The sequence below is a fragment of the Streptomyces stelliscabiei genome (assembly GCF_014873495.1).
In the GTDB taxonomy this organism is placed as follows: Bacteria; Actinomycetota; Actinomycetes; order Streptomycetales; family Streptomycetaceae; genus Streptomyces; species Streptomyces bottropensis.
Genome location: NZ_JADBGF010000001.1, coordinates 7,849,564 through 7,964,906 on the forward strand (window position 1 = coordinate 7,849,564; position 115,343 = coordinate 7,964,906).

Annotated in this window: 66 protein-coding genes and 2 pseudogenes (1 of these 68 running past the window's edge); 30 read left to right on the forward strand and 38 right to left on the reverse strand. The window is 70.4% G+C overall.

Annotation, left to right across the window (positions count from 1 at the left end; translation table 11 throughout):
• Positions 1 to 18: 18 nt before the first annotated feature.
• The 3 genes from meaB to H4687_RS34765 are packed head-to-tail and all read right to left on the reverse strand — an operon-like array spanning position 19 to position 4,996.
• Positions 19 to 1,008: a methylmalonyl Co-A mutase-associated GTPase MeaB gene (gene meaB, locus H4687_RS34755; protein ID WP_046913212.1), complete on the reverse strand. Its 990-nt coding sequence runs from the start codon at positions 1,006 to 1,008 to the stop codon at positions 19 to 21.
• Positions 1,005 to 3,188 carry a methylmalonyl-CoA mutase gene (gene scpA, locus H4687_RS34760; RefSeq protein ID WP_046913211.1) on the reverse strand — a complete coding sequence of 728 codons (2,184 nt, stop codon included), beginning with the start codon at positions 3,186 to 3,188 and terminating at the stop codon, positions 1,005 to 1,007. The genes meaB and scpA overlap by 4 nt, the downstream gene beginning before the upstream one ends.
• Complete coding sequence (locus H4687_RS34765) at positions 3,185 to 4,996, reverse strand: methylmalonyl-CoA mutase family protein (protein ID WP_046913210.1); 1,812 nt, start codon at positions 4,994 to 4,996, stop codon at positions 3,185 to 3,187. The genes scpA and H4687_RS34765 overlap by 4 nt, the downstream gene beginning before the upstream one ends.
• 213 nt (positions 4,997 to 5,209) lie before the next feature.
• On the opposite strand from H4687_RS34765, the gene H4687_RS34770 reads away from it, so the two are divergent.
• The 6 genes and pseudogenes from H4687_RS34770 (at position 5,210) to H4687_RS34795 (ending at position 13,872) form a co-directional block, all read left to right on the forward strand.
• Entirely contained in the window at positions 5,210 to 5,434 is a 225-nt protein-coding gene (locus tag H4687_RS34770; RefSeq protein WP_046913209.1) for a heavy-metal-associated domain-containing protein, read from the forward strand.
• A gap of 125 nt (positions 5,435 to 5,559) precedes the next feature.
• Positions 5,560 to 6,075, forward strand: a complete 516-nt coding sequence (locus H4687_RS34775) for a hypothetical protein (protein WP_046913208.1) — start codon at positions 5,560 to 5,562, stop codon at positions 6,073 to 6,075.
• Between the two features lie 24 nt (positions 6,076 to 6,099).
• Positions 6,100 to 6,396: pseudogene (locus tag H4687_RS34780) on the forward strand (PucR family transcriptional regulator); the annotation flags it as partial.
• A 175-nt stretch (positions 6,397 to 6,571) separates the two neighbouring features.
• Positions 6,572 to 9,673 (forward strand): AfsR/SARP family transcriptional regulator, encoded by a 3,102-nt coding sequence (locus H4687_RS34785; protein ID WP_233443584.1) that lies wholly within the window; start codon positions 6,572 to 6,574, stop codon positions 9,671 to 9,673.
• A 97-nt stretch (positions 9,674 to 9,770) separates the two neighbouring features.
• A complete protein-coding gene (locus H4687_RS34790) occupies positions 9,771 to 10,145 on the forward strand; it encodes a peptidase inhibitor family I36 protein (RefSeq protein ID WP_005481816.1) in 375 nt (124 codons plus the stop codon).
• Between the two features lie 655 nt (positions 10,146 to 10,800).
• Complete coding sequence (locus H4687_RS34795; RefSeq protein ID WP_101953134.1) at positions 10,801 to 13,872, forward strand: AfsR/SARP family transcriptional regulator; 3,072 nt, start codon at positions 10,801 to 10,803, stop codon at positions 13,870 to 13,872.
• Between the two features lie 466 nt (positions 13,873 to 14,338).
• On the opposite strand, the gene H4687_RS34800 is transcribed toward H4687_RS34795, so the two are convergent.
• A complete protein-coding gene (locus H4687_RS34800; protein ID WP_046913206.1) occupies positions 14,339 to 15,118 on the reverse strand; it encodes an ABC transporter ATP-binding protein in 780 nt (259 codons plus the stop codon).
• 277 nt (positions 15,119 to 15,395) lie between these two features.
• Between H4687_RS34800 and H4687_RS34805 the strand changes: the two genes are divergently transcribed.
• Positions 15,396 to 17,153, forward strand: a complete 1,758-nt coding sequence (locus tag H4687_RS34805) for an AfsR/SARP family transcriptional regulator (protein WP_233443585.1) — start codon at positions 15,396 to 15,398, stop codon at positions 17,151 to 17,153.
• Positions 17,154 to 17,172: 19 nt separating this feature from the next.
• Here H4687_RS34805 and H4687_RS34810 read toward each other — a convergent pair whose 3' ends face one another.
• The 19 genes from H4687_RS34810 to sbnA all read right to left on the reverse strand — a co-directional run bounded on the left by H4687_RS34810 (position 17,173) and on the right by sbnA (position 63,410).
• Positions 17,173 to 17,670, reverse strand: a complete 498-nt coding sequence (locus H4687_RS34810; protein ID WP_050399311.1) for a hypothetical protein — start codon at positions 17,668 to 17,670, stop codon at positions 17,173 to 17,175.
• A 14-nt stretch (positions 17,671 to 17,684) separates the two neighbouring features.
• Positions 17,685 to 18,431, reverse strand: a complete 747-nt coding sequence (locus tag H4687_RS34815) for a 4'-phosphopantetheinyl transferase family protein (RefSeq protein ID WP_046913204.1) — start codon at positions 18,429 to 18,431, stop codon at positions 17,685 to 17,687.
• A 13-nt stretch (positions 18,432 to 18,444) separates the two neighbouring features.
• On the reverse strand, positions 18,445 to 19,230 hold the full coding sequence (locus H4687_RS34820) for a thioesterase II family protein (RefSeq protein WP_052768269.1): 786 nt from the start codon (positions 19,228 to 19,230) through the stop codon (positions 18,445 to 18,447).
• Positions 19,231 to 19,282: 52 nt separating this feature from the next.
• Positions 19,283 to 20,227: a TauD/TfdA family dioxygenase gene (locus H4687_RS34825; protein WP_046913224.1), complete on the reverse strand. Its 945-nt coding sequence runs from the start codon at positions 20,225 to 20,227 to the stop codon at positions 19,283 to 19,285.
• Positions 20,228 to 20,241: 14 nt separating this feature from the next.
• Complete coding sequence (locus tag H4687_RS34830; protein ID WP_199813385.1) at positions 20,242 to 21,552, reverse strand: MFS transporter; 1,311 nt, start codon at positions 21,550 to 21,552, stop codon at positions 20,242 to 20,244.
• Positions 21,549 to 22,520 (reverse strand): ornithine carbamoyltransferase, encoded by a 972-nt coding sequence (locus tag H4687_RS34835; RefSeq protein WP_046913222.1) that lies wholly within the window; start codon positions 22,518 to 22,520, stop codon positions 21,549 to 21,551. Before H4687_RS34835 ends, H4687_RS34830 begins: the two co-directional genes overlap by 4 nt.
• An 89-nt stretch (positions 22,521 to 22,609) precedes the next feature.
• Positions 22,610 to 46,192, reverse strand: a complete 23,583-nt coding sequence (locus H4687_RS34840; protein ID WP_192781755.1) for a non-ribosomal peptide synthase/polyketide synthase — start codon at positions 46,190 to 46,192, stop codon at positions 22,610 to 22,612.
• Positions 46,189 to 51,204, reverse strand: a complete 5,016-nt coding sequence (locus H4687_RS34845; protein WP_046918927.1) for a non-ribosomal peptide synthetase — start codon at positions 51,202 to 51,204, stop codon at positions 46,189 to 46,191. The genes H4687_RS34840 and H4687_RS34845 overlap by 4 nt, the downstream gene beginning before the upstream one ends.
• A gap of 202 nt (positions 51,205 to 51,406) precedes the next feature.
• Positions 51,407 to 51,631 (reverse strand): MbtH family protein, encoded by a 225-nt coding sequence (locus H4687_RS34850; protein WP_046918928.1) that lies wholly within the window; start codon positions 51,629 to 51,631, stop codon positions 51,407 to 51,409.
• Between the two features lie 108 nt (positions 51,632 to 51,739).
• Complete coding sequence (locus H4687_RS34855; RefSeq protein ID WP_046918929.1) at positions 51,740 to 52,786, reverse strand: MupA/Atu3671 family FMN-dependent luciferase-like monooxygenase; 1,047 nt, start codon at positions 52,784 to 52,786, stop codon at positions 51,740 to 51,742.
• Positions 52,787 to 52,902: 116 nt separating this feature from the next.
• The gene (locus H4687_RS34860; RefSeq protein WP_050399314.1) at positions 52,903 to 54,273 is read right to left on the reverse strand and encodes a condensation domain-containing protein; all 1,371 of its coding nucleotides are present in this window, start codon (positions 54,271 to 54,273) and stop codon (positions 52,903 to 52,905) included.
• Positions 54,267 to 55,016, reverse strand: a complete 750-nt coding sequence (fabG, locus tag H4687_RS34865; RefSeq protein WP_046918930.1) for a 3-oxoacyl-[acyl-carrier-protein] reductase — start codon at positions 55,014 to 55,016, stop codon at positions 54,267 to 54,269. Before fabG ends, H4687_RS34860 begins: the two co-directional genes overlap by 7 nt.
• A gap of 60 nt (positions 55,017 to 55,076) precedes the next feature.
• Positions 55,077 to 56,183 carry a beta-ketoacyl synthase N-terminal-like domain-containing protein gene (locus H4687_RS34870; protein WP_046918931.1) on the reverse strand — a complete coding sequence of 369 codons (1,107 nt, stop codon included), beginning with the start codon at positions 56,181 to 56,183 and terminating at the stop codon, positions 55,077 to 55,079.
• Positions 56,180 to 57,442, reverse strand: coding sequence for a beta-ketoacyl-[acyl-carrier-protein] synthase family protein (locus H4687_RS34875; RefSeq protein WP_046918932.1), 1,263 nt, complete (start codon positions 57,440 to 57,442; stop codon positions 56,180 to 56,182). The genes H4687_RS34870 and H4687_RS34875 overlap by 4 nt, the downstream gene beginning before the upstream one ends.
• The gene (locus H4687_RS34880; protein WP_046918933.1) at positions 57,439 to 57,708 is read right to left on the reverse strand and encodes an acyl carrier protein; all 270 of its coding nucleotides are present in this window, start codon (positions 57,706 to 57,708) and stop codon (positions 57,439 to 57,441) included. Before H4687_RS34880 ends, H4687_RS34875 begins: the two co-directional genes overlap by 4 nt.
• Positions 57,709 to 57,956: 248 nt before the next feature.
• A complete protein-coding gene (locus tag H4687_RS34885; protein ID WP_046918934.1) occupies positions 57,957 to 60,467 on the reverse strand; it encodes an ABC transporter permease in 2,511 nt (836 codons plus the stop codon).
• A 40-nt stretch (positions 60,468 to 60,507) separates the two neighbouring features.
• Positions 60,508 to 61,218 (reverse strand): DUF4097 family beta strand repeat-containing protein, encoded by a 711-nt coding sequence (locus H4687_RS34890; protein WP_050399315.1) that lies wholly within the window; start codon positions 61,216 to 61,218, stop codon positions 60,508 to 60,510.
• 66 nt (positions 61,219 to 61,284) lie between these two features.
• A complete protein-coding gene (gene sbnB, locus H4687_RS34895; RefSeq protein ID WP_046918935.1) occupies positions 61,285 to 62,298 on the reverse strand; it encodes a 2,3-diaminopropionate biosynthesis protein SbnB in 1,014 nt (337 codons plus the stop codon).
• Entirely contained in the window at positions 62,292 to 63,410 is a 1,119-nt protein-coding gene (gene sbnA / locus H4687_RS34900; protein WP_078907477.1) for a 2,3-diaminopropionate biosynthesis protein SbnA, read from the reverse strand. Before sbnA ends, sbnB begins: the two co-directional genes overlap by 7 nt.
• Positions 63,411 to 63,814: 404 nt before the next feature.
• Here sbnA and H4687_RS34905 point away from each other — a divergent pair, with 404 nt between their 5' ends.
• The 8 genes and pseudogenes from H4687_RS34905 to H4687_RS34930 all read left to right on the forward strand — a co-directional run bounded on the left by H4687_RS34905 (position 63,815) and on the right by H4687_RS34930 (position 71,664).
• The gene (locus H4687_RS34905; RefSeq protein WP_046918936.1) at positions 63,815 to 65,419 is read left to right on the forward strand and encodes a tryptophan halogenase family protein; all 1,605 of its coding nucleotides are present in this window, start codon (positions 63,815 to 63,817) and stop codon (positions 65,417 to 65,419) included.
• An 81-nt stretch (positions 65,420 to 65,500) separates the two neighbouring features.
• The gene (locus H4687_RS34910) at positions 65,501 to 66,082 is read left to right on the forward strand and encodes a flavin reductase family protein (protein ID WP_097249187.1); all 582 of its coding nucleotides are present in this window, start codon (positions 65,501 to 65,503) and stop codon (positions 66,080 to 66,082) included.
• Entirely contained in the window at positions 66,069 to 67,379 is a 1,311-nt protein-coding gene (locus H4687_RS34915; RefSeq protein ID WP_046918937.1) for a cation:proton antiporter, read from the forward strand. Before H4687_RS34910 ends, H4687_RS34915 begins: the two co-directional genes overlap by 14 nt.
• A 934-nt stretch (positions 67,380 to 68,313) precedes the next feature.
• Positions 68,314 to 69,146 (forward strand): annotated as a pseudogene (locus H4687_RS34920) (IS5 family transposase).
• Between the two features lie 299 nt (positions 69,147 to 69,445).
• Entirely contained in the window at positions 69,446 to 69,631 is a 186-nt protein-coding gene (locus H4687_RS46810; RefSeq protein ID WP_046918938.1) for a hypothetical protein, read from the forward strand.
• Complete coding sequence (locus tag H4687_RS46815) at positions 69,628 to 69,819, forward strand: hypothetical protein (protein WP_046918939.1); 192 nt, start codon at positions 69,628 to 69,630, stop codon at positions 69,817 to 69,819. The genes H4687_RS46810 and H4687_RS46815 overlap by 4 nt, the downstream gene beginning before the upstream one ends.
• A 169-nt stretch (positions 69,820 to 69,988) precedes the next feature.
• Entirely contained in the window at positions 69,989 to 70,624 is a 636-nt protein-coding gene (locus H4687_RS46820; protein WP_046918940.1) for a hypothetical protein, read from the forward strand.
• A 62-nt stretch (positions 70,625 to 70,686) separates the two neighbouring features.
• Entirely contained in the window at positions 70,687 to 71,664 is a 978-nt protein-coding gene (locus H4687_RS34930) for a Vps62-related protein (protein ID WP_050399316.1), read from the forward strand.
• Positions 71,665 to 71,816: 152 nt separating this feature from the next.
• Here the strand turns inward: H4687_RS34930 and H4687_RS34935 are convergent, their stop codons facing one another.
• The 6 genes from H4687_RS34935 to H4687_RS34960 all read right to left on the reverse strand — a co-directional run bounded on the left by H4687_RS34935 (position 71,817) and on the right by H4687_RS34960 (position 77,498).
• Complete coding sequence (locus H4687_RS34935; protein WP_046918941.1) at positions 71,817 to 72,719, reverse strand: tetratricopeptide repeat protein; 903 nt, start codon at positions 72,717 to 72,719, stop codon at positions 71,817 to 71,819.
• Positions 72,710 to 72,949: a hypothetical protein gene (locus H4687_RS34940; protein ID WP_046918942.1), complete on the reverse strand. Its 240-nt coding sequence runs from the start codon at positions 72,947 to 72,949 to the stop codon at positions 72,710 to 72,712. Before H4687_RS34940 ends, H4687_RS34935 begins: the two co-directional genes overlap by 10 nt.
• Positions 72,950 to 73,241: 292 nt before the next feature.
• On the reverse strand, positions 73,242 to 73,871 hold the full coding sequence (locus tag H4687_RS34945) for a DUF4360 domain-containing protein (RefSeq protein WP_046918943.1): 630 nt from the start codon (positions 73,869 to 73,871) through the stop codon (positions 73,242 to 73,244).
• A gap of 941 nt (positions 73,872 to 74,812) precedes the next feature.
• Complete coding sequence (locus H4687_RS34950; protein WP_046918944.1) at positions 74,813 to 76,342, reverse strand: helix-turn-helix domain-containing protein; 1,530 nt, start codon at positions 76,340 to 76,342, stop codon at positions 74,813 to 74,815.
• Positions 76,343 to 76,456: 114 nt separating this feature from the next.
• Entirely contained in the window at positions 76,457 to 76,654 is a 198-nt protein-coding gene (locus H4687_RS34955) for a DUF4236 domain-containing protein (RefSeq protein ID WP_020114176.1), read from the reverse strand.
• Positions 76,655 to 76,775: 121 nt separating this feature from the next.
• Positions 76,776 to 77,498: a VOC family protein gene (locus H4687_RS34960; protein ID WP_046918946.1), complete on the reverse strand. Its 723-nt coding sequence runs from the start codon at positions 77,496 to 77,498 to the stop codon at positions 76,776 to 76,778.
• A 982-nt stretch (positions 77,499 to 78,480) separates the two neighbouring features.
• Between H4687_RS34960 and acnA the strand changes: the two genes are divergently transcribed.
• Positions 78,481 to 81,198, forward strand: a complete 2,718-nt coding sequence (gene acnA, locus H4687_RS34965) for an aconitate hydratase AcnA (protein ID WP_046918954.1) — start codon at positions 78,481 to 78,483, stop codon at positions 81,196 to 81,198.
• Positions 81,199 to 81,312: 114 nt separating this feature from the next.
• Here the strand turns inward: acnA and H4687_RS34970 are convergent, their stop codons facing one another.
• From H4687_RS34970 to H4687_RS34980, 3 genes are all read right to left on the reverse strand, one after another.
• Positions 81,313 to 82,326: a helix-turn-helix transcriptional regulator gene (locus tag H4687_RS34970; protein ID WP_046918947.1), complete on the reverse strand. Its 1,014-nt coding sequence runs from the start codon at positions 82,324 to 82,326 to the stop codon at positions 81,313 to 81,315.
• Between the two features lie 38 nt (positions 82,327 to 82,364).
• Positions 82,365 to 83,182, reverse strand: a protein-coding gene (locus tag H4687_RS34975; RefSeq protein WP_099963510.1) for an IS5 family transposase whose coding sequence is annotated in 2 segments (ribosomal slippage) — positions 82,365 to 82,828 and positions 82,828 to 83,182 — 819 coding nt in all. Because the reading frame shifts where the segments join, the coding sequence is not laid out codon by codon here.
• 102 nt (positions 83,183 to 83,284) lie between these two features.
• Positions 83,285 to 86,992, reverse strand: coding sequence for a S8 family serine peptidase (locus H4687_RS34980; protein ID WP_050398057.1), 3,708 nt, complete (start codon positions 86,990 to 86,992; stop codon positions 83,285 to 83,287).
• Positions 86,993 to 87,389: 397 nt separating this feature from the next.
• On the opposite strand from H4687_RS34980, the gene H4687_RS34985 reads away from it, so the two are divergent.
• Together H4687_RS34985 and H4687_RS34990 are read left to right on the forward strand one after the other, a co-directional pair.
• The gene (locus H4687_RS34985; RefSeq protein WP_046918020.1) at positions 87,390 to 87,872 is read left to right on the forward strand and encodes a hypothetical protein; all 483 of its coding nucleotides are present in this window, start codon (positions 87,390 to 87,392) and stop codon (positions 87,870 to 87,872) included.
• A 271-nt stretch (positions 87,873 to 88,143) separates the two neighbouring features.
• A complete protein-coding gene (locus H4687_RS34990; RefSeq protein WP_179859990.1) occupies positions 88,144 to 89,217 on the forward strand; it encodes a lytic polysaccharide monooxygenase auxiliary activity family 9 protein in 1,074 nt (357 codons plus the stop codon).
• A 101-nt stretch (positions 89,218 to 89,318) separates the two neighbouring features.
• On the opposite strand, the gene H4687_RS34995 is transcribed toward H4687_RS34990, so the two are convergent.
• Positions 89,319 to 93,116 carry a GH92 family glycosyl hydrolase gene (locus tag H4687_RS34995; protein WP_046918018.1) on the reverse strand — a complete coding sequence of 1,266 codons (3,798 nt, stop codon included), beginning with the start codon at positions 93,114 to 93,116 and terminating at the stop codon, positions 89,319 to 89,321.
• A 471-nt stretch (positions 93,117 to 93,587) separates the two neighbouring features.
• On the opposite strand from H4687_RS34995, the gene ngcE reads away from it, so the two are divergent.
• The 9 genes from ngcE (at position 93,588) to H4687_RS35040 (ending at position 105,854) form a co-directional block, all read left to right on the forward strand.
• Positions 93,588 to 95,060 carry an N-acetylglucosamine/diacetylchitobiose ABC transporter substrate-binding protein gene (ngcE, locus tag H4687_RS35000; protein ID WP_046918017.1) on the forward strand — a complete coding sequence of 491 codons (1,473 nt, stop codon included), beginning with the start codon at positions 93,588 to 93,590 and terminating at the stop codon, positions 95,058 to 95,060.
• A gap of 137 nt (positions 95,061 to 95,197) precedes the next feature.
• Positions 95,198 to 96,127, forward strand: coding sequence for a carbohydrate ABC transporter permease (locus tag H4687_RS35005; RefSeq protein WP_046918016.1), 930 nt, complete (start codon positions 95,198 to 95,200; stop codon positions 96,125 to 96,127).
• Positions 96,128 to 96,148: 21 nt separating this feature from the next.
• Positions 96,149 to 97,081 carry a carbohydrate ABC transporter permease gene (locus H4687_RS35010; RefSeq protein WP_020114177.1) on the forward strand — a complete coding sequence of 311 codons (933 nt, stop codon included), beginning with the start codon at positions 96,149 to 96,151 and terminating at the stop codon, positions 97,079 to 97,081.
• Positions 97,082 to 97,282: 201 nt separating this feature from the next.
• Positions 97,283 to 98,482 carry an ROK family transcriptional regulator gene (locus H4687_RS35015; RefSeq protein ID WP_046918015.1) on the forward strand — a complete coding sequence of 400 codons (1,200 nt, stop codon included), beginning with the start codon at positions 97,283 to 97,285 and terminating at the stop codon, positions 98,480 to 98,482.
• Between the two features lie 124 nt (positions 98,483 to 98,606).
• Entirely contained in the window at positions 98,607 to 99,710 is a 1,104-nt protein-coding gene (locus H4687_RS35020; RefSeq protein WP_373560610.1) for a sugar ABC transporter substrate-binding protein, read from the forward strand.
• 210 nt (positions 99,711 to 99,920) lie between these two features.
• The gene (locus H4687_RS35025) at positions 99,921 to 100,712 is read left to right on the forward strand and encodes an ATP-binding cassette domain-containing protein (RefSeq protein ID WP_078531497.1); all 792 of its coding nucleotides are present in this window, start codon (positions 99,921 to 99,923) and stop codon (positions 100,710 to 100,712) included.
• A complete protein-coding gene (locus H4687_RS35030; protein WP_046918013.1) occupies positions 100,709 to 102,031 on the forward strand; it encodes a sugar ABC transporter permease in 1,323 nt (440 codons plus the stop codon). Before H4687_RS35025 ends, H4687_RS35030 begins: the two co-directional genes overlap by 4 nt.
• 230 nt (positions 102,032 to 102,261) lie before the next feature.
• Positions 102,262 to 104,181: a 1-deoxy-D-xylulose-5-phosphate synthase gene (gene dxs, locus H4687_RS35035; RefSeq protein WP_046918012.1), complete on the forward strand. Its 1,920-nt coding sequence runs from the start codon at positions 102,262 to 102,264 to the stop codon at positions 104,179 to 104,181.
• Between the two features lie 146 nt (positions 104,182 to 104,327).
• Positions 104,328 to 105,854 carry an amino acid permease gene (locus H4687_RS35040; RefSeq protein ID WP_046918011.1) on the forward strand — a complete coding sequence of 509 codons (1,527 nt, stop codon included), beginning with the start codon at positions 104,328 to 104,330 and terminating at the stop codon, positions 105,852 to 105,854.
• A 76-nt stretch (positions 105,855 to 105,930) separates the two neighbouring features.
• Here H4687_RS35040 and H4687_RS35045 read toward each other — a convergent pair whose 3' ends face one another.
• Entirely contained in the window at positions 105,931 to 106,305 is a 375-nt protein-coding gene (locus H4687_RS35045; RefSeq protein ID WP_046918010.1) for an NYN domain-containing protein, read from the reverse strand.
• A 51-nt stretch (positions 106,306 to 106,356) separates the two neighbouring features.
• Between H4687_RS35045 and H4687_RS35050 the strand changes: the two genes are divergently transcribed.
• Entirely contained in the window at positions 106,357 to 106,584 is a 228-nt protein-coding gene (locus H4687_RS35050) for a hypothetical protein (protein ID WP_233443298.1), read from the forward strand.
• An 85-nt stretch (positions 106,585 to 106,669) separates the two neighbouring features.
• On the opposite strand, the gene H4687_RS35055 is transcribed toward H4687_RS35050, so the two are convergent.
• The 4 genes from H4687_RS35055 to H4687_RS35070 form a co-directional block, all read right to left on the reverse strand.
• Positions 106,670 to 108,796, reverse strand: coding sequence for a 3-hydroxyacyl-CoA dehydrogenase NAD-binding domain-containing protein (locus H4687_RS35055; RefSeq protein WP_046918009.1), 2,127 nt, complete (start codon positions 108,794 to 108,796; stop codon positions 106,670 to 106,672).
• Entirely contained in the window at positions 108,793 to 110,019 is a 1,227-nt protein-coding gene (locus tag H4687_RS35060) for a thiolase family protein (protein WP_005481866.1), read from the reverse strand. Before H4687_RS35060 ends, H4687_RS35055 begins: the two co-directional genes overlap by 4 nt.
• 216 nt (positions 110,020 to 110,235) lie before the next feature.
• A complete protein-coding gene (locus H4687_RS35065; RefSeq protein WP_050398058.1) occupies positions 110,236 to 111,276 on the reverse strand; it encodes a LacI family DNA-binding transcriptional regulator in 1,041 nt (346 codons plus the stop codon).
• Positions 111,273 to 113,645, reverse strand: coding sequence for a glycoside hydrolase family 2 protein (locus H4687_RS35070; RefSeq protein WP_050398059.1), 2,373 nt, complete (start codon positions 113,643 to 113,645; stop codon positions 111,273 to 111,275). The genes H4687_RS35065 and H4687_RS35070 overlap by 4 nt, the downstream gene beginning before the upstream one ends.
• A gap of 161 nt (positions 113,646 to 113,806) precedes the next feature.
• Between H4687_RS35070 and H4687_RS35075 the strand changes: the two genes are divergently transcribed.
• Both H4687_RS35075 and H4687_RS35080 read left to right on the forward strand, forming a co-directional pair.
• Positions 113,807 to 115,123, forward strand: a complete 1,317-nt coding sequence (locus H4687_RS35075) for an ABC transporter substrate-binding protein (RefSeq protein ID WP_046919950.1) — start codon at positions 113,807 to 113,809, stop codon at positions 115,121 to 115,123.
• Positions 115,123 to 115,343, forward strand: partial view of a carbohydrate ABC transporter permease gene (locus H4687_RS35080; protein ID WP_050398060.1) — the 5' end (the start) only. The gene runs 751 nt beyond the window's last position; 221 of the gene's 972 nt are visible here — the first part of the coding sequence; the start codon lies at positions 115,123 to 115,125; its stop codon lies beyond the right edge, outside the window. Before H4687_RS35075 ends, H4687_RS35080 begins: the two co-directional genes overlap by 1 nt.

Consider the following 115,343-nt stretch of genomic DNA (forward strand, 5'->3'; position numbering starts at 1 on the left):
GACCGGGGCGGAGCCCGTCTACTCGTGCCGGCCGGAGTCCCCGAACGCCTCCAGGATCCGCTCGGCGGCCAGCGTGGCCGTCAGTTCGCCGTCCCTGACGCGCTGTTCGAGGACCGGCGCGAGGGACCGTACGCCGGGGTGGGTGCGCAGCCGGCCGAGGAGTTCGTCGCGGACCATCGACCAGGTCCAGTCGACCTGCTGGTCCCGGCGCTTGGCGGCGAGCCTGCCGGTGGAGTCGAGGAGCGTGCGGTGCTGCTCCAGGCGCTCCCACACGGCGTCCAGGCCGGTGGACTCGCGGGCGCTGCAGCTCAGCACCGGCGGCGTCCAGGCCGCGTCCCTGCCGTGCATCAGCCGCAGGGCGCCCGCCAGCTCACGGGCCGCCGTACGGGCGTCGCGCTCGTGCGGGCCGTCCGCCTTGTTGACGGCGAGCACGTCGGCCAGCTCCAGGACGCCCTTCTTGATGCCCTGGAGCTGGTCGCCGGTGCGGGCGAGAGTGAGGAGGAGGAAGGAGTCGACCATGTTGGCGACGGCCGTCTCGGACTGTCCGACGCCGACGGTCTCCACGAGCACCACGTCGTAGCCGGCCGCCTCCATCACCACGATCGACTCACGGGTGGCCTGGGCCACCCCGCCGAGCGTCCCGGCCGTCGGCGAGGGCCGCACGAACGCCGCCGGGTCGACGGCCAGCCGCTCCATCCGGGTCTTGTCGCCGAGGATCGAGCCGCCCGTACGGCTCGACGACGGGTCCACCGCCAGCACCGCCACCCGGTGCCCGAGCGAGGTCAGCATCGTGCCGAACGCGTCGATGAACGTCGACTTGCCGACGCCCGGCACCCCGCTGACCCCGATCCGCCGCGCCCGGCCGCTGTGCGGCAGCAGCGCGGTCAGCAACTCCTGCGCCAGAGCGCGGTGTTGGGGCCGGGTGGACTCGACGAGAGTGATGGCGCGGGCGATGACCGCCCGCTTCCCGTCGAGCACACCCTTGACGTAGGCGTCGACATCGATCACAGGTCGTGCCCGAGGTCGTCCGACAGCCTCTTCACCAGGTCGTACGCCGCGTCCGGGATCACCGTCCCGGGGGGGAACACGGCCGCCGCGCCCATCTCCAGCAGCGTGGGCACGTCCTGCGGCGGGATCACCCCGCCGACCACGATCATGATGTCCGGCCGCCCCTCCTCGGCCAGCTGCTCCCTGAGCGCCGGTACGAGGGTGAGGTGCCCGGCGGCCAGCGACGACACCCCGACGATGTGCACGTCCGCCTCGACGGCCTGCCGGGCCACCTCGGCCGGGGTCTGGAACAGCGGGCCGACGTCCACGTCGAAGCCGAGGTCGGCGAAGGCGGTCGCGATCACCTTCTGGCCCCGGTCGTGGCCGTCCTGGCCCATCTTGGCGACCAGGATGCGCGGCCGGCGGCCCTCGGCCTCGCCGAAGGCGTCCACCAGGCTCCGGGTGCGCTCCACGTTCGGGGACTCGCCTGCTTCGTTGCGGTACACGCCGGAGATGGTACGGATCTGGCTCGCGTGCCGGCCGTACACCTTCTCCAGGGCGTCGGAGATCTCGCCGACCGTGGCCTTGGCGCGGGCCGCCCGCACCGCCAGCTCCAGCAGGTTGCCCTCGCCGCCGGCGGCCCGGGTGAGCGCGTCCAGCGAGGCCCGGCACTCCTGCTCGTCACGGTCCGCGCGCAGCCGGCGGAGCTTCTCGATCTGCTGGGCGCGGACGGAGGAGTTGTCGACCTTGAGGACGTCGATCTGCTCGTCGGTCTCCACGCGGTACTTGTTGACGCCGATGACCGGCTGCCGCCCCGAGTCGATCCGGGCCTGGGTGCGGGCCGCGGCCTCCTCGATGCGCAGCTTGGGGATGCCCGCGTCGATGGCCCGGGCCATGCCGCCCGCCTGCTCGACCTCCTGGATGTGCTGCCAGGCGCGGCGGGCGAGGTCGTAGGTCAGCTTCTCGACGTAGGCGCTGCCGCCCCAGGGGTCGATGACCCGGGTCGTGCCGGACTCCTGCTGGATGAGGAGCTGGGTGTTGCGGGCGATGCGCGCCGAGAAGTCGGTGGGCAGGGCGAGCGCCTCGTCGAGGGCGTTGGTGTGCAGCGACTGGGTGTGGCCCTGGGTGGCGGCCATCGCCTCCACACACGTCCGCGTGACGTTGTTGAAGACGTCCTGCGCGGTCAGCGACCAGCCCGAGGTCTGCGAATGGGTGCGCAGGGAGAGCGACTTGGCGTTCTGCGGATCGAACTGGCGCACCAGTTTGGCCCACAGCAGACGGGCCGCCCGCAGCTTGGCGACCTCCATGAAGAAGTTCATCCCGATCGCCCAGAAGAACGACAGCCGGGGCGCGAACGCGTCCACGTCCAGCCCCGCCTCCCGGCCCGCCCGGATGTACTCCACCCCGTCCGCGAGCGTGTACGCCAGCTCCAGGTCGGCCGTCGCACCCGCCTCCTGGATGTGGTAGCCGGAGATGGAGATGGAGTTGTAGCGGGGCATCTTCTGCGAGGTGAAGGCGAAGATGTCGGAGATGATCCGCATCGACGGCTTCGGCGGATAGATGTAGGTGTTGCGGACCATGAACTCCTTGAGGATGTCGTTCTGGATGGTCCCCGCCAGCTTCTCGGCCGGCACACCCTGTTCCTCGGCCGCCACGATGTAGAGCGCGAGCACGGGCAGCACCGCGCCGTTCATCGTCATCGACACGGTCATCCGGTCCAGCGGGATGCCGTCGAAGAGCTGCCGCATGTCGAGGATCGAGTCGATCGCCACGCCCGCCATGCCGACGTCACCCGTCACCCGCGGGTGGTCGCTGTCGTAGCCCCGGTGGGTGGGCAGGTCGAAGGCGACCGACAGACCCTTCTGACCGGCCGCCAGGTTGCGCCGGTAGAAGGCGTTCGACTCCTCCGCCGTGGAGAAGCCCGCGTACTGCCGGATGGTCCAGGGCTGGTTGACGTACATCGTCGGGTACGGACCGCGCAGGTACGGCGCCATGCCGGGGTAGGTGCCCAGGAAGTCCAGGCCCTCCAGGTCCTGACCGGTGTACAGCGGCTTGACCCCGATGCCCTCCGGGGTCTCCCACAGCAGGTCGTCACCGCCCGCCGCGTGCTTCACCGCCGTACGCCACTCGTCGGCACCGCCGCCGACGGCCGGGGAACCCAGCTCGATCCCGGAGAAGTCGGGGACGGAAGGGACGGTCATCGGGACACTCCCATACGGTCGAGGGTCGCGGACAGCACGGCCACGGCGTCGCAGCCGGCGAAGACGAAACCGTCGACACCGGTGTACTCGGCGGGACGGCCGGCGAGGAACACGTGCGAGGCACCGGCGGCCCTCAGCGCGGCCGCGGCGGTCGCGGCCCGCTCCTCGTAGACGGCGTCACTGGAGCACAGGCAGACCTCCGTGGCACCGCTCTCCTCGAACGTGCCCTCGGTGACGGGCTCGATGCCGCCCGCCTGGAAGAGGTTGGCGGCGAAGGTCGCCCGCGCGGTGTGGGCGGCGGCGGGGCCCAGGGACGCCAGATAGAGGCGCGGGCGGGAGCCCGTCGCGGCGAGGTGGGCGTCCGAGCGGGCGCGCAGGGCCTCGAACGCCTCGTCACGGCTGACGCGGGGGAGACCGCCGGACGGCGGCTCGGGCGCGGGCGCGCGGACGACCGGCTTCTCGGCCAGATGGGGGAACTCGCTGACGCCGGTGACCGGTTCGCGCCGCTGGGCGAGCTTCGCGCTGCGGGCCGCCCAGGTCTCCGCGAGGCGCTCCCGTACGGCGCCGGAGCGCAGGGCCGCCGCCTGGCCGCCCGCGCGCTCGATCTCCTGGAAGAACTCCCAGCCCGCGTGGGCCAGTTCGTCGGTCAGCCGTTCCACGTACCAGGAGCCGCCCGCCGGGTCGATGACCCGGGCGAGGTGGGACTCCTCCACGAGGATCGTGGAGGTGTTGCGGGCGATACGCCGGGCGAACGCGTCCGGCAGTCCGAGGGCGTGGTCGAAGGGCAGCACGGTCACGGAGTCGGCGCCGCCGGCCCCGGCGGCCAGCGTGGCGATGGTCGTGCGCAGCATGTTCACCCACGGGTCGCGGCGCGTCATCATCACCGGCGAGGTCACCGCGTGCTGGATCTGCGCCCCGGCCGCGGGCGCCCCGCACACCTCGGCCACCCGGGCCCAGAGCCGCCGCGCGGCCCGCAGCTTGGCGATCGTCAGGAACTGGTCGGCGGTCGCGGCGTACCGGAACTCCAGCTGCGCACAGGCCTGTTCGACGCTCAGCCCGGCCCCGGTCAGCTCCCGCAGATACGCGACACCGGTCGCCAGCGAGGCACCCAGCTCCTGCGCGGCCGAGCCACCGGCCTCGTGGTACGGCAGGGCGTCCACGGTCAGGGCCCGCAGCCCCGGGTACTCCTCGGCGCACAGCCGGGCCAGCCCGGCCACGGGGGCGAAGTCGTAGGTCTGCCCGGTGCGGGCCTCGTGGCCGAGGGGGTCCGCGCCCAGGGTGCCGCGCGCCGCCTCCTTGGCGACGCCCCGTTCGGCGTACAGGCGCAGCAACTCATCGGCGGCGGGCTCGGTCTCGGCACCCGCGTCCAGGACGACCGGCGCGAGATCGAGATACACGCCGTCGAGGACCCGGCCGAGCGAGGACACCGGGAGACCGGCCTCGCCGAGCACCAGCCACAGGGAGGTGACGCCGTTCTCCAGGTCGGCGAGGACCGCGTCGCGGTCCGCCGTCGTGTGCCGCTGGCGTACGTCCCAGCCGCCGACGGTGTTGCCAGCGGCCCGGCCTCCTCGTACGAAGGGCGCGAATCCGGGGAGACCGGAAGGGGGCGCGGTGTCGTGCGCGGTGTAGAGGGGACGGGTGCGCAGCCCGTCCTCCAGCGCGGTGGACAGGGCTTCCTCGGCCTGAGCGCCCCCGACGTCCTTGCCCGACTTGCGCAGCACGCCCGCAACGAGGCGCTGCCACTGCTCGTGGGTTGCGTCAGGGAACTCGGCGGCCAGCTCAAGCCCGTCGTCAGGCAGGACCGTCATGCTCGGATGCTAGGCCAGAGGCGCAAAGGAGCAGCAGGGGGCACGGCTGTGACCTTGCCCTCCCTGGGGTGACCTTGAAATCGGGTGGGTTACCTGCCGGTCACTTACGGGTCGAGGATGAACGTCGTGGGGCGGTCCGCCGTACCTGGTGCCACGCGGCCCGTGCGCCTCCGACGGCACGGTCACCGGGCCGCCCGAGGACAGGAGCGACCCATGGCCGAGAAGTACTTCACCGTGTCCGGGATGAGCTGTGGCCACTGCGCCACGAGCGTCACCGAGGAGGTCGCCGCGGTGCCCGGCGTGAGCGAGGTCGACGTCGACGTACGCGCCGGCCTGGTGACCGTACGCGGCGAGTCGGCCGACGACGCGGCCGTACGCGCGGCGATCGTCGAGGCGGGCTACGAGGTCGCCGAGGTCGTACGGCGGGCCGCGGCCTGAGCCGGGAAGCGGGAAGGGAAGGCGCCCGAACGTTGCCGGAACACGGCAATGAACGCATCCCCGCACCCGTGTGAGGATCCTTCCGAGCCGGAGACCGGCGACGGGGCGGGAGGGGGACGGCGCGTATGGCCTGGTTCTTCGGACTCGGCATCACGGGGGGCGCGCTGCTCGTCCTGTCGCTGGTCCTCGACGGGGTGCTCGACGGCGCGTTCGACGGTGCGCTCGACGGCGTCCTGGACGGGTGGCTGTCGTTGCCGGTCGTCGCCGGATTCCTGGCGGCGACCGGATTCGGCGGGGTTCTCGCCACCGAGCCGCTGGACGCGGGCCCGGTGGCCGCGATCGGATGCGGTGCGGTGCTGGGGGCCGGCACGGCCTGGCCGACGTACCGCTGCGGCCGGGCCCTGGCGCGTGATCGGACGGCTCTCGCCCCGCGGGACGGGGACCTGGTGGGCACCGCGGGCCGTGTGGTGACCGCCATTCCCGCCGACGGGTTCGGCGAGGTGCTGCCCCAGGTCGTCGCCAAGGCGTCCGAACCGCTCTCCGCCGTGGAGAAGATGACCGTCATTCGGGCTGCGTTAGGATTCCTTACCGAGCACCAACGCTCTGGTGAGCGCTCATTTGCTCATCCGTTCGAGTGGTAGTCGGTGATCACCGACATGCGTGTGGTACTGGCCCGCGACCGGCAGGCGCTCGTCGACCTGGTGAGCAGCACGCTCGGCCCGCTGGAGCAGGCGCGCGGCGGGGCGGTGCCCCTGCTCGACACCCTCACGGCGTACTTCGACAGCGGGTGCGTGGCCGCCTCGACCGCCCGCCGGCTCTCCCTCGGCGTGTGCGCCCTCACCTACCGGCTGGCCCGCGTCCACACCCTCACCGGGGTGGACCCGACCGACCCCATCGACCGCTACACCCTCCAGACAGCGGTCATCGGCGCCGGCCTCCTCGACTGGCCCACGAGACCCCTGAGTTCGACGCAGCCGTCTGCCCAGCCCCCTGGTGAGGGACCTCCGCGCCACCGCACTCGGTGGGGTTCGGCCATTCCCACCCCCTGGCCGGTGTGTGTCTGGCGCCGGGTGAGCAGGACGAGCATCGTGGACACCGAGGGCTTCGAGTGACGGCGCACAGGACCGGTGCGCCACGGTGATCGGGAGCCGTGGGGGACAGGTGGAGTTCCGGGTGCTGGGGCCGGTCGAGGTGTGGCTCGACGGGCAGCGGCTGCCACCGTTCCCGCGCAAGCCGACCGCGCTGCTCACCGCCGGGCTCGTGGAGGCGGGCAAGCTGGTGTCGGTCGACCGGCTGGTGGACGCCGTGTGGGGGGACCGGCCACCGGCGTCGGCGGCGAAGCTGGTGCAGGGGTATGTCCTCAAGCTGAGGCAGGTGCTCCACAGGCCGGACACCCGAGAGGTGATCAAGACCCGCCCCCGCGGCTATGTGTTCGAACCGCAGGAGGGACAGCTGGATCTGCAGCTGTTCCAGGCGCTGCTGGAGCGAGGCCACGCGGAAGCGGCCCGGGGCGAACACGGCGGTGCCGCGGATCTCTTCGAGGAGGCGCTGGCGCTCTGGAGGGGCCCCGCGCTCGGCGCTCCGACGACCTCGGTGCTCCAGGCCGAGGCGACGCGGCTGGAGGAGATCCGGCTGGCCACGGTGGAGCGCGTGCTCGACGCGCGGCTGGAACTGGGCGGGGGAGCGGAGCTGGTGGGCGACCTAACCGGGCTGGTGGCCGAACATCCGCTGCGGGAACGATTACGGGTGCAGCTCATCATCGCCCTGGACCGCTGTGGACGCCGGGCGGACGCCCTGGCTGTCTACCGGGACGGCCGTCGTCTGCTGCACACCGAGTTGGGTATCGAACCCGGCCCGGAGCTGCGGGAGGTGAACGCCCGGCTGCTGGTGGCCGACCGGCCCGCCGGAGGGGGCGCCGCGGGGGAGACGCGTGCACGGTGGGGCATGCGCACGAGGCGCGAGCCCGGCGGGGTACCGGCTCCCGTGCAGCTGCCGGCCCCGCCGAAGTGGCTGACCGGACGCGCGAGGGAAACGGCCCGTCTGGAAGCCGCGTTGCGCGAGGGCGGTGAGCACGGCCGGGTCTGTGTCGTGCACGGGATGGCGGGTGTCGGCAAGACGGCACTGGCGCTGCACGTGGCGCACCGGGTCGCGTCGGCCTTCCCGGACGGGCAGTTGCACGCCGGGCTGGGGGGTGGGGACCCGGCCCGTGCGGCCGACCCCGCCGAGGTCCTCGCGGGTTTCCTGCGCGCACTGGGCGTCGGACCGGGCCAGGTCCCCTCCTCGCTGCCCGAACGGGCGGCCGCGTTCCGTACGGTGCTGGCCGGTCTGAGGGTGCTCGTGGTGCTGGACGACGCCGCCACCGAGGAGCAGGTGCGCACCCTGCTCCCGGGCGCGGGCAGCGGGAGCGCCGTGCTGATCAGCAGCCGGAAGGCCCTGCACGGCCTGGACTGCGTCGAGCGGGTGGGCCTGGAGGTGCTGGACCCCACCCACGCCGTGCAGCTCCTGGCCCGGCTCGCGGGTCCCGCCAGGACGACGGCGGAGCCCGAGGCGGCGGCGGAGATCGCCCAGTTGTCCGGCGGGCTCCCGCTGGCCCTGCGTATCGCCGGATCCCGGCTCGGCACCCGCAGCGCCTGGCCGCTCGGCGCCCTGGCCGAGAGGCTCCGCGACGAACACGTCCGGCTGGACGAGATGGCCTCCGGGGACCTGGACGTACGGGCCGGGATCGAGGTCAGCTACCGTGCGCTGCCGGCGGCGGAACGGCTGGTCTTCCGCCGGCTCGGGATGCTGGAGTCACCGGATCTCGCGCCCTGGGTGGCCGCGCCGCTGGCGGGCATCGACGTGTCCGACGCGGAGCGTCTGGTCGACCGGCTGGCGGACGCCCATCTGCTGGAGCCGCTGGGTGCGGACCGCACCGGCCGCGTCCGCTACCGCTTCCACGACCTGGTCCGGCTGTACGCCAGGGAACGGGCCGAGCGGGAGGACACCCGGCAGGACCGGACCTCGGCGCTGTCCCGGCTGCTGCGTACCTGGCTCGCGCTCACCCGCAGGGCCGGGGACCTCGACCCCACCGGGGTGCCGCACCTCGCGCCCCAGGGTGCCGCGGAGGACGCCGACCTGGGGCTGGGCGGGCGGCTGCTCGCCGATCCGCGCGCGTGGCTCCACGCCGAGCACGGTTCGCTGGTCGCCGGGGTGGTGCTTGCGGCGCGCCTCGACCTCGACGAGGAGGCGTGCGACCTGGCCTCGGCGCTCGTCCAGGCCTCCTTCCGGGTCAACAACCAGTTCGAGGACTGGGAGCGCACCCACGACGCCGCCCTCGCGGCGGCCCGCCGGGCGGCCAATTCGCGCGGGGAGGCCGTGGTGCTCACCGGCCTCGGACAACTGCGCTACGAACAGGACCGGTTCGACGAGGCCGAACGCCACTTCCGCGAGGCACTGGCCGGGTTCGTACGCCTGGACGACCTCGGCGGCCGGGCCACGGCCCTCGCGGGGATCGCCGTCGCCGGCCGGGAGCAGGGCAACTTCGGCGAGGCGACGGCCTGTCTGGAACAGGCCCTGTCCGCGTTCGAGGAACTCGGGGACGCCGCGGGGGCGGCCGGTGCTCGCTACGACCTGGGGTCGATCCTGCGCGAGAAGGGGAACTTCGACGAAGCGACGGTCCACCTCGGCAGGGCGCTCACGATCTACCGGTCCCTCGGCAGCCGACGGGGTGAGGGGCTGGCCCTGCGGGCGATCGGACTCGTGCACCGCGCGGACGGTGACCTGACGCGCGCGGAGGAACGGTGCTCGCAGGCGCTCGACCTCCTGAGATCGGCGGGTGACCGGCTGATGGAGGCGTACGCCGTACAGGCGTTGGCCAAGGTCCGCTTCCGGCTGAAGCCCGACGACGCGGAGCTGCCCGCGCTCCTCGGCGCGCTACGGGTGTGCCGCGAGCTGGACGACGGGTTCGGCGAGGCACTGCTGCTGCGCACTCTCGGCGAACTCCACCTCGCCCAGGGGCGGGTGGACCACGCCTCGGCCTGTCTCCGGCAGGCACTGGACCTGTGGACACGGCTGCGGCATCCGGTCTTCCGCGCCCGCACCCTGCGCGATCTGTCCCGCCTCCACGAACTCGTCGGCGACCGGCCCGGCGCCCGCGCGCTGCGCCAGGAGGCGCTGCTGACGTTCCAGCTCTACGGCACCCGGGAGTACGCCGAACTACGCGCCGTCGAGGAGTCGGACCCGAGCGTCCACACGGGCTGAACCAGGACTGAACCGGCACTGCGCCCCGGCTGCACCGCCGTCGCCCACAGTGAGGGGGCAACGAAGGAGCAGGACCCGACCAAGGGGGAAGAACCCGATGCGCAAGCGCACCATCGCGGCTCTGTCCGCATCCGCCGCCCTGGCCGCCGTGGCCGTCGCGGCACCCACCGCGTCCGCCGAACCGAACCCGCCCGGCTGCGACCGGGGGGCCTTCTGCATCTACTCCGGCACGGGTCAGACCGGTTCACTGGTCGTGGAGAGCCAGGGCAACTGGTCCGGCAGCGTCAGTGGGCGTTCCGTCTTCAACAACGGCACGAGTTTCCCCGGTGCCGACCACATCCAGCTCACCTGGACCTACAACGGCGGCACGTACAGCGACTGTCTCCACTTCAACCCGGGTCCGGGCGACTACAAGTGGGACTTCGCGCCCGGCGTCGTCTTCAAGAAGGCCACCTGGCGAGGCGAGTGCTGAACCCCGCCACCGCACGCACGGCCGCCGCGGACATCCGCGGCGGCCGTGCCGTGTCCCGGGGACGGTGACCGGGCAAGCCCTCGCAGACGCCCGTCAGATGTCCGGGTAGAGACCAGCGAGCGCCGTGACCTTCCTCGATGTTCGCTTGGCGGTCGCTGACCCGTGCCGACGGCCTTTCGGTCGTTTCACGCTCGTGCCGGTCGATGGGGCCGGAAGTCCCGGAAAAGTCCCGGAGGACTCCCGCGGCTGTCCGCGCTGTCTCGGCTGTACTCGAGGTAGGGCGGCGCGGCGTGGGCTGGAGCTCGTGCACGGGTGGTCGGCCTTGCTCGAACGACAGCACGGGCTCCCCGGGCCCCTGTCGGTCGAGGAGGGCGCTCGAAACCATGAGTGAACGGCGGTGAGCCGGCCGAGTCTCGGTCGCCCCAAGGCGAGCGGTCCCTCGCACGTGCCAGGCGGGCGAAGGCGTAGGAGCTGATCGAGCGGCTCGTCGCCGAGGGGCGCGTCCGGATTCCTGATCCCGATGACGACGAGGCCGCGGGGTGCGGCGTGTCGTCAATCGCGCGAAGCGTCACGGCCAGGAGCCGGCAGGCAAACAGATCGAGAAGGTTCCTCATGGCGGGCCGAGATCGCCGAGCGGGTCGGCTGGGCAGAGATCATGTTACTGCTGGTAATGATCACGATGACGTATCCTTCTCAAGCGTTGATGGGTATCCGGGGGGCGACTGTGAGTAAATTGACGTTTAGGGTTTTGGGGCCGTTATCTGTCCAGGCTGGCGAGAAGACCACCAATCTGGGGGGGAACCGGCAGCGGACCATTCTGGCCGCGCTTCTGCTGGCCCGGAACCGGGTGGTCTCGGTGGACTCGCTCATCTATGCGGTCTGGCCCGGTGGGGCCCCTGCCACGGCACGCAACCAGATCGCGATCTGCGTGGCGGGACTGCGGAAGGTCTTCAGCGAACAAACGGGTCACACCGAGCTGATCAGTACCTCGCATCCGGGGTACGTTCTGAACAGCCTCAACCACTACGTCGACGCGGTGGAATTCGAGGAGCGCGTACGTCAGGCCAGGGACGGGGCCCGCGCGGGACGGGTCGCAGCGGCATGTGAACTGATCGGCGACGCACTCGGATTGTGGCGTGGGCCCGCCTTCGACGGTCTGGACGGCGAGCGCTTCACCGAGGAGGCGGACCGGCTCGCGTCGGTGCGGCTCAGCGCGTACGAGGAGTACACGGAGCTGCAGTTGAAGCTCGGCCACCACCGCACGATCATTCCTGAGCTGACCGCCCACGTCAGGGAGCACCCGCTGCGCGAGCAGGCCCGGGCCCATCTGGTCCTGGCTCACTACCGGGCAGGCCGCAGGGCCGATGCCCTCGCCCTCTTCCGCGAGGGCCGCGACCTGATGGCCCAGGAACTGGGTATCGAACCCGGTCCGGCCCTGCAGGCGCTGCACAACCTCGTCCTGCAGGACTCGCCCACGCTCACCCTGCCGCCGGCCAACCCGGTTCCGGCCCAGCACACCGGAGCGCCGACTCAACTCCCCGTTCAGTCCGCCTCGTTCACCGGTCGTGCGGAGGAGTTGCGGCAGTTGGACCGGATGTTGGACGAGCGGTTGGGTCAGCACCCGCTGAAGATTGGTGTCATCAGCGGGGTGAGCGGGGTGGGTAAGACCGCTCTCGCGGTGCACTGGGCCAACCAGGTCGTTGCACGCTTCCCGGATGGTCAGCTCTTCGTCGATCTACGCGGGTATCACGAGGAGGAGCCGGTATCCGCCGCCGCCGTCCTCGACCAGTTCCTGCGTGGGCTGGGCGTGCAGACCGCGCAGATTCCGGCCGATCCCGGGGAGAGGGCCGCGCTCTATCGCAGCCTGCTCGGCGGCCGTCGCGTTCTGATCGTCCTGGACAACGTCCGGGACGCCGAGCAGATACGGCCGTTGCTGCCCGGCAACGGACGCTGCTGCGTGCTGATCACCAGCCGGGATCCGATGACCGACCTGCTCGGGGATTACGCTGTTCTCGCGGTCCCGCTGCAGGTGATGACGTCCGGTGAGGCGATGTCCCTGCTCGCCGAGATCGCCGGAGACGAGCGAATCTCGGCGAGCCCGGACGCCACTGCCGATCTGGCGGAGATGTGCGACCGGCTGCCACTGGCACTGCGCATCGCCGGGGCTCGGCTCGCCGCCAAGCGGTACTGGTCCGTGCCGGACCTGGTGCGGCGCCTGCGCGACCAGCGGCGTCGCCTCGACGAGCTCAGCCTCGGCGACCAAGGGGTGCGCGCCGGCTTCCGGCTCAGCTACCGAGACCTGTCCGAGCCGGCCCGCAGGCTCTATCGGCTCATCGGTCTCCTGACGGTGTCCACCTTCGCCGGCTGGGTCACCGCCTCACTGCTCGACGCCGACGGTGACCAGGCGGAGATCCTGATCGAGGAGTTGATCGACGCCCAGCTTCTGGAGGTCGCTTCGATCGACCCCTCGCTCGGGGTGCGCTACCAGTGCCAGAACCTGCTGCGGCTCTTCGCCTGGGAGTGCGCGCTCGCCGAAGAGAGCGAGGAGGAGAGGGCGGCTGCCCTCGAACGTGTGTACGCGGCCTATCTGCATCTCGCCGATGCGGCCCACCGGCGTGAATACGGCGGTAACCACTCGTTCGAGTACGGGTTCCCGCTCGGTCGGCCGCTGCCGTCGGAGCTGGTGGACTCCCTGGTGAAGGAACCACTGGCGTGGTTCGAGTGGGAGCGCACCGCGCTGACCGACGTCATCGCGCAGGCGGCGGCCGCCGACCAGTCGGCCTACGCCTGGGGGCTCACCGTGAACGCCACGACGCTCTTCGAGGCGCGGAACTTCCTGGAGGACTGGTCCTCCTGTGCGGCGGTCTCCCTCACGTCCGCACAGCGCACCGGGGACCGGCATGGCCAGGCGACCATCCTGCGGTCCATGGGCATGCTGGCGATCTACCAGCGACAGTACAGAGATGCGGAGTCCTGGCTGGATCGATCGCTCGCTCTGTTCGAGACGGTCGACGCGCCCCACGGTCACGCGCTGGTGCTGCGCAACCTGGCCCTCTGCCGGCGGTTCTCCGGTGACCTCGCGGAAGCCGGGCGGCTGACCCGGCGTTCTCTGGAGGGGTTCCGTACGGCCGGAGATCTGGCGGGCGAATCACACGCTCTGGGACTGCTCGCCCAAATCGAACTGGAGAGCGGCAATGTGGCGGCGGGGATGGAACTGTCCACCCGGGCCATCGGCAAGAGCCGCGAAGCCGGTTCGCTCCGTGGTGAGGCGCAGAACTCCTACCGCCTCGCCGAGGCTCTGATGCTGCAGGGCAATTACCTCGCAGCCGAACAGGTGTGCTTCGAGGCGCTGGCCCTGATTCGCTCCGGCGTCGACCGGCTCGGCGAGGGGCACGTACTACGCGGGATCGGTGAGGCGCGCTGGCGCAGGGGCGCACCCTCCGAGGCCCTGCCCGTGCTGATCGAGGCCATGGAGGCCGCCGACGCCGTGAACGACCGATACCTGCGGGCGCGCGCCCAGACGGATCTCGCGTGCGCGCAGTTGCTGCTGGGGGCGCCAGAGACGGCCGAGTTGCTGGCGAGGGCGCGCAAGACCTTCGCGGAACTGGGGGCCCACGCCTGGGAGGAACGTGCGGGCGAGCTGATCAAGGTGGCGGAACGGCTTGTGGCCGCCCCTTCCGTGTTCCGGCTGACGGTCGAGGAACTGGCCCGCATCGCCGACGGCTGATCCGGTGGCGCCGGGGTCGAGCGAGGCTCCGGCGGTACGCACACCGGACGAGGCCGGCCTCATGGAGAGTGACATCCATGAGGCCGGCCTCGTCCGGTGTGGGACCGGCGGGGAGGTCGCCGGGGTGCCAGGATCAGGTCCAGGGGACCTCATCGGTTCTCGTGATGACGCCTGCGGGCAGTGCGTCCGCCGAGGAGGCCGAACGAGTCAGCACAGCCTGTACCGACGCCGCCTCGTTCGCGCTCGCCGACACGGTGCCGGTGGACACGAGGCCGAAAGCGAATGCAAAGACGATTCCGGCGGAAGCAGCTGTGCGGGTGCTACGCATCCTTTTTCTCCTCCAGGAGATCTGTGATTCCGGCGGCTTGCCGCTCGCCGGAAGAACTAGGAGGAGATTAGGAAGCGGACCTATTGCCGTGATTTCGCTCAGATATCGGCGCCGTCGGCGCCCGCGCGCCGTTCGCCCCTACGACCAGGCGCCGAGACGGGTCATCCGCTCGGCGACGCTTTCCGCCGTCGGGCTGTCCAGGTGGCCGGCGAGAGCCCCGTCGGCGAGGAAGAGGACCCGGTCCGCATAGGACGCCGCTCCCGGGTCGTGGGTCACCATCACCACGGTCTGCCCCGCCTCGTCCACGCACGTCCGCAGGAGGCCGAGGATCTCGCGGGCGGTGACCGTGTCCAGGGCGCCGGTGGGTTCGTCGCCGAAGATGACGTCCGGGCGGGTGACCAGTGCCCGGGCGATCGCCACGCGCTGCTGCTGACCGCCGGAGAGTTCGCCCGGCCGGTGTCCCGTACGGCCCGTCAGACCCACGCGTTCCAGGATCTCCTCCAACCACGTGTTCTCGATGCGCTCACCGGCCAACCGCAGTGGTAGCTCGATGTTCTGACGTACAGTCAGTGAAGGGACCAGGTTGAACGACTGGAAGACGAAGCCGATCTGCCGGCGACGCAGTTTGGTCAGTGCCGTCTCGCCCAGCCGGCTCAGCTCGACTCCTCCGACACTGGCGGAACCGGAGGTCGGCCGGTCGAGCCCCGCAGCACAGTGCAGAAAAGTGGACTTGCCGGATCCGGAAGGTCCCATGACCGCGGTGAAGGAGCCTCGCGGAATCTCCACCGAGACCTGGTCGAGCGCGCGGACTTGGGTACCGTCCTTCCCGTACACCTTGCTGACGCCGGTCAGCGTCAGAGCGGGCGACCTACGGCGCTCGCCGTCACGGGACGGGGCACCACTGATTTCGGTCCGCATGGGGGGATGGTCCTCTCGTGTGCAGAGCGTTACCCGCCAAGCCTGCCTGGCTGTTCTCTGAAGTTTCTATGTGGCGTGGCACATTCCGGGCGCCGACCGGAGATCGGCTCGAAATCGAAGCGATAATGCGCCAAAAGCGGCCACCCCTACCGTGGATGGCAGTGCTCACCGCACTGTCAACCGAACGGGGTTAACCATGGACTTCCGAGTTCTCGGTCCGATCGAGGCGAGACGGGGTGACACTCGTATCCCGCTCTCCGGGTCGAAGGTGCATACCGTGCTCGCCGCCCTGCTGCTCGCCCGGGGACGGGTTGTGTCCGATTCTCGGCTCAGCGCGCTGCTGTGGGGATGGGAACCGCCCGCCACGGCCGGCGCGCAGATCTATACCTACATGTCGCGGCTGCGGAAGCGGCTCGGCGACGAGGTCGAGATCATTCGTCGTCCGCCCGGCTACCTGATGGTCGCGCAGGGCAGCCGGATCGACCTGCTGGAGTTCGAGCAATTGGAGCAGGAAGGCCGCGCCGCGCTCGGGGCACGGCGGTACGAGGACGCCGCCCGCCTGCTGGACCGCGCCCTGACGCTGTGGCACGGGCCCGCACTGAGCAACGCCACCCACTATCTGCAGGACATGGAGCTGCCGCAGCTGGCGGAGGGGCGAACCCTGGCCCTCGAAGCACGCATCGAGGCGGACCTGGCGCTCGGCCGCCACGAAGAGGTCGTCGCCGAACTCATCGGCCTGGTGGCCCGGTTCCCGGTGCGCGAACAGCTCCGGGCTCAGCTGATGACCGCCTTGTACCGCTGCGGCCGACAGGCCGACGCGCTGCACGTCTACCACGAAGGCCGGGGCATGCTCGCGGATCAGCTCGGGGTCGATCCGGGTGAGGCCCTCGACGCCACCTATCAGGCGGTGCTGACCGGAAGCATCGGGCTGGAGTCACCCCCTCTGATCGCTCTGCGCGAGGGGTTCCCGGCCGCCTCGGCGCCCGCGATGCTGCCGCCCGACGTGGAGGACTTCGTCGGGCGCGCCGACGAAGTGGCCGCGCTGCGGGCCGTCCTGGAACCGGACGACTCCCCGGGCTGGCGTCCCCGTCGTTGTCTGCTGACCGGGATGGCCGGCATCGGCAAGACGGCACTCGCCGTCCGGGCGGCGCATCTCGGCGCCGCCCACTACCCGGACGGTCAGCTGTACGTGGAGCTGCGTGAGCCGGACGGTACGCCGCGCGACCCCTGCGCCGCCCTGGTCCGCCTGTTGCGGGCCCTCGGCGAGCCCCGGATCGACTCCCAGGTGGACCATGACGACCTGGACGAACTCATCCGCCTCTACCGTGCACGCACGGCCGACAAGCGGATGCTCGTCGTCCTCGACGACGCCGTGGGCGATCTCCAACTACAGCCGCTGATGCCGAGCACGGTGACGGCCTCGGTACTGATCACCTGCCGTACCCATCTCACACAGGTGCCCGGCGCCCAGACGATCCGGGTCGGGCCGCTGGACACGCGAGGGTCCCGAGCGCTGCTCGCCTCCGCTGCGGGCCGGGAGCGGATCTCGGCGGACCCGGGCGCCACCGACGCGCTCGTGGACCACTGCGCCGGCCTGCCTCTGGCGCTGCGCATCACCGGCACCCGGCTGGCGGCCCGGCCGCACTGGTCGCCGGCCCGGCTGGCCGCGCGGCTCGCCGATCCGCGGACCAGGCTGGACGAGTTGCGCTTCGGGGATCTGAGCGTGCGGCGGGCCTTGGCGCGTTCGCTGTCGCCGCTGTCCGCGACCGGACTCGCGGCGCTGCGTGGTCTGGCCCGGTTCAGCAGCGGTGGCTGCACGGCCCAGGAGATGGCGATGGTGCTGGAGATCAGCGAGAGCGAGGCCGAACGCGGGCTCGAGGAACTCGTCGACACGGCGCTGTTGAACATCGACGGCCTGGACATGCAGGGGCGGCCGATCTACCTCTGTCATGGACTGGTACGGCTGTTCGCCCGGGAGCTGGATCAGCCAGGGCGGCTCCCGCTGCAGCGGCGCGTGGCCAGAGAGGTCGCGTAGTAATCGCGCGGGCGGCCGGTCACCAGGACCTGCTGGCGCGGCGGAAGACGGGTGTGAACCGGTCGACCGCCGGGAGGATCACGGTCCTCACGACCGACCACGCGTCGCGGACCACCCTTTCCCGGGGTGGCCGCTGCTCGCTGGTCACGGCCGCCGCAGTGATCTCCCACACCGCCGCCACGGCCGCGGCGGCCCACACCTCGCAGGCCGGCCGGGCCGGGCGCGCCACCGCCTTGCCCGCGTCGAGCCGTCCCGCGAGGGCGGCGATCTCCCGGCGTCGCATGTCGGCCGCGAGTCTCGGTTCCGGCCAGGTGAAGAGGGTCGCCGAGCTCGGGTGGTCGTACACATGGCGTACCCAGGCGGAGATCCGCAGGCGCTCGCGGGTCTCCCAGTCGAACGAGGTGCCCGGGTCGGCGGCCTCCACGGCGGCTGCGAGCTTGTCGAGGTACTCCACCCACTCGGCGTCGTGTTCGCGCACGGCCTCGGGCAGCGGGGCAGAGGGCATCTCCACAGTCATGACAGATCCTTGTCTCAGTGTGTTTTCGGATGGAGCTCGACGGTCGGATCGGTGGGTGCCGGTGGGGTCGCCACTGCCGCCACGTATCCCTCGCCCACGTCGAGGTCCGCCACCGACCACGCGGTGGCCCGGCCCCGGTGCGCATGGCTGATCAGCACCGGGCCGGGGTCGTCGAGATGGGTTTCCAGGCGGTTCAGCCGGGTTCCGACGAGGCCGGTGCCCAGGGCTTTGACCACCGCCTCCTTCCGGGTCCAGCCGCGCAGGAGGAGCCGGTCGCGCTGCTCTCCCGGCGGCACGGAGTGGACGGCCGCGCGCTCGCGGTCCGTCAGCGCGAGCTCGGCCATGGCGTCCGTGCACGAACGCAGCGCCTCCACGTCCACGCCCACCCGGGCCGCCGTGCCCAGCGCGAGGAGGCCGCGGCCGGTCGTGCGCGAGAGGCTGATGGCGAGGGGAGTATCGGGGTGGGCGAGGCGCGGCGGGCCGTGGCGCGGATCACCGCAGCCGGGGCAAGCCTCCCGGCCCAGGACGATCTCGCTCGCGGGGACGCCGAGCAGTGCGCCCAGTGCCCGTCGGGCGGCGGCCCTGGTGCGGGCGAAAGCGGCGGCGGCCGACTCGTCCCGGAAGAGCCGGAGCCGTTCGCGCTCGGTGGCCCCGAGCAGGGCCACGTCGTCCGGGTCGACGCGGTCGGGCAGCTCCCACCACCACACCCGCGTCGCGGCCGGCTGCTGGGGGAGCGGTGCCGAGCCGATGAGTGAGGGCATCTTCTCCGCTCCCTCAGGCCGACAGCAGCGTGGCCTGGATCAGGCGCAGCAGCGCCGGCCGATGCCGCTCCAGGTAGAAGTGGCCGCCGGGGTAGACCCGGTGGTTGAATCCGCCGGAGGTGAGCTCCGCCCACTTCAGGGCGTCCTCGACGGGGACCAGCGGGTCACGGTCTCCGACCAGGGCCGTGATCGGGGCGTGCAGGACGTCCAGTTCGGGCAGGACGGGCCGGTAGGCCGCGCTGAGCCGGTAGTCGGCCCGCAGCGCCGGCAGCAGCAGTGCCGCGAGTTCGGGGTCGTCCAGGAGTTCCGTGTGCGGCGCGCCCAGTCGCTGGATCTCGGCGATCAGGGCCGGGTCGTCGTACGCCTCGATGTCGACCGGCTCGCCCACGTGCGGTGCCGAGGCTCCCGAGACGAAGATGCGCTGCGGGCCGTGCCCGTGCAGCTGTTCGAGGCGGCGGGCGACTTCGTAGGCGACGTCCGAGCCGAGACTGTGTCCGAAAAAGGCGTACGGCAGGTCGAGGTGCGGGCGCAGTGCCTCGGCGATCCGGTCCGCGAGCTCGTCCATCCGCTCGACGGGCGGTTCGCGGAACCGATCCTGGCGTGCGGGGAGCGTGGCCGCCAGGACCTCGATCCCGGTGGGCAGGCCCTCGGTCCAGTCGCGGTACAGGCTGGCGGCGCCGCCGGCGTGGGGGAAACACACCAGCCGTACCCGCGGGTGCGAGGTGCGGACCTGGCGCCGGAACCAACGCGCGGAGTCCGCCGCCGGGGCGACGCTGAGGAGGTCTGCGGGGAGGGTCATCGGTTCTCCGTCGGACGAGAGCTGGAGGCGTTCGGCTCGTGGCGGCCGCTGCTCAGCCGGTCATGGCGACGAGCACCCGTCGGCTTCCCGTGAAGGGACGACGGCCGTGCCCGACGAGGACGTTGTCGATGACCAGCAGGTCACCGGTGTTCCAGTCCACGTCCACGGCGGTTTCCAGGCCGCGGTCGCGGATCTGCAGGACGTGGGCGTCGGGGATGGGGGTGCCGTCGGCGAAGGTCACGTACTGCGGCAGGTCCTCCGGCGGGAGAAGCTGGGCGAGCGCACCGGCCGCCTCGTCGCCCAGGGCCGCCGGGTGCCACTGGTCGGCCTGGTTGAACCAGACCTCGGCGCCGGTGACGGGGTGCCGGACGGTGGCCGGACGCACCAGGCTGATCCGAAGTCCGCCGTCGGGCCGCCAGGCCCACTCGGCCTCCGTGCCGTTCAGGTACTCCTCGACGGCAGTCCGGTCGCCGGTCTCGAAGGTGTCCTGCCAGCTCTTGCCGAGCCCCATTCCGTCGTGGAGGTTCTGGGTGTAGCGAACGCCGGCCGAGAAGGCTTCACGGACCTCGGCGTCCAGGGCGGCCAGCCAGGCCTCGCCGTCGACGACCGGAGTGGCGCCGCCGGTCTCGGCCGCCTGCTCACAGAAGAAGGCGAGCCGGCTGGGCCAGGTCTCCGCGTAGGACAGCTCGTTGTGCATGGAGATCGTGAACTGCTGCGGGTACTCGGTCGAGGTGTAGAGGTTGTCGCCGACCTTGGTGCGGGGTGAGTTGCCGTGCACGTAGGCCAGCCGGTCGGGCAGGACGAGGTCGAGGGCCCGGTCGACGGTGTCCACCGTGAGTCCGAAGCCCCGGAAGACCAGGGCCCGGTGCTCGATCAGGAGACGTCCGACGCGCTCGTCGTCGGCGAGGAAGGACAGCAGCCCCTCGGGGGTGGCCGGGGTACCGGTGTCCGCGGAGGTCAGCTCCAGCAGGGGCGTGCCGGCGGTCGTCGTGGTCACGTCGCTCACTTCTCTCACTTCTCGTCGGGTACGGGGTGGGGGGTCGTGTCGTCGGCGGGGGCCTCGCGGTCCGCCTGTTCCGGCAGGGGAGCGGCCGGCAGGAGGAAGGACAACAGGGCGATCAGCCCCATGGCGGCGGCCGCGGCGAACACCGTCGTACCGCTGCCGAAACTCTCCAGGGCGAACCCGCCCGCGACGGTGCCGAGTGACGAGGCGCCCGTGGCGATCAGGCCCATGGCGGCTCCGACCCTGCCCTGCAGCCGGTCGGGGGTGACCGTCACCTGGTAGATGCCGCCGGCGACGTTGGTGACGCTGCCGATCATGGCGGCCCCCAGGAAGATCAGGCCGAGCAGGATCGGATCGGCGGTCAGGCCGACCAGCGGCATGAGCAGCGCCCAGCCGACGGCTCCGCCGATCAGCAGCCCGCGCAGGCTGATCCGGCGCATCCACCAGGAACCCGTCAGCGCGCCGAACAAGCCCCCCAGTCCGCTGACCGCGGTGATGACGCCGACGACGCCCGCCGAACCGCCGTCCTCCTTGATGATGACGATCAAGGCCAGCGAGAGGACCTGGAAGAGCAGGTTGGAGCCGCTGATCAACAGCATGCCGCTGCGGAGGAAACGTTGCCGCCAGGTCCAGCCCAGACCCTCGCGCAGCTCCGCGGTGATGTTGCCGGGCTGCTGGGTGCGCTCCTCCTGGAACTTCTTGCGGATCAACAGCAGGGAGACCAGCGAGACGGCGTGCGCGACCGTCGCGAGGAGGAACGGAGCCGAGCGGCTCAGCGCGTACAGGACGCTGCCGCCCGGCTGGCCGAGGAGCCCCGCCGCCTGGGTGCGCGCCTCGTTGGCGGACAGGGCCTGGGCCAGTTGTCCGGACGGGACGAGGTGACGTACCCCGGCCCGCTCGGCCAGCCGGTAGAAGATGGCCAGACTTCCCTGCACGAAAGCGGCGGCCATCAGCAGCCAGATCCACACATGCCCGGCGAGCACGGCCGCGGCGACCGCGCCGGTGGCGAGCAGCGCACCCAGGTCGCAGAAGATCATCAGTCGGCGACGGTCGAACCGGTCGACCAGCGCACCGGCGTGCATCTGCACCAGGAGGTTCGGAAGCAGGGCGGCGAAGCCCACCAGACCCGCTGAACTCGCCGACCCGGTGGTCCAGATGACCAGCAGCGGATACGCGATGCCGCTGACCCTGGCACCCAGGGCGGTGGCTGCCGCGCCGATCCAGAGCAGGACGAAGTCACGGTTGCCGCGCAGCGGTGACCCGTGCGATGAGTCCGGCTCCGGCTCGGCGGCTCTCGCGGTGGACGGTACGGTCGTCACGGCCTCGCCTCTCCACCGGTCGCGTCGGCCACGGCTCCGTGCCGGATCCACTCCAGCACCGCCATGGCGCTGTGCATCTTGTTCTCCGCCTGGTCGAAGGCGATGCTCGCGGGCCCGTCGAGTACCTCGGCGGTCACCTCCTCGCCCCGATGGGCGGGCAGGTCGTGCAGGAACAGAGCCTTCGGCGCGTGGTCCCACAGCGCCTGCGTGACCTGGAACGGCGCGAAGAGTTCACGCCAGTTCGGGTCGGGCTTGCTGGTGCCGGTCGTCTGCCAGCGGGTGGTGTAGACGGCGTCGAGTTCACCAGGCAGGCCGTCCATGTCATGGGCCTCGGAGATCCGGGACCCGTACCGCTCGGCCTGTTCCCGGGCGCGGTCAAGGATCGTCCGGTGCACGCCGTAGCCGGCCGGGGTGCGCAGTTCGAGGCTGGTGCCCGGGAAGCGGGTGAGGGCGAGGGCGAGGGCCGCCGCCGAGTTGTTGCCCTCACCGACGTACAGCAGGTTCAGCCCCTCGATCCGGCCGAACGCCAGTTGGAGCGTGGTCAGGTCGGTGAGTCCCTGGGTGGGGTGCTCGGCGGCGCTCATGGCGTTGACCACCGGCAGGCGTCCGCCGCCGGACAGACCGGCGAGCTCCTCGTCGGACCCGGCGGTGCGGGCGACGAGCACGTCGAGCATCCGGGACATGACCCGTCCGGTGTCCTCGACGGTCTCACCGGTGTTGACCTGGAGGTCGTCGGGCCCGTACGTGACGATCTGCGCGCCGAGGCGCAGCGCCCCGGCCGAGAAGGCGGTACGGGTGCGGGTGGACGTCTTCTTGAAGTAGATGCCGGCGACCCAGCCCGTGAGCGGACGCTCGTCCGCCCCGGCACCGGAGGCGAAATGGGCGCCGCGGGTGACGATGGAGCGCAGGTCCTCGTCGGTGAGGTCGTCTATGGACAGCAGCCGGCGGGCGGATACGGAGATGGTCATGTGGTCCCGTCCTTCGCGGATGGTGGGGAGGGTGGGAATGGCGCGGGGGGTGCGGGGCCGGCCCGGGGGCGGCGGCCGGCCCCGCACGGTCAGTCCTGGGCGTCGGGGTTGACCCGCCCCACCTCCCACAGCCGGGCCAGCTCGCCCTGCGCGGCCCAGCGGTCCTGCTCGCGCACGGCCGTCATCAGCCATTTCAGGACGGGTCTCGCGTGCTCGGCGTTGGCCAGCATCACCAGTCCGGTGCCGGACTCCATCTGGTTCAGCGCCATGGCCCGGTAGCCCGCGGTCCGGCCGGTGTGGCCGTAGTCGAGTCCGCCGCCGGAACCGTCGACGAACACGCCCATCCCGTAGAAGTGGCAGGGCTCGACGATGGTGAGCATCCGCTCGGTCAGCTCGCGGGTGAGCACCGGCGAGGGCAGTCCGCGGTAGGCCCGCCCGATCTCCACGGTGACCTTGGCCAGGTCGGCCGCGGTGGTCCACAGCCCGGCCGCGGCCGACTCGGGGTGGGCCTGCCAGCCGCCCGGGTGCGGGACGCCGGGAGCGTCGTGCCCGTACGCCACGGGGTGGCCGAGGCCGCGCGGATCCGCGGTGACGTAGTGGCTGTCCGTCATACCGAGGGGCTCCAGCACCAGTTCCCGCATGAGATCCGCGAACGGGGTGCCGGTGACGTCCTCCATGAGCTGCTGGAGGACGGTGTAGCTGATGTTGTTCTTCAGGAACACCCTGCCGGGGACGCCGTCCAGCCGGCCGGCCGGGGTCTTGGCGGGGGCACGGCCGAGCAGCACGTCCAGGGCGGTCGGCAGCGGCTCGTCGGGCGCGTAGTAGTGGTCGTCCGGGTTGTCCGCGAGGTTGTTGACCGCGCTGGTGAAGCGCAGCAGTCGCTCGGCGGTGACCGGGTCGGCCGGGTCGGTGTCCGGTATCTGCCAGGAGGTCAGATACCGGTTGACGTCCTCGTCGAGGTCGATCACCCCGTCCTTGGCGAGCCGCAGCACGCCGAGTGCGGTGACGTGCTTGCTGATCGACCCGGCCGGGAAGAGCGTGTCCGGGGTGACCCGTTCCGCCCCGCCTTCGCGGGTGACGCCATAGGCCCCTGTCTGGGCGATCTCGCCTCCGCGGATCACGGCGATGCTGACGCCGGGCACCTGATACTGGGCCATCGCCGCCTCCGGAGACGGCAGTTCGGCCGGCCGCTCGGCGACCACCCGCACTCCGAGCGCGTCCTGGTGGGCCTGCACGAGGCGCAGCGCCTCGGCGAGCGCGTCCGCGTCGGCCTCCGGGCCGGGTGCGGCGGCCGGCGGATCGACCGCCGCCGCGAGTTCGGCCAGGGTCTCGTTCTCGTAGAGCGTGCTCAGAGACAGGACGAGGCCCGCCCTGCGCGCCGCGGAGATCACCGGAAGCACCCGGATGGAATCGCCGCCGAGTCCGAAGAAGCTGTCGTCCAGGCCGATCCGCTCGACGCCGAGCACCGTCGACCAGACATCGGCGAGCAGGCACTCGGTCCCGGTGCGCGGCGCCCGGTAGGGAACACCGGAGCCCGGTTCGGACCGGTCCGGCGCGGGCAGTGCCCGGCGGTCGACCTTTCCGGAGACCGCGAGGGGCAGTGCGTCCAGGGGGACGAACACCTGCGGGACCATGTAGGCGGGCAGCCTGGTGCGCAGGTGCTCGACGAGTTCGGCCCGGGTCGGCGCGTGCCCCTGTTCGGGCACCACATAGCCGACCAGCCGCCGGTCGCCGTCCGTGTCCTGACGGGCGAGCACCACGGCCTCCTTGACACCGGGCGCGAGCAGCAGCACCGACTCGATCTCGCCGAGTTCGACCCGGTAGCCGCGGATCTTGACCTGGTCGTCGCGGCGGCCCAGGAAGTCCAGGGTGCCGTCCGCACGGAACCTGGCCAGGTCGCCCGTCCGGTACAGGCGGCTGCCCGGAGCGTCGGTGAACGGGTGCGGCACGAACTTCTCCGCCGTCAGGGCGGGACGCCCGTGATAGCCGCGGGCGACTCCGGCACCACCGAGGTAGAGCTCACCGACCGTGCCGACGGGTACCGCCCGGAGGTCGGTGTCCAGCACGAACACCTGGGTGTTGGTGATGGGCCGGCCGATCGGTACCGGCTGGGTGAGATCCACGGTCTCGGTCGCGTCGTGGACGACACAGCCGACAACGGTCTCCGTGGGGCCGTACTCGTTGACGATCCGGGCGTTCGGCGCCACCCGCCGCCAGGCGGCGACGGACTCCGCCTTCATCTCCTCACCGCCCACCACGTAGGTGCGCACGGAGTCGATGCCGCCCGGCTCGCCGATCTCGGTGGTGACCAGGTCGAGGTGGGCCGGGGTGATCTTCACGATACTGAAGTCCCCCTCGCCACGGAGCAGTTCGGGAAGTGCCTCCTGTCCCCGGTCACCGGGAACGACCCTCACGTCGCGGCCCGAGATCAAGGGCAGGAGGAAGCTGGGCACTGCCAGGTCGAACGCGATCGACCCGAACATCGGGGCCCCGTGCTCACCGTCCATGCCGTAGTACCCGAGCGCCCAGTCGAGGTAGTTGGCCAGGCCGTGGTGGGTGACCAGGACACCCTTGGGCAGGCCCGTCGAGCCCGAGGTGTAGATGGTGTACGCCAGGTCGTCGCCGTCGACCTCCACCCGCGGATCGCCGGCGGGGCGGGACGCGATCACCGCCGCGTCCCGGTCCGTGCACACCACCCGGGCATCGGTGTCGGGCATCCCGGCCAGCCACCGTTCCCGGGTGATCAGGACGGGGGCGCCGCTGTCGCCGAGCTGGTGGGCGAGACGCTCACGCGGAGCCTCCGGATCGAGCGGCAGATAGGCCGCTCCGGCCTTGAGCACACCGAGCACCGCGACCAGCTGGTCGATGCCCCGCTCGGTGAGGACACCGACGAAGTCGCCCCGGCGCACGCCCAGTTCGAGCAAATGACGGGCCATCCGGTTGACGGCCGCGTCGAGTTCGCCGTACGTCGTACGGTCCTCGCCGACGACCACGGCGACCATGTCGGGAGCGGCCGCGGCACGCTCGGCGAAGCGATGGTGAACGGGACGGCTGTCGAAGCCGGTGTCCGCTGTGCCGGCCCACTCTTCGAGCAGCCGTTCCCGCTCACCCTCCGGCAGGTACACGGCCCGTGCGTCGCCGTCGAGGTCGTCGACGATCGCGTCCAGGACCGCCCGGTACATGGCGCCGAGACGTTCGGCCTCGGCACGGGTCATGACCAGGGTGTTGGTCAGCAGCCCGAGTTCGCCGGCCAGCGTGGTGACGGCGAGGTCGAACTCGGTACCTCCTTCACGGACGCTGCTGCTCATGTCCATGAGGTCGGTGTCGACCTGCCGGAAGTCCAGGTAGTTGAAGAACACGTCGATGATGCGCCGGCTGCCGGCCTCGCGCTGCACCTCGGGAAGCGGGAAGCGGCGGTTCGGCCACAGCTCCGTCTCGGTGGCGAACACCTGCTGGACCAGCTCCCGCCAGGTGCGGGCGCCGCGCCGGAAGGGGATCGGCAGCGTGGTGAGGTACATGCCGATGACCTGCTCCGCGCCCGGGGCCTCGGGACGGGCGTCGCACACCAGGCCGCTGTGGAAGGCGTCCTCCTCGGTGAGCTGGCTCATCACCTTCAGATGGGCGGCGAGCAACACGCTCTTGAGGGGGACGTCGGCCGCCCTGGCCGCCGCGCGGATCCGGTCCTGGATGTCGTGCAGGGACACCTCCACCGAGAAGGTCCGGGGTCCGCTGCCGTCTTCCGGCTCCTCGCCCCAGGCCGTGGGCAGGGTGAACCTGGCGTGGTCGTCGACCACGCCCTTCCAGTAGGCACGCTCGTCGGCCGAGGCCAGCGACTCCTGCTCGCCGGCGATGAAGTCGGCGAATCGGACCTGGGGCCGCTCGGGATCCACGGGCCGGCCGCCCTCGCGGAGCTCACCGTAGACGGTGAGCACCTCCATCCAGATGTTGTAGTGGCTCCAGCCCTCGATGATGGTGTGGTTGAGGCTGATGAACAGACGCCAGCCGTGGTCGCCGGCCGCCGCGGCGAGCCGCAGCAGCGTCGGCCGGGTCACGTCGAAGGCCTTCTCCTGCTCGGCCGTGCTGATCTCCGCCACTCGGGCGGCGACCTGGTCCTCGTCGAGCCCGGTCAGGTCGTGGAAGGCCACCGGCATCTCGGCGTGCGTGTACACCAGCTGCATCGGCACGGAGTACGTGTCGAGGTCGAGCCCGGTGCGCAGTGCCTCGTGCCGGGCGGTGACGATCTGCGCTGCCTCGTGGAGGGCGGCGCGGTCGAACGCGCGTCCGTCCTTGATGTCGAACGACGTGGTGTGGTGGTACGTGCCGGTGCCCGTGGCGCTCAGCTGCTCGACCAGCATGCCGGTCTGGAGCTGCGAGAGCGGATAGGCGTCGGTGACCGTGTCCGGGAGCAGCGCCCGGTCCTCGGCGGAGATCAGTGCGAACGGCTCGACGTACCGCAGTTCGTCCGCCGTACGCCCGTCACCGGCCGTGGCCAGTCGCGCGATCGTACGGTGCTCGAAGACGTCGCCGACCGTCACCCGGAAGCCGGCGGTCCTGAGCGCGCCCACCAGGGTGACCGCGCGGATCGAGTCGCCGCCGAGGTTGAAGAAGCTCTCCTCGACACCGACCCGGGCCAGGCCGAGTACCTCCTGCCATACGTCCGCCATGCGCCGCTCGGCGTCGTTGCGAGGCGCCGTGATCTCCTCGGCCGCCGCCAGCGCGGCGCCGTCCGGTGCGGGCAGCGCACGGACGTCGAGCTTCCCGTGGGCGGTGAGCGGCAGCCGTTCGAGGGTCACGAAGGCGGCCGGGATCATGTAGTCCGGCAGCCGGGTCAGCAGGTGCTCCCGCAGTTCGACCGGCGAGGGTGCCGCGTCCGGCGCCGCGGTCGTGTAGGCGACCAGCCGCTTGTCACCGGGCGCGTCCTCACGGAGGACCACGGCCACGGCGGTGACTGCGGAGTGACCGTGGAGCGCCGTCTCGATCTCGCCGAGCTCGATGCGATGCCCGCGCAGCTTCACCTGGTGGTCGGCGCGGCCGAGGAAGTCGAGCGTGCCGTCCGGCAGCCAGCGCACCAGGTCGCCCGTACGGTACATCCGCTCACCGGGGGCGCCGAACGGGTTGGGCACGAACCTGTCGGCCGTGAGCCCGCCACGGCCGTGGTAGCCGCGGGCCATTCCGGCGCCGCCCACGCACAGCTCGCCGGGCACGCCTCGCGGCACGAGGCGCAACTGGCTGTCGACGACGTACACGGTGGAGCCGTGGACCGGGCGGCCGATCGGCACCGAGGTCGCCCGGTCGTCCATCGCGCCCACCACCGCGACCGACGAGAACGTGGTGTTCTCCGTGGGGCCGTACATGTTGACAAGCCGCGCGGGAGCGCCGGTGCGCAGCAGTTCTCGTACGGTGGCGGCGTCACCCGCCTCGCCACCGAAGCCGACCGTGCGCAGCGTGCCGAGCGTTTCGGGCATCGCCCGCGCCACATGGTTGAACAGCGATGTCGTCAGGAACAGGGTCGTGATGCCGCGTTGCCGCAGGGCGGCCGCGAGGGCCTCGGTCTCCAGGACGGTGTCCCGGTCCAGGATCTCCAGTCGGGCACCGTTGAGCAGGGCGCTCCAGATCTCGGCGGTGGCCGCGTCGAAGGACACACTGGAGGCGTGTGCCACCACGTCGCCCGGGCCCACTTCGAGGTTGGCGTCCTCGGTGACGGTACGGACGACACCCCGGTGCGTGACCATCGTGCCCTTGGGGATGCCGGTGGAACCGGAGGTGTACATCACGTAGGCCAGCTGGTCCGGGTGGACCGGCGGGAATCGGTGCGGCTCCGCCCCGGGCCGGTCGTCGAGCCGCGCCGGTACGACGGGACCGGCCCAGCTGTCGGGTGCGACGTCCGGGCGGCCGTCGGTGACCAGGACCACCGCGCCGGAGTCACGCAACATGAACTCCTTGCGCTCGGCCGGGTAGGCGGGGTCCACCGGCAGGTAGGCGGCGCCCGTCTTGAGGACCCCGAGCAGCGCCACCGGCAGCAGCGCGGAGCGCTCCATGCTGACCGCGACGACCGTCTCGGGGCCCGCGCCCGCTTCCCGCAGCCGCGCGGCGAGGCCGTCGGTGCAGGCGTCCAGACCGGCGTAGCTGACCTCGGTGTCGCCGTACGAGACGGCGGTGCTGTCGGGACGGCGCCCGGCCTGCCCGGCGAACAGGTCGACGACGGTCCCGGTGTCGCGGCCGGCGGCTCCGGTGCCCCAGCGGAGCAGCAGGTCCCCCTCACCCGGGGACAGCGGGGCCAGGGCCCCGCCCTCCGCGTCGGCGGCCATCGACACGACCACCGCGCGGTACATCGCCGCGATCCGCTCGGCCTCGGCCCGGCTGAGTACTCCCGTGTGCGTGGTCAGGCTCAGCCGGCCACCGGTGGTGGTGACGATCAGCGCGAACTCGGTGGCGGCTGCGCCGTCACTGGCGCCGGTGTCGATCTCGCCGGTGTCGATCCGCTGGTAGTCCTGGTAGTTGAAGGTGACGTCCACCAGACGGTCGCCGCCCACGTCCCGCTGCATGGCGGGCAGCGGATAGCGGCGGTGCGCCCAGTCGGCCGCCTCGCGCCGGTACACCTGCTCGACCAGCTCCCGCCAGGTGCGGGCGCCCCGGTCGAAGGCGAACGGCACCGTGTTGAGGTGCATGCCGAGCACCCGCTCGGCGCCCGCGGCCTCGGGCCGGGCGTCGGTGGCGAGGCCGGCGCTGAACCGCTCCTGCCCGGTGAGCCGGGCGAGCACGGACAGGTGCGCGGCGTGCAGGACCGCCTTCATGGACGCCCGCGCCCTCCCGGCCAGCTCACGCAGGCCGGGCTCGACGTCGGCGAACGGCACCCGCACCGTGAACGACTCCGGCTCGGCCGCGGCGTCACCCAGTCCGGCGGGCAGTTCGAACGGCTCGTGGTCGGCGGTCACCGCCAGCCAGTGCGCACGGTCCTCGTCACTCGCCAGTGCCTCCAGCTCACTGGCCACGAAGTCGGCGTAGCGCACGCCGGGCGGGGTCCACGGCCCCGGTCCACCCGTGTCGCGGAAGGACCGGTACAGCTCCAGCAGCTCCGCCACCATCGAGTGGTGACTCCAGCCCTCGGTGATGGCGTGGCTCTGGGTGAGCCCCAGCCACCAGGCGCCGTCCTCCAGCAGTGCGGTGACGCGCAGCAGCGAACGGGCGTCCGCCGGGAAGGGCTTGACCCGCTCCCCGGCGACGAAGTCCCGGACGGCCGCGGCGCGCGCCGTCTCGTCGAGTCCGCGCAGATCACCCTCCGCGACCGGCAGGTCGACGTCGCGGTGGACGAACTGCAGCGGAACCGAGTGGCCCGTCAGCGCGAACGAGGTGCGCAACACCTCGTGCCGGGAAGCCAGTTCGACCACGGCGGCGCGCAGCGCGGCGAGGTCGAGCGGATGCTCGTCGAGTATCCGGAACGCGCTGACGTTGACGTACTTCAGCGCCTCGGCGTCGGCGAGCTGTTCCACCAGGATGCCAAGCTGGCCCTGGGAGACGGGGTACGCGTCCGCCAGTCCGGCGGGCAGGGAGTCCCGATCGGCCTCGGGAACCAGCGCGAACGGCCGCACCGCCTTGAAGGGCGCGCTGTCGCGACCTGCCGGGTCCAGAGTTGCCAGCCCGGCGATCGTACGGGCGTCGAAGACATCGCGCACGGTCAGGAGGAAGCCGGCCGCACGCAGCGCGCCCACCAGGGTGACGGCGCGGATCGAGTCACCCCCCACCTCGAAGAAGTTGTCCTCGACACCGGCCAGTTCCAGGCCCAGCACCTCGGACCACACCGCGGCGATGCGGTGCTCGGCCTCGGTGCGGGGCGCGAGGTACGCCTGGTTCGTGACCGACGCCCAGTCGGGGGCGGGCAGCGCCTTGCGGTCGACCTTGGTGTTCGAGATCAGCGGTATCCGCTCGAGCGCCGTGAAGGCGGCCGGGACCATGTACTCCGGCAGCCGGGTCCTGCAGTACTCGGCGAGTTCGGCGGGCGAGGGAAGGGGGCTGTCGGCGGCCACCGCGTACGCGGCGATCCTCGGGTCGCCGGGGGCGGTGGAGTCGGTGACCACCACGGCCTGACGGATCGCCGGATGCGCGTTCAGCACGGCCTGGATCTCGCCCAGTTCGACCCGGTGGCCCCGGATCTTGACCTGGTCGTCGACCCGTCCGAGGAACTCGATGCCGCCGTCGGCCAGCAGCCTGGCCATGTCGCCGGTGCGGTAGAGGCGGCCCCCGGGCTCGCCGAACGGATCCGGCCCAAAGCGCTCGGCGGTCAGTGCGGGGCGGTTGACGTAGCCCCGGCTGACCTGCGGACCGCCGATGTACAACTCGCCGGGCACGCCGGCGGGCACGAGGTGGCCCTCCCGGTCGAGCACGTACACATGGGAGCCCCGCAGCGGGCGCCCGAGCGGGATGGCGGCGGCGTCCAGGTCGGCCCCGGTGATCCGGTGGTGGGTGACCTGCACCGTCGTCTCGGTCGGGCCGTACAGCTCCACGAGTTGCGGCTCGTCCAGCCCGAAACGCCGCGTCCAGGGGGCGAGCGCCGCACCGGTGTGCTTCTCACCGCCGAAGAACATGGCCCTCAGAGGGAGCCGCGTGAGCCGCTCGTCGCCCCGTTCGGCGGCGGACGCGAGGCCGCGGAAGGCTGAGGGGCTGTTCAGCAGTACGGTGAACCGCTCCTTCACCGCCAGGTCGAGCAGGGCGTCCGGGTCACGTGCGGTTTCGGCGTCGACCACGACGATCCGGCTGCCGTGCAGCAGCGCCGCCCACAGTTCGAAGACCGAGACGTCGAAGGCGAAGCTGTGCACGAGCGGCCACACGTGTCGCTCGTCGAGGGGGAACCGCTCGGCGGTGGCGCGCATCAGCTGCACTGCGTTGGCGTGGGTGACACCGATGCCCTTCGGCGTACCGGTGGAACCCGACGTGTAGATCACATACGCCAGCTGCACCGGGTCGGTGACCTGGTCCGGCTCCGTGTCCGGGAGCTCGTCGAGCAGCTTCGCGTCCGTGCCGTCGACGACTATCAGCGCGCCCGGGTGGGCGGCCTCGGCGACAGAGGCGTACGCGGTCTCGGTGACGACCACCTTGGGCCCGAGGTCCTCGACCATCGCGGCGAGGCGGGCGGCGGGCTGCGTCGGGTCCAGCGGCAGATAGGCGGCGCCCGCCTTCAGCACACCCAGCAGCGACGGCACGAGCCCGGCGCCGCGTCCCAGGCACAGGCCGACCACGGACTCGGCTCCGACACCGAGTTCACGCAGCCGGTGCGCGATGCGGTTGGCGCGGGCGTCGAGCTGTGCGTAGCTGAGGGTCGTGCCGTCGGCGGTCACCGCCCCGGCGTCGGGGCAGAGCGCGGCCTGCGCCGCGAAGAGGCCGTGCAGGGTGTCGGCGGCCTGCCCCACAGGATGGGCCGGCGCCACGAGACCGGCCGACTCCAGCAGGTCCTCGTCGGCCTGCTCCACGGCATTGGCCGCGGGGAGGACGAGCTGCCGGTCGGCCCGTGAGAGGAACGTGCCCCGGGCGTCGCCCTCGGGATCGGCCGCCATGGCCTCCAGCACCAGGCGGTACATCTCGGCGAGCCGGGCAACCTCCGCCCGGCCGAGATGGCGGGTGTCCGTGCGCAGTCCGACGTAGCCGCCGCGAGCGACCACGGCCAGCGGGAACTCGGTCGAGCCGATGCCGACGCTGGCGTCCTCGTCGACCACCGCGGTGTCCACCTGGTGGAAGTCGAGATAGTTGAAGACCGTGGACAACAGCCGGTTACCGCCCACCGCGCGCTGGATCGCGGGCAGCGGGTGGCGCCGGTGCGCCCACAGCTCGCTCTCCTGGCGGAATACCTGGGCCACCAGCTCGCGCCAGGTGACCGCCGTGCGGTCGTACGGGAACGGCACGGTGTTCAGGTGCATGCCCACGACCCGGTCGGCACCCGGGAGTTCCGGGCGTGCGTCGAAGGCCAGCCCGGTGAAGAACGACTCCTCCTCCGTGAGCTGGGCGGCGACCTTGAGGTGCGCGGCGAGGATGACGCTCTTGAGTGACGCCCCCGCGGCCGTGGCCAGCTCCCGCAGCCTCGGCTCCAGATCGTGCACCGGCACGTGCGCCTGGTGCCTCTCGTACGTCTCGGCGTCCGCGCCAAGCGGGTCGCCCCAGGCGGCCGGCAGTTCGAATCCGGCATGGTCGGTGACGACAGCACGCCAGTAGCTCTGGTCGCCCTCGTCGTCCAGGGAGGCGAGCTCGGCGGCGATGAAGTCCGCGTACCGGCTCGGCGTGGGGCGGGCCGGCTCGAACTCGCCGTGATCCACCAGCTGCCCGTACAAGGAGACGAGCTCGGTCATGACCGAGTGGTAGCTCCAGCCCTCCAGGATCGGGTGGGCGTGGGTGAGCACCAGCCACCAGGACTCGTCGTCCTCCAGCACGGCGCGGGCCCGCAGCAGCGGCGGCCGGCCGAGGTCGAAACCGGTGGCGCTCTCCTCCTCGTTCACCGCGCGCAACGCTGCCGTGAACGCGTCCCCGGAGAGGCCTGTCAGGTCGGTGACCGGGACGGAGTGCGTGATGTCGGCGTGGATGAGTTGGAGGGGTTGGGAGTAGGTGGTGAGGTCGAAGCCGGTGCGTAGGACTTCGTGTCGGGTGAGGAGTTCGTCGGTGGCTTGCTGGAGTGCGGTGGCGTCGAAGGGGCGGTTGTCGCGGATGCGGAAGGCGTCGACGTTGTGGTAGGCGGCTCGTTCTTCGCCGAGTGACATTTCTACGAGCATGCCGAGCTGGACCTGGGAGATGGGGTAGGCGTCCACGACGCCGGTGGGCAGTTGGTGGCGGTCGGTGTTGCTGATCAGGTCGTACGGCTGGACGAAGTGGTCTGTTTCGACGGGGTCGTTTCGTCCGTCGAGGTGGTGGGCGAGTTCGGCGATGGTGCGGTGTTCGAAGATGTCCTGCACGGTGACTTGGAAGCCTGCTGAGCGGATCGCGCCGACGAGGACGATCGCGCGGATGGAGTCGCCGCCGAGGTCGAAGAAGCTGTCCTCGACGCTGACCTGCTCGAGGCCGAGTGCTGTTGCCCAGGCTTGGGCGATCCGTGTTTCGGCGTCTGTGCGTGGGGCTGTGAACTCGGCCTGTGTGGGGGCCTGGGGTGCGGGGAGGGCTTTGCGGTCGAGTTTGCCGGCGGTGTTGAGGGGCCAGGTGTCGAGTTCGACGTAGGTGCCGGGGAGCATGTAGTCGGGGAGGGTCTGGGCCAGGTGGGACCGCAGTTCGCTGTGGTCGACGGTGGTGTGGGGGATGAGGTAGGCGACGAGCCAGGTGTCGCCGGTGTTCTCGGTGCGGGCGATGAGGGTGGCGTCTTTGACTGCGGGGTGTGTCAGCAGTCGGGATTCGATTTCGCCGAGTTCGATGCGGTGGCCGCGGATTTTCACTTGGTGGTCGGTGCGGCCGAGGAATTCGATGTCGCCGTCGGGGAGTCGGCGGGCGAGGTCGCCTGTGTGGTAGAGGCGGGTGCCGGCTGGTCCGAAGGGGTCGGGTGTGAAGCGTTCGGCGGTGAGTGCGGGTCGGTTGAGGTAGCCCTGTGCGATGCCGTGGCCGGCGATGCACAGTTCGCCGGTCACGCCGACGGGGACGGGTTGCATGAGGGAGTCGACGATGTAGAGGCGGGTGTTGTCGATCGGCGCGCCGATGGAGACAGTCGTCGGTTGGGCGGGGACGTTCCAGGCTGTGGACCAGATGGTTGTTTCGGTGGGCCCGTACACGTTGACCAGGTGTGCGACCCGGTCCCGTAGTTCGCGGGCCAGCTCGACGGGCAGGGCTTCGCCGCCCACCAGAGCGGTTACGGGACGGGTGCCGAAGCCGGATTCCAGCAGGAGTTTCCAGCCCGAGGGGGTGGCTTGTACGTGGGTGACGGACTCCGCTGTGATCAGGTCCACCAGGTCCGTGTCCTGCTCGGCGATGACGACGCGGTGTCCGTCGATCAGGGGCAGGTACAGCTCCAGTCCGGAGATGTCGAAGGACACGGAGGTCGATGCCAGCCATGACTCGGTAGTCGTCGGTTCGCCCAGTACGCGTCGGATGCCCGTGAGCAGGTTGGCCAGTGCGCCGTGGGTGACCTGGACGCCCTTGGGGCGGCCGGTCGAGCCCGACGTGTACAGCACATACGCCACCGCCGACGGATCTGTGGCCTTCGGGGGCAACGGCCGCGCCGAGGCGACCGCATCCGCGTCCGTGTCGACCAGGATCCGCACGCCGTCGTGGATCTCGGAAGCCGTCGCTGCCAGCGATTCCTGTGTCACCAGGACGCGCGGTCCGGCGTCCTGGACGATGCCCGCCAGCCGCGCGGCCGGGTGGCGGGCGTCCAGCGGGAGGTAGGCGGCGCCGGACTTCTGTACTGCCAGCAGTGTCACCAGCAGTTCGACGCCGCGTTCCAGCAGCACAGCCACCACGTCACCGGCGCCCACGCCCAGCGACACCAGATGTCCCGCCAGCCGTGACGAGCGCTCGTCCAGCTCCGTGTAGGACAGCGACACGCCACCCGAGGTCACCGCCACCGCGCGCGGAACCTCACCAGCCCGCGCCGCGAACAACTCCGGCACGCAACCAGCCGGCGCGTCGGTTTCCGTGTCGTTCCATCCGGAGACGACGTGCACACGTTCGTCGCCGGGGAGGCGGGTCGACAGCGCGTCACCGTCCGGGTCGGCGGCCATCGCCTCCAGCACCAGCCGGTACATCGACGCGATCCGCTCCGCGTTCGGCCGGGACAGGGTCTTGCTGTCCGCGGTCAGCATCAGGTGGCCCGCGAGGGTGGTGACGGCGAGCGGGAACTGCGAGGTGGTGTCACTCTGTTCGGCGCCGACATCGATCAGACCGGTGTCGACCTGGTGGTAGTTCTGATAGGTGAAGAGCACCTCGACGACGGGCTGCCCGGACTCGGTCAGCCGCTGGATGGACGGCAGCGGATAGCGGCGGTGCTCCCACAGGTCCATCTCCTGCTCGAAGACCTGGCGGACGAGACCGGCCCAGGTGGGTGCGCCACGCCGGTGCGCGAACGGCAGGGTGTTGAGGTGCATGCCCAGCACCTTCTCCGCGCCGAGAAGCTCTGGCCGGGCGTCGAAGACGAGGCCGGCCGAGAAGGCGTCCTCCTCGGTGAGCTGGCTCATCACCTTGAGGTGGGCGGCGAGGAGCACGCTCTTCATCGAGACGCGGGTCCGCTCGGCGAGGGCACGGAGGCCGTCTTCGAGGTCGCCGTACGCGACGGGAACCCGGAAGGAGGAGCCCTGGGCGGCTGCGTCGCCCCAGCCCGCGGGCAGCGCCATCGCGGAGTGCTCGTCGACGACGCGCTGCCAGTAGGCGCGGTCGGCGTCGTCGTCGAGGGACGCGAGTTCACCGGCGATGAAGTCGGCGAACCGCACGTCCACGGCTTCGTGACCGGCGTCCCGGTCCTGCCCGTCACGCACCGCACGGTAGACGTCCAGGATCTCCATCAGGAGCGAGTGATGACTCCACCCCTCCAGAATGATGTGGCTGTGGGTGAGCACGAGCGACCAGGAGTCGGCGCCCTCGACCAGGCCGGCCACGCGCAGGAGCGGCGCCGTCCCGAGGTCGAAGGGGCTGTCCTCCTCGCGCTTGATGTAGGCGCGGACGGCGTCCCGCGTGGCCGGCTCGTCCAACTCGGTGAAGTCCTCGACGGCGAAGGGAACCTCCGCCTCGGGGTGCACGAGTTGCAGGGGCACGGAGAATCCGGTCAGGGCGAGGGACGTCCGCAGGATTTCGTGGCGCGCGACGACCGTACGTGCCGCCGAGTGAAGTGCCTCGCGGGAGAAGGGGTGTTCGTCCCGGACCCGGAACGACGTCACCCGGTGGTAGTCGTCACCGGCGTCCTCGAGGAGCACCTCGACCGCCATGCCCGTCTGGACCTGCGAGAGCGGATACGCGTCCGCCAGGCCGTCGGATATTCGGTCGAGGTCCTCAGGCGGCACCAGGGCGAAAGGGGCGGTGCCCGCCTCCCCCCGGCCGTCGGGCACGGGGGTCGGCTCCGGCTCGGCCTGCTTCTGCTGGAGCAACGCGAGCAGGTCCGCCACCGAGGTGTTCTCGGAGAGGCCACCGGACCCGAGGTCGATGCCCGCTGCACGGAGCGCCCCGGTCAGTGCATCCGCCGCGTCGGCGGTTGCCGTACGGGTGTCGTTCTCCGACGGTGACAAGCTCTCCTCCTGAGGCTCCTGAGCCGAGAGATGGCGGGCCAGCTCGGCGACTGTCTGGTACGTGAAGATCGTGCGAACGGTCAGGCTGTAGCCGATCGACTTGAGCGCTCCGACGAGCGACACCGCGCGGATGGAGTCGCCGCCGAGGTCAAAGAAACTGTCCTCGACACTGACCCGCCCAAGCCCAAGAGCGTTCTCCCAGGCACCAGCGATCCTGGCCTCGGCATCTGTGCGTGGAGCTATATATGGCCTCTCATCGCTTCGTTCGGGTGTGGGGAGGGCTTTGCGGTCGAGTTTGCCGGCGGTGTTGAGGGGCCAGGTGTCGAGTTCGACGTAGGTGCCGGGGAGCATGTAGTCGGGGAGGGTCTGGGCCAGGTGGGACCGCAGTTCGCTGTGGTCGACGGTGGTGTGGGGGATGAGGTAGGCGACGAGCCAGGTGTCGCCGGTGTTCTCGGTGCGGGCGATGAGGGTGGCGTCTTTGACTGCGGGGTGTGTCAGCAGTCGGGATTCGATTTCGCCGAGTTCGATGCGGTGGCCGCGGATTTTCACTTGGTGGTCGGTGCGGCCGAGGAATTCGATGTCGCCGTCGGGGAGTCGGCGGGCGAGGTCTCCTGTGTGGTAGAGGCGGGTGCCGGCTGGTCCGAAGGGGTCGGGTGTGAAGCGTTCGGCGGTGAGTGCGGGTCGGTTGAGGTAGCCCTGTGCGATGCCGTGGCCGGCGATGCACAGTTCGCCGGTCACGCCGACGGGGACGGGTTGCATGAGGGAGTCGACGATGTAGAGGCGGGTGTTGTCGATCGGCGCGCCGATGGAGACAGTCGTCGGTTGGGCGGGGACGTTCCAGGCTGTGGACCAGATGGTTGTTTCGGTGGGCCCGTACACGTTGACCAGGTGTGCGACCCGGTCCCGTAGTTCGCGGGCCAGCTCGACGGGCAGGGCTTCGCCGCCGGCCAGGGCCACGGTTGTAGAGCTTCGGAAGCCGGTTTCGAGGAGCAGTTTCCAGCCCGAGGGGGTGGCCTGCACGTGGGTGACGGACTCCGCTGTGATCAGGTCCACCAGGTCTGCGTCCTGCTCGGCGATGACGACGCGGTGTCCGTCGATCAGGGGCAGGTACAGCTCCAGTCCGGAGATGTCGAAGGACACGGAGGTCGATGCCAGCCACGACTCGACGCTCGTCGGCTCGCCCAGGACGCGTCGGATGCCGGCGAGCAGGTTGCCCAGCGCCCCGTGGGTGACCTGGACTCCCTTGGGGCGCCCGGTCGAGCCCGACGTGTACAGCACATACGCCACCGCCGACGGATCTGTCACCTTCCGGGGCAACGGCTGTGCCGAGCCGACCGCATCCGGATCACCGTCCACGAGAATCCGGATGCCGTCGTGGATCTCGGTAGCCGTCCGGGCCACCGACTTCTGTGTCACCAGGACGCGTGGTGCGGCGTCCTCGACGATGCCGGCCAGCCGTGCGGCCGGGTGGCCGGCGTCCAGTGGCAGATACGCGGCACCGGACTTCTGTACGGCGAGCAGTGTCACCAGCAGTTCGACGCCGCGTTCCAGCAGCACGCCCACCACGTCACCGGCGCCCACGCCCAGCGACACCAGATGTCCCGCCAACCGCGAGGACCGCTCGTCCAGTTCCGCGTAGGACAGCGACACGCCACGCGACGTCACCGCCACCGCGCCCGGAACCTCGACAGCCCGCGCCGCGAACAACTCCGGCACACAGCCGGCCGGTACGTCGGTCTCCGTGTCGTTCCAGCGCTCCAGCACCGATGACCGCTCACCCACCGGCAGGTACACCGCCCGCGCGTCGCCGTCCGGGTCGGCGGCCATCGCCTCCAGCACCAGCCGGTACATCGACGCGATCCGCTCCGCGTTCGCACGCGACACCACACGGCCGTCGGTGGTCAGGACGATGTAGCCGTTCCGGGTGGCGACCATCAGCGGGAACTCGGTCGGGACCTCGTCGATGTCGCCGAGTTCGTCGATCTCGTCGCCGTCGACCTGGCTGAAGTCCTGGTAGTTGAAGTAGACGTCCAACAGGCGGCTGCCACCGGCATCGCGCTGGATGGCAGGCAGGGGGTAGCGGCGATGCGACCACAGCTCGGTCTCCTGCTCGAAGACCTGGGCCACCAGTTCCCGCCAGGTGGCGGCACGGCCCGCCTCGTACGGGAACGGGACCGTGTTGAGGTGCAGGCCGTAGACGCGGTCGGCGCCGGGGAGTTCGGGGCGCGTGTCGCACACCAGGCCAGTGTGGAACTCCGTGTCGTGCGTCAGCTGGCTCATCACCTTCAGATGCGCCGCCAGCAGCACGCTCTTCATCGACACCCGGGCCCGCCCGGCGAGCGCCCGCAGCCGCTCCTCCAGATCGTGGACCTGGATCGGGAAGCGGTGGGCGGTGCCGTTCGGAACGGACTCGTCGCCCCAGCCGGCCGGCATGGCGAGTGCTGCGTGGTCGCCGACGATGCGCTGCCAGTACGCCTGGTCGGCACCGGCGTTCACCGACTCCTGCTCGGCGGCGATGAAGTCGGCGAAGCGACTGCCGCCGCGCTGCCCCGGCTCGATCTCCTGGCCGTCCCTGAACGCGCGGTACAGATCCAGGAGTTCGGTGAGGAGCGCGTGGTAGCTCCAGCCCTCCAGGATCGGGTGGGCGTGGGTGAAGACGAGCTTCCACTCGTGGTCGTCACCGACGAGCGCGTTGACGCGGATCAGCGGCGGCACCGCCGTGTCGAACGGCGTGGTGCGCTGCTCGTTCTCGCAGGTGTCGTCGTCGAGTCCGGCGATGCCGACCGGCAGGTCCGCTGTGGCGTGGATGAGTTGGAGGGGTTGGGAGTAGGTGGTGAGGTCGAAGCCGGTGCGTAGGACTTCGTGTCGGGTGAGGAGTTCGTCGGTGGCTTGCTGGAGTGCGGTGGCGTCGAAGGGGCGGTTGTCGCGGATGCGGAAGGCGTCGACGTTGTGGTAGGCGGCTCGTTCTTCGCCGAGTGACATTTCCACGAGCATGCCGAGCTGGACCTGGGAGATGGGGTAGGCGTCCACGACGCCGGTGGGCAGTTGGTGGCGGTCGGTGTCGTTGATCAGGTCGAAGGGCTGGACGAAGTGGTCTGTTTCGACGGGGTCGTTTCGTCCGTCGAGGTGGTCGGCGAGTTCGGCGATGGTGCGGTGTTCGAAGATGTCCTGCACGGTGACTTGGAAGCCTGCTGAGCGGATCGCGCCGACGAGGACGATCGCGCGGATGGAGTCGCCGCCGAGGTCGAAGAAGCTGTCCTCGACGCTGACGTTTGTCAGGCCGAGTGCGGTGGCCCAGGCTTCGGCGATCCGTGTCTCGGCTTCGGTGCGTGGGGCGATGTATGGCCTCTCATCGCTTCGTTCGGGTGTGGGGAGGGCTTTGCGGTCGAGTTTGCCGGCGGTGTTGAGGGGCCAGGTGTCGAGTTCGACGTAGGTGCCGGGGAGCATGTAGTCGGGGAGGGTCTGGGCCAGGTGGGACCGCAGTTCGCTGTGGTCGACGGTGGTGTGGGGGATGAGGTAGGCGACGAGCCAGGTGTCGCCGGTGTTCTCGGTGCGGGCGATGAGGGTGGCGTCTTTGACTGCGGGGTGTGTCAGCAGTCGGGATTCGATTTCGCCGAGTTCGATGCGGTGGCCGCGGATTTTCACTTGGTGGTCGGTGCGGCCGAGGAATTCGATGTCGCCGTCGGGGAGTCGGCGGGCGAGGTCTCCTGTGTGGTAGAGGCGGGTGCCGGCTGGTCCGAAGGGGTCGGGTGTGAAGCGTTCGGCGGTGAGTGCGGGTCGGTTGAGGTAGCCCTGTGCGATGCCGTGGCCGGCGATGCACAGTTCGCCGGTCACGCCGACGGGGACGGGTTGCATGAGGGAGTCGACGATGTAGAGGCGGGTGTTGTCGATCGGCGCGCCGATGGAGACAGTCGTCGGTTGGGCGGGGACGTTCCAGGCTGTGGACCAGATGGTTGTTTCGGTGGGCCCGTAGACGTTGACCAGGTGTGCGACCCGGTCCCGTAGTTCGCGGGCGAGTTCGACGGGCAGGGCTTCGCCGCCCACCAGAGCGGTTACGGGACGGGTGCCGAAGCCGGATTCCAGCAGGAGTTTCCAGCCCGAGGGGGTGGCTTGTACGTGGGTGACGGACTCGGTGGAGATCAGGTCCACCAGGTCCGTGTCCTGCTCGGCGATGACGACGCGGTGTCCGTCGATCAGGGGCAGGTACAGCTCCAGTCCGGAGATGTCGAAGGACACGGAGGTCGATGCCAGCCACGACTCGACGCTCGTCGGCTCGCCCAGGACGCGTCGGATGCCCGTGAGCAGGTTGGCCAGTGCGCCGTGGGTGACCTGGACTCCCTTGGGGCGGCCGGTCGAGCCCGACGTGTACAGCACATACGCCACCGAGGAAGGGTCGGTGGGACGCGAGAACGCCTTCGGCTCCACCGAGTCGGTCGTGTCACCGTCGACCAGGACCCGCACGCCCTGGTGAATCTCGGAGACCGTGGCGGCCAGTGATTGCTGTGTCACCAGGACGCGTGGTGCGGCGTCCTCGACGATGCCGGCCAGCCGTGCGGCCGGATGCCCGGCGTCCAGCGGCAGATACGCGGCACCGGACTTCTGTACGGCGAGCAGTGTCACCAGCAGTTCGACGCCGCGTTCCAGCAGCACGCCCACCACGTCACCGGCGCCCACGCCCAGCGACACCAGATGTCCCGCCAACCGCGAGGACCGCTCGTCCAGTTCCGCGTAGGACAGCGACACGCCACCCGAGGTCACCGCCACCGCGCCCGGAACCTCGACAGCCCGCGCCGCGAACAACTCCGGCACACAGCCGGCCGGTACGTCGCTCTCCGTGTCGTTCCAGCGCTCCAGCACCGATGACCGCTCACCCACCGGCAGGTACACCGCCCGCGCGTCGCCGTCCGGGTCGGCGGCCATCGCCTCCAGCACCAGCCGGTACATCGACGCGATCCGCTCCGCGTTCGCACGCGACACCACACGGCCATGGGCGGTGACGATCACCTGGCCGCCCCGGCTGGAGACGGTCAGCGGGAACTCGGTCGGGCTGTCGTCGATCGCGGCCTCGTGGTCGACGACATCGGTGTCGACCTGGTGGAAGTCCTGGTAGTTGAAGTAGACGTGGAGCAGTTGCCCACCGCCGGAGAGGCGCTGCACGGCGGGCATCGGGTAGTGGCGGTGCGGCCACAGCTCGACCTCGGCGGCGAACACCTGGGTCACCAGTTCCCGCCATGTGGCCGCGCGGCCTGCCTCGAAGGCGAAGGGCAGTGTGTTGAGGTACATGCCGTAGACGCGGTCGGCGCCCGGAAGTTCGGGTCTGGCGTCGCACACCAGGCCGGTGTGGAACGCCGTCTCGTGCGTCAGCTGGCTCATCACCTTCAGATGCGCCGCCAGCAGCACGCTCTTCATCGACACCCGGGCCCGCCCGGCGAGCGCCCGCAGCCGCTTCTCCAGATCGCTGACGGAAACGGCGGCCTGGTGGGTGGCGCGCGGCGCGTCGGGGGCGTCGCCCCAGCCGGTCGGGGTCTCCAGCGGGGCGTGGTCGGCGACGACGCGGCTCCAGTAGGCCCGGTCGTCGGCGGAGTCGAGGGACTCCTGTTCGGCTGCGATGAAGTCGGCGAAGCGAGTGGCGGGGCGCTCGGGCTCCTCGACGGGGCGGCCGTCGCGGAGGGCGCCGTACACGTCGAGGATCTCCATCAGCAGGGAGTGGTGGCTCCAGCCCTCCAGGACGGGATGGCACTCGGTGATCGACAGCCACCAGCTGCCGTTGCCGGTGTCGTGGGCGTACAGCCGCATCAGGGTGGGCACAGCCAGGTCGAAGACACGGGCGCGCTCGCGCACGGTGTGGGCGCGCACGGCGGCCCTGATCTCGACCTCGGTCAGGCCGCGCAGCGACTGGGTGCCCACCGGCATCTCGGCGTGTGCGTGGACCAGCTGCATCGGGACGGAGTAACCGTCCAGCGACAGGGAGGTGCGCAGCACCTCGTGCCGGGCCACTACGATCCGCGCGGCGGCGACCAGCGACGCGTGGTCGTAGGGGCGCTCGTCACGGATCCGGAAGCTGGTGACGTTGTGGTAGTTGTTCTGTCCGTTCTCGACGGACATCTCGAGCACCATGCCGGCCTGGACCTGTGAGAGCGGGTAGGCGTCGACCACGCTCTCCGGGAGCCGTGCCTTGTCCTCGGCGCCGATCAGGGCGAAGGGCCGGACGGGCTCCGTGATCACGGCGGGAACGGGGCGGCCGGTGAGCAGTTCGGCGAGACGGGCGACGGTGCGGTATTCGAACACGTCGCGGACGGCGATGTCGTAACCGGCCGAGCGGACTGCGCCGACCAGGGCGACGGCGCGGATCGAGTCGCCGCCCAGTTCGAAGAAGCCGTCGTCGACGCCCACCCGGTCCAGGCCGAGCACCTGCGCCCAGACCGCTGCCAGTCGCTCCTCGGTGGGCGTGCGCGGGGCGGTGTAGGTGCCGCCGGCCCGCCGGGCACTGCCGCCGGGGGCGGGCAGGGCGCGGCGGTCGAGCTTGCCGTTGGTGGTGAGCGGCAGGCGCTCCAGGGTGACGAACGCGGCGGGGACCATGTACGAGGGCAGGCTGCCGCCGAGGAGTTCGCGCAGCTCGGCCGGTTCGTAGGAGATCTCCGCGGCGAGCACGGTGTAGGCGACCAGTTCCTTCTGGCCCGGGGTGTCCTCGCGCAGTACGACGACGGCGTCGCGGACACCGTCGAGTTCCATCAACGCGGCCTGGATCTCGCCGAGTTCGACACGGTAGCCACGGATCTTGATCTGGCCGTCGGCGCGGCCGAGGAACTCCAGGGAGCCGTCGGGCAGGCGGCGGGCGATGTCGCCGCTGCGGTAGAGGCGGGAGCCGGCCGGGCCGTAGGGGTCGGGCACGAACCGCTCGGCGGTCAGTGCGGGGCGGCCGAGGTAGCCGCGGGCCACACCCGGGCCGGCGACGTGGATCTCGCCGAAGACGCCGACGGGGACGGGCCGGCCCCAGGCGTCGAGCAGATGCACCCTGAGGTCGTCGAGGGGGACGCCGATGGGGTTGCCGACGTCGGCTCCGAGGTCGGCGGGGCCCACCCTGTAGTAGGTGGTGTGGACCGTGGTCTCGGTGATGCCGTACATGTTGAGCAGGGCCGGACTGTCCAGGCCGAGCCGGTCCACCCACGGCTGGAGGTCGGGGACCTGGAGCTTCTCCCCGGCGAACACGACGGCCCGCAGCCGGAGCCGGTCGACGCGCTCGTCACCGTCGGCGGCCGCGGAGACCAGGGCGCGGAACGCGGACGGTGTCTGGTTGAGCACGGTGACCTGGTGCTCAACCAGCAGGTCGAGGAATTCGTCGGGCGAGCGGGTCACGGCGGCAGGCACGACGACGAGTCGGCCGCCGTGCAGCAGGGCGCCCCACATCTCCCACACCGAGACGTCGAAGGCGTAGCTGTGGAACAGCGGCCACACGTCGTCGGCGGCGAAACCGTAGTGACGGTACGCGGTGGTCAGCAGTCGCAACACGTTGCGGTGACTGAGGCAGACGCCCTTGGGGCGACCGGTGGAGCCGGAGGTGTAGATGACGTAGATCAACTGATCAGGGTGACCAGCCACCGCCGGATCCGAGTCCGGTAGCGCCGCCCACGCCTCGGTCTCCCGCTCGTGGTCGAGGACGACGAGGGGACCGTCATGGATGCCCTCCAGCATCGTGGCGTGCGCGGATTCGGTCACTACGGCGACGGCTCCGGCGTCGCCCAGGACGTACCCGAGGCGGTCGGCCGGGTTGGCCGGGTCGAGCGGAAGGTAGCCGGCACCGGACTTGAGGACGCCGAGGATCGCAGGCATCAGTTCGGGGCCGCGCTCCACGCAGATGCCCACCAGCCGGTCGGGGCCGCAGCCCAGGGCGATCAGCCGGTGGGCGATGCGGTTGGCGCGGGCGTTGAGCTCGCCGTACGTCAGGGCGACGCCGTCGGCCGTCACGGCCACCGCGTCGGGGGTGGCGGCGGCCTGGGCCTCGAAGACCTCGTGGACGAGTCGCGGATCGACCGCATTGTCGGTCAGCTCGTTGATGAGGACGGCGAGTTCGGGCTCGTCGAGTACGGCAAGCTCGGAGAGGCGGGCGTCCGGGGCGGACGCCACGGAGTGCAGCAGCCGCACCAGGTGGCGGGCGAACCGCTCGGCCGTCCGGGAATCGAAGAGCGCGGTGGCGTACTCGAACTGTCCGCGCAGGGAACCGTCCGGGGACTCCTCGATCTGGAGCTGGAGGTCGAACCGTGCCACCGAGGCGGGGACGTCGAAGGGCTCGACCGTCAGGCCCGGCAGGTCGTATGCGGTGGTCCGGGACTCGTGGAGGGTGAAGGCGGCCTGGAACAGCGGCGCGCGCGAGAGGTCCCGCTCGGGCTGGAGTTCGTCGACGAGGCGGGCGAACGGTGTCTCCTGGTGGTCGAAGGCGTCCAGGACGACGGAACGGTTGCGGTCCAACAGACCGCTGAACCGCGGGTCCCCGTCCCACACGGCCCGCATCACCAGGCTGTTGACGCCGTATCCGATGAGCTCCTGCAGTTCGGGGCGCACCCGTCCGGAGACCACGGTGCCGACCGCGACGTCGGTCTGCGCGGTGTACTTGGACAGCAGCGTCTGGTACGCGGTCAGCAGCACCGTGAACAGCGTGGTGCGGTGGGTGGCGGCCAGGTCGCGCAGCCGGGAGGAGAGATCGTCGGGCAGCGCGAAGCGGGCGGTCGCACCGTCCGTGCCCCGCACGGGCGGGCGCGGCCGGTCGGTGGGCAGTTCGAGCGGGGCCAGTCCGTCGAGCTGCTCGCGCCAGTAGGCGAGGTGCGGTTCCGACGTGGGCCCGTCGGTGCGCGCGGCCTGCCAGGCGGCGTAGTCGGCGTACTGCACCGGCAGTGCGGTGGCCGGCTCCTCGCCCCGGTAGAAGGCGCTGAGATCGCGCGCGAAGATCTGGGTGGACCAGGCGTCGCAGGCGATGTGGTGGAAGAGCAGGGCGAGCACCCAGTCCTGCTCGGTCAGCTTGAACAGGCGTACCCGCAGCGGCCATTCGGCGGCCAGGTCGAATGCCTCGCGAGTGCAGGCCGTGGCGCGCCGGAGGGCCTCCGCCTCGCGGTCCGCCGCGGGCAGGGCGGTGAGTTCCTCAGTGGTGAAGGGCACGGGTCCGGCCGGGTCGATCAGCTGTACGGGCCGGTCGGCGACGAAGTCGTAGCGGGTGCGCAGGATGTCGTGTCGGGCGGCGACGGCGTCGACGGCCGTGCGCAGGGCCGTCTCGTCCAACGGTCCGGTGACGCGCAGCATCAGAGGCACCACGTACTCGTGGCTGTCCGGTTCCAGACGTTGCAGGAACCACATCTGCTGCTGACCCGGGGACAGCCGCAGTGGCCGCTCGCGGTCGGCGCGGGGGATCTCCCGGTGCTGCTCGGCGGACCGACTGCCGGACAGACGACGCAGCAGTTCAGCGCGCAGGCGGTCGCCGGTCGAGGTGCGCTCTGCGCTGGTGGTCATGCGGACTGCTCCTTCGTCTGCGGGGCGTGCGAAAGGTCGTGGGTGGATGCCTCGGCCTCCAGGCCGTCCAGTTCTGCCTGGACGAGCGCCTCGACGGCACGGGCGAGCCGGGCGACGGTGGGGCCTTCGAAGAGGGCACGCAGCGGCAGGGAGACCTGGAACTCGTTCTGGACTCCGGAGATCAGCCGGATGCCGAGGATGGAGTTGCCGCCGTTGTGGAAGAAGTCGTCGTCCATGTCGGGTTCCCGGCCCAGCAGGTCGGTCCAGACGGCGGCGATCCGCTCCTCCACGATGTCGCGTGGGCCGGTGTGTGCGGCTGGGGATCCCGCGGCGTCGGCCGGGTCCGGCAGCCGGGTCCGGTCAAGCTTTCCGTTGGGGGTCAGCGGGACGGCTTCCAGGGCCACGAAGTCGGTGGGGATCATGTAGTCGGGCAGCAGGCGGGCGCAGTGCGCGGTGAGCTCGGCGGCGCCGGGCAGCTCCTGGCCTGCGGGTACCGCGTACGCGGTCAGTCCCCGTCCGGCGAGGACCACGGCCTCGCGTACCTCCGGGTGGGAGGTGAGGACGGACTCGATCTCCCCCGGTTCGATGCGGTGGCCGCGCACCTTGATCTGGTGGTCGACGCGGCCGAGGAACTCCACGGTCCCGTCGGGCAGTTGACGTGCCAGGTCGCCGGTGCGGTAGAGCAGTTCGCCGGGTCGGCCATAGGGGTCGGGCAGGAAGCGCTCGGCGGTCAGCCCGGGGCGGCCGGTGTAGCCGCGGGCGACACCGGTTCCGCCGACGTGGAGCTCGCCCACCGCGCCCAGCGGCACGGGGCGCAGCTCGCCGTCGAGGACGTACATGGACATGCCGGGCAGCGGACGGCCGATCGGAACCGTTCCCTCGACAGCCCGGTCGACGGGGTGGACGCAGGTGCCGACCGAGCACTCGGTGGGACCGTACTCGTTGATGAGGCGACCCGGCCCGAGAAGCTTCAGCCAGCGGGTCGCGGCCTCGCCCGGGAAGGCCTCGCCCGCGACCAGGACGACCTCGGCGAGGGAGGCGGCCTGCTCGTCGGTCAGTTGCTGGGAGAGGATCTCCAGGTGGCCGGGGGTCAGCTTCAGGAAGCTGTAGGGGGCGTGTGCGGCCAGCGTGCTGCCGAGGTCGGCGAGGTCGAGGTCCGCGGGCAGCAGGTGCAGCGGCTGTCCGGCGGCGAGCGCCGCGTACAGGTTGGGTACGACGAGGTCGTAGGCGGTCGAGCCGAACAGGGCCGCCCCCGAGGTACCGCGGGCGGTGAGTTCACGGGCCGCCCAGGCGACGTGGTTGGCCAGGCCTCGATGCTCGACCCGGACGCCCTTGGGGCGGCCGGTGGAGCCGGACGTGAAGATGACGTAGGCGGTGCCCCGCGGGTCGAGCCGGCGCGGCGGCCGTCCGGACGGCAGCTCGTCCAGAAGGGGCCGGTCACGGTCCAGGACGACGAGTTCGCCGGGGAAGAGATGCGCCACCCGGGCGCCGTGAGCAGCCGTGGTGATCAGGACGCCGACACCGGCGTCGGCGAGCATCGCAGCCAGGCGGTCGGCGGGGTGCCCGGGGTCGAGCGGCAGGTAGCCGGCGCCGGTCTTCCAGCTGCCGAGGAACGCGGTGAGCAGGTCGGGACCGCGGTCGAGCAGGACACCGACCACGGAATCGGTGCCGGTGCCGGAGCGGCCGAGGCGGTGGGCGATCCGGTTCGCGGCGGCGTCCAGTTCGCCGAAGGTGACGGTCTCGGCGCCGGTCAGCGCGGGGGCGTCCGGGTGCTCGGCCGCCTGGGCCTCGAACATCTCCAGCACGGTGGTGGCGGCCGGGTCCGCGACGGTCTGTCCCGCTCCCGGGTTCCACTCCACCAGCTGGCGGTGGCGTTCCTCGGCGGTCAGCAGTTCCAGGTCGGCGAGCCTGGTGGCCGGGGCGGCGGCCGCCTGTTCGAGGAGCCGGAGCAGTTGGGCGCCGAACCGCTCCACGGTGGCGGGTTCGAACAACGAGGTGGCGTACTCCAGCACGCCCACGACGGCGCCGTCCTGACGCGGCCGCAGGAACAGGCTGAGGTCGGTCTTGGCGATGTGCCACGCGTCCCCGAGTTCGGCGAGGTCGCCGAAGTCGACACCCGCGGTGGTGAGTTCCGCGTCGAGCAGGTCGAACGCCACCTGGTAGACCGGGGTCCGGGAGGGGTCGCGACCCTCCTGGACCTCCTCCACCAGCCGGTCGAAGGGCAGGTCCTGGTGGGCGAACGCGTCGAGGGTGGTGGCGCGCACCCGGTCCAGCGCCTCGTCGAAGCCGATGCCGCCGCTCAGGTCGCAGCGCAGCGGCAGGGAGTTGAGGAAGAACCCGACCAGGTTCTCCGTCTCGGGCCGGGTACGGCCGACGACCGGGGTGCCCACGACGACGTCGCTCTCCCCGCTGTGCCGTGCGAGCAGCGCCGCGAACGCGGTGAGCAGCGTCATGAAGAGAGTCGCGCCGTGCGCGCGGCCCAGCGCGGTCAGGGACTGTGCCACCTCGGCGGGGATGGTCAGCGGGACCACGGCGCCGCGGTGGTCCCGCCGGGCGGGGCGCCGGTGGTCGGTGGGCAGGGGCAGCGGGGTGTGTCCGGCAAGCGCGTCCCGCCAGTGGGCGGCGTCGGCGGCCAGCCGGTCCTCGGTGAGACGGGTGCGCTGCCAGGCGGCGTAGTCGACGTATCCGTAGGACAGTTCGGGCAGTTTCGGGGTGCGGCCGGCGGCGAGCGCCGAGTGCACCTCGGTGAACTCGCGTTCCAGGATCACGGACGACCAGCCGTCGCAGGCGATGTGGTGGATGGTGACGACCAGCAGCGGGGGACCCTCCGGGAAGCGGACCAGCGCCGCGCGCCACAGAGGGCCCCGCGCCAGGTCGAAGCCCCGGGCGAACCGCTCGGCGAGCAAGGCGCCGAGGGCGGATCGGTCGACAGCCATCTCGGTCAGTTCGACCCTGCCGGGCGGGACGAGGCGCGCTCCGCGCTCGGCGACATCGGCGGGGAAGCGGGTGCGCAGCGCCTCGTGCCGCTCCTCGAGGAGGTCCAGGGCGCGCTGTACATGCTCGGTGACGGCCCCCTCGGGCAGGTCGACCAGCAGGGGCGAGACCCATTCGGCGCCGCCGGGGTCGAGGCGGTCGAGGAAGGCCAGGCGCTGCTGCCCGAAGGACAGCGGCAGCCGTCCGTCCCTGGGGACGGCGGTGAAGGACTGCTCGGCCGCCGCCTCCGCGACCAGGCGTGCCTGGGCTTCGAGCGTGGACGCGGTGAACAGCGCGGCGAGTTCGACGGCTCCGCCGGCTGCCTCCCGCAGCCGTGCGGCGAGCCGGGTGAGGGTGAGCGAGGTGCCCCCGAGCCGGAAGAAGTCGTCGTGGGCGCCGGGTTCGGCCACCCCGAGCAGCTGCGTCCAGACCCGGGCGACGGCGCGCTCCTCGTCCGTGCGCGGTGCGACGTGCTCGGTTGTGTCGGCCGAGAGCTCCGGGGCCGGGGCGGGCAGTGCGCCGCGGTCGATCTTTCCGTTCGCGGTGAGCGGCAGGTCGGCGAGCGGGATCAGCTGAGCGGGGACGATCGCCGACGGCAGCCGGCTCGCCAGGAAGGCGCGCCAGTCGCGAGGAGGCCGCCCGTCGCGGCTGACGCTGTAGGCGACCAGCCGGGTTCCGCCGTCGTGCGCGGGCGCCGCGACGACGACCGCGGCCTCGACCTCGGGGTGCGCCGTCAGGGCGGCGGACACCTCGCCCGGCTCGACGCGGACACCGTTGACCTTCACCTGTTCGTCGGCGCGGCCGCGGTATTCGAGCGTACGGTCCGAGCGCCAGCGCACCAGGTCGCCGGTGCGGTAGAGGCGGGAGCCGGGCGGACCGTAGGGGTCGGGCACGAAGCGTTCGGCGGTCAGTCCGGGGCGGTCCAGGTAGCCGCGGGCCACACCGGAGCCGGCCGCGTACAACTCGCCGGGGACGCCGACCGGGACGGGGCGTCCGTTGGCGTCGAGCACCAGGACCCGCATGCCGTCGAGGGGGCGGCCGATCGGTACGGGACCGCTCTCCTGGTTCGGGTCGTAGGGGTGGGCGGTGATGTCGATGGAGCACTCGGTCGGGCCGTAGGTGTTCCAGACGCGCAGCCCCTCGCTGCCCGAACGGTCCAGGGCGCGGCGGCACAGCTCGGCGTGCAGGGGTTCGCCGGCCGAGAACAGCAGCCGCAGGGTGGTCAGGTCCGCCCAGGCGGGCTCGTCGACGAGCAGCCGGAGCACCGAGGGAACGAGCTGCAGCACGGTGACACCCCGGTCCACGGCCGCGCGCACGAGGGCCGCCGGGTCGCGTTCGGCGCCCATCGGCGCGAGGACCAGGGTCGCGCCGCTCACCAGCGGGGCGAAGACCTCCCACGCCGCGGCGTCGAAGCCCATGGTGGTCTTCTGCAGCACCCGGTCGCCGGGGCCGATGCCGTGTTCCCGAACGCTCCACCGCACCCGGTTGGCGATGCCCTCGTGAGTGATCACCACCCCCTTGGGGCGCCCCGTAGAGCCCGAGGTGTACACGGCGTAGGCGGCGCCGTCCGGAGCCGCGTAGGTGTCCGGGGCGTCGGCCGGAAGGGCGTCGAGGGTCCCGTGCTGCTCGGCGAGACCGAGCGCCGAGACGCCGAACAGTGTGCCGCCGGGAGCCGTCCCGGTCACCACGAGGGCCAGTTCGGCGTCCTGGGCCATCCAGTCCAGACGCTCGGCCGGGAGCGCCGGGTCGAGCGGTACGTAGGCACCTCCGGCCTTCCAGACCGCGAGGAGGACGACGACGAGGTCGAGGCCACGGGGTAGGTGCACACCGACCAGTGCTTCGGCCGTGACCCCGGACCTCCGCAGCAGCGCGGCGAGCCGCCGGGCGCGCGCGTCCAGGTCGGCGTAGGTGTGGGATTCTCCGTCCGCGGTGACGACCGCGATGGCGTCCGGTGTCCAGGCAGTCTGCCGTGCGACGACTTCGGCAAGCGTCGCGAGATGAGTGTCGGGTGCGTCGTCCTGACGGATCTGCGTGGTCATCTGGGGATTCCTCTGCTGGACAGGTGCGGCCGGTGCGGTCACGGCGGAATACGGAGCGCGGAACTCGCGAAAGGACTCGATCTGCGAACTTCGAAATGACGCGAAGACGCGGGATGGAAAGTGAACGGAAATACGGACGAACGAGCTCACATGAAAAAGGAGCGCCGACCCGGCGGGGGAGTCCGGGCCGGCGCGGTCTGTGTCAGGACGCGAGACGGTCCTGGTTCTGCTCCATGCGCAGCCGGAGACTCAGCGGACGCATGTCGGTCCAGATCTCCTCGATCCGCTGCAGGCAGGCCTCCTTGGGGCCCTCGGTGCCCTCCGCGTGCCAGCCGGCGGGAAGGTCACGGTCGGCCCACCACACGGAGTACTGCTCCTCGTCGTTGCGGACCACGCGATAGGCGCGCTCGTCGTTGCTCTCACTCATGTGGATGACTCCCTGTCGGATGATGATGTGCCGGCCGATCGCGCGGCCTGCGCCCGGGACAACTGTTCTAGGAGCAGCTATATCGGCCCCATACGCCGGTGCGGGCCGTCAGCTGCAGCGAATTTGCAACTCGGCGAGGAATTCGAGGCTTTTCAGGGTCTGCCGGGTATTGACGCCGAAATCGACGAGGCAGCCGATCTCGTCGACACCGGTCCGTCGCAGGATGTCCACGACCTGCTCCCCCTGTTCGACCGTGCCGAACATTCCCTGGCGTTCGAAGAAGCGGTTGAATCCGCGCTCCACCAGGTACTCCACGTCCGCATCCTGGATGTCCGCCGAGTCGAAGGTTCCGGGACGGCTGCCGATGGAGCCCGAGATCAGGCCGAACGACGTCTTGAGGTAGGCCGACAGCGGTTCCCGTACGACGTCGCGGACCTCCTCGGCGGACGACCCGAGGAAGGTGTGGAGCATCACCACCACGTGCCCCTGCCGGTCCGCGCCATGGTGCGCGCGGAACGACTCGCGGTAGGCGGCGATCTTCGTCTTCAGCTCGTCGATGTCCTGGCTGAGCAGGTGCGTCAGGATGCCGCCGCCCTGGGCGCCGGCCTTGCGGAAGGTGTCGACACTGCCGGCACTGGTGATCCAGAAGGGCAGTTCCCGCTGGACGGCCGGGGGGAACACCCGCACCTCGGCGGGTGTGTTCTTGCCATCGGGCAGGGTCAGCGACTCACCCCGCCACAGCTTGCGTACCGTCTCGATCGTCTCGTCCATCACCTGGCGCCGTGTTTCGTGCGCGTCCGGACGCATCACGAAGTCCGCGGGGTGCCAGCCGGAGGCGAAGGAGATCCCGACCCGGCCGCCGGAGAGGTTGTCGACGACGGACCAGTCCTCGGCTATGCGCAGCGGGTGGTGCAGGGGCGCCACCACGCTGCCGGCCCGGATCTGGATGCGCTCGGTGGTCACGGCGAGCGCGGCGCCGGTGACCGCCGGGTTGGGGTAGAGACCGCCGAAGCGATGGAAGTGCCGTTCCGGCGTCCACACGGCCGTGAAGCCGTTCCGGTCCGCGAAACGCGCGCCTTCCAGGAGCAGTTCATAACGACCGGCGTCATCCGACACGTCACTGTCGTTGGCGAAATAGAAAAGGCTGAAGTCCACCCCGGCTCCTCGGTCCGAATCGGGTGCGGAAGGTGTTCCGCACCCGGTGAAGACCGTAGGAGCCGGGGATATCGGTACGATTTTGCCGTCCTATCGACGGCGCCGGGGCCTGACGGTCAGACCCCGCCCAGGGCCAGCAGAGCGGCGAGGTCGTCCTCGTCGGTCAGAGGTACGTCGTCGATCTTGCGGCCGGGCTCGTCCGCCGCCGCTCTCAGGAACCGCTCGTAGCAGCGGGCGAAGCGCTCGACGGTCTCCCGTTCGAACAGGTCCGAGTCGTAGGTGAGTACCCCGACCAGGCCGTGGATGCCCAGGTGCAGGGTGAGCATGAGGTCCAGTTGGCCTTCCTGGCTGGGCTCCTGGATGCGGCTGACCCGGATGCCCGCGAACTCGGCCGGGAGGCCCTCCGGCTCGCCCGGGGCCGGTGGCGGGAAGTCTGTGTCGAGCCCATCCATCTGCAGCAGCAGGGCCCCCATGCGCACCAGCGGGCCGTGCCGGCCGGACTGGACCGTGGACGTGGGGAACCGGACGTGGCGCATGCCCTGCAGCAGTTGCCGGCTCGTCTCCTCGGCCAGCGAGGTGAAGGTCGTGTCGCCCTCCACGGCGACCCGGACGGGCAGGCTGTTGAGGTAGCAGCCGAAGACGGTGCGGTCGGGGCGGGCCCTGGTGCTGGCGGGCGTGCCGATGACGATGTCCCGTTCCCCGGTCCACCGGGCGATGACCGCCTGGTAGGCGGCCATGAGCAGGGGGAAGGGCCGCAGACCGACGGATCTGGCGGTGTGCTGCAGGTCCGCCGAGAGTCCGGACAGGTCGAGGGGGACCGTGCCTCCGCGGTGGCTGGGCGCGGTGGGCCGTGCGCGGTCGGTGGGCAGTTCGGTGGCGGTGGCTCCGGCCAGGACCTCCGACCAGTACGCGTGGTCGCGCCGTCCCGCAGGCGTGTCGGGGTGGGCGGCCTCCTCGGCGACGTACTCGTCGTACGCGCGCGGGGGATCCGACGGTGCGGGTTCCTCGCCGGCCGCCAAGGAGGCGTAGGCGGCGAAGAGTTCGCGCAGCAGCAACCAGTACGAGGTGAAGTCCCCGGCGATGTGGTGCACGGTGGTGGACAGCGCGAAGTCCTCGTCCGTCCGCCGGTACAGAACCGGCCGCAGGGGCCCGTTCCGTTCCAGGGCGATCGGGCGGCCTGCCGTTTCCCGTGCCAGGTCGAGGAGTTCGTCCTCGGGCATGTCCGGGACGTCGACGATCTCCAGCCCCGACGGCGGGTCCGGTCGCACCAGCCGCACCGGGTCGCCGTCCACCTCGTCGAAGCGCGAGCGCAGCATCTCGTGCCGACGGGCGACCAGTTCGACGGCGCGGGTCAGGGCCCCGGTGTCCAGCGGGCCACGTATGCGCAGGGAGAGCACCATGTTGTAGGCGGAGCCACCCGGGGCCAGGCGATACGCGGTCCACAGGGCTCGCTGGGCGGTGCTCAGGCGCCGGACGGCCGTCACCACGCGAGTCCCCCGTCCACCTGGACGACCTGTCCGGTGATGTAGGAGGCCCGGTCGGAGACGAGAAACGCGACCAGGTCCGCCACCTCCTCCGGCTTCCCCGACCGGCGCAACGGGATCGAACCGAGTATCTCCTTGGCGGTCTGGTCCGGCAGGCCGGCGGTCATGTCGGTCTCGATCAGTCCGGGCGCCACCACGTTGGCGCGCAGTCCCGTGCGGCCCGACTCCCTGGCGAGGGCCTTGGTGAAGCCGATGATGCCCGCCTTGGAGGCGGAGTAGTTCGCCTGGCCGGCGTTGCCGTGGAGGCCCGCCACCGAGGACATGGTGACCACGGTGCCGGTGCGGCGCCGCATCATCGAATAGGCGACCGCCCGGCAGAGGTTGAAGGTGCCGTCCAGGTTCGTGCGCAGGACGTCGTCCCACTGCGCGTCGGACATCCGTACCAGGGGCGCGTCACGGATGATGCCGGCGGCGGTGACCAGGGCGTCCACGGGGCCGAGGGTTCGCTCGGTCTCCTCGGCGAATTCGGTGACGCCCGCCCGGTCGGTGACGTCGACCTGGCGGGCCAGGACCCGGGCCCCGTGTGCACGGGCCTCCTTGGCGGTGGCCTCGGCCGCCTCGTGGTCGAAGGCGTAGCAGAACGCGATGTCATATCCGTCGCGGGCGAGCCGAATCACGACCGCGCGGCCGATGCCGCGCGATCCGCCGCTGACCACCGCAACCGGCCGGTTTCCGGTCTCGGTCATGTCGTTCCTCTTCCTGTGTGTCGTCGTTCGGCCGGCCGGCGGGGTCGCACGGGCCGTGGTTCAGGGTGTCGTCGGCGGGCCCAGCAGTACGGCGCTCACCCGGCCGTTCTCCACAGAGGTGATCAGTGCGGGTGCCCGCAAGGGCTCCACGCCGTCGGCGCCGAGTGCGGCCGCGACCTGGAAGGCGGTGGCGGCCGATCCGGCGTTGCCCAGACGGTGCAGGGGAGCCAGATGCCGTAGGGGGCGGTGGAGACCGGCGAACACCTCGTCGAGCGCGGTGTTCTCCCGGTCCCCGAGGTGACCGCCGGGGTCGGAGCGGACGGCGAGACCTATCTCGCCGGCGCTCGTCCCGGTGTCCTTGAGCAGGTCGGTCACGCAGCGGCCGAGTGCGACGCCGGCGTCACCACCCGCTCGCGGGTGGTACGCGCGAAACCGCAAGCCGAGCAGTACGGCGAGCGGGGTGCGGCCCCGGTCCGCGGCCCCCGTCGCGGACTCCATGAGGAACAGAGCGCCCCCTTCGGCGACGGGCGGGGGTGTCCCCTCGCCCTCGTGCAGGGCGTCCTCGAGCAGGGCCCGGTCCTCGGTGTACTCCTCAGCCGCTCCGGCCAGCAGCACCTGCGCGCGCTGCTGCCGCAGCAGCCTGGCCGCGTGCCCGAGGGCGAGCAGCCCTCCGGCCGCGCCGCCGGTCAGCGTGGTGCTGGGGCCCTTGAACCCGTGGCCGATCGCGCTGCGGCTGGCCGCGCAGTTGGCCGCGGTCGACGGGAAGCGCGCCACGTCGACGTGGAAAGGCAGTTTCTCGCTGTAGGACCTGCTGGTGAAGTCCAGGCAGGTCTTGAAGCTGCCCGAGGTGGCGAACACCATCCCGGTGTCCTCCGGTTCCGCCCCCAGGGTGCCGCCCTGGCTGGTGACCAGCAGCCCGCTGAGCCGAAGGGTCAGCCGGGTGAGCCGGTCGAGTGAGCGCATGCCCCGGGTTCCCGGGTAGTCCATCCGGAAGCCCGGCACGACGCCGGCCCGGGTCGGCGTACCCGGCCAGAACTCGCTGTCGACGGTGGAGATTCCGTCGTTCCCGGCGTCGAGGCCGGTTCGGAACGCGGCGGCACCGTCCCCCCATGGGGAGAGCGCCGACCAGGCGCTGATCACCGGCCTCTCGGCCGCGGCGGTCGTCATGAGCCCTCCCCAGCGTGTGTCGCCCCGGGATCGCGGTAACGGCCCAGGACCAGTACGGCGTTGTTGCCCCCGAAGGCCATCCCGTTGTTCTGGACGATGTCCGGTTCCGCGGGCACTGCCACGTTGGGGACGCAGTCGACGCCGCACTGCGGGTCCGTCTGCTCGTGGTGGATCGTCGGCGGCAGGAACCCTTCGGTGATCGCCAGGACGCAGGCGATCGCACCGAGCGCGCTCGCGGCGCCCAGAGTGTGTCCCAGCATCGACTTGATCGCGCTCGTCGGAGGCAGCTCCTGGCCGAACACCTCGCGCAGGGCGGCCGTTTCGACCAGGTCGTTGGCCTTGGTCCCGGTGCCGTGCGCCGAGATGTAGTCGACCTGCGAGCCGCTGATCCCCGCGTCGCGGTGCGCGGCGCGGACCGCCCGGGCCACACCGTCGCGGTCGGGCGCGGTCGGGTGGCTGGCATCGCAGCTCAGCCCGTACCCCAGCACCTCGGCATGGATCCGGGCCCCGCGCGCGAGCGCGGCGTCCAGCGGTTCCAGGACAAGCATCCCGGAACCCTCCGCGACGATCATTCCCTGCCGGCCGGTGTCGAACGGCCGGCACACGTCGGGCGCCATGGCGCCGAGCCGGTAGAAGCCGGCGAAGGTCTTGCGGGACAGCGAGTCCGAACCGCCGCACAGGGCCACGTCCGCCTCGCCGGCACGCAGTGCGTCCAGACCCTGCCCCACCGCGTAGTTCCCGGCCGCGCAGGCGGTGGGCACGGTCACCGACTCGACGTCCTCCAGAGCCAGTTCGTTGACCACCGCGTCGGAGAGACGCTCTGACGGCGTGCGGCGCGCGACCTCCGTGGCCGGCCTGACCTCGCCCGTCCTGAACCGGGCCTCGGCCAGCTGATCGATCTCGTGAGTGCCGCCGTCGGTCGTACCGACCGAGACGAGCACTCGGTGTCGGCGCAGTTCCTCCTCGCCGAGGCCGGCATCCCCGACAGCCAGCCTGGTGGCGGCGACGGCGAACCGGGCCGCCCGTCCGTACCGCTGCGGATCTTCCCTGCGGAACCACTCCCTGGCTTCGAAGCGGCCGACCTCACCCACGTTGAAGTGGGCGAAGCCGGCTCGGTCGAACGCGTCGGAAGGGCCGATTCCGCTGCGCCCCGCGCGCAGCGATCCGGCGAACTCGGCGGTCCCGGTTCCGAGACCCGTGACCATGCCCATCCCGGTGACCACGACCCGTCGGTCACCCGCCCCCCTGTCGGCGGTCACTTCGCTTCGTGCTCCGCGATGACGGTGTACACACCGTGCAGGTTGACCATGCCCTCGATCGGCGCCTTGGAGAGGTCGATCCCGAGGGCTCTCTCCATCTCGGCGAGCATCTCGATGGTGCGGAGCGAGTCCGCGTCGAGTTCCTCCACGAAGAGCGTCTCGTCGGTGACGGCGGCCGGATCCACTTCCAGTACGTCGCAGACGATCTGCTTCACCTGTGCCCTGGTCTCCGCGCTCAGTCCCTCGGCGGCTCTGGCAGCGCTCATGTCGGTCTCCTGGATCTCTCGATGTCGAACTCTCGGTGAGCTCTTGGGGAGATCCTGCGACGGCGAGCTATCCGCACCCTATAAATGGCCGTCAACTGCCGTTCTACAGAGGCTGGTTGGCTCACAATGGGCTGGCATCCACACCGTTTGCCTGATACACGCACCTGATTGCGGGCCGACGGCGGCCCCTTTCCGGCCGGGAACCGCCGTCGGTAGACGTCGTCGCCCGGCCGCGGCCGGGCAGACGCTCACTCCGTCGTCGTGAGGCGTACCGCGGGCGTGCGCAGCGCGACCCAGGCCGGCAGCACCGTGGCCAGCAGGGCCACCACCGCGCAGGCCCCCGCGGTCACCGCGAACGGCACGCCCGGCAGGGTGACCGGCGTGCCCACGACGAGTTGCTGCAGTCCGGCCCACAGCCCGGCCGCGTTGAGCCCGACCACGGCCCCGGCCATCAGCACACCCATGCCGACCACCAGCAAGGACTCGCCGGCCACCATGCGCAGTAGTTGCCGCGGCGTGGCACCGCCCAGGCGCAGCACGGCCAGTTCCCGTGCCCGCTGCCCGGTCGACATCGTCAGGGTGTTGGCGACGGCCACGCCGGTGTAGAGCATCGCGATGCCCCCGACGATCGCCAGGGCCAGTCGGGTCTGCTCGTTGGTGGTGTCGTCGACGGCCGCCTTCCAGCGGGCGATCGGCACGAACCGGGCGGACATGTCCTGGGTCGCGGCGGCCAGCCGCTGCTCGACTGCGTTCCGGTCGGCGCCGTCCGCGAGCTTGAGGTACACCGCGTCCGGCAGGCCCCGTCCGGCGTACTTGGGGGTCAGCACCGCGCCGCTGCCGCCTGCGCTCGCCTTGATGACGGCCACCACCTTCAGCTTCTTCTCCGTGCCGTCGGCGAGCCAGACCGTCACCCTGTCACCCACTCCGCGGTTCCAGGTCTCGTCCACCACGATCGACCGGTCGTCGAGCTTCCTGGCGTCGCCGTGCACCACGGGCAGCGTCAGCAGACTGCCCAGGGCCTTGGGGTCGACGGTGAGCGCGCTGTACGGCAGCATCGGCGCTCCCGCCGGGAACACCAGGAGGTTGGGGCCGGGGATCGTGTAGATGCCGGTCGGCACGGTGGTCGCGGACTCGACACCCGGCACCGCCCGCACCTTGTCCACCACGGCCCGGCCGAGTCCCGGCGCGCCGTCCGGTGCCACGACGAAGTCGTTGGAGCGCACCCGCTGGTACGCCTCGCTCTGGGCCACCCCGGTCAGCGTGCCGGAGGTGCTCCAGAGGGCGGAGAAGAGACCCACCGTGATCAGCACGGGCGCGACGGTGGCCGCGGTCCGACGCAGCGCCGTGACGGTGTTGGCGTGCACCAGCATCGGGACGGCGCCCTTGAACACGGTGAACGGCGCGGTGGCGACTCTGGCGACGAACGGGACGGCCACCGGGCACAGCAGCGCACCCGCCAGGATCAGAGCCGGGGCGGCCATCGGCGTGATGTCGCCCCAGTAGGCGGGTGGCAGCAACGGGGTGGAGAGCAGCAGCACCACACCGGCGCCGAGCGCCGCGAGGCCGAGCAGCCAGCGCACCGCGTTCATGGCACGCCGCTCGATCGTGGACTCGCGCAGCGCTTCGAGTGGCCGGATGAGGCCCGCCCTCACCACGGAGACGCCGGAGCCGAGCACCGCGAGCAACAGCCCGATGAGGAAGGCCAGGAACAGCACGAGCACCGAGCTCCAGCCCACTTGGACGCGGAACCAGGCGGGCGCGAGCCCCCAGTCGCTCATGAGCCGGGCGAGCAGCGGCCCTCCGAGCAGGCCGAGCAGACATCCCGCGCCCGAGGCGATCGCGCCGACCAGGGCAGCCTCGGCGAGCACCAGCTGTCCCACCTGGACGGGGGTCGCGCCGGTGGCGCGCAGCACGGCGAGCTCACGGCGCCGCTGGGCCACCGAGAAGGCGAAGGTGGTGCCGACGACGAACACCGCCACGAAGGCGGCGACGCCGGTCGCCATGCCGAGCATGGTGGACACGCCGACGAGGGCCACCTCGTCCTCGTGGGCGCGGGGGTCCGCCTGCGAGCGCTCGAAACCCGACAGCACCTGGGCACGTCCTTCGACGGCGGTGCGCACCTTGTCCTCGGCGCCGTAGCTGATCAGCGCGTCGACTCGGGGCGAGAGCCTGACGGCTTCCGCGTTCGAGAAGAAGAGCGCCGACTCGAACGAGACGTCGTTCACGACCCCCGAGACAGTGAAAGCGAGGGGCCCGGCCTGCGTCAGCACGGTCACCCTGTCACCCGGGGCGGCACCGGCCGCCTCGGGGACGGCCACCTGTCCGGTCCCGGTCGGCGCGGTGCCCTCGGCGAGCCGGTAGCCGCCGAACGCGGCCGACGACCAGGGGTGTCCGATCTGCTCGGCGGGACCGGGACGGCCCGCGCCGTCGGCGCCGAGTTGGGCGTAGAAGGTGCGGTCGGTGACGGCTCTGCCCACCGTCGAGACATCCTCGACCAGGGCCGAGGACAGCCCCTCGGGGTCCTTCAACGGCTCGCTCTGGGTGCCGCCCCACGGATCGGGCATGCTCAGGTCCGGCTCTCCGCGAATGATCAGCGGTGCCTGGGCGAGCCGGCCGGGGCCGTGTTCGGGCGAGGCGACGCTCGCCGCGAGCACGAGGCCCATCGTCGACAGCAGCGCGGTGCCGAGCACCAGCGCGATGAAGGTACCGGTGAAGGCGGAGATTCTGCTCCGCAGCGTGTACCAGGCAATGTGCAGCATGAAAAGGGGTCTCCGGGTTGTTGCGAGCGCAGAACGGCCGTCAGTCGGCGACGAGTACTTCCACGTCTCCGGCCCACGAGCGGGCCTTGATCTGTCGTTCGCTGCTGGAGACCTCCTTCACCTCCACCTTTTCCGACCCCATGGTGGTGGAGGCGTTGACCTCGTATCCGCTGTCGGGCACGTGCAGCGTGACGTCTCCGCCCTTGGCGTTGACGTCGACGTCGACGGGCGTCTTGGACCAGGCGAGGTCGATCTTCCCGCCGCCCGAGCTCGCCTTCAGGCTCTGCGCCGCCAGGTTCTCCGCCCGGACCTCGCCGCCGCCGCTGCCGACGTCGACGCCGCCGGAGACGCCGTCGAGGCGGACCGTGCCGCCGCCGCTGTCGACGTCGACGGCCACCCCGCGCGGCATCTCGACCGTGTAGTTCACCGTGCACTCCGCCGAGCCGACGCCGCCGCCGCAGTCGGTGGCGACCTTGAGGACGAGCTTGCCGCCCTTGACGTAGTGCTCGGTCGAGGGACGCTTGCCGTCGGTGAACTTGCGGTTCTCGGTGACCTTGACGCTGTCGGCGTCACTCGCGACGAGCTTGATGTCACCGCCTCCGGAGTCGACGCTCACGCTGGTGACCTTCTCGTCGACGCCGTAGGAATCGGTGTCGGATTCGTCGTACTGGTCGCACGCACTCAGCAGCGGGGCCACGACCCCGAGCAGCAGGGCACCCGACGCCAGGGAGGTACGGAAACGGATCTTCATCGGCGGAAGCTCTCCTTGTGGGGGGATGATTGAAAGTGGCACCGTCAGATCAAACGGCGAGCCGGGTCACGCAACCGCGTCCGCCAGAGGCAATGGCAGAAAATCGTCCACACTCGTCCCGATCCCGAACTCCTGGGCCTGATGCTTCACCCAGTGGGCCAGCGCCAGGTCGAGGATGCCGAGACCGAACGGCGAGAAGACTGCGACGCGTCCGGGGTCGCGCCGGAAGGACTCCGGGTCGCGCAACAGGGCACCGATCTCCGCGTCGATGAACTCCCGCCCACCGCTGTCCTGTTCGGCCAGGTGCAGCGAGGTGTGTTCACGGCAGACATGGTCGGCGTCGTCGACGATGTTCTGTGCCCCGAGCACCGCCCGCACGGTCAGGTCGCGCAGCGAGACGTGGAGCACCGTGGTGTCGGCGGACACGCCCGACAGGTCCATGTGGGGGGTCGCCGCGGTGGTGGCGAAGGAGACCAGGCGGTGGGCGGCGAGTGCCTCCCCGGGGGTGGTCGCGACGTGCACGGCCAGACCCGGGACGACACCGCGGGCCTTGGCCGCGAAAGCACGGGCGCGGTCGGCGTCCAGGTCGTACAGCGTGACTTCGGTCAGCGAGGGCAACCGCGCCTTGGTGAAGCGCAGCACCTCCAGGTTGATCGGCCCGACGCCGATCAGCGACATGCCCTGCGGCTCCGCCTCGGTGGAGAGCAGGCCGGCAGCCAGGGCCGCGGATGCCGCGGTGCGCTTGGCGGAGATGAGCGATGCCTCGACGAACGCCGTGGGGCGGCCGTCCTCCATGGAGTTGAGGACGATGCTGGCACTGGCCCGTTCCTTACCCTGCGCCACGTTCCCGGGGAAGCTGGCGATCCACTTCATGCCGGCGACCGGCTGCTCCCCGCCCAGGTGGCCGGGCAGGCCGATGATGCGGTTGCGGACGTCGTCGGGGAAGCGCAGGAAGACGGAGTGCGGCAGGGCTGACCGGCCCCGGTCGTGCAGTCGGTAGGCATCGGCGATCAGCGAGAGGATCTCCGGTTCCTTCCCCTTGAGAATGTCGCGCACCTCGCGGTGGCCGATGATCAGCACAGCACTGACTCCTTCTCCGTCTTGTGGTCGATCGGGCGGAACAAGGCCCGGGTGTCCGCGAAGTTCGCCGCGCCCGGGCCGCGTTCCGGCTCCTTCCACAGATGGAAGACCTCGCCGAAGTTGGCGCGCACCCAGGCGTCGTCGTAGATGGTGTCGAGATAGCGGTCGCCGCCGTCGGGCAGTACGAGCACGACGTTCGAGCCCGGCCGGACGGCGGGAGCCAGTCGTTCGAGGGCGGAGACCACGGCCCCCGACGAGCCTCCGGCGAGGATGGCCTCCCGACGGACGAGGCGTCTGCAGCCCACCACACACTCCAGGTCCGTGACGTGCACGATGTCGTCGGCGTCCGACCGGTCGAGCAACTCGGGTACGACGGAGGCCCCGTGCCCGGGGATCAGGCGCGAGCAGGAGACGGGCGAGTCGAACAGACGGCTGCCCACGGCGTCGACGGCGTGGATGGTGGTCCCCAGGCCGGCGCTGCGGATGTACTCGGCGCAGCCGCTGAGGGTGCCCGTGGTCCCGACCGCGAGCACCAGATGGTCGACCTCGCCGTTCAGCTCCTCGGCGATCTCGCGCATCGTGGTCCGGTGCGCCAGGGAGTTGAGGGGGTTGGAGTACTGCCTCGGACTGAAGGCGCCCGGGATCCGTTCGAGCAGTTCGGCGACCCGGCGCAGCCGTTGCGGCAGCAGCTCGCCCGTCTCCGGATCCGGCCGGGTCACCACCTCGACCTCGGCGCCGTAGGCGCGCAGGATGCCGATGTTCTGCTCGGTGGTGCGGACGTCGACCACACAGATGAGGCGCAGCCCGAAGTACGCGCAGATCTGGGCGAGTCCGATCGCGAGGTTTCCCGAACTCGACTCCACCACCGTCGACCTGCCCGGGACCAGCTCACCGGAATGGATCCGGCCGAGCACCATGCTCAGCGCCGAGCGGTCCTTGATGCTGCCACCGGGGTTGAATCGTTCGGCTTTTGCGTAGATCCGGGAGGTGAACCCCGGGACCAGCCGCTCCAGTTCGATGAGCGGAGTGCCGCCGACCGTCGAGAGGATGCCCTTGGCCCCGGGTGCGGGGGCGAGGCGCTCGACCGCGGCTTTCCCTTCGTCGTACGGCATGTGATGAAGCCATCCTCGGTTGCGGGTGTCGGAATGTCCGTCGCTCGGCCATGGGGGAGACGGCGCGGTGGGGGCACGACCAGTCGGCACCGGCCCGGTAAGGCTCTGCCGATCACGACGTTGTCGGCACCGTTGTTCTTGACGCAGTGGCCGGCACCGGGGTTGACACGCCGTCACTCATCCTCCGCGCCTTCCTTCCGACTCCGGGCTGAGTAGACCTTCAGCTCCTGAAGGCTGTCCGAGCTCGCTATATCCGTTCCATACGCCCCGGTTGGTCGGTCATAGAGGCGGCATAGCGCCGATGGCGAGTCTGTGCGGCATCGGTCGCCCCGCTGCCCTGCTCCGGGTGGCGGCCCAGCGACCGACCAGTCCGCCATCGCTTCCGTCAGAGGAGAAAGCCGCTCATGAACGGCCAGGACAGCCGCATCAAGAAAGTCGTCATCCTCGGTGGAGGTACGGCGGGTTGGATGACCGCCGCCTACCTGGGAAAGGCGTTGGAGAACACCGTGGAGATCACGGTCCTCGAAGCGCCCACCATTCCCCGTATCGGAGTGGGCGAGGCCACCGTCCCCAACCTGCAGCGCGTGCTCTTCGACTTCCTCGGCATCAACGAGGACGAGTGGATGCGCGAGTGCAACGCCAGCTTCAAGACGGCCGTGCGCTTCGTGAACTGGCGCACCGAGGGCAAGGGAGAGCCCGCGGCCCGGGAGCTGCCGGCCGGCGGCCCGGACCACTTCTACCACCCGTTCGGCCTGCTCCCCGACTACGACCAGACGCCGCTCTCGCACTACTGGTACAAGAACCACCACGAGGGCACCACCACCGAACCGTTCGACTACGCCTGCTTCCGTGAGCCTCCGGTGATGGACGCCAAGCTCGCCCCGCGCTGGCTCGACGGCCGCCACGCCACCCGCTACGCCTGGCACTTCGACGCGGCGCTGGTCGCCCAGTTCCTGCGCCGGTTCGCCACCGACAAGCAGGGCGTCCTGCACGTCGAGGACGAGATGACCCGGGTGGAGCAGGACGAGCGGGGCTTCGTCACCGCGCTGCACACCAAGTCGGGCAAGGTCCTGGACGCAGACCTGTTCGTGGACTGCTCCGGATTCCGCGGTCTGCTGATCAACCAGGCCATGGCCGAGCCGTTCATCGACATGAGCGACCACCTGTTGTGCGACTCGGCGGTGGCCACCGCGGTGCCGCACGACGACGAGGCCAACGGCATCGAGCCGTACACCTCGGCGATCGCGATGTCCTCCGGCTGGGCCTGGAAGATCCCGATGCTGGGCCGCTTCGGCAGTGGTTACGTCTACTCCAGCAAGTTCGCCACTCAGGACGAGGCCACCCGGGAGTTCAGCGAGCTGTGGGGTCTCGATCCCGAGAACACCAAGTTCAACCAGATCCGCTTCCGGGTCGGCCGCAACCGCCGCGCCTGGGTGAAGAACGTGGTGAGCATCGGCCTGTCCTCCTGCTTCCTGGAGCCCCTGGAGTCGACCGGGATCTACTTCATCACCGCGGCGATCTACCAGCTCGCGAAGCACTTCCCCGACCGGAACTTCAACGAGACGCTGATCAACCGCTTCAACAACGAGATAGAGGTGATGTTCGACGACACCCGTGACTTCATCCAGGCCCACTTCCATCTCGCGCCGCGCAATGACACGCCCTTCTGGCGCGCGAACAAGGAGCTGACGCTCCCCGAGAACATCCAGGAGAAGATCGCCGCGTACCGCGCCGGTCTGCCGATCAACTCGCCGGTCACCGACGAGTCCACCTACTACGGCAACTTCGAGGCCGAGTTCCGCAATTTCTGGACCAACGGCAGCTACTACTGCATCTTCGCCGGCCTCGGCCTGGTCCCCGACGCGCCGTTGCCGGCGCTGTCGTACCGACCGGGCTCCGTCGCCGGGGCGCAGCCGCTCTTCGAACGGGTCAAGCGCCAGCAGAAGGATCTACTGGACACGCTGCCCACCACCTACGAGTACCTGCGCCAGCTGCACGGCGCCTCCTGATCCCATCCCACCAGCGGCCCGTTCGCCTCGCCCGGCGCACGGGCCGCGCCTCCTTCCGGAGTGCTATCCACGGAGTGACCCATGCAGAAACCGATGCCCGGCCAGGCATCCAGAACCACCGACGAGCCAGACATACGCCCGCTGATGGCCTCCTTCCCCAGTGGGGTCAGCATCATCACGGCCCTCGACGCGGAGGGCAACCCGCAGGGGATGACGTGCAGTTCGCTGGCGAGCGTCGCCCTGTCCCCGCCCACCATCGTGGCCTGCCTGCGCACGGACAGCCGGACGCACCGGGCCGTGCGCGAAACCGGCAGGTTCGCGATCAATCTGCTGCATGAGCGCGGCCGTGCCACCTCGGACCTGTTCGGCTCCGGTGCTCCCGACCGGTTCGCACGGGCCGAATGGCGTCTCCCGCTGGGCGCCGGGGGCCCTCATCTGATCGACGCCGCACACGCCATCGCGGACTGTGCCGTCACCGGCACCCTCGAAGTCGGCGATCACACCGCGGTCCTCGGCGAGGTGCTCGACGTCACCTTCCTGGACCTGTCGCCCGAGCCGCTGCTCTACGGGCTGCGCCGGTACGCGACCTGGTCGGCGGTCACGGCAGTGCCCGAAACCGTCGGCGCCACGGCGCAGCCGGAGGCCGATCATGGCTGCCGCTGACCCCCTGCCGCCGCTGCTGATCGCCGTGCCCGCCGTCATCCTCGCCTGCCGGGCCGGCGGCGCGCTGTTCCGACGGATCGGCCAGCCGCCCGTGGTGGGCGAGATGTGCGTGGGCATCCTGCTCGGGCCGTCCCTGCTCGGCTGGCTCTGGCCGTCCGCGCAGCACTGGCTGCTGCCTCCGTCGGTCCTGCCGTTCACCGGCGTGCTCGGCCAGTTGGGCCTGCTCGTGTTCATGTTCCTGATCGGTTTGGAATTCGACTGGGGCACCCTGCGCGGTAAGCGAGCAACGGCCCTCGCCGTCGGCGGTACGTCCATCGCCGTTCCTCTGCTCCTCGGGGCGGCCCTGGGCCTGGCCATGTACGGGACCCAGGCACCCGACGGCGTACAGCAGATGCCGTTCGTCCTCTTCATCGCCGTGTCCATGAGCATCACGGCCTTCCCGGTCCTGGCCCGGATCCTCAGCGAACGGGGGTTGTACGGCACGCCCGTGGGCACCCTGGCCCTGGCGTGCGCGGCCATCGACGACGTCGCGGCCTGGTGCCTGCTGACCCTGGTGGTGGCGCTGACGACCAGCAGCTCCGCGATGGGCGCCGCGGGCACCGCGGCACTCACCCTCGGCTTCGCGGCCGCGCTCATCTGGGGGCTGCGTCCCCTGCTCGCCCGCAGGGCACGCCACGACCGGCTGCTCTCCGGCGAGCGGCACGAGGGCGTCGTACTCGTCGTCCTGTTCAGCGCGATCTGCCTGGCGGGCCTGATCACCGACCGGATCGGTGTCCACACCGTCTTCGGGGCGTTCCTGCTGGGGACCGCCATGCCCCGCGGTTCACACACGGTGGAGCGTGCCGCCCGGCAGTTGCGTTCGGTGGTGATTCCGGTGCTGCTCCCGCTCTTCTTCGTACAGACCGGACTGCGTACCGACCTGGGTGGGCTCCACCACATGTCCGAGTGGCTATGGGCAGGGGCCATCCTGGTGGTGGCGATGGCCGGGAAGTGGGGTGGTGCGGCGCTGGCAGCCCGGACGGCCGGCCAGGACGGGCGTTCGTCCCTGCTCATCGGCGCGCTGATGAACTGCCGCGGTATGACGGAACTGATCGTCCTGAACATCGGCTACGACATGGGGGTGATCGGCCCACAGGTGTTCACGATGCTGGTCATGATGGCACTGATCACCACGGCCCTGACCGGTCCTGCCCTGGACCGCCTGAGTCCGGGCACCCGGACGACCGGCGCCGCGGAGCCCCCGCCTGCGCCGGACGGTGAGAAGGCCGTGGCGGTACCCGTGTCCGGCCGCCCGTGAGAGCCGGTGCGGGCCGTGTGGGGTGCGTTGCCATCCCCGAACCGGTGGCCGAGGTCTTTCGACCTGCGGGTGTGGCGATGCGCAGTGTGGGGGTCACGGGCGATGTCCTGACGCTGAAATGGCGCTCGTGACGCACATGTGACGCTCGTCCTGATGGGATGTCAGGTGTGCTTCGGTGCTGCTGGAGTCGGTTGCGTGCTGAAGACCAAGAGGCTCCTTCTTGAGAGCCGGGCGGTCGGTGGTGAGGGCCGGGCGAAGAGCGGGCACTCCGGCCCCGGGTCCACGCTGCGGAGGTACTCCCCCTTCCCGCCCCGCGCGGGCACGCGGGGCAGACTGCCATTGACGCCATCTTCGCGTAGCGAAGGCCGGTCGGTGGAGCCCGTGGAGCGTGGCCCGCCATGGTCCCAAAGGCCCAGAAAAGTCCCAGAGATGCCGCCGCGCCTCATCCTGCCCCGCTGAATAGCAGGTCAGGCCGGGGTGCGGTGACATTCGTGTGCCAAATGTCCCGGAAGAGACCAGTGAACGCGCTGACCTGCGACGATGGGCGGCTGATGTCAGCTGACCAGGGCGAATGACCTTTCAGCTGTTTCATGTTCGTGCCACTTGACGGGGCCGGAAGTCCCAGAAGAGTCCCAGAGGACTCCCACCGCTGACGGGCACCCTTTCGGCTCTGTACGCCAAAGTGAGCTCGTCGAACGCTCTGTTGTCGACGGGGTGCGGGAGCCTTGATGTCGGGTGACTGGCGCTCGGCGGATGCCTTGCGGGATCGTAGGTTCTGATGATCGACGCTGACTCTGCGGGCGCCGGCGTCAGTGAGCCGGTGGTGCCCGCCAAGACTCGGCCGCCGTACAGCGAGCGGCCCGTCGCGCCTGCCCGGCGGGCTAAGAACTCCTAACGAAACGATCTTCGAGGTGGTTGGATCACTCCGGGACCGATGATCCGGGGGTGCGAGGTGGCGCGGCCGAAGCCGTGGGAAGTCGACGACGAGCCGTGGGCGGTGATCGAGCCGCTGCTGCCCAAGGTCGAGCGACGGACCCGCCACCCAGGACGCAAGCGGCATCCGGACCGGCTGGTGTTCCAGGGCATCCTGTTCGTCCTGCACACCGGGATCTCCTGGGAACACCTTCCGCAGGAGATCGGCTTCGGGTCGGGCATGACCTGCTGGCGCCGCCTGGCCGAGTGGACCGAGGCCGGCGTGTGACCCCGGCTGCACGAGGTCCTCCTCGCCAAGCTCCGCAGCGCGAACGCCCTGGACTTCTCCCGCGCGGCGGTCGATGGCTCCCACATCCGGGCGTCAAAGAGGGAGCCAAGACCGGACGAAGCCCTGTCGACCGGGGCAGAACCGGCAGCAAACATCATCTGATCGCCGACGCCACCGGCATCCCGCTCGCCGCCACCCTGACCGGCGGCAATCGCAACGACGTCACCCGGCTGATCCCTCTTCTCCAGGCCATGCCGCCGGTGCGGGGCAAGCGCGGCCGACCCCGGCGCCGCCCGGACGTGGTGCTGGGCGACCGCGGCTACGACCACGACAAGTACCGCCGCCTGGTCTGGGACCTCGGCGTGAAGCCGTTGATCGCCCGCCGCGGCACCGAGCACGGCTCCGGCCTGGGCACCCAACGCTGGGTCGTCGAGCGCGCGTTCGCCCATCTGCACTGGTTCCGTCGCCTGCGGATCCGCCGGGAGATACGCGACGACATCCACGAAGCCTTCCTCACCCTCCGATGCGCACTCATCTGCTCGAGACGCCTGAAGTCATTGCGATAGGAGTTCTCAGCCGTACTGGACCGAACTCCCGTACTCGGCAGGCGAGTTGCGGCGGACGCCTACACTCGCCCCATGAGGAAGCAACCTCCCCCGCCACCCCTCACCGAGGCCGAGACATCCGAGGCCGAGCAGGAACTGGGTGTGTCCCTTCCCCCCGGAATACCGGGACTACCTGCGCGAGGTGAGCGCCGGCGGGGCACTGGCCCGGCTGGAGCGGACCGATCGCGGTTGGTGGTGGGCCGGGAACGACGAGGCGATGCGGGCTCGGCTGGTCGTGCCCTTTCCGCACCCCGACTCCTATGACGAGGGCCGACGACGAGTTGGCCGCGCGGGAGCCGCGGGCCGAGGCGTTCGAGGGCGAGGCGGCGTACGCCGACGCATGGCGTGCCTGGGACGACGAGGCCGGCGAGTTCGAGGACATAAGACCGCCGGTGCCGTGGTCGTGCAGGAGCATGGGTGCGGCTTCTCCACGCTGCTGGCGGTGACCGGGCCGCTGGCGGGCACGGTGTGGTGGGACGGGCGGGCGATCTGCGACCGGATCGTGCCGCTGTCCCCGGACCATCTCGGCGGTGCCCGCCCGGTCCGGTTCGCGGAGTGGCTGCGGCACGGCTCGTGGGCCCTGCTGCCACCGGACTGGCCGCCCCACCCATCGACCCCCGTCGTCCCTCGCTAGCGGCTCAATCGCGGGTGAGTGACGAAATGCACCCCCTGGACTCCCGCCAGACACACTGCCCTGGCGGCTGCCCTCGTAGTTCTTCCGTACGTGGGCCGCTCCGGTAAGCCTGTCGGGCAGAAGTGACAGCGGCGAACGAGTACGAGTACGAGTGCGGAGGTGACGGGGCGTGAACCACCGGGAGCTGGTCGCCGCGCGGATCGAGGAACTGCGCGGCGTACCCGGCGTCGCGGTCCGGCAGAGCGAGATCAGGCCGCCGGTGTCCGCCGCGGAACTGGCCGAAGCGCGCACCCTCGCCCGAAACCGTCTGCCCGAGGGCGTCGAGGATTTCTACACCCGGCTCAACGGGTTCACCCTCGCCTGGGACTACGCGCCGCCGGGCCAGAGCGGTCGGCCGACGGACTCCGGCTCGATCGACATCCTTCCGCTGGCCGAGGTCTTCTCCGACTGGCGAGAAACCATCTGGTTCGACGACTTCCCCGGCGGAGTCCGCTTCGAGCCGGTCAAGCCGTTCGACTTCCTCAGCCCCGAGGCGTGCGCCGCCTTCTGCCAGCAGCCCGACGCTCCGCCCGGTGACGAGGTCCGCTACCACTACCTCGGGGAGGGGCTGCGCCCGCCCGTCCCGTCCTTTCCCGGCTATCTCGAACTCGCCCTGCTCACCTGCGGATACGCCAGATGGCACAACGCGCTGACCCTCGACGACCCGGCCTTTCCGGAAGCGGCGGGCATCCGCGCCCGGATGCGGCAGGTCGTCCCGGGGTTCAGCGACGACAAGCTCACACACTTCTCACGAGGGGGACACTGATGACCGCTTCACCGCGAGACAGAGACCGGTCGGCTTCCGTACGGCGTTGGGGGGCCGGTCTGTTGGCGACGGTCTCCGCCGCCGCCCTGCTGTCGGTGCTGTCGCCTCATCCCGCTCGGGCGGCAGAGGACACCACCCGGTCGGCTTCCGCTTCCTCGGTCTCGTCGGCGGATGACGCGCTGGCACGCCGCTACGCGCCCCGGATCTGGCTTCAGCAGGACGAGTCCTACTTCCCGGCCGCTGTCGAGCCGTTCCTGGCCAACACCCACCTCGAGACCCGTGCGGACAACGGCAACCCCAACCAGCAGTTCCTCGTGACCAACCAGGCGCTGGGCTGCGACTCCTGCACGAATCCGCCGTTCCTGGCCGGACAGCGCCCCGGTCAGACCGCGGTGCCGGCCTACGCGGAGGTCGTACACCGCACCGACAACGGCAACCCGACCAACATCACCGACATCAACTACTGGACGTTCTTCCCGTACAACAACGGCAAGCGGGTCTGCGTCGGATGGTTCTCCCGCTGGGGTTGTGTCGGGGGCTACTCCACGTTCGGCAACCACGTCGGCGACTGGGAGCACGTCACCGTCCGCTTCGTGGACGACGTGCCGTACAGGGTCTCCATGGGCCAGCACGACGGTGGACAGACCTTCCCGTACGGCGGCTCCGAGGTCGCTCTGGTCGGCGATCAGCCGGTGGTCTACGCGGCGCAGGGATCCCACGGCATGTACCCCGACGCGCGACGCCACACCTACCGGAATCTGCCCAACGGCGACACCCTCAACGACGACACCGGCGCAGGCACGCTCTGGGACACCCGGCAGGCACTCAAGGTGTTCGCCTGGCAGCCCGTGGGCAGCTACACCGGCGAATGGGCCTGGCTGAACTACACCGGCCGCTGGGGCAACCCGAAGTCCGGCTGCTTCTTCTCCGAGGCCCTCAGCGGGGAATGCGTACTGAACAACGGCCCTGAAGGCCCGCCCAGGAAGTCCCTGTTCGACCCGCACATGCAGCCCCTGGACGGCGAGCCCGGTCTCCAGTGACGCCGGCCGTCCGCTCGCGTCCTGCAGAGGTGGTTCGAGAGGCCGGGGCGAAGAGAGATCGGATCCTCGTCACGCCCATACCCGGATCGCCCGCCCGCACATGGGAACAGCTGCACGCCCGAACACCCCCCGCCGAAACCCGTCGCTGACGGTTATTGAGATTCGGGCCCCCGGAGAGAAGCTGACCGCCCAACTGGTGCGCACGCCGGCGATGGAGGTGATGGCCGTTGGCCGGCCAGCAGGACACTGCCGCAGGTGTCCGCGAGGTGGAGCGCCTGTGTGAGGGCCTGGCGGGCCTCGTCGGCCTTTCCGTCGCGCATGAGAGTGGTTCCCAGCCCGTAGTGGGCGCGGGCCAGTTCCAGTCGGGCGGGGGACCGTTTCAGCAGGGCCACGGCCTCGCGCAGGAGGGCCTGCCCTCTGCGTCCGCCGTGGATGGCGCCCAGACAGCGTGAGGCCACCCCGATCGCTCGCTCGGTGCCCCACTGGTGGGCCAGCTCCAGTTCCTCGGTGGCCAGTTCGAGCGCGTCCGTCCGCTGTCCGAGCGTGAGGTGCGGCAAGGCCGCCCGCGACCGCCAGGGCACCCAGGCCAGGTTCATGACCTGTGCCCGGTTCTCCTGCGTGCCGTACTCGTGCAGGATGGCGAGGGCGGCGGTCGGGTTGCCCCGCGCCGCGTGCAGCCGACTGCGTGCGAGGAGCGCCGGGCCCTGCCAGGTCCAGCCCATCCGGTCGAAGTCGGCGTCCGCGGTGAGCACTGACGTCGCCGAGGTCAGGTCGCACCGCTCGATCAGCGACTCGCCCATCTGGGTCCGCATCGACAGCCTGACCCGAGGCTCCAAGCCCTGGTCGGCCGTGATGGCGGGGTGTCCGAAGTCTGCGGTGAGCGGGAGCTGCCGGCCGCGCCGGGCCTGGACGAGCAGTTGCCAGGTCAGCGCGGACGAGACCATCAGGAACGAGCCCCATCGGCCGCCCGTGTCGCCGGTGCGGTCGAAGCGCGCGACCGCGTCGTCGAGCCGGTCGGTGGACAGGAAGGCCAGCCCGGCGAGGCTCACGACCATGGGGGACGCGTCCGCCGTGACCAGTCGGTCTGCCCCAGATCGTCCACCGCACGGGCGAGGACGTCGACGGCGCGCTCGTGCTCATGGCTGAGGAACAGTGCGCTGGCGAGCAGAGAGGCCGCCTCGGCCAGCGCATACGGGTCGGCTAACGCCGTCGATGCCTGCGTCAGGTGGTGCTTGGCCGCGCCGACGTCGATCTGTATCTCGTCCTTGCCCGACTCCAGCAGCAACCGAACTCTGCTCGGCAGGCGACGATCTGGTCGCTGCGTGACGCAGAGCAATACGCCGACCGCGACCCTTCTTGTGTTGTGCCGCATCCCGTCGATGCGTCTTCATGACGAGGCTCACGAGGCCGACCGCGCCCTCAGAGGCATGCCCGTGGGCCCCGTGCCCGGCAGGTACATCGCCACCCACAGGCTGAGCCGCCTCCAGGCGGTGCGCGCGCGAGCCGCCGATCGGAGCGACCGGCCGGTCACGGCCCTCCGGGCAGTCCAGGCGCCGAGCCTCACGTTGCCCCGGGTGTCAGCACCGCTTCCAAACGAGCCGGTAGGAGGCGCCCGGGACGTCCGTCGAGCCCATGGTGACCACGCTGGCGCGGTTGTCCGAGCCAGCGCTCACCTGCAGGGATGTGTTGACGTTGAGGTACCGCTGCGAGCCACACGGTGCCCAGACCAGCCGGTTGTCCGGCACGCTGTCGGACACAGCCCAGTCATCCTGGTACGGCCCCGTCAGCGGGTGGGACTGGAAGACGTCGTCCGTCGTCCCCTGGAAGTAGTAGTCGGACTTGATGGTGGCGGTCGCGCGCGCGGGCAGCGATGCATGGCCGCGGTGGTCAAGCCCGAAGAGGGCGTAGGTGTAGGACGCCGGGGCTTTGACGTCCAGGACGAGCTGGCAGTTCTTCCGCGCGTCGGCCGGTCCGGCATTGCCACCGGCCTGGGCGGTGTAGGCGTCGTACGTCACTGTGAGCGTGGAGTTGTCGGGGGACACCGTGGCACCAGCCGTGCCCGCCGGGCACCCGGAGCCGTTGATCGTCTTGATCACGACCTGGGCCCCCTCGGCCGGCGCGTCGGCGGCCGCCGCCCCGGATTGGACCGACAGCAGCCCGAGGCATAACGCCGCCAGTGCTCCGCTGGTGGCGAGAAGACGAGACATGACTCTCCAATCGCAGTACGGCTGGTGACGGAGTCCCACAGGCATGACGCGGGGCGGCCGCCCTCACCCGCTTCGGCCGCCGGAGCAGGTTCGGTCATCGGTGCATGCACGGCGGCGGAACTGTCCGTACGGGTTCGGGCGACGGTCGTGCGGTCATCACCGCGGGCCGCAGCGGGCCCCCGGGGTGGGAGCGCGCCCACTATAGGGGGAGCCTGCCACCTACGAAAGAGACGAGTGCGGCGCAACCTCCGGAACAGCAGGCGGGCGGCGGCGAATCCGTCGTACAGGTCGCGGGGCGTCATCAGAAGGAGGGGCACCTACCGAGAGTCGCCCAGCGTGTGTGGAAACGTTCCGTGACGAGGCCCTTGACGGACATGCCCGCGCTGGTGTCCTTGCCGGCCTTGCCGTACGCGTCCGCCCTCCCGTCCCGTTGGCAGGCCCGACGACGGCAGCACGCATTTCACTCTCGTCTCGACGCGCTCCCGGGCAGGGGTGTCGCGGATGCTGTCGGCGGGCGCCTCGGTCGGCAGGCCGCCGACCCGGACGTAGGGGTCAGCCGGATGATCGAAGGAACGCCGGTGTGCGTGGAGGTCCGGGCTGGAACTGGCCGTAGCGGTGTAGTGCGCTTGATGCGCGTGCGAGGCGAGGACTGAACTCCGAATCTCAGGAACGCCAGTGGCACCGTCGGTGCGGACATTGCGAGGCCCCTGTGGCGAGCACTCTCCGTGAAGGCTGACCGGCGCTCGGATATCTCTGACGTATCGTCACCACTTTAAGATCATCTTGCACGTGCGTTGCACAAGGTGATGAAAAACAGCGGTGATCAATGAAGAGTCCCGCAAGTGTGTAGCAGCAGGGCAGCAGGGCAGCAGGGCAGCAGGGCAGCAGGCGTTTAGGAGTGTCGTGCCCCTCATCTCCCAGGGGCACGACACTCCTGCCGATCAGATGTCCCGGAAGATCTCGATCTGCGCGCCCACCGTGTTCAGGCGCTCCGCCAGGTCCTCGTAACCCCGGTTGATGACATAGACATTGCGCAGGACCGACGTGCCCTCGGCGGCCATCATCGCCAGCAGGACGACCACGGCCGGACGCAGGGCCGGCGGGCACATCATCTCGGCGGCGCGCCAGCGGGTGGGGCCCTCGACCAGCACCCGGTGCGGGTCCAGGAGTTGGAGGCGGCCGCCGAGGCGGTTGAGGTCGGTCAGATAGATCGCGCGGTTGTCGTAGACCCAGTCGTGGATCAGGGTCTGGCCCTGCGCGGCGGCGGCGATGGCCGCGAAGAACGGGACGTTGTCGATGTTGAGGCCGGGGAACGGCATCGGGTGGATCTTGTCGAGCGGCGCCTGGAGTTTCGACGGGCGGACGGTGAGGTCCACCAGCCGCGTACGGCCGTTGTCGGCGACGTACTCCGCCGAGCGGTCGTGGTCGAGGCCCATCTCCTCCAGGACCGCCAGCTCGATCTCCAGGAACTCGATCGGCACCCGGCGCACGGTGAGTTCGGACTCGGTGACGACGGCGGCGGCCAGCAGGCTCATCGCCTCGACCGGGTCCTCGGAGGGCGAGTAGTCGACGTCCACGTCCAGGTGCGGGACCCCGTGCACGGTGAGCGTGGTGGTGCCGATGCCCTCCACCCGTACGCCGAGCGCCTCCAGGAAGAAGCAGAGGTCCTGGACCATGTAGTTGGAGGAGGCGTTGCGGATGACGGTCACGCCGTCGTGCCGGGCGGCGGCCAGCAGCGCGTTCTCGGTCACCGTGTCACCGCGCTCGGTCAGCACGATCGGCCGGCCGGGGGTGACGGACCGGTCCACCTCGGCGTGGTACAGCCCCTCGGTGGCGGTGATGTCCAGGCCGAAGCGGCGCAGCGCGATCATGTGCGGCTCGATCGTCCGCGTCCCGAGGTCGCAACCGCCCGCGTACGGCAGTGTGAAGTGGTCCATGCGGTGCAGCAGCGGGCCGAGGAACATGATGATCGAGCGGGTGCGGCGGGCCGCCTCGGCGTCGATGGCCGCCAGGTCCAGTTCGGCCGGCGGCACGATCTCCAGGTCCACACCGCCGTTGATCCACCGGGTGCGTACGCCGATGGAGCCGAGCACCTCCAGAAGGCGGTACACCTCCTCGATACGGGCCACCCTGCGCAGCACTGTGCGCCCCTTGTTCAACAAGGAGGCGCACAGCAGCGCGACACACGCGTTCTTGCTGGTCTTCACATCGATCGCACCGGACAGACGGCGCCCGCCGACCACCCGCAGATGCATCGGACCCGCGTATCCCAGCGAGACGATCTCGCTGTCCAGGGCTTCACCGATTCGGGCGATCATCTCAAGGCTGATGTTTTGATTACCGCGCTCGATACGATTCACCGCGCTCTGACTCGTGCCGAGCGCCTCCGCCAACTGCGACTGAGTCCAGCCACGGTGCTGCCTTGCGTCACGAATGAGCTTGCCGATGCGTTCGAGGTAGTCGTCTGCCATGAGGCCGAGGTTATCTCAGATATGAGATCACGCCTCTTGGGGGGCCTGTTGGAGTGGTGACGAGAGGCCATGCGGGTGACGGGCGTCAGCCGTACGACGGTGACGGCGGCGGTCTCAGTGACGCCTGGCGTTGCGTGTGCGGCGCCAGCCGAAGGGGCCGGGCAGGTCCATCGAGGTCGTACGGCGCCCCGTGCTGCTGTGGGTGTGGCGCGGGCCGTTGTGGCCTCCGGTGGTGATGGACCAGGAGCGCTTGTTGATGTTCAGTCGCACACCCGGCAGGATGCGGAAACTCTTGCGGAACGTGAGCGGCATGTGTGCCTCCTTCCCAGTGCACACCGGGTACCCCGTCCTGCCGTTCGCATCCCTGCCACTTGAAGGCAACTGCGGCTTCGGTGCGGGGTGTTGGCTTCGCGTGCCTCCCGGGGCGCGTGCGTCAGCGGGGCGGCAACACGCAGAACTCGTGGCCGTCGGGGTCGGCGAGCACCACCCAGTCGACGTCGCCCTGGCCGATGTCGACGGGTGTCGCGCCGAGGGAGACGAGGCGGTCGACCTCCGCCCGCTGGTCGCCGCCGGCGGGCGGGGCGAGGTCGAAGTGGAGGCGGTACTTGCCCGCCTTCGGGGCCAGCGGCGGACCACCCCAGGTGACCTTCGGGCCGCCGTGCGGCGCGCGGATCGCGGTCTCCTCGTCCTGGTCCCAGACCAGGGGCCAGCCGAGGGCCCGGCTCCAGAAGTACCCGACCTCCTGCGAGCCGTCGCTCGCGAGCGCGCCGATGAATCCGCAGTCGGCGAGGAAGCTGTTGCCCGGCTCGATGACACAGAACTCGTTGCCCTCGGGGTCGGCGAGGACCACGTGCTCCTCGTCCGGGAGCTGGCCGATGTCGATGTGCCGGCCGCCGTGGTCGAGCACCCTCGCCACGGTCTGCCGCTGGTCGTCCAGGGACCTGCTGGTGAGGTCGAAGTGCATCTGGTTCGGGACGGTCTTCTTCTCCCGGCTCGGCAGGAAGCGGAGCCGGAACCCGGTGTCGTCGTTCGGGGCGAGCGCGAGGGCGCCGTAGGGATCGTCGACGGTCTCCCAGCCCAGGACGCCGGCCCAGAAGCGCGCCAGGCCGGCGGGGTCGTTCGCGTCGAAGCAGAGTGCGTGGAGGTGGGAGGTCATGCCGGGGGATCTCCGATCCGCTGACTCACGGTCGCGCACCGGGCTCGTCCCCGTGCCCATGAGGCCCGCCATGCTAGGAAGCGCGGGAATCGCCGTGCAACGCAAATAGAAGCGCGGCGGTGCGAGGTGACGGGCTCGCCGGTGGGTGACGGTGGGCCGGCCGGTGCGGTGGGACGGACTGGCCGGTGGGGCGGACTGGTCGGTGGGGTGCCGAGTGGGCCGGACCGTGCGGCGGTGACGGGCCGGACCGTGCGGCGGTGACGGGCCGGACCGTGCGGCGGTGGCGGGCCGGACCGTGCGGCGGTGGCGGGCAGGACCGTGCGGCGGTGGCGGGCAGGACCGTACGGCGGGTGCGGGCCGGACCGCCGACGGGGACGGACCGTCTCGTGCGGGGCGGCCGATCGGCGTGCGTCGCGGACGGGCGCCCACCTGCGGGCGAACGAGCCGACCCTGGGGCCGGACGGGCCGTCTGTGAGTGGTTGAGTCGACCCTGGGGCCGGACGGGCTGTCTGTGAGTGGACGGGGCACTCCTGGGGCCGGACGGCACGTCTGTGAGCGGTTGAGTCGACCCCTGGGGCCGGACGGGCCGCCTGTGAGTGGACGGGACACTCCTGGGGCTGGACGTGACGCCTGTGATCGGACGAGCCGTCCCCCGCGACCTGCGGCGCGAATCAACCGGCCCCGTGACGCGGGGGCGGACGCCCGACGTCGCGCCGGGGCATGCGGTGATCGCCCCCGCGCCCCACGCGCCGTACCCCTCGCCCCCGCGTCCCGACGAGATTGGCGCACGCCACATCGGGCCGGGCATGACCAGCCCGCGCCCATGTACTACTGTTATCTCGACATCGAGATATCTGCCGAGGCGCACTGCGGCCGCCACCCCGGTAAGGGGTACCTAACTTAGCCTTACCTTAGCGGATCGGCCAAGAGGGCCTGGCGGCAGGATGCGGTGGTACGCGCACATGGAATGAAGGAGACTGTCGTGTCGGCGAACAGCTTCGACGCCCGCAGCACGCTGCAGGTGGGCGACGAGTCGTACGAGATCTTCCGGCTGGACAAGGTGGAGGGCTCGGCTCGCCTGCCCTACAGCCTCAAGGTCCTGCTGGAGAACCTGCTCCGCACGGAGGACGGCGCGAACATCACCGCCGACCACATCCGTGCCCTCGGCGGCTGGGACTCGCAGGCCCAGCCCAGCCAGGAGATCCAGTTCACCCCGGCCCGCGTGATCATGCAGGACTTCACGGGTGTGCCCTGTGTGGTCGACCTCGCCACCATGCGTGAGGCCGTGAAGGCGCTCGGCGGCGACCCGGCGAAGGTCAACCCGCTCTCCCCGGCCGAGATGGTCATCGACCACTCCGTCATCGCCGACAAGTTCGGCACCAACGAGGCCTTCGCGCAGAACGTCGAGCTGGAGTACGGCCGCAACAAGGAGCGCTACCAGTTCCTGCGCTGGGGCCAGACCGCGTTCGACGACTTCAAGGTCGTCCCGCCCGGCACCGGCATCGTCCACCAGGTGAACATCGAGCACCTCGCCCGTACGGTCATGGTCCGTAACGGCCAGGCGTACCCCGACACCCTCGTCGGCACCGACTCGCACACCACCATGGTCAACGGCCTCGGTGTGCTCGGCTGGGGCGTCGGCGGCATCGAGGCCGAGGCCGCGATGCTCGGCCAGCCGGTCTCCATGCTCATCCCGCGCGTCGTCGGCTTCAAGCTCACCGGTGAGCTGACGCCCGGCACCACCGCCACCGACCTCGTGCTGACCATCACCGAGATGCTCCGTAAGCACGGTGTCGTCGGCAAGTTCGTCGAGTTCTACGGCGAGGGCGTGGCCGCCACCTCGCTCGCCAACCGCGCCACCATCGGCAACATGTCGCCGGAGTTCGGCTCGACCGCCGCGATCTTCCCGATCGACGGCGAGACCATCAAGTACCTGAAGCTCACGGGCCGCAGCGAGCAGCAGCTCGCGCTCGTCGAGGCGTACGCCAAGGAGCAGGGCCTCTGGCTCGACCCGGCCGCCGAGCCCGACTTCTCCGAGAAGCTGGAGCTGGACCTCTCCACGGTCGTCCCCTCCATCGCCGGCCCGAAGCGCCCGCAGGACCGCATCGTCCTCGCGAACGCCGCCGAGCAGTTCAAGACGGACGTCCGCAACTACGTCGACGCCGTGGACGAGGCGGGCAAGGAGTCCTTCCCGGCCTCCGACTCCCCGGCCGTCGCGCCGAACGGCGCCCCGTCCAACCCGGTCACGGTGACCGCCCCCGACGGCTCGACGTACGAGATCGACCACGGCGCGGTGACGGTCGCGGCCATCACCTCCTGCACCAACACCTCGAACCCGTACGTCATGGTCGCCGCCGCGCTCGTGGCGAAGAAGGCGGTCGAGAAGGGCCTGACCCGCAAGCCGTGGGTCAAGACCACCCTCGCCCCGGGCTCCAAGGTCGTCACCGACTACTTCGACAAGGCGGGCCTGACCCCCTACCTCGACAAGGTCGGCTTCAACCTCGTCGGTTACGGCTGCACCACCTGCATCGGCAACTCCGGCCCGCTGCCGGAGGAGGTCTCCAAGGCCGTCAACGACCATGACCTGGCCGTGACGTCGGTGCTCTCCGGCAACCGCAACTTCGAGGGCCGGATCAACCCCGACGTCAAGATGAACTACCTGGCCTCCCCGCCGCTGGTCGTCGCGTACGCCCTCGCGGGCTCCATGAAGGTGGACATCACGCGCGACGCGCTGGGTGTGGACCAGGAGGGCAAGCCGGTCTTCCTGGCCGACATCTGGCCCTCCGAGGCCGAGGTCAACGACGTCGTGGCGAACGCCATCGGCGAGGACATGTTCTCCAAGTCCTACTCCGACGTCTTCGCGGGCGACGCCCAGTGGCAGGCCCTGTCCATCCCCGAGGGCAACACCTTCGAGTGGGACCCGCAGTCGACCTACGTCCGCAAGCCCCCGTACTTCGAGGGCATGACGATGGAGACCACCCCGGTCTCGGACATCGCCGGCGCCCGCGTGCTCGCCAAGCTCGGCGACTCGGTCACCACCGACCACATCTCCCCGGCCGGTGCGATCAAGGCCGACACCCCCGGAGGCAAGTACCTCACGGAGCACGGGGTCGAGCGTCGTGACTTCAACAGCTACGGCTCGCGCCGCGGCAATCACGAGGTCATGATCCGCGGCACTTTCGCCAACATCCGCCTGCGCAACCAGATCGCGCCGGGCACCGAGGGCGGCTACACCCGCGACTTCACCCAGGACGGCGGTCCGGTGTCGTTCATCTACGACGCCTCCCGCAACTACATCGAGCAGGGCATCCCGCTGGTCATCCTGGCCGGCAAGGAGTACGGCTCCGGCTCGTCCCGTGACTGGGCGGCCAAGGGCACGGCCCTCCTCGGCGTCAAGGCCGTCATCGCCGAGTCCTACGAGCGCATCCACCGCTCGAACCTCATCGGCATGGGCGTGCTCCCGCTGCAGTTCCCGGAGGGTGCCACGGCCGCCTCCCTCGGCCTCACCGGCGAGGAGACCTTCTCCTTCACCGGCGTCGAGGAACTGAACAACGGCACCACCCCGCGCACGGTCAAGGTCACCACCGACAGCGGCGTCGAGTTCGACGCGGTCGTCCGCATCGACACCCCCGGTGAGGCCGACTACTACCGCAACGGCGGCATCATGCAGTACGTGCTGCGCAGCCTGATCCGCAAGTAGGCGGACCGGTACGGCAGTTGAGGGCCGCATCCCCGGTGACGGGGGTGCGGCCCTTCGCGTAGTTCCTCGCGCGCGGCCCTTCGTGCGGCGCTGCGTGCGGCGCTTCGTGTGGTCCTACAGCCAGCCGCGCTGTGCCGCCCGTGCCCCCAGCTGGAAGCGGCTCGCCGCCCCGAGCCGGTCCTGTAATTCACTCACCCGCCGCCGCAGGGTCCGCAGGCTCACCCCGAGATGGCGGGCCACCGCCTCGTCCTTCATCCCGGCCGCCAGCAGCCGGGTCAACGTCCGCTCCCCCTCGGAGAGTTCACCCTCACCGACCGGCAGACCGAGCGGCGTCGCCTGTTGCCAGGCCAGGTCGAACAGTTTCTGCAGCGCCTCGGTCACCGCCGAGTGCCGTACGACCGCCGCGCAGTAGCCGCCCGCGTCGGACGAGGTCAGCGGCAGCATCGCCCGACGGCCGTCGACCACCAGCAACTTGACCGGCACCGAGGGCAACACCCGTGCCTGCTCACCGAGTTCGACCATCTTCCAGGCGTGGAAGAGGACGTCCGGGTCCTCCAGGGCGGTCGCCGCGTACACCGTGCGATAGGTGATCCCGCGGCTGAGCAGATCCGACTGGAGGTCCAACTGCGGGGTGCGCGGGGCCAGATACGGGGGAGTGTCGAAGACGCACACCTCGTGCTCGGCGCGTGCGTACAGCTCCTCCAGGCGAGCCGCGTTGGCGCCCTCGCCGGAGACCACCTCGACCAGCCGGGACGGCTCCTCCCGCAGCAGTCCGGCCTCGTGTGCGGTGGCCATCTCCTCGGCGGTGGCGGCCAGGAGTTCGGACTCGGTCTCGCGCCGCCGGATCAGCGCCCGGATCGCCACCCGGGGGTCGACCGCGCGCAACCCGCCCATGGAGTCCGGTGGTTGGAGCAGACCGAGCGCGAGCAGCCGGTTGCAGGACTCGCGGACCCGGGCCGGCTCGGCGCCGGTCAGCAGCGCCCAGCCGGCCGCGCCCGCGTCGGGCTGGTGGAGGACCGACCGGTACACCAGCTCGTCGAAGGCGGAGACCCCCACCGCGGACCAGGGGCTCGTGGTGGGGGCCGATTCTGTGGTGGCGTGCGCCGTCTCGTGTGCCGTGTTCACCATGTCCCGGCACGGTAGACGAACTCTGTTAAGACGGTGTCCTATGTGGTGAGGCGGACGAGTCGCTTGTAGCAGCACAGGGCGGCGGCGAGACCGAGAAAGGCCAGGTAGTTGCGGGGATTTCGTTCATAGCGGGGGCTGAGCCGACGGTAGCCGGACAGCCAGGAGATGGTCCGCTCGATGACCCACCGGCGGCGGCCCAAACGTTCGCTGGACTCGATGCCTTTGCGGGCGATGCGCACACCGATGCGCTTGCCACGTAACCATTTCCGCAGGTGAGGCACGTCGTACGCCTTGTCCGCATGGAGCCGTTGGGGCTTGAAGTGGCGGCCGCGGTGGGGGTCGTGTCTCGTTTGGTGACCGGCCACCATCGGCTTCAGCCCTTCGCTGTCGTGGACGTTCGCGGCGGAGACGCCGACGACCAGGGGCAGCCCGTTCGCGTCCGACAGGACGTGCATCTTGGAACCCGGCTTGCCCCGGTCCACGGGGCTCGGGCCGGTATGACCGCCCCCTTTTTCGCCCTGACGTGGGCGGAGTCGAGGACGACGCGTGAGACATCGATCAGGCCCGCGTCGTCGAGCCGGTGCAGGACGGCCTCGTGCAGACGGCCCCACACGCCGGCTCTGGACCAGATCAGGAACCGGCGATGGGCGGTGGACTTCGAGATCCCAAAGCAGGGTGGCAGGTAACGCCAGGAGCAGCCGCTGACCAGCACGTAGATGATCGCCGCGAACAGCGTCTCATCAGGCGTGTCCTGCGTTCCGCCGCCCTGCGGCCGCACCTTCGACGGTGGGATCAGCGGCTTCGCGATCTCCCACAGCCCGTCCGGAACAATCCAACTCCACGTACCCCGCCCCATACATGGCTCAACGAGCCCTCACCACATAGGACACCGTCTAAGGCTGAGGCACATGTGGTGGGTGACCGTCAGTTTCGGGTCGCGTCCGCCACAGGCCCGCTCCTACTTCAGACCGAACGCCCTCAACACGGTCTGGTCGATTCCGTTGCCGTCGCGGTCGGTGGCCCGCACCCGCAGCGACACCGACTCGGCGTCCTCCGCCGGCGTGAACCGCGCCTTGCCGCTCTTCACCTTCACCTCCTTCCAGGACGTGCCGTCGTCGTAGGAGACCCAGGCTTCGAGGCTGCGCGCCTTCACACTGCCCAGCTGGTCGGCGACCGGCAGATCGACCTTCAACTCCTGCCCGCTCTTGGCCCGGTTGAGGAGGTCGAGGCCCTTCGGGACGATGCCGACCGTGAGCAGCGGCAGGGCCGTCTCAGTGGTGGTGTGCGCCGAGGCGAAGGTCCACTCGGTGTGCGTGCTGGTGGAGTACTCGGCCCAGGCCGCCCGGCGCTGCACGTCCAGCTCGAAGCGGTACGAGGCCTCGGCCGCCGGCACGTCGAAGACGCCGTAGCCGCCGAGCAGCGAGTCGCCGACCAGCTTGCCGTCCGCGTAGAGCCTGCCCTTGCCGGTGGTGTCGGTGCCGTCGATGTACCCGTAGTGGCCCGGCGCGGAGTCGTTCAGCTCCGTCACCGACATGGTGAGCTTGTCGCCGGTGCGTTGGGGCAGGCCGTACTCCTCGCTGGTTCCGGGGCGGATCACCTGGCGCAGCCAGTTCTCGGTGCGCTCGACCGTGCCCGCCTTGTCGAAGGTCCGCAGCGGGCTCCACTGGCCCCTGAGCGTCTCCCAGTTCGGATAGACGGTGTGCCAGGTACGGGTGTCGGGGTCGACGTAGTAGTACTCGTCGCGTTCCGTACCGAGCCGCATGTAGTGGCTGCTCTCGACGCCGAACAGCTGCCAGGGGCGGAAGGTGTACAGGGCGTCCGCGCCGATCTCGCCGGCCGTGGCCCCGTGGTAGCGGGCCTTCCGCTTCACCGTGTTGGAGTGGTCGAGGTCGTATGTCTGGTCCGCGGAGATGGCTCCGCTCTGTGCGGCGAGCAGGTTGTAGACGTACGGGCTGTCCGGTGTACCGCTCAGCTTCAGCGTGACCTTCTCGCCCGTCTTCAGCAGGTTGGTGAGCGCGGCACCCTCCTCGCCGGTGGCGATCATCAGTGGGACGGTGGTCGCCCGGTCCACGGACTCGATCCAGAACCCTGGTGTCTTGCGGTACGCGATGAGGTAACCGGCCCCGGCCTTGGTCGCGTTGTCCAGCGCGTTCTGCGCCCGCTCCGTGGCGCCGAGCGCGACCACCGCCACCTTGCCCTTGACATCGAGCCCCGCGAAGTCGGCCTCGGTACCGCCGCCCGCGTCCACCGCCCGGACCCTGTGGTCACCGCTGATCTTCAGCGGGAAGTCCTCGTACGTCTGGGAGTAGTAGAGCGAGGACAGTGAGGTCTTCTGCGGGCTGGTGACGCTCGCCGTCAACTCCTTCTCGTACAGACGGAACTTGGCGGTGAACTCCAGGGTGCCCTCGGTGACCCGCTCGGTCGGTGTGACATAGACGTGCTTGGTCCAGAAGCCCTGGCTGTAGGTGAGTCCCCAGCCGTTGGTCGCCCCTTCGCGGTGCACATTGGTGGTGAAGCCCTGGAACTCGGAGTTCTGCTCCGTCCTCGGCTTGATCTCCACCGCCTTGCGGGCGTCGAGGACGACCTCGGTGTCCCCGTTCACCTTGATCTCGGGGCTGGTCACGACGGAGGTGCCGACGGCCAGACCGCCCGCGTCGCGGTCCGGGATCCAGGTCGAGACGGCATAGGTGCCGGCCGGGACCTCCCAGGTCCAGCCGGTGCCGAGGAAGCCGTACTCGTCGGGGATGGCGTTGTTCAGTTCCATGAGCGTGTAGATCGATCCGCCGGTGGGCGCTTTGCCGTTCCGGCCCAGGAGGGAGACCGCGAGGTCGTACGTCTTCGGGGCCTTCTCGAAGCCGACGCCGGTGGTGACCCGGACGTCGCCGGCGGTCGCCGTCACATGGCCGGTGTACCTGCCCTCGCTCTCCTGCGCGGGGTCGACGTCGACCGGGAGCGTGGCGGTGCCCCGCGCGGGTACGGTCAGCGTGCGCTCGTCCACGGTGAGGTCGGGGAGCGACGAGGAGATCTTCAGCTCCACCGCTGTGTCGGTGGCGTTGGTGTACGTGATGTCCTTGGTGGTGACCCCGGTGTCGCCGTCCTCGAACCGGCCGAAGCTCAGCGTCGGGGTCGCGAAGACGTTCTGCTTGACGGCCCGCACGGCGTCGACCCGGCCGTCGCCCTGCTCGAACACGGTGTCGTCGGCGTTGGTCCTCGCCGTGCTCGCCAGGGCTTCCTTGATCTGCCGGCCGGTCCAGTCCGGGTGCGCCTGCGCGACCAGCGCCGCGGCGCCCGCGACATGCGGGGTCGCCATCGACGTACCGTTCGCCGCCGTGTAGGCGTCGTCGACCGGCGTACCCATGGTGGTACCGGCGGCTCGGGCCGCGACGATGCCCACGCCCGGCGCGGTGATCTCCGGTTTGACCGCGAAGTCACCGGGGCGCGGGCCCCGGCCGGAGAACGGCGCCAGCCGGTCCGACTTGTCGACCGCGCCGACGGTGAGCGCCGAGTCGGCGATGCCCGGGGTGCCCACGGTCTGCTCGCCGGGGCCGGCGTTGCCCGACGCGATGACGAAGAGGGTGCCGGTGGACGCGGACAGCTCGTCGACGGTCTCGCTCAGCACGTCGGAGGGACCGGTCGCCGTACCGCCCAGTGACATGGAGACGATCTTCGCGCCGGAGTTCGCCGCCCACTCCATGCCCGCGATGATCCACGACGACTGGCCCTTGCCCGCGTCGTTCAGCACCTTGCCGACCAGCAGCTCCGCGCCCGGCGCCACGCCCTTGCGCCTGCCGTCCGAGGCCGCCCCGGAACCGGCGATCGTGGACGCCACATGGGTGCCGTGCCCGTGGCCGTCCCGCACCGCCTGGTCCGGGACGAAGCTCCGGGAGCCGGCGATCCGGTCCGCGAGGTCCGGGTGCCCGGTGTCCACGCCCGTGTCCAGGACCGCGACCTTCACGCCCTTGCCGTCGTGGCCCGACCGCCACACCTCGGGCGCGCCGATCTGCGGGACGCTCGTCTCCAGGGACACCGTCACCTGGGCGTCCAGCCAGATCCGGTCGAGGCCCCCACCGAGCCGTCGCGCGGCCTCCGAGGTGGGTTCGGTGCCGAGCGCGGGGGCGATGTCCGCCCAGAACGCGGTCGACTTCTCGGCACTGAGCGCCGCACCGTCGATGCCGGGCAGCGCGAGCGTACGGCGGGCGCCGTCGGGGGTGGCACGGCCCTTGTCGTACGTCGCGATCACGGGGGTGCTGTCGGTCCTCGCGTCGGTGTATCCCTGCTTCACCAGCCGGGTGACGTTGAAGAGGGCCGGGTCGAGGCGGCCCGCCCGCACCAGCGGGACGGCATCCGCCGGCAGGACACTGACCTCGCCGTCGCGTTCGCTCGACAGGAACGTGGCGGCCTCGCGCCCCGCACCGCGCCGCACGTCGATGGCGTGTCTGCCGTCCGGACCGGGGGCGAGCGTGACGGTGTCCCCGGTGATGAGGGTGACGGTCCGGCTGGTGGGCGCGCTCGCGGGGCCGGCCGTCCCGCCGCCGATCGCGCTGCCGATGCCGATGGCCCGGGTGTGGGCATCGGCGATGCCGGGGCCGGCGGTCGCGGGCGTGATCGCCGCCGCGAGCAGACCGGCCGCTCCTGCCGCGGCCCCGAGGGTGTGGAGTCTTCGCATGGGTTGTGCGTCCTCCCCTGAACGCTGAAGAACGCTTCCGGCCTGATGGGCGGAAGCCAGTGATCAGAGTGGGTGGCGGGTGGAGAGAGGCTCAAGGGATTGCCGTGGCCGGTCCGTGCCAACGCCCTCTTCGGTCAGCGGAGTTGGCGGTACGTCCCCTGCACGCCGGAACGCCCCCCGGGCGTCCCCCGGATCCGGGGCCAGTCCGTCGGCACGCGCGCCGCGCGCGGCACGACGGGGTGGGGGGACACCACCTCCGACGGCATCCCCTCCGACGGGGGAGGCGTTCCACGGGCTTCCGGTGCCGACCGGCCCCACCTGCTGTCGCGAACCCCGCCGGACGAAACCCTGGCGATGTCGAGGCCGGAGGGCGAAGACTTGCCCCATGGATGCACCGATGCGGCGCAGTGCCCCTCTCCCGTTCGTCGACGAGCACGCCGTCCTCGTCGAGGCGAACGCCGATGACGTCTGGTGGGCCCTCGCCGAGACGCTCGACTGGGCCTTCTCCCGTCCCGCCGTGGTCCGTTACGCCAAGCTCGTGGGCTGCGCCGACCACACGGCCGCCGGACCGCGCCCGCCCGTGGAGGGCGCGACGACGTTCCCCGGCTTCCGCACGGCGGCCGCGACCCCGCCCCGGGAGCTGACCCTCCTGGGCCGCCACCGCTTCTCCTCCTACACCTGGACCTTCCGCCTCGACGCGGAGGGGCCGGACCACATCCGTCTCCGCGCCGAAACCCGCGCCGCCTTCCCGGGGCCGGCCGGCGGCCTCTACCGCCTCCTCGTCCTCGGCACCGGCACGCACGCGAAGCAGACCCGCCGTCTGCTGACCGACGTCCGCCGCCGCGCCGAGCGCTCCTGGACGCGAGGACCGGCGACCTGACGGAACCCTCGCGGGGGACAGCGGCCGGCCGCAGCCGTTTACAAGCGCGGCGCTCCGCGCTAGCTTCCGGAGTAGGTGGGGGTGGGAGCGCTCCCATATGGGCGCGACGGACCGGAACCCGCCGTGCCCGGACCCGCTCCCACCCCGCACCACTCATCCACGCACGGGCACCGCACATCGGCACCGCACACCGGCACCGCACACCGGCACCTTCGCACCGGCACGCGCACGTCCCCCCACCTCCAAGCCGTACACGCAAGGAGACCATGTCATGCACGTGACAAATTTACGATTAAGGCTGCCCCGACGCCACCAGGCACTCCTGCTCGTCCTGCTCGCCCTCGTGACCACGATCCCGGCGCTCGGCCTGGTCCTCACGGCCGGCAGCGGCAGTGCGGAGGCGCACGGCACCCCGATGAAACCCGGCAGCCGCACCTTCCTGTGCTGGCAGGACGGGCTGACCGACACCGGTGAGATCAAACCGATCAACCCGGCGTGTCGGTCCGCACAGCAGGTGAGCGGGACGACCCCGTTCTACAACTGGTTCTCGGTGCTCCGCTCGGACGGCGCGGGCCGTACCCGCGGCTTCGTCCCCGACGGGCAGCTGTGCAGCGGTGGCAACACCAACTTCACCGGGTTCAACACCCCGAGCGCCGACTGGCCGTTGACCCATCTGACCGCCGGCGCGACCATCGACTTCTCCTACAACGCGTGGGCGGCGCACCCGGGCTGGTTCTACGTCTACATCACCAAGGACGGCTTCGACCCGACGAAGACGCTCACCTGGAACGACCTGGAGGCGCAGCCGTTCCTGAGCGTCGACCACCCGCCGCTGACCGGCAGTCCGGGCACGGTCGAGGCCAACTACTCCTGGCAGGGCCGGCTCCCCGCGAACAAGTCGGGCCGCCACCTCGTCTACATGGTGTGGCAGCGCTCCGACAGCCAGGAGACCTTCTACTCCTGCTCCGACATCGTCTTCGACGGCGGCAACGGTGAGGTGACCGGCATCAAGCAGCCCGGCAACCCCAGCGAGCCGGTACCGGGCGAGTGCGCCGCCACCCGGCGTACGACGGGCAGCTGGTCCGGCGGCTACCAGTCCGAGGTCGTCGTCACCAACACCGGTGACGTGCCGATGCTCGGCTGGATGGTCGACTGGACCCTGCCGTCCGGGCAGCGGGTCGACAGCCTCTGGAACGGCAGCGCGACCTACAGCGGGCAGAACGTGATGGTGCACAACGCCAACTGGAACGGGGAGCTGGATCCCGGCGAGACCGCCTCGTTCGGCTATGTGGTCCAGGGGCCGGGAGGTGATGCGGCGACCACGCTGCCCTGCCGGGTGGGCTGAGGGTCCGATCCGGCGGGGACGGTCACACGCTCGGGGCGGACCGGGGCCGCCCCGCCGGTCCGGTCGGGGCCGGGTGCGTCGCGGCACCCGGCCCCGACCGGTCAGGACAGCAGCTCCACCTCCGCCAGCGTCGCGCTGTCGTCGAGGACCAGGCGGTAGTGGTCGTACGCCCTCGGGGCGGTGATCGAGAAGGCCCGGGTCTGGCGGTCCCAGGCGAAGGATTCGCCGGAGCGCCGGTCGAGGGTCTTCCAGGCGGTGCCGTCGGCGGAGGCCTGGAGGGTCCAGCCGGCCGGTGCCTCGGTACGGTCGGACGAGGTCAGCGTGTACTGGACCGCCTTCGTGCGGGCCGGCACCGGGAGCGGCACCGTCCCGGCGGTCGCCTTCGTCGCCGAGGTGTCGTCGAAGAGCGCGCCGTCTCCCTCGACGGCGTCCGAGCGGGGCGCCGGAGCCCTGTCGTCCTTCGTGATCGACACCGGGGCAGCGCTCTCCCCGGTGCCCCAGCGGGACGGCTTCGGGCCCATGTCGAACCTCAGCGTGCCGCCCCGGGCGAGGAGCGAGTGCGGCAGCGACGTCGACGTCCACGCCTTGCCGTTGACCTTCAGGCCCCGCACGTACACGTTCCGCGCGCTGTTCTTCGGGGCCTCGACCACCAGGTCCCTGCCGTTCTCCAGGTGCACGGTCGCCTTGGTGAACAGCGGGGAGCCGACGGCGTACTCGCCGCTGCCCATCACCAGCGGGTAGAAGCCGAGCGCGGAGAACAGGAACCAGGCGGACTGCTCGCCGTTGTCCTCGTCGCCGTGGTAGCCCTGGCCGATGTCACTGCCGACGTACAGGCGGGACAGCACCTCGCGGACCTTCTCCTGGGCCTTCCAGGGCTGCCCGGCGGCGTCGTACATGTAGATCGCGTGGTGGGCGACCTGGTTGGAGTGGCCGTACATGCCCATGCGCACGTCACGGGCCTCGGTCATCTCGTGGATGACCCCGCCGTAGGAGCCGACGAGATCCGGGGAGGCCGTCTCCGGGGTGGTGAAGTAGGTGTCCAGCTTCTTCGCCAGCCCGCTCCGGCCGCCGTACAGGTTGGCCAGGCCCTTGCTGTCCTGCGGCGCGGTGAAGGCGTAGCCCCAGCCGTTGGTCTCGGTGTAGTCGTGGCCCCAGACGCGCGGGTCGTACGCCGAGGAGTCGACCCGCCAGGCGCCCCGGCCGTCCCGGCCCTGGAAGAACCCGGCCTTGTCGTCGAACAGCTTCACATAGTTCCGCGCCCTGTTGAGGAAGTACGCGGACTCCTCCGCGTACCGCTTCTCGCCCGTCTCCCGGTACAGGGCCCGGCCCATCCGGGCGATGCCGTAGTCGTTGAGACAGCCCTCCAGGGCCCAGGACAGGCCCTCGTGGGTGTCGGTGGAGGTGTAGCCGAGGAAGGGCGAGGTGGCCATGCCCTTGCGGCCGACGCCCGACGACGGCGGGACGACCGTGGCGTTCTTCAGGGCCGCCTCGTAGGCCGACCTCGCGTCGAAGTCCACGCCCTTCACGTACGCGTCCGCGAACGCCACGTCCGAGGAGGTGCCCGTCATCAGGTCCGCGTAGCCGGGGGAGGACCAGCGGGAGGTCCAGCCGCCGTCCTTGTACTGCTGCACGAATCCGTCGGCCATCTCGCCCGCCTGACCGGGCGTCAGCAACGCGTACGCGGGCCAGGTCGTCCGGTAGGTGTCCCAGAAGCCGTTGTTGACGTACACCTTGCCGTCGACGATCTTCGCGCCGGTGTGGGTCGGGGTGTCCCGGCCGGTCATGGGGGAGAACGGCGAGGCGTACCGGTGCTTCGAACCCACCTTCTCGAAGCCGGAGTTGGGGTACAGGTACAGCCGGTAGAGGCTGGAGTACAGCGTGGTCAGCCGGTCGGGGGCCGCACCCTCGACCTCCACCTTCCCCAGGATCCGGTCCCACTGCGCCCGCGCCCGGTCCTTCACCGTCTCGAAGGCCGTGCCGTCCGGGATCTCCTGGCGCAGGTTGTCCTTCGCCTGGTCCAGGCTGATCAGTGAGGTGGCCAGACGGAGCGTCACCGTGCGGTCCGCGCCGGCGTCGAAGCGGAGGCGGCCCTTCACACCGGTCGAGCCGCCGTCCGTGACCGGCGCGTCGAACACCCCGTACACGAAGAGGCGGGTCGCGCCCGCGGAGAGTCCGGACTTCACATCCGAGAACCCCGTGACGACTCCCGCCTCCTTGTCCAGGGTCAGGCCCGCCTGGTCGGTCACGTTGTCGAAGAGGACGCTCGCGTCGTCGCCGGGGTAGGTGAAGCGCAGCGCCGCCGCGTGGTCCGTGGGCGCCATCTCTGCCCTGACGCCGTTCTCGAAGCGGACCCCGTAGTAGTACGGCCGGGCCGTCTCGTTCTCGTGCCGGAAGGCCAACGCCCTTGCCGTGCGGCTCAGTTCGGGGGTGCCGGCGGCGGCCGAGGGCATCACCTGGAAGGTCTGCCGGTCGCCCATCCACGGGCTCGGCTCATGGCTCGCGCTGAACGCCTGGACGGTCGGCAGATTGTCCGCGTCGTTGGCCCGCGCGTAGTCGTACAGCCAGCTCAGTGATCCCGCGTTGGTCACCGGCGTCCAGAAGTTGAAGCCATGGGGCACCGCGGTCGCCGGAAAGTTGTTGCCGCGGGAGAAACCGCCGCTGGAATTCGTTCCCCTGGTGGTCACCACGTAGTCGGAGAGATGCTCCTTCGGCCGCTCGGGAGCCCGCACCCGCAGCGTGACGTCGTCGAGCCAGCCGCGGAACCGTGCCGGGCCCTTCGGGGAGTCGTAGGCCACCACGATCCGGTCCACGGTCCGCCCGGCCGCGACCGAGCCGATCCGGGAGACCACGTCGTTCCACTGGTTGACGTACAGCACCTTCGCCGCGCCCTGGCCACGCGGCGACAGCGGGAACCCGTGGCTGTCCCGCGCCCCCAGGTCACTGAGCGAGCCGCCGTCGGTGAAGACCAGGTCGACCGAGACGTTCGTGGCGTCGTAGTCCAGATCGCGGTCCGCCAGCGAGGGGAAGATCCGGTACGCCAGCTCCGTGTTCCGCTCGACGGCCACGTTCACGTCGAAGACCTTGTTGTACGCGTATGCCCGGCCGTCGGCGGTGTGCCGGCCCGCGTACCGCAGGGCCCGCTTGCCGGTGAAGCCCATGCCGGCCTTGGCGGTCGCCGAGCCGCTCGGGCCCCGGTCGACCAGCGACAGCATCTCCCTCGGCGCGGGTGCCTGCCCGCCGCCCGTCGAGAACCGCACATCGGCGAGCTGGGTGATCATCGAGGCGCCGTTGTTCCTGGTGATGTCGAGCCGGAAGTGCCGGTACTCGGCCACCGCGTCGCCGGGGATGTCGTACGACTTCGTCTCGAAGCGCTCCCCGAAGCCTTCGCCGGAGCGGGTGTCGAGGGTCTTCCACTCCTTGCCGTCGGCGGAGCCCTTGAGGGTCCAGTCCCTCGGGTCGCGCGCCTCGACGTCGTTCGCCGAGGTCAGCGCGTAGGTGACGACCTTCGCCGGGCGGTCCAGGTCGAACTCCGCCCAGCCGGTGGGCTGGAAGGTGAGCCACTTGGTGCCGGACTCGCCGTCGACGAGGTTCTCCTTCACCTCCCCGCCGCCCGTGTTCTCGCCACTGGCCCGGACGTCGGTGACATGGTCGGTGATGTCGCCCGGGATGCCGCTGGTGTAGCCGCCGTCGACGCCGGAGGCCCGGGGGGAGCCGTCCGGTGCGGTGTCGGTCGTACTGAGCCAGTCCGGAGCCGGGTCGTCCGGTTCGAACGAGGAGCTGAACTCCCGCTCCCCGGCCGCCGGCCGGTCCGGTATCGCGACCGCCGCGCCCTGCGAGGCCACCACCAGTGCGAACGCGGCGGCGCCGAGCGCCGCCGTGGAACCCCGCCCGTGCCGCATCAGCGAGCACTCTCCCTACGTCCAGCAGACAGTTTTCGATCAAGAAATGATCGAAAGGGGACAACGTTGTCGACCGCGTAACGCAGGGACCAGTAGGGGTTGAAGTGATGTGTGATGTCAAGGGTGTTGAGTGCGCCACCCGGGACGAATGGCGGGGATTTTCCGGTCAGGTGGCGCAAGGTCGCTCATATTTCCGAGAGGTCTCAACTCGGAAAAGACCGATGGCCAACCTTGCATTCGATCTTGCCCCCCTGGCGGGAAGTGGACTATACCTGTCGGCGTCCGCATAGTGGTCACACAGCCGCGGACAGGCCCTACCCGGGGGGAATCAGCGTGGTCGCGGACGTGTCCGCGTGCCGACCGCCGTCTTGCCCCTGTTGAATCCTCACGCACGACCCCAGCTTGAACCGACCGCGGTGCCGGGAGGATCCGGTTCACCGCCTGAGTCCTGGAGAAGGCGAGGACTTGAGCATGGGATCCACTACCGCTGAGAACGACAACGGCCCCGAGGGGGTCGCCGCCACCGACCCCGAAGGCGTCGGCCGCCGCGATCTGATCAAGCGTTCCGCCGCGCTGGGCCTGATCACCGTCCCGACGATGAGCTTCCTGTCCGCGTGTGCCAGTGGAGGCGGCGGCGACGACACCTCCGAGGACAGCCAGGGCAAGACCTCCGCCTCCAACCCCTTCGGCGTCAAGAAGGGCAGCAAGCTCGACGTCGTGATCTTCAAGGGCGGCTACGGCGACGCCTACGCCAGGGCCTGGGAGGCCGCCTTCCAGAAGAAGTGGGGCGTCGCCTCCACCCACACCGGCACCCAGGAGATCACCGGCAAACTCCAGCCGCGGTTCAACGCGGGCAACCCGCCGGACATCGTCGACGACTCCGGCGCCCAGCAGATCCCGATCGACGTGCTCTACAAGAACGACCAGCTCCTCGACCTCGCCGAGATCCTGGACGCCCCCTCGATCGACGACCCGGACAAGAAGGTCCGCGACACGCTGATCCCCGGCACGCTCGACGCGGGCATGCAGGAGAACAAGGTCGTCGCCCTGAACTACATCTACACGGTGTGGGGCCTGTGGTATTCCGGCAAGCTCTTCAAGGAGAACGGCTGGGAGGAGCCCAAGACCTGGGCCGACTTCCTCACCATCTGCAAGGAGGCCAAGGCCAAGGGCATCGGCGGCCTCGCCCACCAGGGGAAGTACCCGTACTACATCAACGTCGCCATCATGGACCTGATCGCCAAGACGGGCGGTCTGGAGGCCATGAAGGCGATCGACAACCTCGACCCCAAGGCGTTCGTCGGCTCCGACGCCGCGAAGGCCGGCGTCGAGGCGATCTACGAGGTCGTCGAGAAGGGCTATCTGATGCCCGGCACGAACGGCCTGACCCACACCGAGTCCCAGGCCCGCTGGAACCAGTACAAGGCCGTGTTCATCACCTCCGGCTCCTGGCTGGAGAACGAGCAGCTGAAGCAGACCCCGGACGACTTCGACATGACGTTCATGCCGATGCCGGTGTTGCCGGACAGCGTGATGCCCTTCGAGGCGATCCGGGCCGGTTCCGGGGAGCCGTTCATCATCCCTTCCAAGGCGAAGAACCTGCCGGCCGCCAAGGAATTCATGCGGATGATGCTCTCCAAGGAGTGGTCGACGCTGTTCGCCAAGGAGGCGAACTCCCTGACGATCGTGAAGGACGGGGTCGACACCGGCGTCTCCCTGCGGCCCGGTACCCAGTCGACGGTGAAAGTCTCCAAGGCCGCCGGTGACAACACGTTCCGTTACCTGTACACCGAGTGGTACAGCGAGATGGACACGGCGATCCAGAACGCGTCGAACGAACTGATGGCCAAGCGGATCCAGCCGGCCGAGTGGCTCAAGCGGGCACAGGCCGCCGTGGACAAGCAGGCCAAGGATCCCGACTCCAAGAAGAACCACCGGGACTAGCGGGGCGTCGGAGCGCCCGGGGAGCTGCGCACTGTGGTGAGCTGCGGGTTGGTGGCGGCTCGCCGCGCAGTTCCCCGCGTCCCTGACACCCGGGGGCGCGCCTTTCGTCTCATGGAAGCCGAGGCAGGGAAACGCCAATGCGTAAAGGGCAGAACCGGTTCGTCGCGGGGTTTCTTCTCGTCCCCGTGGCGCTTTATCTGATCTTCGTGATCTGGCCGTACATCCAGACGTTCGGCTATTCGCTGACGGACTGGAAGGGACAGTCGCAGACGTTCTCCTTCATCGGCCTGGACAACTACACGGCGTTGTTCCAGGACGACATCTTCCTCCAGGCGATCTGGCACAACATCCTGTTCCTGGTGTTCATCCCGGTGATCACCATCCTGCTCGCGCTGTTCTTCGCCTTCATGCTGAACGCGGGCGGGCGCGGCCGGGCCGGCGGGGTCTCGGGGGTCGCCGGGTCGGGGTTCTACAAGATCGTCTACTTCTTCCCGCAGGTGCTGTCGCTGGCGATCCTCGCCGTGCTGTTCGGGGCCGTGTACCGCAGCGACAGCGGAGGCATGCTCAACGGCCTGCTGCTGAAGCTGGGGCTGGTCGACGAGAGCAGCCCCGTCGAATGGCTCAACGAGCCGAACTTCGTGCTGTGGGCGCTCATCCTGGTCGTCGTCTGGCACGGTGTCGGCTTCTACCTCGTGCTGTTCTCCGCCGCCATGCAGGCCATCCCGAGGGACATCTACGAGGCCGCGCTGATCGACGGCGCCGGCCGCGCCCACACCTTCTTCCGCATCACCCTGCCGCTGCTGTGGGACTCCGTGCAGACCGCCTGGGTCTACCTCGGCATCGCGGCGATGGACATGTTCATCCTGGTCTCCACCATGACCGCGGGCGAGTACGGGGGCGGCCCCGACCACCACAGCGAGGTCATGGCGACCGTGATGATGCGGAACTTCCTGCTGTACGGCAGGAGCGGCTACGCCTGTGCGATGGGCGTCGTGATGCTGCTCCTCACCCTGATCGTGTCGGTGGTCATGCTGCGCGCCACCCGTCGCGAACGCGTCGAGTTCTGAGCGGGAGAGACGACAGAAGTGATGAGTGCACCCCTCAAGACCGCCTCGCGCGGCGACTCGGTCCCCACCGGCCCGACGGTGGACAAGGGCAGGACCGGCCCGGGCGACGAGCGCGGCGAAGGCGTCGTCCTGAACGTCTTCTCGCACGGCTTCCTCGCCCTGTGGGCCCTGCTGATCGTGCTGCCGCTGCTGTGGCTGGTGCTCAGCGCCTTCAAGACCGACGCGCAGATCGGCGGCTCGGCCTTCGGCTGGCCCGAGAACTGGTCCCTGGAGGTGTTCTCCCGTGCCTGGGACAAGGGCATCGGGGACTACTTCGTCAACACGGTCATCGTGCTGGTCTTCTCCGTGCCCCTGACCATGCTGTTCGGGTCCATGGCCGCGTACGTCCTGGCCCGCTACCCCTTCACGGGCAACCGGCTGCTGTACTACTTCTTCGTCGCCGGGGCGATGTTCCCGGTCTTCCTCGCCCTGGTGCCGCTGTTCTTCATGGTCAAACGGCTGGACATGCTGAACACCTACCAGGGCCTGATCCTGGTGTACGTCGCCTACTCGCTGCCGTTCACGGTGTTCTTCATGCACGCGTTCTTCCGGACGCTGCCCACCGCGGTCTTCGAGGCGGCCATCCTGGACGGGGCCTCGCACACCCGGACGTTCTTCCAGGTCATGCTGCCGATGGCCAAGCCGGGGCTGATCAGTGTGGGGATCTTCAACACCCTGGGCCAGTGGAACCAGTTCATCCTGCCCACGGTGCTCATGCAGCCGCAGAGCGGCGACGACCCGGAGCGGTACGTCCTCACCCAGGGCCTCATCCAGCTCCAGCAGCAGCAGGGCTACGCCTCCGACCTGCCCGTCCTCTTCGCCGGTGTCACCATCGCCATGATCCCGATGCTCGTGGTCTACCTCTCCTTCCAGCGCCAGGTGCAGGCGGGGCTCACCTCGGCCACCCTCAAGTAACCCGTTCCGGGACCTCAAGTAGCCGCAGAGTGACATTTAGTGGTCACTCGGCGGTCCCAGTTTCCCTCAAGGACTTGACTGCGGTAACCCGTTCAGCGGAGCTTGGAGTTCACAACTTGTAAGTGACCCGGGTTCCGTGGCTGTGGCCTGGGTCACGGGCGGCGTGCGGGCCGTCCGTCTGGGACGGGAGTGGATGAGTCGATGGAGACTCCGGGGTCGCAGTCGTCGCTGCACCGAGCAAATCTCGAACGCGTCGTCCGGGCGGTGCGGCTCGCCGGGTCGCTGACCCAGGCGGAGATCGCCAGGACGACCGGTCTGTCCGCCGCCACGGTCTCCAACATCGTGCGGGAGCTGAAGGACGGCGGAACCGTCGAGGTCACGCCCACGTCGGCCGGTGGCCGGCGGGCGCGCGCGGTCTCGCTCAGCGGGGACGCCGGGATCGTGATCGGCGTGGACTTCGGGCACACCCATTTGCGCGTCGCGATAGGGAACCTCGCCCATCAGGTGCTCGCCGAGGAGGCTGAGCCGCTGGACGTGGACGCCTCCTCGACGCAGGGCTTCGACCGGGCGGAACAGCTGGTCACCCGGTTGGTCGAGGCCATCGGGGTGGATCGCGCGAAGATCGCCGGCGTGGGCCTCGGCGTGCCCGGTCCGATCGACGTGGAGTCCGGTTCGCTCGGCTCCACGGCCATCCTGCCGGGCTGGACCGGCACCAAGCCCGCCGCCGAGATGCGCGACCGGCTCGGTGTGACCGTGCACGTGGACAACGACGCCAACCTCGGCGCCCTCGGTGAGCTGGTCTGGGGCAGCGGCCGGGGGGTGCGGGACCTGGCGTACATCAAGGTGTCCAGCGGCGTGGGGGCCGGACTGGTGATCGATGGCAAGATCTACAGGGGTCCGGGTGGCACAGCGGGAGAAATCGGGCATATTACTCTTGATGAATCCGGCCCGGTCTGCCGCTGCGGCAACCGTGGCTGCCTGGAGACCTTCGCGGCCGCGCGCTATGTGCTGCCGCTGCTCCAGTCCAGCCATGGCACCGACCTGACCATGGAAGGGGTCGTACGGTTGGCGAGGGACGGGGATCCGGGCTGCCGTCGGGTGATCGCCGACGTCGGCCGACACATCGGAAGTGGAGTCGCCAATCTCTGCAACCTGTTGAACCCGAGCCGCGTGGTCCTCGGTGGCGATCTCGCCGAGGCCGGAGAGCTGGTTCTCGGACCCATAAGGGAGTCGGTCGGCCGGTACGCGATCCCGAGTGCCGCACGTCAACTCTCGGTGTTGCCAGGGGCACTTGGCGGCCGAGCCGAGGTCCTCGGGGCCCTGGCCCTGGCCCTCAGCGAGATGGGTGATTCGACCCTTTTGGACGGTACCCTCTCCGCAGCGACCCCTGTCTTCACTTAGAGAACGAAACACGCCGTTGCCAACCCGTTAAGGATTTACTTCTTGACGTCGCACGTGTGGCCGAGTTGACTTCCAGCCACCTCGGCCGCAGTGCTGCGGCCCGTGTCAGGGAGGCACAACCCAAATGAACGCAACGATGCGTAGAGTCGCGATCGGCGCCACCGCGATCTCGCTGGCGCTGTCCGTGGCCGCCTGTGGCAAGGCCGGCGACGACAAGGACTCGGACGGCGGCAGCGACAGCGGCTCGGGCAACAAGACCATCGGTCTGCTCCTGCCCGACAACGTCACCGCGCGCTACGAGAAGTTCGACCGGCCGTACTTCGAGGACAAGGTCAAGGAGCTGTGCTCCGACTGCAAGGTCGAGTACGCGAACGCCGCCGCGGACCCCACCAAGCAGGCTCAGCAGATGAGCACCATGGTGACCAAGGGCGTCAAGGTCATCGTCGTCTCCGCCCAGGACTCCGCCGCCATCAAGTCCTCCATCCAGTCCGCGGTGGACAAGGGCGTCAAGGTCGTCGCCTACGACCGTCTCGCGCAGGGCCCGGTCTCGGCCTACGTCTCCTTCGACAACGTCAAGGTCGGTGAGCTGCAGGGCCAGGCCCTCCTCGACGCCCTCGGCGACAAGGCCACGCCCAAGGCCAAGGTCGTCATGATCAACGGCGACGACGCCGACCCGAACGCCGGTCAGTTCAAGGAGGGCGCGCACAAGGCCCTCGACGGCAAGGTCGACATCGCCTACGAGCAGTCCGGCCTGTGGAAGGACACCGTCGCCGCCCAGAAGATGTCCGCGGCGATCACCCAGCTGGGCGCCAAGAACATCGCGGGCGTCTACGCCGCCAACGACGGCATGGCCGGTGGCATCGCCAACACCCTCAAGGGTGCGAAGATCAGCGGCATCCCGCTGACCGGTCAGGACGCCGAGCTGGCCGCCATCCAGCGGCTCGTGGCCGGTACCCAGTCCTCCACGGTCTACAAGGCCTACAAGCCGGAGGCCGACACCGCCGCCGAGCTGGCGGTCAACCTGCTGAACGGCAAGGACATCAAGTCCCTGGCCGACACCGAGGTCACCAGCGGCTCCGGCGACAAGGTCCAGGCGAAGCTCCTGGTCCCGGTCTCCGTCACCAAGGAGAACATCAAGGACACGGTGGTGAAGGACGGCCTGTACACGGTCGCCGACATCTGCACCCCGGAGTACGCCAAGGCGTGCAAGTCCGCCGGCCTGGAGTAGTCGCTCCGGCCCACTGAGCCTGTCCGGCGCCCGCCCCACCCATACCCCGCTTCCGGGGCGGGCGCCGGACGGAACCGCCGCCGAAAGAGCGGCGGCCACTCGCATGTTCACCTTGTAAGCCTTGTGCGAGGGCCCCCGTCGACGGGGCCCGCACATTCCTCCGCGCCTGGTTCCCAGCGCGGCATCCCCGCCGGTCAGGCGGCGAAGGAGATGGTTCACGTGTCCGCTACGCCCGTGCTGGCGTTGCGCGGAGTCTCCAAGCGATTCGGTGCGGTTCAGGCCCTCACCGACGTCGAGCTGGAGGTCCACGCCGGAGAAGTGGTCGCCCTGGTGGGCGACAACGGCGCAGGAAAGTCCACCCTGGTCAAGACGATCGCGGGTGTCCACCCCATCGATGAGGGCGTCATCGAGTGGCAGGGTGAGCCGGTCAGGATCAACAAGCCGCACGACGCCCAGGGACTCGGCGTCGCGACGGTCTACCAGGACCTCGCGCTCTGCGACAACCTCGATGTCGTCGGCAACCTCTACCTCGGGCGCGAGCTGCTGCACCGCGGCGTCATCGACGAGGTGTCGATGGAGAAGAACTCCCGCGAACTGCTGTCCACGCTCTCGATCCGCATCCCGAGCGTCCGCATCCCGATCGCGAGCCTCTCCGGCGGTCAGCGTCAGGTCGTCGCCATCGCCCGCGCCCTCATCGGCGACCCCAAGCTCGTCATCCTGGACGAGCCCACGGCCGCCCTCGGTGTCGAGCAGACCGCGCAGGTCCTCGACCTGGTCGAGCGGCTGCGCGAGCGCGACCTCGCCGTCATCCTCATCAGCCACAACATGGCCGATGTGAAGGCGGTCGCGGACACCGTCGCCGTCCTGCGCCTGGGCAAGAACAACGGCTCCTTCTCCGTGAAGGACACCAGCCACGAAGAGATCATCGCCGCGATCACGGGAGCCACGGACAACGCCGTGACCCGTCGTGCGGGGCGGCGCACCACGGAGGCGGCAAAGTGAGCGACACGTCCAAGACCCCCGTGAAGAGTGATTCCGTGCAGGGCCAGACCACGGTCGCGCCCGCCGACGACCCCACGGCCGCGCCGGTCTCCGTCGTCGACCCGCGCCTGCTGGTCCGCGAAGAGGGCCTCAAGGGCTACGTCACCGAGTTCAAGCGCAAGGTGAAGGGCGGCGAGCTGGGCTCGCTGCCGGTGGTCATCGGTCTGATCGTCATCTGGACGATCTTCCAGCTCCAGAACGACCGCTTCCTGAGCGCCGACAACCTCTCGAACATCAGCTACTTCCTCTCGGCCACCGGCATGCTCGCCATCGGCCTGGTGTTCGTGCTGCTGCTCGGCGAGATCGACCTGTCCGTGGGCTCCGTCAGCGGTCTGGCCTCCACCCTGTTCGCCGTGTTCGCGGTGACCCACGGTGTGAACGCCTGGCTGTCACTGGTCCTCGCGATCATCACCGGTGTCGCCATCGGCGCGCTGCAGGGATGGTTCTTCGCCAGGATCGGGGTGCCGGCGTTCGTCGTCACCCTGGCCGGCTTCCTCGGCTGGAACGGCCTGATGCTGTGGCTGCTGGGCGACAGCGGCACGATCAACATCCCGTCCGACACGGGTCCGGTCCACCTGCTCGGCCAGAGTTCCTTCTTCATGGACCAGGCCATCATCGGCGCGTACATCCTGGCCGGTGTCGCCGTCGTCCTCTCCCTCGTCGGCAACCTCAACGAGCAGCGCCGCCGCCGGGCGGCGGGCGTGCCGTTCCGGCCGACCAGCGAGATCCTGCTGCGGGTCGGCGCCCTCGCCGTCGCGTCCTTCGTCGCCGCCGCGGTGCTCAACGACGCCTCCGGTGTCTCCAACGCGCTGGTGATCTTCCTCGTGGCGCTGGTGATCGTGGACTTCGTGCTGCGTCGTACGACCTACGGCCGCAAGGTGTTCGCGGTCGGCGGTGGCATCGAGGCCGCCCGCCGTGCCGGTATCAACGTGCCGATGATCCGGATCTCCGTGTTCGCCATCTCGGGTGGCTTCGCGGCGGTCGGCGGCATGTTCTTCGCCGGTCAGACCGCGAGCGCGACGCTGTCCGCCGGTGGCGGCAACACGCTGATGCTCGCGATCGCCGCGGCGGTCATCGGCGGCACCAGCCTCTTCGGCGGCCGGGGTTCGGTCTGGTCGGCGCTCCTCGGCATGCTGGTGATCCAGTCGATCCAGACCGGTCTCGACCTGCTGAACATGAACACCTCGATCCAGTACATGATCACGGGTGCGGTTCTGCTGGGTGCGGTCGTCATCGACTCCGTCAGCCGTAAGAGCCAGAAGGCGGCCGGTCGCGCGTAGCGGCCCTCGACGCCTCACGCCCTCTCAGGGCGCGGAAGTGCCCGGTGCCTTCGAGGCGCCGGGCACTTCCGCTTGTTCTCGGACGTTTCGTACGGGTACGTCCGCGCAGGATGGTTTACGCCGTTCGCGTGACGTAGCAGGCGACCGCCCGGCCGTCGGCCGTCCGCGCGGAAGATTAGACTTCGACGAGCCCGGTAACGCTCGAACAGCACTATCGCAAGGAGGCACGGGTGCCGCTGCTGACCCGCATCAGGGGACCGCGCGATCTGGACCGGCTCAGTCTGGAGGAGTTGGACCAGCTGGCGGAGGAGATCCGGACCTTCCTCGTGGAGGCGGTGTCGAAGACCGGCGGTCACCTCGGCCCGAACCTCGGCGTGGTCGAGCTCACCATCGCGATGCACCGTGTCTTCGACTCGCCCCGCGACAAGGTGCTCTGGGACACGGGACACCAGTCCTACGTCCACAAGCTCCTCACCGGTCGTCAGGACTTCTCCCGGCTGAAGATGAAGGGCGGCCTGTCCGGCTACCCCTCGCAGGCCGAGTCCGAGCACGACGTCATCGAGAACAGCCACGCCTCCACGGTGCTCGGCTGGGCCGACGGCCTCGCCAAGGCCAACCAGGTGCTCAAACGCGACGACCACGTGGTCGCGGTCATCGGCGACGGCGCGCTCACCGGCGGCATGGCCTGGGAGGCGCTCAACAACATCGCCGACGCCAAGGACCGCCCGCTGGTCATCGTCGTCAACGACAACGAGCGCTCGTACGCGCCCACCATCGGCGGCCTCGCCAACCACCTGGCCACCCTGCGGACCACCGACGGCTACGAGCGGTTCCTGGCCCGCGGCAAGGACCTGCTGGAGCGCACGCCCGTCGTCGGCCGCCCCCTCTACGAGACGCTGCACGGCGCCAAGAAGGGGCTGAAGGACTTCATCGCCCCGCAGGGCATGTTCGAGGACCTGGGTCTGAAGTACGTCGGCCCGATCGACGGGCACGACATCGAGGCCCTGGAGTCCGCGCTCGCCCGCGCCAAGCGCTTCGGCGGGCCGGTCATCGTGCACTGCCTCACCGAGAAGGGCCGCGGCTACCAGCCCGCCCTCCAGGACGAGGCGGACCGCTTCCACGCCGTCGGCAAGATCCACCCGGACACGGGTCTGCCGATCGCCTCCTCCGGCGCCGACTGGACCTCCGTCTTCGGCGAGGAGATGGTGAAGCTCGGCAAGGAGCGCGAGGACATCGTCGCCATCACGGCGGCCATGCTCCAGCCGGTCGGCCTCGACAAGTTCGCCAAGGCCTTCCCCGAGCGCGTGTACGACGTCGGCATCGCCGAGCAGCACGGCGCGGTGTCCGCGGCGGGCCTCGCGACGGGCGGCCTGCACCCCGTCTTCGCCGTCTACGCCACCTTCCTCAACCGTGCCTTCGACCAGGTCCTGATGGACGTCGCCCTCCACCGGTGCGGGGTGACCTTCGTCCTGGACCGGGCCGGCGTCACCGGCACCGACGGGGCCTCGCACAACGGCATGTGGGACATGTCGATCCTCCAGGTCGTGCCGGGGCTCAGGCTCGCCGCGCCGCGCGACGCCGACCAGGTCCGCGCCCAGCTCCGCGAGGCCGTCGAGGTCACGGACGCGCCGACCGTGGTGCGCTTCTCCAAGGGCGCCGTCGGCCCCGCCGTCCCGGCCCTGCGCCGTGTCGGCGGCATGGACGTGCTGCGCGAGCCGGGCACCGACACCCCGGACGTGCTCCTCGTCTCCGTCGGCGCCCTCGCGCCGATGTGCCTGGAGATCGCCGGTCTGCTCGACAAGCAGGGCATCACCACGACCGTCGTCGACCCGCGCTGGGTCAAGCCGGTCGACGAGCACATGGCGCCCCTCGCGGACAAGCACCGCGTGGTCGTCACCGTCGAGGACAACTCCCGCGTCGGCGGCGTCGGCTCGGCCGTCGCCCAGGCGCTGCGCGACGCCGGCGTGGACATCCCGCTGCGCGACTTCGGCATCCCGCCGCGCTTCCTCGACCACGCCACCCGCGCCGAGGTCCTGGCCGAGATCGGGCTCACCGCGCCCGACATCGCCCGCCAGGTCACCGGCCTGGTCTCCAAGATCGACGGGCGGTTCGGCGACACCACGGCGGAGGTGGAACCCGCCCGCGACTGATCGGTCCGGTTGGGCCGTCCGGGCCGGTCCCACCATTCTTTACGGTGGTGAGACCGGCCCGTTCGCGTGAAACCCCTCGCGCCGGGGCATGTGCACCACGCCCCCTCTCGATCATGTCGAGGACGACAAGCGTGGGAGGTACGCCTGTGAGCAGCACACTCTTCCGGACGAAGAAGGTCGAGCAGTCCATCCTCGATACCGAGGAGCCAGAACACGCGCTCAGGAAATCCTTGTCCGCGCTGGATCTGACGGTCTTCGGCGTCGGTGTCATCATCGGCACCGGCATCTTCGTCCTCACCGGCACGGTGGCCAAGAACAACGCCGGTCCCGCCGTGGCCCTCGCCTTCGTCGTGGCCGGCGTCGTCTGCGCGCTCGCCGCCCTCTGCTACGCGGAGTTCGCCTCCACGGTCCCGGTCGCGGGGTCCGCGTACACCTTCAGTTACGCCTCCCTCGGGGAACTGCCCGCCTGGATCATCGGCTGGGACTTGGTCCTGGAGTTCGCGCTGGGGACGGCGGTGGTGGCCGTCGGCTGGTCCGGCTACATCCACTCGCTGCTGGCCAACGCCGGCTGGGAGCTACCGGCGGCCCTCGGCACGAGAGACGGGGCCGACGGCTTCGGCTTCGACATCCTCGCCGCCGCGCTCGTCCTGATCCTCACCGCCATCCTCGTGATCGGCACCAAGCTCTCCGCGCGTGTCACCTCCCTCGTCGTCGCGATCAAGGTGACGGTCGTCCTCACCGTGATCATCGCGGGAGCCTTCTTCGTCAAGGGCGACAACTACGACCCGTTCGTCCCGAAGGCGCAGGCGGTCGAGGCGGGGGACGGCCTCCAGTCGCCGCTCATCCAGCTGATGTTCGGCTGGGCGCCCTCCAACTTCGGTGTGATGGGCATCTTCACGGCCGCCTCCGTGGTCTTCTTCGCGTTCATCGGCTTCGACGTCGTCGCCACGGCCGCCGAGGAGACGAGGAACCCGCAGCGGGACATGCCCCGGGGCATCATCGGCTCGCTCGTCATCTGCACCACGCTGTACGTGGCGGTGTCGATCGTCGTCACCGGCATGCAGCACTACACGAAGCTGTCGGTGACCGCGCCGCTCGCCGACGCCTTCAAGGCCACCGGGCATCCGTGGTTCGCGGGCTTCATCAGCTTCGGCGCCGCCGTCGGCCTGACGACCGTGTGCATGATCCTGCTGCTCGGCCAGACCCGGGTGTTCTTCGCGATGAGCCGCGACGGGCTGCTGCCACGCTTCTTCTCCCGCGTCCACCCCCGGTTCAAGACGCCGCACCGGCCGACCGTCCTGCTCGGTGTGGTCATCGCGGTCCTCGCGGGTTTCACCCCGCTGAGCGAGCTAGCCGAGCTGGTCAACATCGGCACGCTGTTCGCCTTCGTGGTCGTCGCGATCGGCGTGGTCATCCTGCGCCGGACCCGCCCCGACCTGCCCCGGTCGTTCCGTACCCCCTGGGTGCCGGTCATCCCGATCCTGTCGGTGTGCGCGTCGCTGTGGCTGATGCTCAACCTGCCCACGGAGACCTGGCTCCGCTTCGCCGGCTGGATGCTCCTGGGCTTCCTCGTCTACTTCCTCTACGGCCGCTCGCACAGCCGGCTCGGACGCCACGAGGAGACCCTGACGGGTGACCCGGGCGGGCCGCCGGGACGCGGCGACGCCTCGTAGCCGGTCCGCGCCGCGCATGTGCCCTCCGGCCCCGTACGCCCCCGCTCTTCCGGGGGCGCACGGGGCCGGACCGTGTTCAGGACTCCCCGCGCACCGCCCTCGGCCCGGTCACCTCGGCACCCAACTCGCCGACCCGGCGCCGCAGTTCGCGGTCGGCGGTGACGACGAGGCAGGCGCGGTCGCGGGCCTCCTCGGCGACCAGTTCCACGATGCGGTCGTCGCCGCTGCGCGGGGCCGCCTCGACCCGTACGCCGGGGACCGGCTCCACACCTCGGGCCGCGCCCTCGACGACCATCACCAGCTCGACGGGCTCGCTCCGGCCGGGGACCCCGTCCCGGGCGAGGCGGTCGCGCAGGCGTTCCGCCGCGCCGTGCCGGTCGCGCCACCAGCCGTCGGGCACGGAGCCGATGACGTTGGCGGCGTCGACGATCACGAGCAGCGGGGCGTCCATACGAACAGGGTCGCACGCGGGTCGGCCCCACCGGGCCGGTGAAACGGTACGGTGCTGGCGCACCGCGACGTCGAGGGCCGGGTGCTGCTCGCGGCGTGCGGGACCGAGAACGAGCGGGCCGGGGTGGAGTGGGTGCCGACGGGCGAACGCTGTGTGGGGGCACCGGCGTTGGCGCGGGACGCGCACGGACGGGTGGTGCTCGGGGTGATCGGGGCGGACGGCACGCTGCGGACGTCCCGGCTGGGGACACCGGACTTCAGGTTCGCCGAGGACACATGACAGGAGGGCCTCCGCCGAGCGGCGGAGACCCTCCTCAGGTCCGTACGGCCCTCAGGGCCGGGACCGTGTCATGCCGGTGCGACCGTCACGCGGGGACCGAGGCGACCCCGGTCTCCAGGAACTTCTTCCCGTTCACCCGCTCGCTGACGCCCTCGCGGTCCAGGTACGGCGTGATGCCGCCCAGGTGGAAGGGCCAGCCGGCGCCGGTGATCAGGCAGAGGTCGATGTCCTGCGCCTCGGCGACGACACCCTCGTCGAGCATGAGCCCGATCTCCTGGGCGACGGCGTCGAGCACGCGGGCCCGCACCTGCTCCTCGGACAGGACGACGTCGCCCTGCTTGAGGAGCGCGGCGACCTCGGGGTCCAGCTCCGGCTTGCCGGAGTCGTAGACGTAGAAGCCGCGCTTGCCGGCCTTGACGACGGCGGCGAGGTTCGGGGAGACCGTGAAGCGGTCCGGGAAGGCGCGGTTGAGGGTCTCGGAGACGTGCAGACCGATGGCCGGGCCGACCAGCTCCAGGAGCACCAGCGGCGACATCGGCAGACCCAGCGGCTCGACCGCCTTCTCGGCGACCTCGACCGGCGTGCCCTCGTCGATGACGTTCTGGATCTCGCCCATGAAGCGGGTCAGGATGCGGTTCACGACGAACGCCGGGGCGTCCTTCACCAGGACCGCGGTCTTCTTCAGCTTCTTGGCGACGGCGAACGCCGTGGCGAGGGAGGCGTCGTCCGTGGTCTCGCCCCGGACGATCTCCAGCAGCGGCAGGATCGCGACCGGGTTGAAGAAGTGGAAGCCGACGACCCGCTCGGGGTTCTTCAGCTTCGACGCCATCTCGGTGACCGACAGCGAGGAGGTGTTGGTGGCGAGGATCGCGTGCGCCGGGGCGACCGCCTCGACCTCCGCGAACACCTGCTGCTTGACGCCGATCTCCTCGAACACGGCCTCGATGATGAAGTCCGCGTCCGCGAAGCCCTCGGCCTTGTCCAGGACACCGGTGACCAGCGCCTTGAGGCGGTTGGCCTTGTCCTGGTTGATCCGGCCCTTGAGCAGCAGCTTGTCGATCTCGGCGTGGACGTAGCCCACACCCTTGTCGACGCGCTCCTGGTCGATGTCGGTCAGGACGACCGGCACCTCCAGGCGGCGCAGGAACAGCAGCGCGAGCTGGGAGGCCATCAGACCGGCGCCGACGACACCGACCTTGGTGACCGGGCGGGCGAGGTTCTTGTCCGGGGCGCCGGCGGGGCGCTTGCCGCGCTTCTGCACCAGGTTGAAGGCGTAGATGCCCGAGCGCAGCTCGCCACCCATGATCAGGTCGGCGAGGGCCACGTCCTCGGCGTCGTACCCCTTCTGGAGGTCGCCGTCCTTGGCCGCGGCGATGATGTCCAGCGCGCGGTAGGCGGCCGGGGCGGCCCCGTGCACCTTGCTGTCGGCGATGAACCGGCCGCGTGCGACGGCCTGGTCCCAGGCCTCGCCACGGTCGATCGCCGGGCGCTCGACGGCGATCTCGCCCTTGAGGAGGGAGGCCGTCCACAGCAGCGACTGCTCGAGGAAGTCCGCGCCCTCGAAGAGCGCGTCGGCGATCCCGAGGTCGTAGACCTGACCGCCCTTGAGCTGCTTGTTCTGGTTGAGCGAGTTCTCGATGATCACGGTGACGGCCTTGTCCGCACCGATCAGGTTCGGCAGGAGCGTGCAGCCGCCCCAGCCGGGAACCAGACCGAGGAAGACCTCGGGCAGCGAGAAGGCCGGCAGGGCCGCTGAGACGGTCCGGTAAGAGCAGTGCAGACCGACCTCGACGCCACCGCCCATCGCGGCACCGTTGTAGTACGCGAAGGTCGGGACGGCGAGCGTGGACAGCCGCTTGAAGACCTCGTGGCCGCCCTTGCCGATGGCGAGCGCGTCGGAGTGGTTCTTCAGGAGCTCGACGCCCTTGAGGTCCGCGCCGACCGCGAAGATGAACGGCTTGCCGGTGACGCCGACACCGACGATCTCGCCGGCCGACGCCTCCTTCTCGACCTGGTCGATGGCGATGCTCAGGTTCGCCAGCGACGCCGGGCCGAAGGTGGTCGGCTTGGTGTGGTCGAAGCCGTTGTCGAGGGTGATCAGCGCGAAGCGTCCGGCGCCGAACGGCAGGTCGAGGTGGCGTACGTGCGCGGACGTCACGACCTCGTCGGGGAACAGCTCCGCCGCGCCCTTGAGAAGCTCGGTGGTGGTCACTTGTCGCCTCCGGCGTCCTTGTGGTGCGGGTTCTCCCAGATGACCGTGGCGCCCATGCCGAAGCCGACGCACATCGTGGTCAGGCCGTAGCGGACCTCCGGCTGCTCCTCGAACTGGCGGGCGAGCTGCGTCATCAGACGCACACCCGACGAGGCCAGCGGGTGACCGAAGGCGATGGCGCCGCCGTACTGGTTGACGCGCGCGTCGTCGTCGGCGATGCCGTAGTGCTCCAGGAAGGCCAGCACCTGGACGGCGAAGGCCTCGTTGATCTCGAACAGGCCGATGTCGTCGATGGACAGACCCGCCTGGGCGAGCGCCTTCTCCGTCGCCGGGATCGGGCCGTAACCCATGACCTCCGGCTCGACACCCACGAAGGAGTACGAGACGAGGCGCATCTTGACGGGGAGGTTGTTCTCGCGGGCGAAGTCCTCGGAGGCGATGAGCGAGGCCGTCGCGCCGTCGTTCAGACCGGCCGCGTTACCGGCGGTGACCCGGCCGTGCACGCGGAACGGGGTCTTGAGGCCCGTCAGGTTCTCGAGGGTGGTCCCCGGGCGCATCGGCTCGTCGGCGGTGACCAGGCCCCAGCCGGTCTCGCCGGCCTCGGCGTTGGTGCGACGGACCGAGATCGGTACCAGGTCGGCCTGGATCTTGCCGTTGGCGTACGCCTTGGCGGCCTTCTCCTGGGAGCGCACGGCGTACTCGTCGGCGCGCTGCTTGGTGATCGTCGGGTACCGGTCGTGCAGGTTCTCGGCGGTCATGCCCATGAACAGGGCGGACTCGTCGACCAGCTTCTCGCTGACGAAGCGCGGGTTGGGGTCCACGCCCTCACCCATGGGGTGGCGGCCCATGTGCTCGACACCGCCGGCGATGGCGACGTCGTACGCGCCGAAGGCGACGGAACCGGCGACCGAGGTGACGGCGGTCAGGGCGCCGGCGCACATGCGGTCGATGGAGTAGCCGGGCACCGACTGCGGCAGACCGGCGAGGATGCCCGCCGTGCGTCCGATGGTGAGGCCCTGGTCACCGATCTGCGTGGTCGCGGCGATGGCGACCTCGTCGATCTTCGCGGGCTCCAGACCGGGGTTGCGGCGCAGCAGCTCCCGGATCGCCTTCACGACGAGGTCGTCGGCGCGGGTCTCGTGGTAGATGCCCTTCGGGCCCGCCTTGCCGAACGGGGTGCGGACGCCGTCGACGAAGACGACTTCCTTGACGGTACGAGGCACGATGGCTCTCCTCCAGAGGTGCGGGACGGCACTGCTGCGATGCGCAACCGCTGAGCGGGCGCTCAGCCCCATGCTACTTGCGGGTAACTGTGCTGCACACCCCTGGACGGGGGAGCGGCGAAGGTCACACGGGTTTCGAGGGTTACCGCCGGTTACGCATTCCTACCTTAGGGGCGCGGGCAGCCGTGCGACCAGCCACGACCCACCCGTTGTCCCCTACGGCACCCGAGGGGCGGTCGCGGTGGACCCCCGGGGAACCAGTACGGGCGTGGCCACCGGATGAGACACCCCGACCTCCCCGTCCCCGTCGATCACCCCGAACAACGTCCGCGCCACATCCGCCCCGAACCCGTGCACGTCATGACTCATCGCGGAGAGAGTCGGCCGCGTCAGCCGACAGAGCTGTGAATCGTCCCAGGCCAGCAGGGACAGGTCCGCCGGCACCCGCACCCCCATCTCGGCGGCCACGGACAATCCCGCCACCGCCATGATGTCGTTGTCGTAGACGATCGCCGTGGGCCGATCGTCCCCCGCCCCGGTCAGCAACGCCCGCGTCGCCCGCGCCCCCGCCTCCCCCGAGAAGTCGGTCGCCACCTGCCAGACCCGGACCGGCTTCAGCGACCCGGCCGCCGTCGCGAACGCCGCCGTACGCAGGGCCGAATGGCCCAGCGACCCCGCGCCCCCCACCCGCGCGATCCGCCGGTGCCCCAGCGCCGCCAGATACCGCACCGCCTCCGTCACGGCGGTCGCGTCGTCCGTCCACACGGAGGTCAGTCCGCCGGTCAGTGAGGGATGCCCGACGGCCACCACCGGCATCCCCAGCCGCTGCGCCGCGGCCACTCTCGGATCGTCCCTGCGGAAGTCGACGAGGATCGACCCGCTGACCTGCCGCCCCCGCCACCACGCGTCCTGGAGCCCCACCTCCTCCTCCAGGTTCCGCACCAGCCGCAGCAGCAGCGAGCAGGACCGTTCGGTCAGCACGCCCTCCACCCCGGAGATGAACTCCATGTAGAAGGGTTCGAGCCCGAGCAGCTTCGCGGGCCGGCAGACCGCGAGACCCACCACGTCGGCCCGGCGGTTCGACAGCGACCGCGCCGCCAGGTTCGGCGCCCACCCCAGCTCCCGTGCCGCCGCGAAGATCCGGTCCCGGGTGGCGTCGGCCAGCCCCGGCTTCCGGTTGAACGCGAGCGACACCGCCCCCTTGGACACCCCGGCGAGCGCGGCGACGTCCTTGATGGTCACGCGGGAGGTCGTCATCGGCTGGGCTCCAGGCAGTACAGGGCTGATCGGGCGGCTTCCGCACCGGGAGTCTTCCAGCCGCTGACACCGATGGTCACCCGTTCCCCGGGGAGCAGGGTGACCAGCCCCCGGTCCGCCCGCGCCTCGGGGTCCAGCCGGTCGGCCTGCAGCAGCAGGTCCCGTACGAGGGTGCGGGCCGTCACCGTGACCGAGTCCGGCGTGACGCTCACGTCGAACTCCGGCCGGGGGTAGGGGATCTCGCGGTCGGGGCTCGGGAAGAGCAGGGCCCGCAGCCCGTCCGCGTCCGCGTCCGCGACGAGGAACTCCTTCGGCCCGACGGGCTCCAGCTCCTCCGGTACGCCGACACGGGCCACCGTCCGCCCCGCCGCGACGAACCCGACCCGGGCCTCTCCGATCACCTCCCCGTCGACCGACATCCGCCGCAGCCGCACGGAGCCCGTCCACTGCCCGGCCGCCTGGTTGACCACGGCCAGCACCCGTGGGGTCAGCGTCAGCAGCCGGTCCGCGTACAGCCGCCGCAGCTCGAAGTAGAGCGGCTTCTCCCGGCCGTCCCCGTCGATCGCCGCCCAGGAGGTCACCGGCCAGCAGTCGTTGAGCTGCCACACGATCGTGCCCGCGCACACCGGCCAGTGCGACCGCCAGTGCTCGATCCCGGCGGCGACCGCCCGCGCCTGGTTGACCTGCGTCAGATAGTGCCAGCGGTCGAAGTCCCCCTCGGGCAGGGCGAAATGACGCGCGAGCCCCCGCTCCAGCTTCCCGTTGCCGTCCTCGGCCTTCTGGTGGTGCAGCATGCCGGGGGAGTCCGGCGCCGGCTCCTCGCCCGGCAGCGCCCGCCGCAGCGTCGCGTACGCGGGCGGCGCCTGCCAGCCGAACTCGGCCACGAAACGGGGCACGTGCGCCCGGTACTCCGCGTAGTCCTCCCGGTTCCACACCTCCCAGGAGTGGTGCGTGCCGTGCGCGGGGTCGTTCGGATGCCGCTCCCAGGACCCCGACCACGGAGAGCCCGCCGTGTACGGCCGCGTCGGGTCCAACTCGGCCACCACGCGCGGCAGCACGCCCAGGTAGTACCCCTCACCCCACGACTCCCCGGCGAGCCGTGCCTCCCAGCCCCAGTCCCTGAACCCCCACAGGTTCTCGTTGTTGCCGTTCCACAGGACCAGCGAGGGATGCGGCATCAGCCGGACGACGTTCTCCCGCGCCTCGGCCTCCACCTCGCCCCGCAGCGGCTGTTCCTCCGGGTAGGCCGCGCACGCGAACGGGAAGTCCTGCCAGACCAGCAGGCCCAGCTCGTCGCAGACGTCGTAGAAGTCCTCGCTCTCGTAGATCCCGCCGCCCCAGATCCGTACGAGGTCGACCCCGGCCCCGGCCGCCCGCGTGAGCCGCGCGCGGTACCGCTCGGGCGTGATCCGGGAGGGGAACACGTCGTCCGGGATCCAGTTGACCCCGCGCGCGAACAGCCGCTCACCGTTGACCATGAGGGTGAACCCGGTGCCGTGCTCATCGGCGCCCTGGTCCAGTCCGACGGTCCGGAACCCGATCCGCCGCCGCCAGACGTCCAGCGCGTCACCCTCGGCGTGCAGCGACAACTCGACCTCGTACAAGGGCTGTTCGCCGTACCCGCGGGGCCACCACAGCTCCACGCCCGGCACCTCCAGGCGTACGGCCCCGCTCGTCCCCTCGACCTCCGCGACCGCGGTGACGCCCCCCACCCGCGCCTCCAGCCGCAGCCCCGCCTCCACGGCCGCCCGCTCCACGTCGACGAGCAGTTCCACGTGCCCGGTCGTGCCGTCGACGCTCACCAGCGGCCGTACCCGCGCGATCCTGGCCGTCGACCACCTCTCCAGCCGGACGGGCCGCCAGATCCCGGCGGTCACGAGCGTCGGCCCCCAGTCCCAGCCGAAGGAGCAGGCCATCTTCCTGATGTACTGGAAGGGTTCGGGATAGGCGTTCGGCCGGTCGCCGAGCCGCTCGCGCACCGCCTCCGCCTCGGCGTACGCCGAGGCGAAGCGCACCGAGAGCAGGCCGCTCAGACCGGTGATGTCGAAGCGGTACGAGCGGTGCATGTTCCGCACGGAACCGAGGACCCGGCCGTCGAGCCGGATCTCGGCGGCGGTGTCGAGCCCGTCGAAGACCAGGTCGGTCTGGTCGTGCCCGCCGGCCGCGCCGGCGCCGGGCAGCTCGACCTCGTACGTCCACTCCCGGCGCCCCACCCACGCCACCTCGGTCTCGTTGCGCCCGAGAAAGGGGTCCGAGATCAGCCCCGCCGCCAGCAGATCGGTGTGCACGCACCCGGGCACCTCGGCCGGGAGGGCATCTCCCCCATGGCGCAGGATCCAGCCCTCGACGAGCGGTGTGGCGTCCAGCATGCGCACTCCTAAACCGGTCCAGTCAATTCCCCGACACCATCGCGAAACTATTTCGACAGCCTTGGCGCAATAGGGACTTTACCGGTTCAGTAACAGGCTGCCAGAGTGCCGAACCAGCCACCCCACTCGTGCTCGTCCGTCCCAGAACGGAGCTGGTGCACATGAACCACCGGAAGACGCTCACCGGAACACTGCTGGCGGCCGCGCTCCTCGCGTCGGGCTGCACAGGCGGCGGGGGAAGCTCGAAGGGCGCCGACGCCGAGGCGGCGGACGACCCGACGCAGGTGTCCGGATCCATCACGGTCCTCACCCACCGGACGGACATCGTGCAGGACGGCACGATGAAGAAGTACGCCGACGCCTTCAACAAGACCTATCCGAAGGTGAAGGTGAAGTTCGACGCGATCACCGACTACGAGGCCGAAGTCAAGATCCGCATGAACACGGACAACTACGGCGACGTGCTCATGATCCCGGCCGTCATCAAGAAGAACGACTACCCCAGGTTCTTCGCCTCGCTCGGCACCCGGAAGGAGCTGAGCAAGAAGTACCGCTTCACCGACTTCACCACCGTCGACGGCAAGGTCTACGGCCAGAGCCCGATGGGCGCGGCCCCCGGCTTCCTCTACAACAAGCGGATCTGGGCCGAGGCCGGCGTCACCGACTGGCCCACCACCCCGGCGGAGTTCCTCACCGCGCTGAAGGCCATCAGGTCCAGGACCGACGCCGTGCCGTACTACACCAACTTCGCCGCCCAGTGGCCGCTGAGCCAGTGGACCGCCGTGAACGGCTCGGTGAGCTGCGACACCGGGGCCACCACCAGGCTCGCCGAGGGCAACCCGTGGGGCGAGGACGGCGAACTGCGCGTCGCCGACAAGCTGTTGTACGACATCGTGCACCAGAAGCTGATCGAGAAGGACCCGACGACCACCAACTGGGAGAACTCCAAGCCCCAGTTGGCGAAGGGCGAGATCGCGACGGCCTGGCTCGGCAGCTGGGCGGTCACCCAGTTCCGCCAGGCCGCCGAGAAGGCCGGCGCCGACCCCGACGACATCGGGTTCATGCCGTTCCCCGCCCGCGTCGACGGCAAGGCCTGCGCGACCGTCAACCCCGACTACAACCAGGCCGTCAGCATCCACTCCGAGCACAAGGCGGCGGCCCGCGCCTGGGTCGACTGGTTCACCGACAAGTCGGGCTACGCGCAGGACAACCTCTCGATCTCCACGCTCAAGGACGCCCCCCTGCCCGAGGTCCTGCGGCCGTACGAGGAGCAGGGCGTCGAGCTGATCGAACTCGACGACGCCGAGGGCGGGACGGTCAAGGAGATCGACAACGCCTCCGAGGTCGGCATCAACGCGCCCGCCTACCGCCAGGAGCTCGTCGACATCGCCCGGGGCGCCAAGGACGGCGACGTCGACGACTTCCTCGACGGCCTCGGCAAGCGCTGGACCGAGGCACAGAAGACCGTGGGGTCCTGATGCCCCCCGCGCGTACGACGGACTCCTCGCACGCGGTGAAGCAGGTGGCGCGGCCCTCCACGGCCGCGCCCCGGCCCCCCGCGCCCCGGCGCGCCCCCCGCGAGGTGCGCCTGTGGCGCGGGCTCACGCCCTGGCTCTTCCTGGCCGCCCCGCTGGCCCTGCTGATCACCTTCACCTACGCGCCGGTCGCCAACATGGTGGCGTACAGCTTCACCGACTG

What these genes read in the sequence shown, in the direction of transcription:
- H4687_RS35015 (WP_046918015.1), top strand. Translation starts at nt 97,283, where the DNA reads ATGGAGACTCCGGGGTCGCAGTCGTCGCTGCACCGAGCAAATCTCGAA.
- H4687_RS34800 (WP_046913206.1), bottom strand. Translation starts at nt 15,118, where the DNA reads ATGCGGACCGAAATCAGTGGTGCCCCGTCCCGTGACGGCGAGCGCCGT.
- H4687_RS34950 (WP_046918944.1), bottom strand. Translation starts at nt 76,342, where the DNA reads ATGGCAGACGACTACCTCGAACGCATCGGCAAGCTCATTCGTGACGCA.
- H4687_RS34795 (WP_101953134.1), top strand. Translation starts at nt 10,801, where the DNA reads ATGTTACTGCTGGTAATGATCACGATGACGTATCCTTCTCAAGCGTTG.
- H4687_RS34960 (WP_046918946.1), bottom strand. Translation starts at nt 77,498, where the DNA reads ATGACCTCCCACCTCCACGCACTCTGCTTCGACGCGAACGACCCCGCC.
- H4687_RS34880 (WP_046918933.1), bottom strand. Translation starts at nt 57,708, where the DNA reads ATGAGCGCTGCCAGAGCCGCCGAGGGACTGAGCGCGGAGACCAGGGCA.
- H4687_RS34775 (WP_046913208.1), top strand. Translation starts at nt 5,560, where the DNA reads ATGGCCTGGTTCTTCGGACTCGGCATCACGGGGGGCGCGCTGCTCGTC.
- H4687_RS35045 (WP_046918010.1), bottom strand. Translation starts at nt 106,305, where the DNA reads ATGGACGCCCCGCTGCTCGTGATCGTCGACGCCGCCAACGTCATCGGC.
- H4687_RS34990 (WP_179859990.1), top strand. Translation starts at nt 88,144, where the DNA reads ATGCACGTGACAAATTTACGATTAAGGCTGCCCCGACGCCACCAGGCA.
- H4687_RS34845 (WP_046918927.1), bottom strand. Translation starts at nt 51,204, where the DNA reads ATGACCACGCAGATCCGTCAGGACGACGCACCCGACACTCATCTCGCG.
- H4687_RS34870 (WP_046918931.1), bottom strand. Translation starts at nt 56,183, where the DNA reads ATGACGACCGCCGCGGCCGAGAGGCCGGTGATCAGCGCCTGGTCGGCG.
- H4687_RS34945 (WP_046918943.1), bottom strand. Translation starts at nt 73,871, where the DNA reads ATGTCTCGTCTTCTCGCCACCAGCGGAGCACTGGCGGCGTTATGCCTC.
- H4687_RS34890 (WP_050399315.1), bottom strand. Translation starts at nt 61,218, where the DNA reads ATGAAGATCCGTTTCCGTACCTCCCTGGCGTCGGGTGCCCTGCTGCTC.
- H4687_RS34885 (WP_046918934.1), bottom strand. Translation starts at nt 60,467, where the DNA reads ATGCTGCACATTGCCTGGTACACGCTGCGGAGCAGAATCTCCGCCTTC.
- H4687_RS35065 (WP_050398058.1), bottom strand. Translation starts at nt 111,276, where the DNA reads ATGACGACCTCCCGCGTGACCATCAAGGACGTCGCCGCGCTCGCCGGG.
- H4687_RS34985 (WP_046918020.1), top strand. Translation starts at nt 87,390, where the DNA reads ATGCGGCGCAGTGCCCCTCTCCCGTTCGTCGACGAGCACGCCGTCCTC.
- H4687_RS34850 (WP_046918928.1), bottom strand. Translation starts at nt 51,631, where the DNA reads ATGAGTGAGAGCAACGACGAGCGCGCCTATCGCGTGGTCCGCAACGAC.
- H4687_RS34905 (WP_046918936.1), top strand. Translation starts at nt 63,815, where the DNA reads ATGAACGGCCAGGACAGCCGCATCAAGAAAGTCGTCATCCTCGGTGGA.
- H4687_RS35010 (WP_020114177.1), top strand. Translation starts at nt 96,149, where the DNA reads ATGAGTGCACCCCTCAAGACCGCCTCGCGCGGCGACTCGGTCCCCACC.
- H4687_RS35025 (WP_078531497.1), top strand. Translation starts at nt 99,921, where the DNA reads ATGGTTCACGTGTCCGCTACGCCCGTGCTGGCGTTGCGCGGAGTCTCC.
- H4687_RS34970 (WP_046918947.1), bottom strand. Translation starts at nt 82,326, where the DNA reads ATGGTGAACACGGCACACGAGACGGCGCACGCCACCACAGAATCGGCC.
- H4687_RS34810 (WP_050399311.1), bottom strand. Translation starts at nt 17,670, where the DNA reads ATGACTGTGGAGATGCCCTCTGCCCCGCTGCCCGAGGCCGTGCGCGAA.
- ngcE (WP_046918017.1), top strand. Translation starts at nt 93,588, where the DNA reads ATGGGATCCACTACCGCTGAGAACGACAACGGCCCCGAGGGGGTCGCC.
- H4687_RS35005 (WP_046918016.1), top strand. Translation starts at nt 95,198, where the DNA reads ATGCGTAAAGGGCAGAACCGGTTCGTCGCGGGGTTTCTTCTCGTCCCC.
- H4687_RS35075 (WP_046919950.1), top strand. Translation starts at nt 113,807, where the DNA reads ATGAACCACCGGAAGACGCTCACCGGAACACTGCTGGCGGCCGCGCTC.
- H4687_RS34835 (WP_046913222.1), bottom strand. Translation starts at nt 22,520, where the DNA reads ATGACCATCTCCGTATCCGCCCGCCGGCTGCTGTCCATAGACGACCTC.
- H4687_RS34790 (WP_005481816.1), top strand. Translation starts at nt 9,771, where the DNA reads ATGCGCAAGCGCACCATCGCGGCTCTGTCCGCATCCGCCGCCCTGGCC.
- fabG (WP_046918930.1), bottom strand. Translation starts at nt 55,016, where the DNA reads ATGACCGAGACCGGAAACCGGCCGGTTGCGGTGGTCAGCGGCGGATCG.
- H4687_RS34935 (WP_046918941.1), bottom strand. Translation starts at nt 72,719, where the DNA reads ATGGTCGTGAGCCTCGCCGGGCTGGCCTTCCTGTCCACCGACCGGCTC.
- H4687_RS46810 (WP_046918938.1), top strand. Translation starts at nt 69,446, where the DNA reads ATGACGAGGGCCGACGACGAGTTGGCCGCGCGGGAGCCGCGGGCCGAG.
- H4687_RS34840 (WP_192781755.1), bottom strand. Translation starts at nt 46,192, where the DNA reads ATGACCACCAGCGCAGAGCGCACCTCGACCGGCGACCGCCTGCGCGCT.
- H4687_RS35020 (WP_373560610.1), top strand. Translation starts at nt 98,607, where the DNA reads ATGAACGCAACGATGCGTAGAGTCGCGATCGGCGCCACCGCGATCTCG.
- H4687_RS34820 (WP_052768269.1), bottom strand. Translation starts at nt 19,230, where the DNA reads ATGACCCTCCCCGCAGACCTCCTCAGCGTCGCCCCGGCGGCGGACTCC.
- H4687_RS35070 (WP_050398059.1), bottom strand. Translation starts at nt 113,645, where the DNA reads ATGCTGGACGCCACACCGCTCGTCGAGGGCTGGATCCTGCGCCATGGG.
- H4687_RS34765 (WP_046913210.1), bottom strand. Translation starts at nt 4,996, where the DNA reads ATGACGGTCCTGCCTGACGACGGGCTTGAGCTGGCCGCCGAGTTCCCT.
- H4687_RS34815 (WP_046913204.1), bottom strand. Translation starts at nt 18,431, where the DNA reads ATGCCCTCACTCATCGGCTCGGCACCGCTCCCCCAGCAGCCGGCCGCG.
- H4687_RS34955 (WP_020114176.1), bottom strand. Translation starts at nt 76,654, where the DNA reads ATGCCGCTCACGTTCCGCAAGAGTTTCCGCATCCTGCCGGGTGTGCGA.
- H4687_RS34910 (WP_097249187.1), top strand. Translation starts at nt 65,501, where the DNA reads ATGCAGAAACCGATGCCCGGCCAGGCATCCAGAACCACCGACGAGCCA.
- scpA (WP_046913211.1), bottom strand. Translation starts at nt 3,188, where the DNA reads ATGACCGTCCCTTCCGTCCCCGACTTCTCCGGGATCGAGCTGGGTTCC.
- H4687_RS34980 (WP_050398057.1), bottom strand. Translation starts at nt 86,992, where the DNA reads ATGCGAAGACTCCACACCCTCGGGGCCGCGGCAGGAGCGGCCGGTCTG.
- H4687_RS34915 (WP_046918937.1), top strand. Translation starts at nt 66,069, where the DNA reads ATGGCTGCCGCTGACCCCCTGCCGCCGCTGCTGATCGCCGTGCCCGCC.
- H4687_RS34995 (WP_046918018.1), bottom strand. Translation starts at nt 93,116, where the DNA reads ATGCGGCACGGGCGGGGTTCCACGGCGGCGCTCGGCGCCGCCGCGTTC.
- H4687_RS34770 (WP_046913209.1), top strand. Translation starts at nt 5,210, where the DNA reads ATGGCCGAGAAGTACTTCACCGTGTCCGGGATGAGCTGTGGCCACTGC.
- sbnA (WP_078907477.1), bottom strand. Translation starts at nt 63,410, where the DNA reads ATGCCGTACGACGAAGGGAAAGCCGCGGTCGAGCGCCTCGCCCCCGCA.